Source organism: Variovorax stachyos, assembly GCF_051400855.1.
Taxonomy (GTDB): Bacteria; Pseudomonadota; Gammaproteobacteria; order Burkholderiales; family Burkholderiaceae_C; genus Variovorax.
In genome coordinates this window covers 1-107,775 of sequence record NZ_JBLFFN010000011.1, presented here as the reverse complement: position 1 = coordinate 107,775, position 107,775 = coordinate 1, and the positions used below count along the sequence as shown (strand labels likewise).

112 protein-coding genes and 3 pseudogenes (1 of these 115 only partly in view) are annotated in these 107,775 nt (G+C 68.6%); 47 read left to right on the top strand and 68 right to left on the bottom strand.

Going from position 1 to position 107,775, the window contains the following annotated elements; all coding sequences use genetic code 11:
* A protein-coding gene (locus tag ACMGEZ_RS19880; RefSeq protein WP_436823996.1) for a YbfB/YjiJ family MFS transporter crosses the window boundary here: on the top strand, window positions 1-306 show its end. 909 nt of this gene lie to the left of the window's left edge; the window shows 306 of its 1,215 coding nt (coding positions 910-1,215); its start codon lies off the left edge, out of view; its stop codon occupies window positions 304-306.
* An 18-nt stretch (window positions 307-324) separates the two neighbouring features.
* Here the strand turns inward: ACMGEZ_RS19880 and gstA are convergent, their stop codons facing one another.
* On the bottom strand, window positions 325-933 hold the full coding sequence (gene gstA, locus ACMGEZ_RS19875) for a glutathione transferase GstA (protein ID WP_436823995.1): 609 nt from the start codon (window positions 931-933) through the stop codon (window positions 325-327).
* A gap of 173 nt (window positions 934-1,106) precedes the next feature.
* Here gstA and ACMGEZ_RS19870 point away from each other — a divergent pair, with 173 nt between their 5' ends.
* From ACMGEZ_RS19870 to ACMGEZ_RS19830, 9 genes are all read left to right on the top strand, one after another.
* The gene (locus ACMGEZ_RS19870) at window positions 1,107-1,292 is read left to right on the top strand and encodes a DUF1328 family protein (RefSeq protein ID WP_436823994.1); all 186 of its coding nucleotides are present in this window, start codon (window positions 1,107-1,109) and stop codon (window positions 1,290-1,292) included.
* A 25-nt stretch (window positions 1,293-1,317) separates the two neighbouring features.
* A complete protein-coding gene (locus tag ACMGEZ_RS19865; RefSeq protein ID WP_436823993.1) occupies window positions 1,318-2,232 on the top strand; it encodes a transglutaminase-like domain-containing protein in 915 nt (304 codons plus the stop codon).
* A 146-nt stretch (window positions 2,233-2,378) separates the two neighbouring features.
* Entirely contained in the window at window positions 2,379-4,328 is a 1,950-nt protein-coding gene (gene mnmG / locus ACMGEZ_RS19860) for a tRNA uridine-5-carboxymethylaminomethyl(34) synthesis enzyme MnmG (RefSeq protein WP_436823992.1), read from the top strand.
* Window positions 4,325-4,963, top strand: coding sequence for a 16S rRNA (guanine(527)-N(7))-methyltransferase RsmG (rsmG, locus tag ACMGEZ_RS19855; protein ID WP_436823991.1), 639 nt, complete (start codon window positions 4,325-4,327; stop codon window positions 4,961-4,963). Before mnmG ends, rsmG begins: the two co-directional genes overlap by 4 nt.
* 59 nt (window positions 4,964-5,022) lie before the next feature.
* A complete protein-coding gene (locus tag ACMGEZ_RS19850; protein WP_436823990.1) occupies window positions 5,023-5,637 on the top strand; it encodes a LysE family transporter in 615 nt (204 codons plus the stop codon).
* A gap of 1 nt (window position 5,638) precedes the next feature.
* Window positions 5,639-6,487, top strand: a complete 849-nt coding sequence (locus tag ACMGEZ_RS19845) for a ParA family protein (protein ID WP_436823989.1) — start codon at window positions 5,639-5,641, stop codon at window positions 6,485-6,487.
* 36 nt (window positions 6,488-6,523) lie between these two features.
* Window positions 6,524-7,066 carry an RBBP9/YdeN family alpha/beta hydrolase gene (locus tag ACMGEZ_RS19840; RefSeq protein WP_436823988.1) on the top strand — a complete coding sequence of 181 codons (543 nt, stop codon included), beginning with the start codon at window positions 6,524-6,526 and terminating at the stop codon, window positions 7,064-7,066.
* Window positions 7,067-7,071: 5 nt separating this feature from the next.
* Window positions 7,072-8,013: a ParB/RepB/Spo0J family partition protein gene (locus tag ACMGEZ_RS19835; protein ID WP_436823987.1), complete on the top strand. Its 942-nt coding sequence runs from the start codon at window positions 7,072-7,074 to the stop codon at window positions 8,011-8,013.
* A gap of 118 nt (window positions 8,014-8,131) precedes the next feature.
* The gene (locus ACMGEZ_RS19830) at window positions 8,132-9,034 is read left to right on the top strand and encodes a CsgG/HfaB family protein (RefSeq protein ID WP_436823986.1); all 903 of its coding nucleotides are present in this window, start codon (window positions 8,132-8,134) and stop codon (window positions 9,032-9,034) included.
* Window positions 9,035-9,114: 80 nt separating this feature from the next.
* Here the strand turns inward: ACMGEZ_RS19830 and ACMGEZ_RS19825 are convergent, their stop codons facing one another.
* Complete coding sequence (locus tag ACMGEZ_RS19825) at window positions 9,115-10,539, bottom strand: FAD-binding oxidoreductase (RefSeq protein WP_436823985.1); 1,425 nt, start codon at window positions 10,537-10,539, stop codon at window positions 9,115-9,117.
* 58 nt (window positions 10,540-10,597) lie between these two features.
* On the opposite strand from ACMGEZ_RS19825, the gene ACMGEZ_RS19820 reads away from it, so the two are divergent.
* The 3 genes from ACMGEZ_RS19820 to ACMGEZ_RS19810 all read left to right on the top strand — a co-directional run bounded on the left by ACMGEZ_RS19820 (window position 10,598) and on the right by ACMGEZ_RS19810 (window position 12,080).
* Window positions 10,598-11,176, top strand: a complete 579-nt coding sequence (locus ACMGEZ_RS19820; protein WP_436823984.1) for a cob(I)yrinic acid a,c-diamide adenosyltransferase — start codon at window positions 10,598-10,600, stop codon at window positions 11,174-11,176.
* Window positions 11,177-11,202: 26 nt separating this feature from the next.
* Window positions 11,203-11,556, top strand: a complete 354-nt coding sequence (locus ACMGEZ_RS19815) for a hypothetical protein (protein WP_436823983.1) — start codon at window positions 11,203-11,205, stop codon at window positions 11,554-11,556.
* Window positions 11,557-11,678: 122 nt separating this feature from the next.
* A complete protein-coding gene (locus ACMGEZ_RS19810) occupies window positions 11,679-12,080 on the top strand; it encodes an RcnB family protein (protein ID WP_436823982.1) in 402 nt (133 codons plus the stop codon).
* A 7-nt stretch (window positions 12,081-12,087) separates the two neighbouring features.
* On the opposite strand, the gene ACMGEZ_RS19805 is transcribed toward ACMGEZ_RS19810, so the two are convergent.
* Together ACMGEZ_RS19805 and phaP are read right to left on the bottom strand one after the other, a co-directional pair.
* Window positions 12,088-12,345: a hypothetical protein gene (locus ACMGEZ_RS19805; RefSeq protein WP_436823981.1), complete on the bottom strand. Its 258-nt coding sequence runs from the start codon at window positions 12,343-12,345 to the stop codon at window positions 12,088-12,090.
* Window positions 12,346-12,458: 113 nt separating this feature from the next.
* Window positions 12,459-12,950, bottom strand: a complete 492-nt coding sequence (phaP, locus tag ACMGEZ_RS19800; RefSeq protein WP_436823980.1) for a TIGR01841 family phasin — start codon at window positions 12,948-12,950, stop codon at window positions 12,459-12,461.
* A 119-nt stretch (window positions 12,951-13,069) separates the two neighbouring features.
* Between phaP and ACMGEZ_RS19795 the strand changes: the two genes are divergently transcribed.
* Both ACMGEZ_RS19795 and ACMGEZ_RS19790 read left to right on the top strand, forming a co-directional pair.
* Window positions 13,070-13,672, top strand: a complete 603-nt coding sequence (locus ACMGEZ_RS19795) for a TetR/AcrR family transcriptional regulator (protein WP_436823979.1) — start codon at window positions 13,070-13,072, stop codon at window positions 13,670-13,672.
* Between the two features lie 205 nt (window positions 13,673-13,877).
* A complete protein-coding gene (locus tag ACMGEZ_RS19790) occupies window positions 13,878-14,798 on the top strand; it encodes an alpha/beta fold hydrolase (protein ID WP_436823978.1) in 921 nt (306 codons plus the stop codon).
* 13 nt (window positions 14,799-14,811) lie between these two features.
* On the opposite strand, the gene minE is transcribed toward ACMGEZ_RS19790, so the two are convergent.
* Genes minE through minC form a run of 3 tightly spaced genes read right to left on the bottom strand, consistent with a single transcriptional unit; the run spans window position 14,812 to window position 16,723 of the window.
* A complete protein-coding gene (gene minE, locus ACMGEZ_RS19785; protein ID WP_068676594.1) occupies window positions 14,812-15,090 on the bottom strand; it encodes a cell division topological specificity factor MinE in 279 nt (92 codons plus the stop codon).
* A gap of 2 nt (window positions 15,091-15,092) precedes the next feature.
* The gene (gene minD / locus ACMGEZ_RS19780) at window positions 15,093-15,908 is read right to left on the bottom strand and encodes a septum site-determining protein MinD (RefSeq protein ID WP_162572238.1); all 816 of its coding nucleotides are present in this window, start codon (window positions 15,906-15,908) and stop codon (window positions 15,093-15,095) included.
* A gap of 59 nt (window positions 15,909-15,967) precedes the next feature.
* The gene (gene minC / locus ACMGEZ_RS19775; protein WP_436823977.1) at window positions 15,968-16,723 is read right to left on the bottom strand and encodes a septum site-determining protein MinC; all 756 of its coding nucleotides are present in this window, start codon (window positions 16,721-16,723) and stop codon (window positions 15,968-15,970) included.
* A 225-nt stretch (window positions 16,724-16,948) separates the two neighbouring features.
* Here minC and ACMGEZ_RS19770 point away from each other — a divergent pair, with 225 nt between their 5' ends.
* Window positions 16,949-17,293: a hypothetical protein gene (locus tag ACMGEZ_RS19770; RefSeq protein WP_436823976.1), complete on the top strand. Its 345-nt coding sequence runs from the start codon at window positions 16,949-16,951 to the stop codon at window positions 17,291-17,293.
* Here the strand turns inward: ACMGEZ_RS19770 and ACMGEZ_RS19765 are convergent.
* Both ACMGEZ_RS19765 and ACMGEZ_RS19760 read right to left on the bottom strand, forming a co-directional pair.
* Window positions 17,260-18,618, bottom strand: coding sequence for a solute carrier family 23 protein (locus tag ACMGEZ_RS19765; RefSeq protein ID WP_436823975.1), 1,359 nt, complete (start codon window positions 18,616-18,618; stop codon window positions 17,260-17,262). The genes ACMGEZ_RS19770 and ACMGEZ_RS19765 overlap by 34 nt on opposite strands.
* Before the next feature lie 58 nt (window positions 18,619-18,676).
* On the bottom strand, window positions 18,677-19,102 hold the full coding sequence (locus ACMGEZ_RS19760) for a hotdog fold thioesterase (protein WP_436823974.1): 426 nt from the start codon (window positions 19,100-19,102) through the stop codon (window positions 18,677-18,679).
* A 110-nt stretch (window positions 19,103-19,212) separates the two neighbouring features.
* Between ACMGEZ_RS19760 and ACMGEZ_RS19755 the strand changes: the two genes are divergently transcribed.
* Window positions 19,213-20,535: an AsmA family protein gene (locus ACMGEZ_RS19755; RefSeq protein ID WP_436823973.1), complete on the top strand. Its 1,323-nt coding sequence runs from the start codon at window positions 19,213-19,215 to the stop codon at window positions 20,533-20,535.
* A 12-nt stretch (window positions 20,536-20,547) separates the two neighbouring features.
* Here ACMGEZ_RS19755 and ACMGEZ_RS19750 read toward each other — a convergent pair whose 3' ends face one another.
* A complete protein-coding gene (locus ACMGEZ_RS19750; RefSeq protein ID WP_436823972.1) occupies window positions 20,548-21,474 on the bottom strand; it encodes a LysR family transcriptional regulator in 927 nt (308 codons plus the stop codon).
* Window positions 21,475-21,540: 66 nt separating this feature from the next.
* Here ACMGEZ_RS19750 and ACMGEZ_RS19745 point away from each other — a divergent pair, with 66 nt between their 5' ends.
* The 3 genes from ACMGEZ_RS19745 to ACMGEZ_RS19735 are packed head-to-tail and all read left to right on the top strand — an operon-like array spanning window position 21,541 to window position 26,219.
* Window positions 21,541-22,935: an aminotransferase family protein gene (locus ACMGEZ_RS19745; protein WP_436823971.1), complete on the top strand. Its 1,395-nt coding sequence runs from the start codon at window positions 21,541-21,543 to the stop codon at window positions 22,933-22,935.
* 27 nt (window positions 22,936-22,962) lie between these two features.
* Window positions 22,963-23,937 (top strand): Bug family tripartite tricarboxylate transporter substrate binding protein, encoded by a 975-nt coding sequence (locus tag ACMGEZ_RS19740; protein WP_436823970.1) that lies wholly within the window; start codon window positions 22,963-22,965, stop codon window positions 23,935-23,937.
* Complete coding sequence (locus ACMGEZ_RS19735) at window positions 23,934-26,219, top strand: N,N-dimethylformamidase beta subunit family domain-containing protein (RefSeq protein WP_436823969.1); 2,286 nt, start codon at window positions 23,934-23,936, stop codon at window positions 26,217-26,219. Before ACMGEZ_RS19740 ends, ACMGEZ_RS19735 begins: the two co-directional genes overlap by 4 nt.
* Window positions 26,220-26,222: 3 nt before the next feature.
* Here ACMGEZ_RS19735 and ACMGEZ_RS19730 read toward each other — a convergent pair whose 3' ends face one another.
* Window positions 26,223-27,194, bottom strand: coding sequence for a threo-3-hydroxy-L-aspartate ammonia-lyase (locus tag ACMGEZ_RS19730; RefSeq protein WP_436823968.1), 972 nt, complete (start codon window positions 27,192-27,194; stop codon window positions 26,223-26,225).
* Window positions 27,195-27,243: 49 nt separating this feature from the next.
* The gene (locus tag ACMGEZ_RS19725) at window positions 27,244-27,564 is read right to left on the bottom strand and encodes a winged helix-turn-helix transcriptional regulator (RefSeq protein WP_436823967.1); all 321 of its coding nucleotides are present in this window, start codon (window positions 27,562-27,564) and stop codon (window positions 27,244-27,246) included.
* 119 nt (window positions 27,565-27,683) lie between these two features.
* Here ACMGEZ_RS19725 and ACMGEZ_RS19720 point away from each other — a divergent pair, with 119 nt between their 5' ends.
* The gene (locus ACMGEZ_RS19720) at window positions 27,684-28,247 is read left to right on the top strand and encodes a carboxymuconolactone decarboxylase family protein (RefSeq protein WP_436823966.1); all 564 of its coding nucleotides are present in this window, start codon (window positions 27,684-27,686) and stop codon (window positions 28,245-28,247) included.
* A 103-nt stretch (window positions 28,248-28,350) separates the two neighbouring features.
* Window positions 28,351-29,097 (top strand): hypothetical protein, encoded by a 747-nt coding sequence (locus ACMGEZ_RS19715; RefSeq protein ID WP_436823965.1) that lies wholly within the window; start codon window positions 28,351-28,353, stop codon window positions 29,095-29,097.
* Between the two features lie 7 nt (window positions 29,098-29,104).
* Here the strand turns inward: ACMGEZ_RS19715 and ACMGEZ_RS19710 are convergent, their stop codons facing one another.
* Genes ACMGEZ_RS19710 through ACMGEZ_RS19695 form a run of 4 tightly spaced genes read right to left on the bottom strand, consistent with a single transcriptional unit; the run spans window position 29,105 to window position 33,853 of the window.
* Window positions 29,105-30,916, bottom strand: coding sequence for a feruloyl-CoA synthase (locus ACMGEZ_RS19710; protein ID WP_436823964.1), 1,812 nt, complete (start codon window positions 30,914-30,916; stop codon window positions 29,105-29,107).
* A 31-nt stretch (window positions 30,917-30,947) separates the two neighbouring features.
* Entirely contained in the window at window positions 30,948-31,898 is a 951-nt protein-coding gene (locus tag ACMGEZ_RS19705; protein WP_436823963.1) for a 3-hydroxyacyl-CoA dehydrogenase NAD-binding domain-containing protein, read from the bottom strand.
* Window positions 31,899-31,901: 3 nt separating this feature from the next.
* Entirely contained in the window at window positions 31,902-32,894 is a 993-nt protein-coding gene (locus tag ACMGEZ_RS19700) for a Bug family tripartite tricarboxylate transporter substrate binding protein (protein WP_436823962.1), read from the bottom strand.
* Window positions 32,895-32,935: 41 nt separating this feature from the next.
* Complete coding sequence (locus ACMGEZ_RS19695) at window positions 32,936-33,853, bottom strand: beta-keto acid cleavage family enzyme (protein WP_436823961.1); 918 nt, start codon at window positions 33,851-33,853, stop codon at window positions 32,936-32,938.
* 105 nt (window positions 33,854-33,958) lie between these two features.
* Between ACMGEZ_RS19695 and ACMGEZ_RS19690 the strand changes: the two genes are divergently transcribed.
* Window positions 33,959-34,666: a Crp/Fnr family transcriptional regulator gene (locus ACMGEZ_RS19690; RefSeq protein WP_436823960.1), complete on the top strand. Its 708-nt coding sequence runs from the start codon at window positions 33,959-33,961 to the stop codon at window positions 34,664-34,666.
* A gap of 25 nt (window positions 34,667-34,691) precedes the next feature.
* Here the strand turns inward: ACMGEZ_RS19690 and ACMGEZ_RS19685 are convergent, their stop codons facing one another.
* The 3 genes from ACMGEZ_RS19685 to ACMGEZ_RS19675 all read right to left on the bottom strand — a co-directional run bounded on the left by ACMGEZ_RS19685 (window position 34,692) and on the right by ACMGEZ_RS19675 (window position 36,320).
* A complete protein-coding gene (locus ACMGEZ_RS19685) occupies window positions 34,692-34,907 on the bottom strand; it encodes a hypothetical protein (RefSeq protein WP_436823959.1) in 216 nt (71 codons plus the stop codon).
* A gap of 111 nt (window positions 34,908-35,018) precedes the next feature.
* Window positions 35,019-35,300 (bottom strand): hypothetical protein, encoded by a 282-nt coding sequence (locus ACMGEZ_RS19680; protein ID WP_436823958.1) that lies wholly within the window; start codon window positions 35,298-35,300, stop codon window positions 35,019-35,021.
* 75 nt (window positions 35,301-35,375) lie between these two features.
* Window positions 35,376-36,320 (bottom strand): LysR family transcriptional regulator, encoded by a 945-nt coding sequence (locus ACMGEZ_RS19675; protein ID WP_436823957.1) that lies wholly within the window; start codon window positions 36,318-36,320, stop codon window positions 35,376-35,378.
* Between the two features lie 104 nt (window positions 36,321-36,424).
* On the opposite strand from ACMGEZ_RS19675, the gene aptA reads away from it, so the two are divergent.
* On the top strand, window positions 36,425-37,783 hold the full coding sequence (aptA, locus tag ACMGEZ_RS19670; RefSeq protein ID WP_436823956.1) for an omega-aminotransferase AptA: 1,359 nt from the start codon (window positions 36,425-36,427) through the stop codon (window positions 37,781-37,783).
* A gap of 6 nt (window positions 37,784-37,789) precedes the next feature.
* Here the strand turns inward: aptA and ACMGEZ_RS19665 are convergent, their stop codons facing one another.
* Together ACMGEZ_RS19665 and ACMGEZ_RS19660 are read right to left on the bottom strand one after the other, a co-directional pair.
* A complete protein-coding gene (locus ACMGEZ_RS19665; protein ID WP_436823955.1) occupies window positions 37,790-39,040 on the bottom strand; it encodes a type II toxin-antitoxin system HipA family toxin in 1,251 nt (416 codons plus the stop codon).
* The gene (locus tag ACMGEZ_RS19660; protein WP_436823954.1) at window positions 39,030-39,299 is read right to left on the bottom strand and encodes a helix-turn-helix domain-containing protein; all 270 of its coding nucleotides are present in this window, start codon (window positions 39,297-39,299) and stop codon (window positions 39,030-39,032) included. The genes ACMGEZ_RS19665 and ACMGEZ_RS19660 overlap by 11 nt, the downstream gene beginning before the upstream one ends.
* Window positions 39,300-39,633: 334 nt before the next feature.
* Between ACMGEZ_RS19660 and ACMGEZ_RS19655 the strand changes: the two genes are divergently transcribed.
* Both ACMGEZ_RS19655 and ACMGEZ_RS19650 read left to right on the top strand, forming a co-directional pair.
* Window positions 39,634-42,759 (top strand): adenylate/guanylate cyclase domain-containing protein, encoded by a 3,126-nt coding sequence (locus ACMGEZ_RS19655; protein ID WP_436823953.1) that lies wholly within the window; start codon window positions 39,634-39,636, stop codon window positions 42,757-42,759.
* Window positions 42,760-42,785: 26 nt separating this feature from the next.
* A complete protein-coding gene (locus ACMGEZ_RS19650) occupies window positions 42,786-43,436 on the top strand; it encodes a redoxin domain-containing protein (protein WP_436823952.1) in 651 nt (216 codons plus the stop codon).
* Here the strand turns inward: ACMGEZ_RS19650 and ACMGEZ_RS19645 are convergent.
* Window positions 43,343-44,485, bottom strand: a complete 1,143-nt coding sequence (locus ACMGEZ_RS19645; protein WP_436823951.1) for a GlxA family transcriptional regulator — start codon at window positions 44,483-44,485, stop codon at window positions 43,343-43,345. The genes ACMGEZ_RS19650 and ACMGEZ_RS19645 overlap by 94 nt on opposite strands.
* 96 nt (window positions 44,486-44,581) lie before the next feature.
* Here ACMGEZ_RS19645 and ACMGEZ_RS19640 point away from each other — a divergent pair, with 96 nt between their 5' ends.
* The 3 genes from ACMGEZ_RS19640 (at window position 44,582) to ACMGEZ_RS19630 (ending at window position 47,746) form a co-directional block, all read left to right on the top strand.
* On the top strand, window positions 44,582-45,892 hold the full coding sequence (locus ACMGEZ_RS19640) for a tetratricopeptide repeat protein (RefSeq protein ID WP_436823950.1): 1,311 nt from the start codon (window positions 44,582-44,584) through the stop codon (window positions 45,890-45,892).
* A 130-nt stretch (window positions 45,893-46,022) separates the two neighbouring features.
* Window positions 46,023-46,409, top strand: a complete 387-nt coding sequence (locus ACMGEZ_RS19635) for a helix-turn-helix domain-containing protein (protein ID WP_436823949.1) — start codon at window positions 46,023-46,025, stop codon at window positions 46,407-46,409.
* A gap of 20 nt (window positions 46,410-46,429) precedes the next feature.
* Complete coding sequence (locus tag ACMGEZ_RS19630; protein ID WP_436824073.1) at window positions 46,430-47,746, top strand: type II toxin-antitoxin system HipA family toxin; 1,317 nt, start codon at window positions 46,430-46,432, stop codon at window positions 47,744-47,746.
* Here the strand turns inward: ACMGEZ_RS19630 and ACMGEZ_RS19625 are convergent.
* The 6 genes from ACMGEZ_RS19625 to ACMGEZ_RS19600 form a co-directional block, all read right to left on the bottom strand.
* Entirely contained in the window at window positions 47,730-48,959 is a 1,230-nt protein-coding gene (locus tag ACMGEZ_RS19625; RefSeq protein WP_436823948.1) for a porin, read from the bottom strand. The two genes, ACMGEZ_RS19630 and ACMGEZ_RS19625, sit on opposite strands and share 17 nt — an antisense overlap.
* A 37-nt stretch (window positions 48,960-48,996) precedes the next feature.
* Window positions 48,997-50,625, bottom strand: a complete 1,629-nt coding sequence (locus tag ACMGEZ_RS19620) for a 3-(methylthio)propionyl-CoA ligase (protein ID WP_436823947.1) — start codon at window positions 50,623-50,625, stop codon at window positions 48,997-48,999.
* 27 nt (window positions 50,626-50,652) lie between these two features.
* Entirely contained in the window at window positions 50,653-51,624 is a 972-nt protein-coding gene (locus ACMGEZ_RS19615) for a quinone oxidoreductase family protein (RefSeq protein WP_436823946.1), read from the bottom strand.
* Between the two features lie 37 nt (window positions 51,625-51,661).
* A complete protein-coding gene (locus tag ACMGEZ_RS19610) occupies window positions 51,662-52,633 on the bottom strand; it encodes a Bug family tripartite tricarboxylate transporter substrate binding protein (protein ID WP_436823945.1) in 972 nt (323 codons plus the stop codon).
* A 19-nt stretch (window positions 52,634-52,652) separates the two neighbouring features.
* The gene (locus tag ACMGEZ_RS19605; RefSeq protein ID WP_436823944.1) at window positions 52,653-53,711 is read right to left on the bottom strand and encodes a beta-keto acid cleavage family enzyme; all 1,059 of its coding nucleotides are present in this window, start codon (window positions 53,709-53,711) and stop codon (window positions 52,653-52,655) included.
* 65 nt (window positions 53,712-53,776) lie between these two features.
* Window positions 53,777-54,625 carry a TauD/TfdA dioxygenase family protein gene (locus ACMGEZ_RS19600; protein ID WP_436823943.1) on the bottom strand — a complete coding sequence of 283 codons (849 nt, stop codon included), beginning with the start codon at window positions 54,623-54,625 and terminating at the stop codon, window positions 53,777-53,779.
* Window positions 54,626-54,778: 153 nt separating this feature from the next.
* Here ACMGEZ_RS19600 and ACMGEZ_RS19595 point away from each other — a divergent pair, with 153 nt between their 5' ends.
* Together ACMGEZ_RS19595 and ACMGEZ_RS19590 are read left to right on the top strand one after the other, a co-directional pair.
* Complete coding sequence (locus ACMGEZ_RS19595) at window positions 54,779-55,831, top strand: AraC family transcriptional regulator (protein ID WP_436823942.1); 1,053 nt, start codon at window positions 54,779-54,781, stop codon at window positions 55,829-55,831.
* A gap of 204 nt (window positions 55,832-56,035) precedes the next feature.
* Window positions 56,036-57,745, top strand: coding sequence for a uracil-xanthine permease family protein (locus ACMGEZ_RS19590; protein WP_436823941.1), 1,710 nt, complete (start codon window positions 56,036-56,038; stop codon window positions 57,743-57,745).
* 82 nt (window positions 57,746-57,827) lie between these two features.
* On the opposite strand, the gene ACMGEZ_RS19585 is transcribed toward ACMGEZ_RS19590, so the two are convergent.
* From ACMGEZ_RS19585 to ACMGEZ_RS19560, 6 genes and pseudogenes are all read right to left on the bottom strand, one after another.
* Window positions 57,828-58,079, bottom strand: a complete 252-nt coding sequence (locus ACMGEZ_RS19585) for a hypothetical protein (RefSeq protein ID WP_436823940.1) — start codon at window positions 58,077-58,079, stop codon at window positions 57,828-57,830.
* On the bottom strand, window positions 58,049-58,609 hold the full coding sequence (locus tag ACMGEZ_RS19580) for a hypothetical protein (RefSeq protein WP_436823939.1): 561 nt from the start codon (window positions 58,607-58,609) through the stop codon (window positions 58,049-58,051). The genes ACMGEZ_RS19585 and ACMGEZ_RS19580 overlap by 31 nt, the downstream gene beginning before the upstream one ends.
* A gap of 82 nt (window positions 58,610-58,691) precedes the next feature.
* Window positions 58,692-59,075, bottom strand: a pseudogene (locus ACMGEZ_RS19575) (DEAD/DEAH box helicase family protein); the annotation flags it as partial.
* A 24-nt stretch (window positions 59,076-59,099) separates the two neighbouring features.
* Window positions 59,100-59,234 (bottom strand): annotated as a pseudogene (locus tag ACMGEZ_RS19570) (ABC transporter ATP-binding protein); the annotation flags it as partial.
* A gap of 24 nt (window positions 59,235-59,258) precedes the next feature.
* Window positions 59,259-60,038, bottom strand: a complete 780-nt coding sequence (locus ACMGEZ_RS19565; RefSeq protein ID WP_436823938.1) for an alpha/beta fold hydrolase — start codon at window positions 60,036-60,038, stop codon at window positions 59,259-59,261.
* A 275-nt stretch (window positions 60,039-60,313) separates the two neighbouring features.
* Window positions 60,314-61,096, bottom strand: a complete 783-nt coding sequence (locus ACMGEZ_RS19560) for an SDR family oxidoreductase (RefSeq protein ID WP_436824072.1) — start codon at window positions 61,094-61,096, stop codon at window positions 60,314-60,316.
* 123 nt (window positions 61,097-61,219) lie between these two features.
* Between ACMGEZ_RS19560 and ACMGEZ_RS19555 the strand changes: the two genes are divergently transcribed.
* A complete protein-coding gene (locus ACMGEZ_RS19555; RefSeq protein ID WP_436823937.1) occupies window positions 61,220-62,116 on the top strand; it encodes a LysR family transcriptional regulator in 897 nt (298 codons plus the stop codon).
* Here ACMGEZ_RS19555 and ACMGEZ_RS19550 read toward each other — a convergent pair.
* From ACMGEZ_RS19550 to ACMGEZ_RS19495, 12 genes and pseudogenes are all read right to left on the bottom strand, one after another.
* A pseudogene (locus tag ACMGEZ_RS19550) lies at window positions 62,044-63,630 on the bottom strand (tannase/feruloyl esterase family alpha/beta hydrolase). The gene ACMGEZ_RS19555 and the pseudogene ACMGEZ_RS19550 overlap by 73 nt on opposite strands.
* 434 nt (window positions 63,631-64,064) lie before the next feature.
* Complete coding sequence (locus ACMGEZ_RS19545) at window positions 64,065-64,526, bottom strand: helix-turn-helix domain-containing protein (RefSeq protein ID WP_436823936.1); 462 nt, start codon at window positions 64,524-64,526, stop codon at window positions 64,065-64,067.
* Between the two features lie 8 nt (window positions 64,527-64,534).
* The gene (locus tag ACMGEZ_RS19540) at window positions 64,535-64,966 is read right to left on the bottom strand and encodes a hypothetical protein (protein WP_436823935.1); all 432 of its coding nucleotides are present in this window, start codon (window positions 64,964-64,966) and stop codon (window positions 64,535-64,537) included.
* Window positions 64,959-65,660: an ABC transporter ATP-binding protein gene (locus ACMGEZ_RS19535; RefSeq protein ID WP_436823934.1), complete on the bottom strand. Its 702-nt coding sequence runs from the start codon at window positions 65,658-65,660 to the stop codon at window positions 64,959-64,961. Before ACMGEZ_RS19535 ends, ACMGEZ_RS19540 begins: the two co-directional genes overlap by 8 nt.
* Window position 65,661: 1 nt before the next feature.
* Window positions 65,662-66,408: an ABC transporter ATP-binding protein gene (locus ACMGEZ_RS19530; protein ID WP_436823933.1), complete on the bottom strand. Its 747-nt coding sequence runs from the start codon at window positions 66,406-66,408 to the stop codon at window positions 65,662-65,664.
* Window positions 66,405-67,361, bottom strand: coding sequence for a branched-chain amino acid ABC transporter permease (locus ACMGEZ_RS19525; protein ID WP_436823932.1), 957 nt, complete (start codon window positions 67,359-67,361; stop codon window positions 66,405-66,407). Before ACMGEZ_RS19525 ends, ACMGEZ_RS19530 begins: the two co-directional genes overlap by 4 nt.
* A gap of 1 nt (window position 67,362) precedes the next feature.
* Entirely contained in the window at window positions 67,363-68,235 is an 873-nt protein-coding gene (locus ACMGEZ_RS19520) for a branched-chain amino acid ABC transporter permease (protein WP_436823931.1), read from the bottom strand.
* A gap of 35 nt (window positions 68,236-68,270) precedes the next feature.
* Window positions 68,271-69,446, bottom strand: a complete 1,176-nt coding sequence (locus ACMGEZ_RS19515; RefSeq protein WP_436823930.1) for an ABC transporter substrate-binding protein — start codon at window positions 69,444-69,446, stop codon at window positions 68,271-68,273.
* A 2-nt stretch (window positions 69,447-69,448) separates the two neighbouring features.
* Complete coding sequence (locus ACMGEZ_RS19510) at window positions 69,449-70,246, bottom strand: alpha/beta fold hydrolase (protein WP_436823929.1); 798 nt, start codon at window positions 70,244-70,246, stop codon at window positions 69,449-69,451.
* Window positions 70,243-71,793 (bottom strand): benzoate-CoA ligase family protein, encoded by a 1,551-nt coding sequence (locus ACMGEZ_RS19505; protein WP_436823928.1) that lies wholly within the window; start codon window positions 71,791-71,793, stop codon window positions 70,243-70,245. The genes ACMGEZ_RS19510 and ACMGEZ_RS19505 overlap by 4 nt, the downstream gene beginning before the upstream one ends.
* Before the next feature lie 45 nt (window positions 71,794-71,838).
* The gene (locus tag ACMGEZ_RS19500) at window positions 71,839-73,401 is read right to left on the bottom strand and encodes a 3,4-dehydroadipyl-CoA semialdehyde dehydrogenase (protein WP_436823927.1); all 1,563 of its coding nucleotides are present in this window, start codon (window positions 73,399-73,401) and stop codon (window positions 71,839-71,841) included.
* A gap of 118 nt (window positions 73,402-73,519) precedes the next feature.
* Window positions 73,520-73,984 (bottom strand): 4-hydroxylaminobenzoate lyase, encoded by a 465-nt coding sequence (locus ACMGEZ_RS19495; protein ID WP_436824071.1) that lies wholly within the window; start codon window positions 73,982-73,984, stop codon window positions 73,520-73,522.
* 174 nt (window positions 73,985-74,158) lie between these two features.
* On the opposite strand from ACMGEZ_RS19495, the gene ACMGEZ_RS19490 reads away from it, so the two are divergent.
* From ACMGEZ_RS19490 to ACMGEZ_RS19470, 5 genes are all read left to right on the top strand, one after another.
* Window positions 74,159-75,085, top strand: a complete 927-nt coding sequence (locus ACMGEZ_RS19490; RefSeq protein ID WP_436823926.1) for a helix-turn-helix transcriptional regulator — start codon at window positions 74,159-74,161, stop codon at window positions 75,083-75,085.
* A 148-nt stretch (window positions 75,086-75,233) separates the two neighbouring features.
* The gene (gene boxC, locus ACMGEZ_RS19485; protein ID WP_436823925.1) at window positions 75,234-76,904 is read left to right on the top strand and encodes a 2,3-epoxybenzoyl-CoA dihydrolase; all 1,671 of its coding nucleotides are present in this window, start codon (window positions 75,234-75,236) and stop codon (window positions 76,902-76,904) included.
* A 26-nt stretch (window positions 76,905-76,930) separates the two neighbouring features.
* The gene (boxB, locus tag ACMGEZ_RS19480; protein ID WP_436823924.1) at window positions 76,931-78,358 is read left to right on the top strand and encodes a benzoyl-CoA 2,3-epoxidase subunit BoxB; all 1,428 of its coding nucleotides are present in this window, start codon (window positions 76,931-76,933) and stop codon (window positions 78,356-78,358) included.
* A gap of 121 nt (window positions 78,359-78,479) precedes the next feature.
* Complete coding sequence (gene boxA, locus ACMGEZ_RS19475; protein WP_436823923.1) at window positions 78,480-79,763, top strand: benzoyl-CoA 2,3-epoxidase subunit BoxA; 1,284 nt, start codon at window positions 78,480-78,482, stop codon at window positions 79,761-79,763.
* A 10-nt stretch (window positions 79,764-79,773) separates the two neighbouring features.
* Window positions 79,774-80,223: a MaoC family dehydratase gene (locus ACMGEZ_RS19470; protein ID WP_436823922.1), complete on the top strand. Its 450-nt coding sequence runs from the start codon at window positions 79,774-79,776 to the stop codon at window positions 80,221-80,223.
* A 405-nt stretch (window positions 80,224-80,628) separates the two neighbouring features.
* Here the strand turns inward: ACMGEZ_RS19470 and ACMGEZ_RS19465 are convergent, their stop codons facing one another.
* Entirely contained in the window at window positions 80,629-80,988 is a 360-nt protein-coding gene (locus ACMGEZ_RS19465) for a helix-turn-helix domain-containing protein (protein ID WP_436824070.1), read from the bottom strand.
* A gap of 306 nt (window positions 80,989-81,294) precedes the next feature.
* Here ACMGEZ_RS19465 and ACMGEZ_RS19460 point away from each other — a divergent pair, with 306 nt between their 5' ends.
* Window positions 81,295-81,831, top strand: coding sequence for a helix-turn-helix domain-containing protein (locus ACMGEZ_RS19460; RefSeq protein ID WP_436823921.1), 537 nt, complete (start codon window positions 81,295-81,297; stop codon window positions 81,829-81,831).
* Window positions 81,832-81,956: 125 nt separating this feature from the next.
* Here ACMGEZ_RS19460 and ACMGEZ_RS19455 read toward each other — a convergent pair whose 3' ends face one another.
* A complete protein-coding gene (locus tag ACMGEZ_RS19455; protein ID WP_436823920.1) occupies window positions 81,957-82,079 on the bottom strand; it encodes a hypothetical protein in 123 nt (40 codons plus the stop codon).
* Between the two features lie 381 nt (window positions 82,080-82,460).
* Between ACMGEZ_RS19455 and ACMGEZ_RS19450 the strand changes: the two genes are divergently transcribed.
* A complete protein-coding gene (locus tag ACMGEZ_RS19450) occupies window positions 82,461-82,664 on the top strand; it encodes a hypothetical protein (RefSeq protein WP_436823919.1) in 204 nt (67 codons plus the stop codon).
* A 6-nt stretch (window positions 82,665-82,670) separates the two neighbouring features.
* On the opposite strand, the gene ACMGEZ_RS19445 is transcribed toward ACMGEZ_RS19450, so the two are convergent.
* The 4 genes from ACMGEZ_RS19445 to ACMGEZ_RS19430 all read right to left on the bottom strand — a co-directional run bounded on the left by ACMGEZ_RS19445 (window position 82,671) and on the right by ACMGEZ_RS19430 (window position 87,063).
* Entirely contained in the window at window positions 82,671-83,558 is an 888-nt protein-coding gene (locus ACMGEZ_RS19445) for a DMT family transporter (protein ID WP_436823918.1), read from the bottom strand.
* Window positions 83,551-84,381, bottom strand: coding sequence for a DUF2182 domain-containing protein (locus ACMGEZ_RS19440; protein ID WP_436823917.1), 831 nt, complete (start codon window positions 84,379-84,381; stop codon window positions 83,551-83,553). Before ACMGEZ_RS19440 ends, ACMGEZ_RS19445 begins: the two co-directional genes overlap by 8 nt.
* 12 nt (window positions 84,382-84,393) lie before the next feature.
* Complete coding sequence (locus tag ACMGEZ_RS19435) at window positions 84,394-84,996, bottom strand: DUF1326 domain-containing protein (protein WP_436823916.1); 603 nt, start codon at window positions 84,994-84,996, stop codon at window positions 84,394-84,396.
* A 132-nt stretch (window positions 84,997-85,128) separates the two neighbouring features.
* Window positions 85,129-87,063 carry a hybrid sensor histidine kinase/response regulator gene (locus ACMGEZ_RS19430; RefSeq protein WP_436823915.1) on the bottom strand — a complete coding sequence of 645 codons (1,935 nt, stop codon included), beginning with the start codon at window positions 87,061-87,063 and terminating at the stop codon, window positions 85,129-85,131.
* Between the two features lie 308 nt (window positions 87,064-87,371).
* Between ACMGEZ_RS19430 and ACMGEZ_RS19425 the strand changes: the two genes are divergently transcribed.
* Both ACMGEZ_RS19425 and ACMGEZ_RS19420 read left to right on the top strand, forming a co-directional pair.
* Window positions 87,372-88,235: an alpha/beta fold hydrolase gene (locus ACMGEZ_RS19425; protein WP_436823914.1), complete on the top strand. Its 864-nt coding sequence runs from the start codon at window positions 87,372-87,374 to the stop codon at window positions 88,233-88,235.
* A gap of 117 nt (window positions 88,236-88,352) precedes the next feature.
* Window positions 88,353-89,447: a DnaJ C-terminal domain-containing protein gene (locus tag ACMGEZ_RS19420; RefSeq protein ID WP_436823913.1), complete on the top strand. Its 1,095-nt coding sequence runs from the start codon at window positions 88,353-88,355 to the stop codon at window positions 89,445-89,447.
* 16 nt (window positions 89,448-89,463) lie between these two features.
* On the opposite strand, the gene ACMGEZ_RS19415 is transcribed toward ACMGEZ_RS19420, so the two are convergent.
* The 5 genes from ACMGEZ_RS19415 to ACMGEZ_RS19395 all read right to left on the bottom strand — a co-directional run bounded on the left by ACMGEZ_RS19415 (window position 89,464) and on the right by ACMGEZ_RS19395 (window position 95,161).
* Entirely contained in the window at window positions 89,464-90,504 is a 1,041-nt protein-coding gene (locus ACMGEZ_RS19415; protein WP_436824069.1) for an alpha/beta hydrolase family protein, read from the bottom strand.
* Between the two features lie 161 nt (window positions 90,505-90,665).
* On the bottom strand, window positions 90,666-91,886 hold the full coding sequence (locus ACMGEZ_RS19410; RefSeq protein ID WP_436823912.1) for an ABC transporter substrate-binding protein: 1,221 nt from the start codon (window positions 91,884-91,886) through the stop codon (window positions 90,666-90,668).
* A 45-nt stretch (window positions 91,887-91,931) separates the two neighbouring features.
* On the bottom strand, window positions 91,932-92,708 hold the full coding sequence (locus ACMGEZ_RS19405) for an SDR family oxidoreductase (RefSeq protein WP_436823911.1): 777 nt from the start codon (window positions 92,706-92,708) through the stop codon (window positions 91,932-91,934).
* A gap of 12 nt (window positions 92,709-92,720) precedes the next feature.
* On the bottom strand, window positions 92,721-93,548 hold the full coding sequence (locus ACMGEZ_RS19400) for an enoyl-CoA hydratase/isomerase family protein (protein ID WP_436823910.1): 828 nt from the start codon (window positions 93,546-93,548) through the stop codon (window positions 92,721-92,723).
* Between the two features lie 53 nt (window positions 93,549-93,601).
* Entirely contained in the window at window positions 93,602-95,161 is a 1,560-nt protein-coding gene (locus ACMGEZ_RS19395) for an AMP-binding protein (protein WP_436823909.1), read from the bottom strand.
* A 112-nt stretch (window positions 95,162-95,273) separates the two neighbouring features.
* Between ACMGEZ_RS19395 and ACMGEZ_RS19390 the strand changes: the two genes are divergently transcribed.
* Window positions 95,274-96,086 carry an IclR family transcriptional regulator gene (locus tag ACMGEZ_RS19390; protein ID WP_436823908.1) on the top strand — a complete coding sequence of 271 codons (813 nt, stop codon included), beginning with the start codon at window positions 95,274-95,276 and terminating at the stop codon, window positions 96,084-96,086.
* 8 nt (window positions 96,087-96,094) lie between these two features.
* On the opposite strand, the gene ACMGEZ_RS19385 is transcribed toward ACMGEZ_RS19390, so the two are convergent.
* Window positions 96,095-97,189 (bottom strand): response regulator, encoded by a 1,095-nt coding sequence (locus tag ACMGEZ_RS19385; RefSeq protein WP_436823907.1) that lies wholly within the window; start codon window positions 97,187-97,189, stop codon window positions 96,095-96,097.
* Window positions 97,190-97,341: 152 nt separating this feature from the next.
* Between ACMGEZ_RS19385 and ACMGEZ_RS19380 the strand changes: the two genes are divergently transcribed.
* The gene (locus ACMGEZ_RS19380) at window positions 97,342-98,184 is read left to right on the top strand and encodes a ParB N-terminal domain-containing protein (RefSeq protein WP_436823906.1); all 843 of its coding nucleotides are present in this window, start codon (window positions 97,342-97,344) and stop codon (window positions 98,182-98,184) included.
* 6 nt (window positions 98,185-98,190) lie between these two features.
* Here the strand turns inward: ACMGEZ_RS19380 and ACMGEZ_RS19375 are convergent, their stop codons facing one another.
* From ACMGEZ_RS19375 to ACMGEZ_RS19355, 5 genes are all read right to left on the bottom strand, one after another.
* Complete coding sequence (locus tag ACMGEZ_RS19375) at window positions 98,191-98,529, bottom strand: hypothetical protein (RefSeq protein ID WP_436823905.1); 339 nt, start codon at window positions 98,527-98,529, stop codon at window positions 98,191-98,193.
* Window positions 98,530-98,677: 148 nt separating this feature from the next.
* Window positions 98,678-99,274 (bottom strand): ATP-dependent Clp protease proteolytic subunit, encoded by a 597-nt coding sequence (locus ACMGEZ_RS19370; RefSeq protein WP_436823904.1) that lies wholly within the window; start codon window positions 99,272-99,274, stop codon window positions 98,678-98,680.
* A gap of 224 nt (window positions 99,275-99,498) precedes the next feature.
* Complete coding sequence (locus ACMGEZ_RS19365) at window positions 99,499-100,389, bottom strand: alpha/beta fold hydrolase (protein WP_436823903.1); 891 nt, start codon at window positions 100,387-100,389, stop codon at window positions 99,499-99,501.
* A gap of 14 nt (window positions 100,390-100,403) precedes the next feature.
* Complete coding sequence (gene arsC / locus ACMGEZ_RS19360; protein WP_436823902.1) at window positions 100,404-100,829, bottom strand: arsenate reductase (glutaredoxin); 426 nt, start codon at window positions 100,827-100,829, stop codon at window positions 100,404-100,406.
* Between the two features lie 160 nt (window positions 100,830-100,989).
* Complete coding sequence (locus tag ACMGEZ_RS19355; protein WP_436823901.1) at window positions 100,990-101,454, bottom strand: adhesin; 465 nt, start codon at window positions 101,452-101,454, stop codon at window positions 100,990-100,992.
* A gap of 210 nt (window positions 101,455-101,664) precedes the next feature.
* On the opposite strand from ACMGEZ_RS19355, the gene ACMGEZ_RS19350 reads away from it, so the two are divergent.
* Both ACMGEZ_RS19350 and ACMGEZ_RS19345 read left to right on the top strand, forming a co-directional pair.
* Window positions 101,665-102,087 (top strand): CopG family transcriptional regulator, encoded by a 423-nt coding sequence (locus ACMGEZ_RS19350; protein ID WP_436823900.1) that lies wholly within the window; start codon window positions 101,665-101,667, stop codon window positions 102,085-102,087.
* A 23-nt stretch (window positions 102,088-102,110) separates the two neighbouring features.
* Window positions 102,111-103,187 (top strand): extracellular catalytic domain type 1 short-chain-length polyhydroxyalkanoate depolymerase, encoded by a 1,077-nt coding sequence (locus tag ACMGEZ_RS19345; RefSeq protein ID WP_436823899.1) that lies wholly within the window; start codon window positions 102,111-102,113, stop codon window positions 103,185-103,187.
* A gap of 67 nt (window positions 103,188-103,254) precedes the next feature.
* Here ACMGEZ_RS19345 and ACMGEZ_RS19340 read toward each other — a convergent pair whose 3' ends face one another.
* From ACMGEZ_RS19340 to ACMGEZ_RS19325, 4 genes are all read right to left on the bottom strand, one after another.
* Window positions 103,255-103,482 carry a hypothetical protein gene (locus tag ACMGEZ_RS19340; protein ID WP_162572317.1) on the bottom strand — a complete coding sequence of 76 codons (228 nt, stop codon included), beginning with the start codon at window positions 103,480-103,482 and terminating at the stop codon, window positions 103,255-103,257.
* A gap of 106 nt (window positions 103,483-103,588) precedes the next feature.
* The gene (locus tag ACMGEZ_RS19335) at window positions 103,589-104,074 is read right to left on the bottom strand and encodes a nucleoside deaminase (protein WP_436823898.1); all 486 of its coding nucleotides are present in this window, start codon (window positions 104,072-104,074) and stop codon (window positions 103,589-103,591) included.
* Between the two features lie 50 nt (window positions 104,075-104,124).
* Entirely contained in the window at window positions 104,125-104,601 is a 477-nt protein-coding gene (locus tag ACMGEZ_RS19330) for a C40 family peptidase (RefSeq protein WP_436823897.1), read from the bottom strand.
* A 12-nt stretch (window positions 104,602-104,613) separates the two neighbouring features.
* On the bottom strand, window positions 104,614-104,904 hold the full coding sequence (locus ACMGEZ_RS19325) for a DUF1330 domain-containing protein (protein ID WP_436823896.1): 291 nt from the start codon (window positions 104,902-104,904) through the stop codon (window positions 104,614-104,616).
* 117 nt (window positions 104,905-105,021) lie between these two features.
* On the opposite strand from ACMGEZ_RS19325, the gene ACMGEZ_RS19320 reads away from it, so the two are divergent.
* Window positions 105,022-105,837, top strand: a complete 816-nt coding sequence (locus tag ACMGEZ_RS19320) for an alpha/beta fold hydrolase (RefSeq protein ID WP_436823895.1) — start codon at window positions 105,022-105,024, stop codon at window positions 105,835-105,837.
* Window positions 105,834-106,952: a PAS domain-containing sensor histidine kinase gene (locus ACMGEZ_RS19315; protein ID WP_436823894.1), complete on the top strand. Its 1,119-nt coding sequence runs from the start codon at window positions 105,834-105,836 to the stop codon at window positions 106,950-106,952. Before ACMGEZ_RS19320 ends, ACMGEZ_RS19315 begins: the two co-directional genes overlap by 4 nt.
* A 49-nt stretch (window positions 106,953-107,001) precedes the next feature.
* Here the strand turns inward: ACMGEZ_RS19315 and ACMGEZ_RS19310 are convergent, their stop codons facing one another.
* Window positions 107,002-107,397, bottom strand: a complete 396-nt coding sequence (locus ACMGEZ_RS19310) for a RidA family protein (protein ID WP_436823893.1) — start codon at window positions 107,395-107,397, stop codon at window positions 107,002-107,004.
* Between the last annotated feature and the right edge of the window lie 378 nt (window positions 107,398-107,775).

The window sequence follows — 107,775 nt, the reverse complement described above, 5'->3', positions numbered from 1 at the left end:
CTGCTGCCGGTGCTCAGCGCAGCCTGGCCTGTGGCCTTGCTGTCGGGAGTGCTGTTCGGGGCGGTATTCCTGTCCGTCGTGGCCTCCACCACGGCGCTCGTGCGGCACAACCTGCCGGACGCGCAATGGGCGGCCGGCATCAGCGCCTTCACCATCGTCTTCGCGTTGGGACAGATCGTGGGGCCGACCGTGACGGGCTGGATCTCCGACGGCACGGGCGGCCTGGCGCGCGGCCTCGTGGCTTCGGCCGCGGCGCTTTGGATCGGCGCCGCGCTGGCGTGGCGACAGCGGCCGCTGGGCCGCTGAGGACGCCTCGCGCCTTGCTTACTTGCTCAGGCCTTCGGCCTGGAGCGCCTCCTTCACATGCGGCCGGGCGCCGACACGGGCATGCCAGGCCTGCACGTTGGGGTAGGGCGACAGGTCGATGCCGACCGGCTTGGCCCAGTTGGTGACGGTGAACAGGTAGCCGTCGGCGACGGTGAAGTGGTCGCCCATCAGGTACTCCTTGCCCGCGAGTTCGCGGTTGAGCCACTCGTAGCGAGACTCCAGCTTGCTCTTGAAGACGGCTTTCGCCTCGTCGGGCATGGCGGGGTTGAAGAAGGGCGAGTAGGTCTTGTGGATCTCGGTGCCGATGAAGGTGAGCCACTCCTGCAGCCGATAGCGCGACAGCGTGCCGGCCGCCGGCGCGAGGTTCTTGGTGGGAGCGAGATCGGCGATGTACTGCACGATGGCCGGGCCTTCTCGCAGGCGCGTGCCGTCGTCGAGCTCGAGCATCGGCACGTAGCCGAGCGGGTTGATGCCGTAGTAGTCGGTGCCGTCCTTCAGCTTGTGGCTCTTGGTGCTGGCGAGCACGGGTTCGAAGGCGATGCCGGCTTCGCGCAACGCGATATGCGGCGAGAGCGAGCAGGCGCCCGGCGAGTAATACAGCTTCATGCAGAGACTCCAATGGAAGGTTGAGGAACGATCTCGAAAGCAGAGGATGCTAGCGGTTTCGCGCCGCGTTTTTGTCCTACGGTGCCTCGGGTGGGCCGACTATCGGGGGCGGGAGGCAGGTTTCCTATCCTGCGATGCGCCGCGGCGGGGGCCGCGATCGAAGGAGCTCCTCCATGTTGAAGTACGCCATCATTTTTGCGATCGTCGCGTTGATTGCGGGCGCGCTCGGCTTCGGCGGCATTGCCGCGGGCGCGGCGGGCATTGCCAAGCTGCTCTTCGGCCTGTTCCTGATCCTGGCCGTGGTCTTCCTGGTGCTGGCAGCGCTGGGCATCGGCGCCGCGAAAAAAGCCTTGGACTGACGGCCCCGCGGCCCTGGGGAGGAACATGCATGCGTCGAACCTGGAAGCCGTGCTCGACTACGAGATCGAGGCGCCTTCGCACCTGGTGTTCAACATCGAGGCGGCGCGCGGTGGCGCACAGGTCGTGATCAGCGAGGAGCTGGAGATCGAGCCTGCCGTGCAGCGCGAGGCCTTCTGCGACGAGGTCAGCGGCAACCGCTTCGTGCGTTTCGATGCGCCGGCGGGGCCGCTGAAGATCCGCTATCGGGCCCATGTCCAGCGCGCCCACGTGCTGGTGCCGGCCGAGCTCGCGGAGCTGCCGGTAAACCAGGTGCCGCACGAGTTCCTCCACTACCTGATGCCGAGCCGCTATTGCGAGTCGGACCTGATGTCGCGTTGCGCGCAGCAACTCTTCGGTGACCTGCCACCGGGGATCGGGCGCGTGCAGGCGATCGCCGACTGGATCCACGACAGCATCACCTACGAGCCGGGCAGCAGCAATTCGACCACCACCGCGCGCGAGGTGTTCGTCGAGCGCGCGGGCGTGTGCCGCGACTTCGCGCACCTGGGCATCACCTTCTGCCGCGCGCTCAATATCCCGGCGCGGCTGGTGGTGGGCTATGTCTGGTTCGACGAGCCGCCACAGGACTTTCACGCGCTGTTTGAGGCCTGGCTCGGCGGGCAGTGGGTGCTCTTCGATGCGACACGCATGGCGCCGCCGGACCGGCTGGTGCGCGTGGGCACCGGACGCGATGCGAAGGATGTGGCCTTCTGCACCTTCTTCGGACCCGTTCGCATGACGGGCAAGGCGCTGAGCGTGCACGAGGTGCAGGACGAGCGCCTCGTCGTCGCTGCCGGGCCGGTGCCGAGCGGGCAACTGGTGGGCATCGAGAAGCCGGTGCCCGTGGCCGCGGCCTCGGTGCCGCTGCTGCATACGCCCGCCGCTACGCAGTTGCTATAAAAAAGATAGCAGCGGTGCGCGCCAACAGGCGCTTTCGAGGGAAAGCAGCACTCCGCACACCTTGCCCCTGCGAGCCTATGGGCGCCCTGCGCGATTAAAATCGACGCCCCCTTTCCGCAAGCGCACGCGCAAGTGCGCCCTCCCCAATGCTGTATCCCGAAGAATTCGATGTGATCGTCGTCGGCGGTGGCCATGCCGGCACCGAGGCTGCGCTCGCTTCCGCGCGCATGGGCGCCCGCACCCTGCTGCTCACCCACAACATTGAGACGCTGGGCCAGATGAGCTGCAACCCCTCGATCGGCGGCATCGGCAAGGGGCACCTGGTCAAGGAGGTCGATGCGCTCGGGGGCGCGATGGCGATCGCGACGGACGAGGCAGGCATCCAGTTCCGCATCCTCAACTCGAGCAAGGGCCCGGCGGTGCGCGCAACGCGCGCTCAGGCCGACCGGGTGCTCTACAAGGCGGCGATCCGTCGGCGGTTGGAGAACCAGCCGAATCTTTCGCTCTTCCAGCAGGCAGTCGACGACTTGATGATCGAGGGCGACCGGGTGGTGGGCGCGGTGACGCAGGTAGGCATCGCCTTCCGGGCGCGTGCCGTGGTCCTGACGGCCGGCACTTTTCTCGATGGCCGCATTCATGTGGGCCTGGACAACTACCAGGCCGGGCGGGCGGGCGACCCGCCGGCGGTCAGTCTGTCGGCTCGGCTCAAGGAGCTGAAGCTGCCGCAGGGCCGGCTCAAGACCGGCACGCCGCCGCGGCTGGATGGCCGCAGCATCGATTTCTCCAGGTGCGTCGAGCAGCCCGGGGACGGCATGCCGGGCGGGGCAGGGCCGATGCCGGTCTTCAGCTTCATGGGCCGGACGGATATGCATCCGGCGCAGATGCCTTGCTGGATCACCAACACCAATGCCAGGACGCACGACATCATCCGGTCCGGCTTTGACCGCAGCCCGATGTTCACCGGCAAGATCGATGGGGTGGGGCCGCGCTACTGCCCGAGCGTGGAAGACAAGATCAATCGCTTCGCCGACAAGGAAAGTCACCAGATCTTTCTCGAGCCCGAAGGGCTGACGACCAACGAGTACTACCCGAACGGGATCTCGACCAGCCTGCCATTCGACATTCAGTACCAGCTGGTCCGCTCGATGGCGGGGCTGGAGAACGCGCATATCTTGCGGCCCGGCTATGCGATCGAGTACGACTACTTCGATCCTCGCGAGCTCAAGACGAGTTTCGAGACGCGCGCCATCCAAGGGTTGTTCTTTGCCGGGCAGATCAATGGCACCACCGGTTATGAAGAGGCGGCGGCCCAGGGGCTCTTCGCCGGGATCAACGCGGCGCTGTTGTGCCGCGGCGAGGCGGCTTGGCTGCCGCGCCGGGACGAGGCCTACCTGGGTGTCCTGGTCGATGACCTGATCACCAAGGGCGTGACCGAGCCCTACCGCATGTTCACCAGCCGCGCCGAGTTCCGGCTGCAGCTGCGGGAGGACAACGCCGACATGCGCCTCACGGAGGCCGGCCGCAAGCTGGGGTTGGTGGACGATGCCCGCTGGGACGCGTTCTCGCGCAAGCGGGATCTTGTTTCACGTGAAACAGAGCGGCTGCGTTCGATCTGGGTGAATCCGCGGAACCTGCCGGCCAGCGAGTCGGAGCGCGTTCTCGGCAAAGCCATCGAGCGCGAGTACAACCTCGGCGACCTCCTGCGGCGGCCGAATGTGGACTATGCATCGCTGATGTCGTTGGACGGCGGCAAGTACGCGTCGGCACAGCCGCTGGGCGAATCCGAGATCGAGCAGATCGAGATCGCCGCGAAATACGCCGGCTACATCGATCGACAGCACGACGAGGTCGAGCGGGCTGCGCATTTGGAGAACCTCAAGCTCCCACCCGATCTGGACTACGGCCAAGTCAAGGCGCTGAGTTTCGAAGTACGGCAGAAGCTGGCCAAACATCGCCCCGAAACCCTGGGACTCGCGTCGCGCATCTCGGGCGTGACGCCGGCGGCCATCTCGCTTTTGATGATCCACCTGCGCAAGGGCGGGCACCGCGCCTTCGCACGGAGCGCGGCTGCCGAGTCGCAGCAAGTCGGCGAATGAGTTCCGATGGGGAGTTGCGGGAGGGCGCAGCGACGCTCGGGCTGAGCCTGGATGATCGGCAATGCGAACAGCTTCTGGCCTACGGCGCGCTGATCCTGAAGTGGAACAAGGTGTACAACCTGACCGCACTGCGCGATCCGTCAAGCGTCCTGACCCATCACCTGCTTGATAGCCTGTCGGTCATCCGCCCCTTGGCGCGCGAGTGGCCGGGGAGGGCGGCGCTGCTCGATGTCGGTGCCGGTGCAGGCCTGCCGGGCGTGGTGATCGCGATCCTGCGCGGAGACATTGCTGTCACGTGCCTGGACGCAGTGGCCAAGAAAGCGGCTTTCGTCCAGCAAGCGGCGGCGGAACTCGGCTTGCCGAACCTGCGCGGCTTGCATGCCCGGGTGGAGTCGCTAACCGGCAGCTTCGAGTTGATCAGTTCTCGCGCCTTCGCCTCCTTGCCCGATTTTTTCGAGGGATCGAAGCATCTGCTTGCGCCCGAAGGCCGTTGGTTGGCCATGAAGGGCAAGGTGCCAAGTGAAGAACTGGCCCAGGTCCCGGCCGGGATCGAGGTGTTTCACGTGGAACAACTGCGTGTTCCCGGCCTGGAAGCTGACCGCTGCATCGTCTGGGCGCGAAAACAGGCGGCTTGACCGGCATCCGGCGATCGACCTCGCTTAGACTCGAAGCCTCCCCCTTCCGAGGCAAATCCATGTTCGGCATCGCTGACTACGGCGCGTTCGTCGTCGCCATCATCATCTTTCTGGCGATTCCCGGGCCGGGCAACTTGGCCATCATCACCTCCACCGGCAAGGGCGGCATCCGCGGCGGGCTGGCAGCCGCCTTGGGCCTGATCGTCGGCGACCAGATCCTGATGTGGGCAGCCGTCGCCGGCGTTGCCGCGCTGCTGAGCGCCTATCCGCCGGCTTTCAAGGCGGTGCAGTGGCTGGGAGCTGCCTACCTGGCTTGGCTGGGCTTCCGAATGTTGACCGCCAAGCCGGGCGCGGCGCCGGTGCTCAACATCCGACCGCGTCAGTACTTCCGTCAGGCGATGATGATCACGCTGCTGAATCCGAAGGCGATCGTCTTCTACATGGCGTTTTTTCCGCTCTTCGTTGACCCGGCCCGCCACCAGGGGCTGCTGACCTTCGGCGTGATGGCGCTGACGATCGCGGCATTGACCTTCGCCTATTGCCTCGGCGCCACGCTGCTCACGCACTTCCTGGCAGAGCGCCTGCGCGCCAATCCTCGCGTCAAGGCGCTGCTGGAAAAGCTTGCCGGCGTCTTCCTGATCGGCTTCGGCGTGAAGTTGGCGGCCTCTCAGTAGCATGGCGAAGATCTTCTGCATCGCGAACCAGAAGGGGGGCGTGGGGAAGACCACGACCGCCGTCAATCTTGCGGCCGGCCTGGCCAAGGTAGGCCAGCGGGTCCTGATGATCGATCTGGACCCGCAAGGCAACGCCACCATGGGCTCCGGCATCGACAAGCGCCGGTTGGAAACCACGGTCTATGACGTGCTGCTCGAGTCGGCCTCGGTGGCCGAGGCGCGGGTGAAATCCGAAAAGTGCGGCTACGACGTGCTGGGTGCCAACCGCGAACTGGCTGGCGCCGAGGTCGAGATGGTGACGCTCGACCGCCGCGAGAAGCGGCTGCGCACCGCGCTGGCTGCCGTCGGCGCCGAGTACGACTTCATCCTCATCGACTGCCCGCCCAGCCTCAGCCTGCTGACGCTCAACGGCCTGTGCTCCGCGCACGGCGTGATCGTGCCCATGCAGTGCGAGTACTTCGCGCTCGAAGGGCTGACCGACCTGGTGAACACCATCAAGCAGGTGCATGCCAATCTCAACAAGAACCTGCAGATCATCGGCCTGCTGCGGGTGATGTTCGACCCCCGCATCACGCTGCAGCAGCAGGTCAGCGAGCAGCTCAAGGCGCATTTCGGCGAAAAGGTGTTCGATACGGTGATCCCGCGCAACGTGCGACTGGCGGAGGCGCCCAGTTACGGCTTGCCCGGCGTGATCTTCGATCCGGCGGCGCGCGGCAGCCAGGCCTTTGTCGCCTTCGCGGAGGAACTGGTGCGGAAAATGCCGCCAGCGAGTGCGCTGGCCAGCGCCGCGCCCGCGCCTGTGCCCATGGAAGCCCCGCCCGTCGCGGTTCAGGACCCGAACGGCGCCTGAGCACAAGCCAACGTTTTGCTATCAATTTTGCAGCAGATGCCCGAGCCCACCATCCTGTTGCTGCCTGGTTGGCAGAACAGCGATCCACCGCATTGGCAAAGCCGCTGGGAGGCGGTGCACGGCGACCGACGTGTCGAGCAGCACGAATGGATGCGGCCCCTGCGAGGTGACTGGTCGGCCCGCCTCGAGGAAGAGGTGCTGGCCGCCCCCGGACCCGTGGCCCTGGTCGCACACAGCCTGGGCTGCATCCTCGTGGCCGCATGGGCCGCTCATTCCCGCAACACGCACAAGGTGCAGGCTGCGCTCCTGGTTGCCCCGGGCGATCTGGAGCGCGACGATCTGCGCCAGATGATCCCCGGCTGGGCGCCGATCGTGCGCGAGCGCCTGCCTTTCCGGGCCCTGATGATCGCCGCCAACGACGATCCCTACTGCAGCGCCGAACGCTCCCGCGAGATGGCGCGCGATTGGGGCGCCCGCTACTTCGACGCCGGGCCCGGCGGCCACCTCAACGGCGAATCCGGCCTGGGCGACTGGCCCGAGGGCCGCCAACTGCTGAACGAACTCCTGAAAGACGAATGACCTCGATGGCCACCAAGAAACCCAAGGGCCTCGGCCGCGGACTCGAAGCCCTGCTCGGGCCCACCTTCACCGGCCCCGACAGCTCGGCCAACGACGATGCCGCACCGCCCAACCCGACCACCCTGAACCTGGACCAGATGGTCCCCGGCGTCTACCAGCCGCGCACCCGGATGGACGAGGGCGCGCTCTACGAGCTGGCGGAGAGCATCAAGGCGCAGGGGATCATGCAGCCCATTCTGGTGCGGCGCCTCGATGGCGACGCCTCGCGCGCCAAGAACGCCGAGTTCGAGATCATCGCGGGCGAGCGGCGCTTCCGGGCCGCCAGGCTGGCCGGCCTCGACAGCGTGCCCGTGCTCGTGCGCGACGTGCCGAACGAGGCCGCGGCGGCCATGTCGCTGATCGAGAACATCCAGCGGGAAGACCTCAACCCGCTGGAAGAGGCCCAAGGCCTGCAACGCCTGGTCTCCGAGTTTGGGCTCACTCACGAGTCCGCCGCGCAGGCCGTCGGCCGTTCGCGCAGCGCCGCCAGCAACCTGCTGCGCCTGCTGAACCTGGCCGAACCAGCCCAGGCCATGCTGATGGCGGGCGACCTCGACATGGGCCATGCGCGCGCACTCCTGTCGCTCGACAAGGCCACGCAGATCACGGCGGCCAACCAGATCGCCGCGAAGAAGCTCTCGGTGCGAGAGACTGAGGCACTGGTCAAGAAGCTGAGCGCCGAATTCAGCCTGCGGCCCCCGGTGCGGCGCGGCGCGGCGGACAAGTCGCGCGACCTGCAGCGTGTGGAGGAGGAGCTCGCGGACCTGCTCGCAGCCGAGGTCGAGGTGCGTATCAAGAAGCGCAGCAAGCGCGGCGGCCGGGTGGAGCAGAGCGGCGAGCTCGCCATCCACTTCGGCTCGCTCGAGGCCCTCAATGGCCTGATCGACCGCATCCGCCAAACGGCCTAACTTCAAAGTTGGGAAGTCCTAGCTTCCGGACGGTTGTCCGGGTGCTTCATTCCGCCTATGCTCTCCCGGTTACTTTTCTTAACCTAATAACCTGAAAGTACTCCGAGGGGTCTCGACCATGAACATTGCCCGTCTCTCGCTCGTCACCGTCGCCGTGGCCACGCTTTTCCTGACCGGTTGCCAGACCACCGACATGCAGATGGGCAGCCAGAGCGCGAAGACCGTGGCTACCGGCAGTGCCGCCGGCAGCGCCTCGGCCAACACCAGCAGCACGCTCGAGCGCTGCGCGTCGCCGCTCGGCACCGTCTCGTTGATCGAGAACCAGTCGGCCGGCTGGTACACCGTCCTGCGCAACGAATACCGCCTGCCGCCCACGGCCAACCTGCTGCGCCTGCTGGTGCAGCAGTCCAACTGCTTCGTGATCGTGGAGCGCGGCGCGGCCGGCATGAATGCCATGTCGCGCGAGCGTGAGCTGATGGCTTCCGGCGAAATGCGCCAGGGCAGCAACTTCGGCCGCGGGCAGATGGTGGCATCGGACTACGGCCTGTCGCCCGAGATCGTCTTCAGCAACAGCAATGCCGGCGGCATGGGCGGTTCGCTCGGCGGCCTGGTCGGCGGGCGCTACAGCGGCGTGCTCGCCGCCGTGGGCGGCAACCTCCAGACCAAGGAAGCCAGTGCGCTGCTGACCTTGATCGACAACCGCTCGGGCGTGCAGGTCGCAGCGTCCGAGGGCAGCGCCTCCAAGACCGACTTCGGTGCTTTCGGCTCGGTCTTCGGCAGCGGCGGCGCAGGCGGCCTGGGCGGCTACACCAACACGGCACAGGGCAAGGTGATCAGCGCTGCCTTCATGGACGCCTTCAACCAGATGGTCGTCTCGCTGCGCAACTACAAGGCGCAGACGGTGCAGGGCCAGGGCCTCGGTGGCGGCGGCCGGCTGGGTGTCGACGGCGGCGTGGCGCCGTCGCAGACCTCGGCGCCGGCTGAACGGGAACCCGCGCGGGCACCGGCGCGTCGCAAGTAATTCGGGAGAGAGCGCCGAGTTCGCTCGGCGCACAAGAAAGCCCGGCCTCCCTGCGAGCGCCGGGCTTTTTCTTGGCCGCCTCAGAGGCTGAAGATCTTGCCCGGGTTCATGATGTTCTTGGGATCGAGCGCGCGCTTGATGGTCCGCATCATGTCGATGGCCCCGACGCCCGCCTCGTTCACCAGGAACTCCATCTTGTGCAGCCCGACGCCATGCTCGCCGGTACAGGTGCCTTCGAGTGCCAGCGCGCGCGAGACCAGCGCGTGGTTGAGCTTCTCGGCGGTCACGCGCTCCTCGGGCGCATTCGGGTCGAGCAGATAGCCGAAGTGGAAATTGCCGTCGCCCACGTGGCCGACGAGGAAGTAGGGGATGCCGCTCGCATCGGCCTCGGCCACGGATTCGAGCAGGCAGTCCGCCAGCCGCGAGATCGGCACGCAGGTGTCGGTGGAGATCACGCGGCAACCCGGCCGCGACTGCACCGCCGCGAAGTAGCTGTTGTGCCGCGCGGTCCACAGCCGTGTGCGCTCCTCCGGCGTGCTGGCCCACTCGAAGGCGTTGCCGCCGTGGCCGCTGGCCAGCTCCTGCACCGTCTCGGCCTGCTCCTTGACGCCGGCCGGCGAGCCGTGAAACTCCATCAGCAGCATCGGCTCTTCGCGCAGCGCCAGCTTGGAGTACGCATTCACCATGCGCACCGTGTTCACGTCGATCAGTTCCACGCGCGCGATCGGCACGCCCAGCTGGATGATCTCGATGGTGGTGCGCACCGCAGCCTCGATGCTCGGGAAGGAGCAGATGGCGGCCGACACCGCCTCGGGCAGCGGGTAGAGGCGCAGGGTGATCTCCGTCACCACGCCCAGCGTCCCCTCGCTGCCGACGAAGAGGCGCGTGAGGTCGTAGCCCGCCGATGACTTCTTCGCGCGGGTGCCGGTGCGGATCACCTCCCCGCTGGCGGTGACGACCTCGAGCGCGAGCACGTTCTCGCGCATCGTGCCGTAGCGCACCGCGTTCGTGCCGCTGGCGCGCGTGGCGGTCATGCCGCCGATCGACGCATCGGCGCCGGGGTCGATGGGGAAGAACAGGCCCGTGCTCTTGATCTCCTCGTTGAGCTGCTTGCGCGTGACGCCGGGCTCCACCGTGACGGTGAGGTCCTCGGCATTGACCGAGAGCACGCGGTTCATGCGGCTCACGTCGATGCTGATGCCGCCCTGCACCGCGAGCAGGTGGCCTTCCAGCGAGGAGCCGACGCCGAAGGGGATCACCGGCACGCTGTACCCACCGGCGAGCTTCACCGCGTCGGCCACGTCCTGCGTGCTCTCGGCGAAGACCACGGCCGCGGGCGGCGGCGCATCGAAGGACGATTCGTCGCGGCCGTGCTGCGTGCGCACCGCCAGGGCGGTCGAGCACTGCTCGCCGAAGCGCGCCTTCAGCGCCTGGATCAATGCGTCCGGCACGTCGCGCAGCGCAATGGCGGGGGTGAGATGGGCGAGGGCGGTGGGCGCGTTCATCGGCGGGTCTCCAGAGGGGGCTACCATTCTACGAACCACCTTCCACGAAGACAGCGACATGGGCAACCGACTCACGCAGATCGCCACGCGCACCGGCGACGACGGGACCACCGGCCTCGGCGACAACACGCGCGTCCCCAAGGACCACCGGCGCGTGCACGCGATGGGCGACGTGGACGAGCTCAACTCGCACATCGGCCTGCTCCTGTGCGAGCCGATGCCGGTGGCGCTGCGCGAGCTGCTGGTCGACGTGCAGCACCAGCTCTTCAACCTGGGCGGCGAGCTGTCGATGCCCGGCTTCACGCTGCTGAAGGCCGATGCGCTGCTGCAGCTCGACAACGCCCTCGCCGAACACAATGCGGCGCTGCCGCGGCTGGCCGAGTTCATCCTGCCGGCGGGCACCCGCGCCGCCGCGCAGGCGCATGTGTGCCGCACCGTCGCACGGCGTGCGGAGCGCGCGGTCGTCGCGCTCGGCGCCGAAGTGGAGCTCAACGAGGCGCCGCGGCAGTACCTCAATCGCTTGAGCGACCTGCTGTTCGTGCTCGCGCGCGTGCTCAATCGCGTGGATGGCGGCGATGACGTGTACTGGAAGAGCGAGCGGCTGGCGCGCGCCTCCAACGCCGACGCCGACGAATGAAAGACCCGACCCCGGGAGACCGACTCATGTCCATCAAGCCCCTCTCCTGCGCCCGCGCCGCCGCGCTCGCGGCCTGGCTCGCGCTGCCGATGGCTGCATCCGCGCAGAACGCCAACGATCCACCGACCGCGCAGCGCGCGCATACGCTCAAGGCGCCGCCGCAGAACGGCAAGGTCCTGGGCGGCATCCAGCGCGGCTCCGATGCCGCGGGCCGCAGCATCGACCACGCCGACTCGGCCACGCGCCGGGGCATCGGCAACGCCTCCGAGCGCGCCAGCCGGCCGATTCGCAACTTCGGTGAATCGCTGGGCCGCAAGCTGCCCGGGGGGCAGGGCCGCAGGGCGCAGCCGGCGGTCGGCCCGCAAGGCAACGCGCCCTGAAACTGTTCAGAGGGTCTTTACCCGCGCTTACACCCTTCATGCCGGGCACACCGGTGGCGCGTCGCAGCGATACGTGGGCTTTCCATACTGCACCCATGTTCCAACGCACTGAAGGAGTTGCAATGAACAACAAGCGCATCAGGACCCGTACCAGCATCGTCGCCGCCGTGCTGGCGCTCGGCATGGCCGGCAGCGCAATGGCGCACGACGACGGCTACGGGCATCGCGACCGTCGTGACGACGACCGCCCGCGCCATTCGCAACGCTTCGATCGCGACCACGACCGCCGCGGGCATTGGGAAGCACGGGACTACGACCATCGCCGCTGGGACGACCGCCGCAACTGGCGTCGCGGCGGCTACCTGCCGCCGACCTACCGCGGCCACTACCACGAGGTCAGCGACTGGCGTGCCCATCGGTTGCAGGCACCGCCCAGCGGCTATCACTGGGTGAGCGCGGACGGCAACATGGTGCTGGCGGCGATCGCGACCGGGCTGATCGCCCAGATCATCGCGTCGCACTAAGCCGGGATCAGGCGGTGGCTGCGACCGTCTGGGCGCACACGTTGTGCCCCGTGATGGTGAGGCGCAGCCCGCCCCCATGCCACTCGAGCCAGTTGAGGGCCACGTAGGCCTCGATGTCCGCGTCGGCGATCTGGTCGGCCTGACGCTGCTTCAACAGGTTGACCGTGGCCGGCAGGGCCTGCCGCAGCCTTTCCCTCGCCGTGGCCCGGTCGGCCGCCGCGGGGGAAAGGTTGCGCGTGGGAAGAGAAGTCGATGCCTTGGCCAAAATCGCTCCGATCGCAGACGAAAGAGACCAATGTACGCTTCCTGCGGGCGCCGTCACGGACCTTTTTCGCAAAATCCGCCGGCGGGCGTGCGCCGCCCGGCAGCGGCGGCAGCTTACTTGCGGGGCGTCTTCAGCAGCTTGCTGACTTCGTCCACGTTGTCGCGGATGCGCTGGCTCACGATGTCGAAGGCCTCGGCCTGCGACTTGGCCGCCAGCTCCGAAAGCTCCCGGATGTCGTCGAGCGCCTGCTTGAAGGCCGCCTTGCCCATGGCGTCGAGCTTGGCGAGGTTCTCGCGCGGCTCCGCGGGCGACATGCCCTTCACCGCAGCTTGCCAATCCTCGATCGAGTTCTTCAGCATTTCGGTCTGGCGTGCCACCACCGCCTGCAGCCCTTGGTAGGACTTCTGGTTCGCCTCCATCAGCGCCTGCAGGTCCTTGCGCCCGCTCTCGACGATGGTGCCGGCCGCGCCGGCCAGCGGAAGGTTCTGCAAGCGCTCGGCCATGCCCTTGAGCGGCTTGATGAAGGCGTCCTGGACATCCTCCGCGGCCGTGGGCCCCGCTTTCCTGGCGCCCGCCGTGCTGCGCGTCTTGCTGCTGGTTGCCATGCTTGTCTCCGGTTTGTGTTGGAGACGCCACGATACCCCCACACCCCGGCTGGATGGAAGCCGCAAACGCCCCATTTCTTTCGTCTCGCAATTTCGCACATGTGTGCTAAATTTACCGAATGGATGCCAAGACCCAGAAGAGCGAGCTGACCCGCACCGCCATCATCGGCACGGCGATGGATCTTGCCTCGGCGGAGGGCCTGGACGCCATCACCCTCCAGGCGGTGGCCACGCGGCTGGGCCTGTCCAAGAGCGGGGTGTTCTCAAGGGTGGGCTCGCGCGAGGCGCTGCAGAAGGCGGTGATCGAGGAATACGGCCGGCGTTTCCTGGCCGACGTGTTCGTGCCCGCGATGCAGAAGCCCAAGGGACTCGCACGGCTGGACGAAATCGTCTCACGCTGGATCGTGCGCACCCGTGACGTCGAGACCGAGACCGGCTGCATCTACACGGCCGGCGCCTTCGAGTTCGACGACCGCGAGGGCGAGTTGCGCAATGTGCTCGTGGAGGAGGTCACGCGCTGGCGCGCCGCCCTGCGCCGCACCGTGCTCCAGGCCATCGAGACCGGAGAGCTGCGGCCCGATACCGATCCCGCGCAGCTCGTCAGCGAGATCAATGGACTGATCATGTCCCTGCTGCACGACGCGCGCTTCCTGCGCGACACGCGCGCCGCAGACCGCGCCCAGCTCACCTGGCAGCGCTTGATTGCCAGTTACCGGGCGTGAGTTCCATGCCTGCCGCCACCCATGACCTTCGTTTGCTTACATTTCGCACGATCGTGCGATAAAAGGAGAAAACCATGTTAATCGCCCTTTTGTTCCTGGGTGCCTGCCTGCTGGGGCTGGGCATGCGCACGGTGCTCGACACCGTTCGCAGCCTGCCGCAAAGCAACGACGACTGGGTCTGGTACTGAAGAACCTGGAATCCACGATGCCGACCGCTACGTCCTCCACCTCCACTGCCGCCGCACCCTCGGCTGCGACCTCCAACTACTACGGCGCCAGCCCCTGGATGCGCGCCTTGCGCCTGGCCTTGGCCGCATCGCAGCGCGTCTGGCCCACGCTCGGCGTGCGCGGCGCCTACCGCCTCTTCGGCACCCCGCTGCCGCTCAAGTGGCTCAACCGCCGCCACGGCCCCGGCGCCGGATGGCAACGCGAGGCCTGGGCTTTCGAAAATGCGAGCCTCGGCCTCTACACGCCCGATGTCGCCTCGCCCGAGGCCCCGCGCGTGCTGCTCGTCCATGGCTGGGGCGGCCACGCGGGCCAGATGCTCCCGCTGGCGCAGGCCCTGATCGCCGCCGGCCTTACCCCGCTGCTGCTGGAAATGCCGGCCCACGGCCGCAGCCCCGGCACGGTCAGCAACCTGCCGCAGTTCGCGCGAGCGATCGACTACGTGGCGGCCCGGCTGGCGCTGGAGGGCACGGCGCTCAAGGCCATCGCGGCGCACTCGCTGGGCGCGAACGCGTTGGCCTACGCGGCCAGCCGCGGCCTGCGCGCCGAACGCCTGGTCCTGTTGGCGCCGCCCGCGTCACCGCATGCCTTCACCCGCTATTTCGCGCATGTGTTCGGCCTGAGCGAGCGCACGCGCGCCGCCATGCAGCACCGGATCGAGGCGCGCGAGGGCATCCTGATGCCGCTGCTGGAGCCCGCCGCCGTCGGCCCGCGCATCGCACAGCCCACGCTGGTGGTGCATGACCGCGACGACCGCGTCAACCGCTTCGCCGACGGCGTGGCCTACCGCGACGCCATTGCCGGCGCGCAGCTCATCGCAACAGAGGGGCTGGGCCACCGCCGCATCCTGCGGGAGCCCTCGGTGCTGCAGCAGGTGGCCGACTTCGTCTCGAAGGCGTGAGAGGAGCGCGCGCTCAGCGCGCGGCCAGCGCAGCCCCGTCCGGCAGCTCGATTTTGACCTCGAGCACCTCGAGGTCGTCCTGCTTCTCGAGGTGGACCTTGATGTCCTCGGCCTTGATCGACACGTACTTCGAGATCACCGCGATCAGCTCGCGCTGCAGCTCCGGCAGGTAGTCGGGCCGCCGCTTGCCGCTCAGGCTGCTGCGTTCGTGCGCCAGGATGATCTGCAGGCGCTCCTTCGCGACGCTCGCCGTCTTCTTCTTTTCGCCCAGCAGGAACGAGAAAAAGGACATGCTTACCTCCCCCCGAAGAAGCGCTTGAAGAAGCTGGGCTTCTCGGCCTCGACGAAGCGCATCGGCCTGTCTTCGCCGAGGAAGCGCGCCACCACGTCGCTGTAGGCCTGTGCCACTTCGGTCTCCTTGTCGTGGATTGCCGGGATGCCCTGGTTGGACGCCTGCAGCACGCTCTCGGACTCCGGGATCACGCCGATCAGCTTGATGCGCAGGATGTCCTGGATGTCCTCCAGCGACAGCATCTGCCCGCCCGCCACCCGGTTGGGGTTGTAGCGCGTGATCAGCAGGTGCTCCTTGATCGGCTCGCCGCCTTCCTTGGCCCGCTTGGTCTTGGAGCCGAGCATGCCGAGGATGCGGTCGGAATCGCGCACCGAGGAGACCTCGGGGTTGGTCACGATCAGCGCCTCGTCGGCGAAGTGCATCGCCATCAGCGCGCCGGTCTCGATGCCCGCAGGCGAGTCGCAGACGATGTAGTCGAAGCCCTGCTCGCTCAGCTCGTTGAGGATCTTCTCGACGCCCTCCTGCTTGAGCGCATCCTTGTCGCGCGTCTGCGAGGCGGCCAGCACGAACAGGTTGTCGCACTGCTTGTCCTTGATCAGCGCCTGGCTCAGGTTGGCCTCGCCCTGGATCACGTTGATCAGGTCGTAGACCACGCGCCGCTCGCAGCCCATGATCAGGTCCAGGTTGCGCAGGCCGACGTCGAAGTCGATCACGGCCGTCTTCTTGCCCGCCAGTGCGAGGCCCGATGCAAAGCTCGCGCTCGTGGTCGTCTTGCCGACGCCGCCCTTGCCCGAGGTCACCACCACAATCTTGGCCATTCGAATCCTTCTCTTCTGTTTCGTTTGTTCAGGTGTGCGCATGCGCGCGGATGGTCGCTTCATTCGATAGCGCTCATCACGATCTTCTTTCCATCCAGCGAGATCTGCGCCGCCTTGCCCGCCACTTCCGCCGGCAGTGCGACCTCCGCGGTGCGGTAGATGCCCGCGATCGCGACCAGCTGCGCTTCCATGCAGGTGGTGAAGATGCGGGCCTCGGTGTTCCCGCGCGCACCCGCGATCGCCTTGCCGCGCAGCGGCGCGTAGACGTGCACGTTGCCGTCGGCGATCACCTCGGCGCCGAAGCTGACCACCGCGGTCACCACCACGTCGCCGCCGCGCGCATACACCTGCTGGCCCGAACGCAGCGGCTTGTCGATCACCAGCGTGCCGTTGGCCGGCACCGGCACCTCGCGCACGATCTGGGGCTGGGGTGCCTCGGCCGGCGGCGGGGCGGGCCGCGGGCTCGGTGCAGGGGGCACCGGCATCGCGGTCACCGACAGGCCGGCCGCGCGCGCCGCGGCGTTCTGCGCATCGCTGCCGCCGCGCACCGCGATCGGCTGGGTCTGGTGGCGCGCGAGCAGCGCGCGCAGTGCGGGGAAGTCGAGGCCAGCCGCTGCATCGCTCTGCTCCAGCTGCGAGAGATCGATGACGACCGGCTCCTGGTCGAAGAAATCGGGGGAATCGGCGAGTTGGGCGTCCAGCGCCTCGGCCAGCACGCCCAGGTCCGCGGTCTTGAGGATCACGGCGATCAGCGGAAGCGTCGCGCTCTTGAATTCGAAAACCGCTCGGGTGCGCGCGGCGGATGCATCTGCCATGGAAAACGTGGGTGCGAAAAGCGTTGGAGTCTAACGGGGAGTGGCGGGCAACCTGTCGATGCTTCCCGGAAAGCTGACCGGGCACAACACTTCTTGCACGGGGTTTCACATTGAATCACGCACACAACACCGGCACCAACGCGCGCTTGACTCCTACAAGCACGCAAGCGTTCTTTTCAGAGACTCACGCGCTTCGGCCCCGCGTGGGCTGCTCGTCCCCATCCTATGCAACCCATCCTCGACATTCGCTCGGTGCGGCCGGATCTCTACACCTACAGCCTCGGCGCCGCTCCGGCTGCCGAGCTCCAGTGCGGCGATTTCTTCGACACGGCCGAACATTGCCTGTTCGACGCGGGGCGTGGGCTGTACCGCTATTTCGACAGCGCTCAGATCCGTTTCGCCGGCTTCGCGCTCGGCAGCTACCCGGTCGCGCGCATGGTGGAAGACCCGCTGGGCCTGTGCCAGGAGCTCATGGTGCGCGCCCTTCGCATCTGCCGGACGCACACGCACGCGCTGCCGCGCCGGTGGAGCCCGCCTCAGGTGGCGCGCGAGCGGTTGAGCAGGGCGTAGAGCAGGATCGCGCCGAAGGTGGCGGTGCCGATGCCGCCCAACGCGAACTGCCCGAACTTGAGCGTGAAGTCGCCGGTGCCCAGGATCAGCGTGATGGCCGCCACGATCAGGTTGCGGTTCTGCGAGAAGTCCACGCGGTTGTCGACCCAGATCTTGGCCCCCGCAACCGCGATCAGGCCGAAGACCACGATGCTCACGCCGCCCATCACCGGCAGCGGAATCGCCTGGATCAGCGCGCCGAACTTCGGGCTGAAGCCCAGCAGCAGCGCGATCAGCGCCGCCACCACGAAGATCGCCGTGGAATAGATCTTGGTGGCCGCCATCACACCGATGTTCTCGGCATAGGTGGTGACCCCGGTGCCGCCTGCCGCCCCGCTCACCATCGTGGCGATGCCGTCGCCGATGAAGGCACGGCCCAGATACGGATTGAGGTCGCGCCCCGTCATCGCGCTCACGGCCTTGATGTGGCCCAGGTTCTCGGCCACCAGGATCACCGCCACCGGCGCGATCAGCAGCATGGCGTTCACCTCGAACACCGGCGCCGCGAACTTCGGCAGGCCGAACCATGGCGCCGCTGCCAGCGGGCCGAGGTCGATCGGTTTGCCGAGGCCCAGGCCGTTGGTCAGCACGGCGTAGATCAGGCTGGCCGCGATCAGCCCCATGAGGATCAGCAGGCGTTGCACCATGCCGCGCGTGTAGACCGCGATCAGGCCCACACACAGGAAGGTGAGCGCCTGCATCCAGGTGTCGAAGCCGGTCGGCGCCATGTTCTTGATCGGCACGCTCGCGAGGTTGAGCCCGATCACCGCCACCACCGCGCCCGTCACCACCGGCGGCATCAGCCGCTCGATCCAGTGCACCGCGACGTCCTGCTCGATCTCCTCCACCTCGACGCCGCGGATCGGCGCCGACTTGTGGTGCCGCTCGTTGGTGAGCGCGACCAGCACGCCGATCAGCACGTAAATGGCGCCGCAGGCGATGATCCCGCCCAGCGCCACGCCGAGGTTGGCGTTCGGCCCCTGGCCGGCATAGCCGGTGGCCGCGATCACCACGCCGATGAAGGCGAAGCTGGAGCCCAGGTAGCTCGGCACCCGGCCGCCGGTGACCAGGAAGAAGATCAGCGTGCCGACGCCGCTCATCAGGATCGCGATGTTGGGGTTGAAGCCCATGAGGATGGGCGCCAGCACGGTCGCGCCGAACATCGCGATCACGTGCTGCACCCCCATTGCGGTGGTCTGCGCCCAGGGCAGGCGCTCATCGGGCGCCACCACGGCGGCGCTGCCGGCGGCGACCTTGCGCCAGCGGGGAAGGTAGGAATCGCTCATGGGTCTTTTCTCCTCGGTTGTTGTTCTTGGGCGCCCCGGCGGGCGCGCTCGCGCCTTCTCAGGCTTGCGGGATCAGCACCGCCATCGTCAGCCGCGAGACGCAGGTCAGCTCGCCCGCGTCGTTCGTGAGGTCGATCTGCCAGACCTGCGTGCTGCGCCCGCGGTGCACCGGGCGCGCAATGCCCGTGACCCAGCCCGAGGTCGTGGCCCTGATGTGGTTGGCATTGATGTCCAGCCCCACCGCGCGGTGGCCCTCGGGCGCCGAGTAGTGCGCGCCGCAGGAGCCCAGGGTCTCGGCTAGCACCACCGACACGCCGCCGTGCAGGATGCCGTAGGGCTGGCGCGTGCGCTCGTCCACCGGCACGCGGCCGCGGATGAAGTCGGGGCCGATCTCCAGGAACTCCACGCCCAGCGTCGCGACCGCCGTGTTCACGTGGCTGCGGGTGAGTTCCTCGATCGAGATCTCTTTCTTCCAGATGGACATTCGCTTTCTCCGGTTCGGTTGGGTGTGGCCAAAACTATAGCGACTGGTCCTGACACGGCCACGGGCCCGCGGCCGATGCGGGCGCCGGGCGATGGATCTAAGCTCGCGCCATGAAGCTGACGCCTGCCCGGCGATGGGTCATCGGCTCGCTGGTCGTGCTGCTCCTGCTGCTGGGCGGCGGGGCATGGTTCGCCTGGCGGCTGCTGCCGAGCGACGAAGAGCTCGCCGCCCGCGTCAGCGAGGGTTTCGAGCGCGCGAGCGGCATCGGCCTGCGCGTGGGCAGTGCGAGCTGGTCGCTGCGCCCGGCGCCGGTCGTGGTGCTGCGCGAGCTCGCGACCGAGCAGCCGCGGCCGATCACCGTGGGCCGGGTCGTCCTTCGGCCGCGGCTCGATGCGCTGTGGCGCCGCACCATCGCGATCGAGGCCGTCGAAGTCGAAGGCGCCGTACTGCCGCGGGCTTCGGTGCGCGCCTTTCGCGGCCGCTGGAAGAAGGGCGAGCTCTCCGGCTTGATGGCCGGCGCCTGGTCCATGGCCGAGACCCCGATCGAGCGCCTGCAGCTGCGCGACATCACGTGGATCAACCGCCGCGACATCGCCCTTGCGTACGACGCCGAGGTGCGCTTCGACCCCGGCTGGCGCCCGCGGGAGGCGGAAGTGCGGCGCCCCGGCGTCTCGCCGACCACGCGGCTGCGTCTCGCGCGCCAGGGCGAGGAAGACCGCTGGCGCGTCGACATCGATGCGGGGGGCGGCACCTGGAACGGCCAGGCCGAGCTGCAGGCGCCGGACAAGGGCCCCCTGCGCCTCAGCGCCCAGCTGGAGCCCCGGGGCGTGGACGTCGGCGAACTCGTGAGCGCCTTCGGGCGCCGCCAGGCGGTCGACGGCCGCTTCGACGGCCGCACCGAAGTGCGCAGCGAAGGCGACGGTGTCGGCGAGCTGATCCGCCACCTGAACACCCGCACCCGCTTCGTCATGCGGCCGGCGACCGTCAAGGGCTTCGACCTGTCGAAGGTGGTCGGCGCGCCGGACGCCGCGCGCGGCGGCCAGACGGTGCTCGACGAGCTCACCGGCACCCTCGAGACGCAGAACACCGAGGACGGCGTCCTGCTGCGCTACATCGGCCTGCAGGCGCGCTCCGGCGTGCTCAGCGCCAGCGGCAGCGCGAGCGTGCTCAATCGCCGCCTGAACGGCGAAATGGCGATCGACCTGGTCGACGGCGTCGTCGGCGTGCCGCTCAAGCTGGCCGGCACGCTCGACAACCCTCAGCTGTCGATGACCGGCGGGGCGCTGGCCGGCGCCGCGGTGGGCACGGCGGTGCTGCCGGGCGTGGGTACCGCCATCGGCGCGCGCATCGGCCAGCAGGTGGAAAAACTGTTCGGCGGCGAGGACGAGAAGAAGAAAAAGCCGCAGCGCCCCGCGCCGTCCAGGGCGCGCTGAGCCGGCGCTCTTTCATCGCTGCGCGGGCCTGAATCCGGGCAGCGCATGCATGCGCTGCTTCAATGCCTCGATGAATGCCGTCACCCGCGCCGGTCGGTACAGCCCCGGCGGCAGCGCCACGTGGATGCCGATCGGCTCCAGCCACCACCGCGGCAGCACCCGCTTGAGCCGGCCGGCCTGGATGTCCGCGTGGCACATCCACGGCGCTGCGGCGCCGATGCCGGCGCCGTTGAGGATCGCGCGGTAGCTCGACAGCAGGCTGTCGGTCTTGATCGGCGTGTCCAGCCGCACCATGCGCGAGCGCCCCGACCGGTCGAGCAGCCGCACGCTGCCCTCCACATAGGGCACCAGGCCCACGCAGGGCAGCGAGGGCAGCCGCGCCAGCGTGACCGGGCCGGTGCGCTTGAGCAGCGCCGGCGTGGCGATCAGCACGCGCTCCATCGCGCCCAGGTGGCGGCTGACCAGGCCCGGGTCGCGCACCTCGCCCACGCAGACCCAGCACTCCGCGCCCGAGGCCGCGAGGTCGACCACGCGATCGGTCAGCGTCAGCTCGATGCGCAAGCCGGGGTGCGCGGCCCGCAGGTCCGTCACCGCGTCGGTCAGGAAGCCGGTGCCGTAGCCCGAGGGACCGATCACGCGCAAGGTGCCCTCGGGCCGACTCTGGCCGCCCGACAGCCGGTGCGACAGGCCCGACCATCGATCGGTCAGGTCGTGCGCCTCGGCCAGCAGCGAGCGGCCTTCGTCGGTCAGCGAGAAGCTCGCCGTCGTGCGCAGCGCCAGCTTGCAGCCCAGCAGCCGCTCGAGCTCCAGCAGGCGCCGGCTCACGGTGGGCTGCGTGGTGTCGAGCAGCCGCGCTGCCTTGCTGAGCGATCCGCTCTCGCCGATGCGGATGAAGGTGGCGAGCAGGTCCAGGCGGTCGTGGGCGTACTTCATGCGCATGACGTATAGCACTTCATCGCTCGATACGTCTACCCGCCGGTGCGCTCTGTTCGTATCGTGCGCGGCATGAACAACCCCATCGTTCGCACCGTCGGCGACACGCCCAAGGGCGGCACCGTCCTCGGCTTCTATGCGCCCAAGGGCGCGCCGCGCCCGCCGCGCATCGCACGCGGCGAAGGCATCTTCCTGTGGGACGCCGACGGCCGGCGCTACCTGGACGCGACCGCCGGCGCGGTGGTGGCAAACATCGGCCACGGCAACCCGCGCGTGCTCGCCGCGATGACCGAGCAGGCCGCCAAGGTCAGCTTCGCCTACCCGCGCTTCTTCGAGAGCGAGCACAACATCGCGCTGGCCGATCGCGTCTGCGCGCTGGCGGGCGAGGGCTTCGACCGCGCCTTCTTCGTCTCGGGCGGCTCGGAGGCCAACGAGTCGGCCATCAAGCTGGCGCGGCAGTACGCGGTGGTCACGGGCCAGGGCTGCCGCAGCAAGGTGATCTCGCGCGACCCCAGCTACCACGGCTCCACGCTCGGCGCGCTCGCGGTCACCGGCGATGCCAACACGCTGAAGCTCTACGGACCGATGATCCGTTCGATGCCCAAGGTGCCGGCGCCGCTGTCCTATCGCGTGCCGGAGGGCCACTCGGCGGCCTCCCACGAGATGGCCTGCGCCGACGAACTCGAGCAGACCATCCTGCGCGAAGGCCCCGAGACCGTGCTCGCCTTCATCCTCGAGCCCATCGGCGGCCTCTCGACCGGCGCGGTCGTCTCGTCGGCCGGGTACTTCGAGCGCGTGCGGCAGATCTGCGACCGCCATGGCGTGCTCGTCATCTACGACGAGATCATGAGCGGCGCCGGCCGCACCGGCGCCTTCCTCGCCGCGCACCACTGGCCCGCCGCGCGGCCCGACCTGGTCACGCTCGCCAAGGGCCTGGCCGCCGGCTACACCCCGCTGGGCTGCCTGCTGGCGCCGGACCGCATCGTCGACGCGGTGGCCGGCAGCGGCGGCTTCGTGCATGGCCACACCTACTTCACCAATCCGCTCTCGTGCGCGGTCGCGCATGCGGTGGTCGACGAGGTGATCCGCCAGGACCTGGTCACGCGCGCGCACGAGCGGGGCGAGCTGCTGATGGCGCGGCTGCGCGAGATTGCCGCGCGTTCGCCCATCGTCGGCGACGTGCGCGGCAAGGGCCTGCTGACGGCGATCGAGATCGTGGCCGACAAGTCCACCAAGCGGCAGCTGCCCACGTCCTTCAACGCGCCGGCGCGGCTCACCGAACATGGGCTGAAGCGCGGCATTGCGCTCTACAACCGGCGCGCCAACCTCGGCGCCTACGGCGACTTCCAGATGATCACGCCGCCGCTCACCATCAGCGAGGCCGAGATCGACACGCTGGCCGAGCTGCTCGAGACATCGCTGACGGACCTCGCCGACGAGATCGCGCGCAAGGGCCTCGCGGCCTGACCCTTTCTCATCCTTCAAAGGCTCACCATGATCCACCGTCTTCTGCAGACCGCGCTGGCCTGCGCCAGCCTCGCCTTCGCCGCTGCCGCGCCCGCGCAGATCGCCACCGACAAGGGCCCCGTCAAGCTGATCGTCGGCTACCCGGCCGGCGGCTCGGCCGATGTGCAGGCCCGCACCCTGTCCGACAAGCTCGCGGCCGAGCTCGGCACCACCGTGGTGGTCGACAACCGCACCGGCGCCGGCGGCCAGATCGCGGCCGACTACGTGCGCAACGCCGCGCCCGACGGCCTCACCGTGCTGCTGGCCAACATGCACATGATGGTCATGCTGCCGCTGACCTCGAAGTCGGTGCGTTACGACCCGGTGACGGACTTCAAGGCCGTGGGCCGCGTCGCCAGCTTCTACGAAGGCATCGCCGTGCCCGCCGCGCTGCCGGCCAAGGACGTGAAGCAATGGCTGGACATCGCGCGCACCGATCCGCAGAAGGCCAGCTACGGCGTGCCCGCGCCGGGCAGCGTCGCGCAGTTTATGGGCTACCGGCTCGGTGCCGAAGCCAAGGTCAACCTGGTGGCGGCGCCGTACCGCGGCGCCGCGCCGCTGGTGCAGGACCTGCTGGGCGGCCAGATCGCGGCCGGCATCACGCCCATCGCCGACCTCGTGGCCCACCAGCAGAGCGGCAAGCTCAGGGTGCTGGCGGTCAACGGCGCGAAGCGCGCCGCTCTGCTGCCCGACGTGCCCACGCTGAAGGAGCTGGGCCAGCCGCATTTCGACAACCTCGAATGGACCGGCCTGTTCGTGCCGGCCGGAACGCCCAAGCCCGTCGTCGACCAGCTCCACGCGGCACTGGGCAAGGCGCTGGCCAACAAGGAGGTGCAGGAGCGCCTGCTCAAGCTCAGCAGCGACCCGCACCCGAGCAGCGGGGAAGAGCTCCGCCGGCTCATCGAAGACGACCTCAAGCGCTGGGGCCCCGTGGTCAAGGCCTCGGGCTTCACCTCCGAATGAGCAGCATTCCCCCGCACAAGCCTCTTCATCTTCCCGGCGTCCACGGCTATGCCGACCACAAGAGCGTGGCGGCCGGGGAGCTGCTGCGCTTCCACGTCAGCAGCGACCGGGCCTATCGGCTTTCCGTCTGCAGGCTGGGCAGCGACGTGGAAGGGCGCAGCGACGACGTGGTGCTGCATCGCTTCGCGCCCTCCAGCGCGCGGGTGCAGCCCATCCATCCGGGCTCCTATGTGCATGTCGACAAGGGCTTGCCCGCCGCACTGCCCCTGCGCGGCCTGACCGTGGAATGCTGGGTCAAGCCGTGGCGCATCGACGCGCGGCAGGGCCTCATCGGCCAGTACGACTTCCCGGCGCATTGCGGCTGGGGCCTCTTCATCGAGGAGGGTGGGGCGCTGGGCTTCCATCTCGGCAATGGCAGCGCCTCCCACGCCGATGCGCTGCAGGCGCGGGGCCGCCTGGCTGCGCGGCGTTGGCAGCATGTGGTCGCCACGTGGAACGGCCGGGTCGCCGCGTTGTGGATCGATGGCGTGCAGGCCGGGCAATGGGAGGCCGCGCAGGAGGTGCGGCCCGGCCCCGCGCCGCTGCGCCTGGGCGCCGGCGCCATCGACGGCCTGGCCGACCTCTTCCTCGACGCCGACCTGGCGATGCCCGTGCTCTACGACCGCGCGCTCGGAGCGCAGGAGATCGCGCAGCGCTTCGCGGAACGCGGCCTGGTCGTCCCCACCGGCCGCTCGGTGCTGGCCTGCTGGCCGCTGCGCGAGGAACGCGGCGCGCAGGTCGCCGATGCGAGCGGCCATCAGCGCACCGGCCGCATCGTCAACCACGGCACCTGGATGATCGTCGGCCCGGCCTTCGAGCCGGCCAAGGTCGGCGCCTGCGAAGACGCCGCATCGACCTACGACCCCTTCAGCGATCCGACGCGCGGCCATGGCCTGCGGCTGGCGAGCGACGACCTCTACGACTGCCGCTGGGAGGCCACGCACGAGTTCCGCGTGCTGGAGGACGCAAGGCCCGGCCTCTACGTCGGCCGCCTGCGCTTCGAGCTCGACGGCCGCGACGCCGACTACGACATCACGTTCATCGTCCGCAAGCCCGCGCATGCGGCGCCCGCGCCGGTCCTCGTGCTGTGCGCCGTCAGCAGCTGGCTCGCTTATGCGAGCACGCCGTTTGCGAAGAACGTGGTGGACGATCCGGTGTGGCCGCGCCGCTCGGCGGGCCTGGAGAGCTGCCACCCGCAGGCCCCCGCCTATTGCAGCTACACCTACCACCGCGCCGGCCAGCCCTGCTACCAGGTCGGCCTGCGCATGCCGTGGCCCAACGCGAACCCCAATGCGCTGTACGACCCCGAAGGCAGCGGCTTCAGCCAGTGGGCGCGGCTCGAACGCCGCCTCCACGTGTGGCTGGAGCGCGAGGGCTACGACTTCGATGTGATCGGCGACATCGACCTGCACCGCGACCCATCGCTGCTCTCGCGCTATCGAACCGTCATCGTCAACGGCCACAGCGAGTACTGGTCGACCCCCGCGGTTGATGGCCTGGACGACTACCTGCGCCGCGGCGGCAGCGCGATCGTGCTGTCGGGCAACACCATGTACCTGCGCGTGAGCTACGACGAGGACATGACGGTCATGGAGCAGCGCAAGGTCGACGGCCCCGGCCATGACGAGACCGTGCCGCCGGTCGGCCCGCCCGCCGGCCCCTTCGGCGAGCAGTACCACAGCCAGGATTGGGCGCTCGGCGGCCGCCTCAAGGCCTCGGGCCGGGCGGCTGCCGACATCGTCGGCCTGGAGACCGCGGGCTGGGCCTTCGCCGACAGCGAGGACTTCGGCGTCTACCACGTGACGCAGCCGCGGCATGCCCTGTTCAACGAGCCGCACCCGCTGGGCCTCGCCGAGGGCCAGACCTTCGGCCATGCGCCGGGCGGCGGGCTGCCGCGCGCGATCGGCCATGAATGGGACCTCACCATCGCCACGCTCGCGCGCATGACGAAGCAGGTCCCGCCCGGCGCATCGCTGCCTGTGCCGCAGCAGGGCATCGAGGTCATCGCCCACGGCATCCGCCGCGTGCCCGGCCGGCTCGACGCGTATCTGGACTGCTTCTCGAAGCTCACCGAATCCATCGACGGCCTCTCGGCCGAGATGATCTATTGGGAGCGCCCCCAGGGCGGCCGTGTGTTCCACGCCGGCGCCGTGGGTGCGGCCTGGGTGCTGGGCAGCGATCCGGTCTTCGGCCGCTTGCTGCGCAACGTGCTGTACCGCTTCGGGGTGCAGCCCAGGGAGTGAAGCTCAGCCCGCCAGCAACGCGCCCAGGCGCTCCACGTCGATATTGCCGCCGCTGATCAGCACGCCCACGCGCAGCCCACGCAGCTGCGCCTTCATCTCGCGCGCGGCCGCGAAGCCCAGGCAGCCGGTGGGCTCGACCACCAGCTTCATGCGCGTGGCGAAGAAGCGCATGGCCTCGACCAGTTGGGCATCGCTGGCGGTCAGCACGTCGTCGACATCGCGGCGGATGACGGGGAAGGTGTGCTGCCCCAGGTGCTGCGTCTGCGCGCCGTCGGCGATGGTCTTGGGCGTGTCGATGTGGACGATGCTGCCACTGCGAAAGGACTGCTGCCCGTCGTTGCCCGCCTCGGGCTCCACGCCGTAGAGCTTGCACTGCGGCGACAGCGCCCGCGTGGCCAGTGCCGAGCCGGAGAGCAGCCCGCCGCCGCCCAGCGGCACGAACAGCGCATCGAGCGGGCCCACTTCCTCGAACAACTCCTTCGCCGCCGTGCCCTGCCCGGCCATCACGTCCGGATGGTCGTAGGGCGGGATCAGCGTCATGCCGTGCTTCTGCGCCAGCTCGCGCCCGATCTGTTCGCGGTCGTCCTTGTAGCGGTCGTAGATCACCACCTGCCCGCCGTAGCCCCGGGTGGCCGCCACCTTCGCGGCCGGCGCGTCGTGCGGCATCACGATGGTGGCCGGCATGCCGAGGATGCGCGCCGCCAGCGCAATGGCCTGCGCATGGTTGCCGGACGAGAAGGCCACCACGCCGCCGCGCCGCTGCGCCTGGTCGAACTGCGCGAGCGCGTTGAAGGCGCCGCGGAACTTGAAGGCGCCCATGCGCTGCAGGTTCTCGCACTTGAAGAAGAGCTGCGCGCCCAGTTCCTCGTCCGCCGTGCGCGAGCGCAGCACCGGCGTGCGATGGGCATGGCCTTCGATGCGCCGCGCGGCGGCGGCCACATCGTCGTACGTGGGGAGCTTCAGGGTGTCTGGCATGGAGGTATTTCCTGTGTCTTGGACGGATTGTTCATGTCCGGGCGAATCGTCAAAGCGCATCGAACCAGCGGTCCGCCCACTGGTTGAGCGGCTTCAGGCGCTTGACGAGTTCCACGCCCGATTCGGTGAGCACATAGCCCAGCTCGGCCAGTTCGACGATATGCAACGCACGCAGCTCCTTGAGCCGGTCGTTCAGCACCGAGGGCGACATCTCGCCCGCATTCGCCTGCAGCACACGGAAGCTCTGCGGCGCGCCGTCGCGCAGCTCCCAGAGGATGCGCAGCGTGCCCTTGCGGCCCAGCTGCTCGAGCAGCGCCATGATGGGCCGGCGGGCGGTGAGATGGGCGGCGTCGGTGGCAGCGGAAGGCATGGCGTGGCGATTGTCGTGGGGCTGCTTGCGCTACGAAATCCGTAGCGATAGACTGCGTCGATCGCTACGGATTTCGTAGCGATTTACGAATCACCGGCCATTCTAGTCAGGAGCCGCCCATGACCATCCAGCCCCCGCCACGCATCGCGCCGCTCGCGCCGCCTTATCCGGAGGAGCTCGGTGCGCTGCTGAGGAAGATGACGCCACCCGAAGCGCCGGAGATCCTGTCGCTGTTCCGCGTCCTGGCCGTCAATCCCGCGCTGGCCGAGCGGTCCATCCCCTGGGGTGGCTATCTGCTGGGCCGCAAGGCCAGTCTTCCGCTGCGCGAGCGCGAGATCGTGATCCTGCGTGTGTGCGCACGCTGCGGCGCGGAGTACGAGTGGGGCGTGCACTGGGCCGCGTTTGCGCACGCCGCGGGTCTGGGCGAGCGTGAGCGCGAGGCCATCGTCTCGGCCGATGCCGCTCTCGATGGCCTTGCGCCGCGCGATCGCCTGCTGGTCGAGCTGGTCGACGCGCTGCACGAGCGGGCCGAAGTCGACGATGCGCTGTGGCAGGCACTTGCTGCGCAGTGGAGCCCGCCGCAGCTCGTCGAGCTGTTGATGCTGGCGGGCTGGTATCACGCGATCAGCTATGTGTGCAACGTGGCGCGCGTGCCGCTGGAATCGTGGGCGGCGCGTTGGTGAACCTGTCCGGGAGGAAGCAGGAGTAGGCCCCTCCCCGGCGGCGCACGTCCTTTTTTCCGTCAATGCCCCTGTTGGCCGGCCCCTGGCCTGCCGATAGACAGGCATGAGCACGTCGAAGACGCCGGCCGGAGGCGCGCCGAACTACCGAATCCTGCAGCGCGAAGGCTGCACGATCGTGTACGGCCACATGCCGCTGGGTGCCTGGCTGCGCCTGCTGCGCCAGGCCAGCGACCTGCATGTGCTGCATGCCGACGTGGCGCGCATGCTGGGTGCCACCGCCGCCATCGGCCCGCCCGAGGGCCTCGCGCTCATCCGCGAGCAGGAGGCCGCGGCTGCCACCGGGCGGGTGCGCGCGCAGCTGGGCCGCGCGGCGCGCCGACTGGACGCGCAGGCCGTGCGCTGGCTGGCCGCCGGCGAGCAGGGCCTGTCGAGCCTGGCGCTCTTCACCTTGCTGACCGGCGTGCGCCCGCCTCACTACGGCGGCACCGCGCTGGACCTGCCGCGCGACGCCCAGGACTTCCGGCGCTGCCGCCTGCTGGTGGAACAGGTGCCGTCGCTGCAGCGTGCACTCCATCGGCTCGCGCGCCAGGTGGCCGACCCCGAACTGGTGTCCTGGGCGGCCCTGGCCGAGACCTGGAAGGACCTCTGCGCCCAGATGGACCACGAGTGGCCGTCCTGGCGCATACAGGCCGGCCGGGCGCCGGGCGTGAACGCGATGCTGGCCTGCTTCCACGAGGTCGAGACCGACCGCGCCGTGCTCCAGGCCAGCCGCACGACCGCGTCGCTGCCGCTGCCCTACGGCTTGCCGCACGCGGGCCGCGGCCGCAGCGACACGCGCTGGCTGATCTAGGGAATCCTCAGGCCAGGCGCACGACCTCGGGATCGTGCACGTCCGCGTGCAGCCGCTCGACCTCTGCCGCGCGCCGCAGCAGCACCGCGCGCTGGTTGATGTACCCCTTGTCGGTGATCTCGCCGGCATCGATGTCCGGCGGTGAGCCGAGCACCAGCGCGCGCACCGGGCATCGCGAGGAGCCCGCGCCCTCGTCGCGCAGGGCGCTCATCGTGCGAAGCAGTGCCGCGGCCAGCCCCTCGCGCGGGCGCTGAGCGGCCTGCGCGCTCGGGAAGACCAGCATGCCGACCGCATCGCGGTCGTGGCCGGTGATCACCACGTCCTGCACCAGCGGCGCCAGCCGCGACACCAGCTCCACGCGCAGCGTGCCCACCGACACCCAGGTGCCGCTCGTGAGCTTGAAGTCCTCGGCCACGCGGCCGTTGAACATCACGCCGCATTCGGGCCGTTGCGCATCGACCAGGTAGCCCGCGTCGCCGATCCGGTAGTAGCCCTCTTCGTCGAAGGCCTGCGCGCTTTCGCGCGGCGCGTTGCGGTAGCCGGGGAAGACCGAAACGCCCTTCACCCGCATCTCCAGCTTGTCGCCGCTGGGCACGAACTTCAGCTCCAGCCCCGGCAGCGGCGCGCCGATGCAGCCGGCGCCGTCGAGCTTCCAATGCGCCGAGGTGATGGCCGGCGAGGTCTCGGTTGCGCCCCAGGAAGTGGTGAGCCACAGCGGCGCAGCCGGCCGCGCGCGCTTCGCCACCGCCTCGAGCCGCTGCCAGGTCGAGGGCGCCAGCGCCGCGGCCGCATAGAAGCACAGGCGCAGTCGCGACAGCACGTCGGCGGCGAGCGCTTCGTCGGCCTCGAGGAAGGGCAGCAGCATGTCGTAGCCGCGCGGCACGTTGAAGAGCAGCGTGGGGCGCACCTCGCGCAGGTTGCGCACCGTCTTCTCGATCAGGCCCGGCGCCGGCCGGCCTTCGTCGATGTAGAGCGCCCCGCCATGGCAGAGCACGATGTTGAAGTTGTGGTTAGCGCCGAAGGTGTGGCTCCACGGCAGCCAGTCGACCAGCACCGGCGGCTCCTGGTCCAGGAAGCGCCAGGTCTGCGCGATCATCTGCTGGTTGGCGCACAGCATGCGGTGCGTGTTGATCACCACCTTGGGCCGGCCGGTGGATCCGGAGGTCAGCAGGTACTTGGCATGCGTGTCGGGCAGGATGGCGTCGAAGGCCTGCATCACGGCCGGCGTCTCTTCGGTGGCCAGCAGTGCATCGAAAGAGCGCGCACCCGGATGCGCATCGGCGTTGCGGCTGAACACCGTGATCGCATCGACGCCGCAGCCGGCCAGCACGCCGCCGTAGAGCCTGGCGTCCGAGGCATAGATCAGCGCCGGGTCCAGCGCCTGCAGCATGCCGTGCAGCCGCGACGGGTCCTTGGCCATGCGCGAGTAGGCGCTGGAGAGCGAGCAGGCCGTGCGGCCGATGTGCATGGTGGCCAGCATCAGCACTGCATGGTCGATGGCGTTGTCGGAGAGGATCACCACCGGCCTGTCCTGCGGCACGCCCAGGTCGAGCAGGCCTTGCGCCACCGCGCCGACGGCATGGCGCAGCGCGCGGTAGTCGAGCTTGCGCCAGCCCTCGCCGCTCTCGTCGCGCTCCGCCAATGCGAGTGCATCGGGCGTCTCGCGCGCCCAGCGCTCCAGCCATTCGCCGATGCAGCGGGCGTACGGCCGCAGCGCAACGGGCGATCGCAGCGCGAAGGAGCCGTCGTCGAAGTCGATGCGGATCGTGCGGGGCGGGGCGAGCTGGGTCTCGTCGTCGAAGAAGCCGGTGGCTTTCATCGCTGGTCTCCTGGCGGCCAAAGGCGCGTTGTTATTCGAGTGTGCCGGAGGCCGCTTTCGCGCGAATCAGGTTCAACAGCAGGGTGTCGCGCGTGCGTTCGAGCTCGCTTTCATGGCGCTCGCCGAGCTCTGCGGCAACGCCTTCGGCGACCTGCTGCTTCAGCGCCTGCGTCATGGCGGACGAGCCCAGGTCCTTCCACCAGTCCTCGATAGGCCCGCCGAGATGCGCCAGCACATGCGCGATGCCGCCGGCGCCGCCCGAGAGGTGCAGGTTCATGAAGGGCCCCATCACGGCCCAGCGCAGCCCGGGCCCCTGCGATATCGCGGTGTCGATGTCGGCCACCGAGGCCACGCCCTGCTCGACCAGGTGGAAGGCCTCGCGCCACAGCGCCGCCTGCAGCCGGTTGGCGATGTGACCCTTGACCTCGCGCTTCACGTGGATCGGCCGCTTGCCGATGGCAGCGTAGAAGGCCATCGCGCGCTCGACGGCGTCGGCCGAGGTGCGCTCGCCGCCGATCACTTCCACCAGCGGGATCAGGTGCGGCGGATTGAAGGGATGGCCCAGCACCACGCGCTCCGGATGCGCGCAGCCCGACTGCATGCCGCTGACCGTCAGCCCCGAGGAGCTGGAGGCGAGGATCGCATGCAGCGGCGCGGCGGCGTCCATGCGGCGGAACAGATCGATCTTGAAATCCAGCCGCTCGGGGCCGTTCTCCTGCACGAAGTCCGCTTCGCGCAGGGCGTCTTCCAGCGACGCGTGGAACTGCAGCCGTTCCATGGATGCGCCTTGCGCCAGCCCGAAGCGCTCCAGCGTGGGCCAGTGCTGCGCCACGGCCTCGCGCAGCCGCGCCTCGGCGCCCGGCGACGGGTCGGTGGCATCGAGGTCCAGCCCTTGCGCGAGGAACCAGGCGGCCCAGCTGGCGCCGATCACGCCGGTGCCGACCACCGCGACGCGTGTGATGGGCGTGTCCCTGCGCGCCATGGCTCAGGACTCCGCGGTGAAGCCGACCTTCTTGACCAGCGGCCCCCAGCGCTCGAATTCGGCACGCTGCGAACGAGCCATCTCTTCGACGGTGGAACCCTGCGCGATCAGGCCGACCACCGCCAGGCTGTCGATCACCGCCTTGTCCTTGATCGCGGCGTTGACGGCTGCGTTGGCGGCGTTGATCACCGCGGTGGGCGTTCTGGCGGGTGCATAGAAGCCGAACCACTCCTCCGTCGTGAGCTCGCCGAAGCCCTGCTCGGCCAGCGTCGGCACCTCGGGCGAGAAAGGCGAGCGCGCCTTGCCGGAGGTGGCCAGCAGCCGCAGCTTGCCGGCCTTGTGGTTGGCGATGAAGTCGCCGCTGGGCGTCACCATTGCGGCGATCTGGCCGCCGACCACGTCGGTCACCCCGGGGATGGAGCCGCGGTAGGGCACGTGCTTGAGCTCGACACCGTTGTTGATACCCAGCAGGGCGCCGATGAAGTGCGGGGTGGAGCCGGCCGCCGGGGAGCCGTAGCTGGCCTGGTCGGGGTTGGCCTTGGCCCAGGCCAGGAAGTCCTTGACGTTCCTGACGCTGGCCGGCACCAGCGGGCCGACCGCCAGTCCGTGGTGCATCACCGCCGCGATCGACACCGGCGTGATGTCCTTGACCGGGTCGTAGCTCAGCTTGCTGTAGATGTGCGGGTAGATGGAGGTGCAGGAGAAGGGCGACAGCGCCAGCACGCTGCCGTCGGCCGGCGCGCTCTTGAGCACCTCCAGCGCGATGCGGCCGCCGGCGCCGGGCTTGTTCTCGACCACCGCCGCGTTGCGCGTGTAGGCCGACCCGGCCAGCTTCTCGCCGGCGCGGCGCGCCACGCTGTCGCCGGCGCTGCCGGCCGGGAAGCCGTAGTAGATCTTGACCTGCTCGATGCCCTGGGCCCGGGCGGTCAGCGGTGCGAGCGTGCCGAGGGCGGCAGCCGCGCCCAGGGTGTGAAGGAAGTGGCGGCGATCGGTCATGGTGTGTCTCCTCGTAAATGGTTTTATTTGCAGCGCGTTCGTCACACGGCGAACTCGGGGCGTGGCAGGCCGACCCGCGGCAGGCCCATCATGTCGCGCGCCTCGGCGGGCGTGGCGGGCTCCAGGTCCATCTCGTGCAGGATGCGAACGATGCGCTCGGTCAGCTGCAGGTTGGTCGCGAGCTCGCCGTGCCGGTAGTAGAGGTTGTCCTCCAGCCCCACGCGCGCATGGCCGCCCAGCAGCAGGGCGCTGATGTTGGCCTCCAGCTGCGAGGGCCCGATGCCGCTCACGCCGAAGATCGCGCCCTTGGGCAGCGTGTCCACCATCATCTGCAGGTGGCGCGGCGAGAAGGGCATCGCGTTCTGGAAGTTGCGGTGCACGTTCATCACCAGGTTGATGAAGTAGGGCGGCTCGTCCAGCCCCTCGTTGATCAGCGTGGTCGTGTCCTGCAGGATGTGGGTGGGGCTGAACACCTCCCACTCTGGCTTGATGCCGCGCGCCTTCATGCCGGCGGCGAGCTCGCGGCCCTTGCCGAGCGGCGTGTCCATCAGGATCTCGCGGCCCTCGAAGCTCAGGTTGAGGGTGGTCGCGTCCAGCGTGCACATCTCGGCGCCGGCATCCATGCCCTTCACGCGCTCCTCGAAGGCGATCTCCCAGCGCCCGCCGGGTAGCGGCTTGACCATGTCGCCGTGCACGCCGCCGCCGGTGGAGTTGTTGATCACGATGTCGCAGCCCGCATCGCGGATGCGCTGGTTGATCTCGCGGTACACCGCCGCGTCGCAGGTCGCCCCGTCGTCGGGTCGCCGCGCATGGATCGCGGCCACGCTGGCGCCGGCCTTCCAGCAGCGCACCACGTCGGCGGCGATTTCCGCGGGCTGGGTGGGAAGATGGGGGTTCTGCGATTTGTGCGCCATGCCGCCCGTGGGGGCGATGGTCACGATCACCTTGCGCTTGGACATCGTTGGGTCTCCTTGGATGAGCGCGCTATTATTTTTGCCCCGCGCCGGCCCCACAGTCATTGCGACGACATTTGGAATCAGGGTTTACGCGGCGCAGGAGCGTCGATGCACAACAAGCCGAGCCGGAGACAGGCGGCCTCCCTTTCCATCCCGGAGCTGCTGCAGGGCTCGGGCTGGTTCCCGGCGCTGGACACCGAGGCCCAGGCGCGGGTGCTCGACGAGATCCGCGAGCAGCCCGTGGCGGCCGGCTGCGCGCTGTGCCGGTGCGGCGAGACGCCGCTGCACTGGTACGGCACGCTGGAAGGGCTGCTCAAGTGGTCCGTCACCGCCGACAACGGGCGCTCCGTGACGCTCGGCGGCCTCTCGGTCGGCAGCTGGTTCGGCGAGGGCACGCTGCTGCGGGCGCTGCCGCGCTCGGCCGACATCATCGCGCTGCGCGACAGCCGGGTGGCGCGCCTGCCGGTCGAGACCTTCGAGTGGCTGCACCAGACGCAGCTGAGCTTCAATCACTTCCTGCTGCGCCAGCTCAACGAGCGCCTGCACTGGTTCATGGGCAACTACGCGGCGCACCGGCTGCTCGACGTCGACAGCCAGGTGGCGCGGGCCCTGGCGGGGCTGTTCCATCCCTGGCTGCATCCGGGCAGCGATGTGCACCTGCAGACCTCGCAGGAGGAGATCGCGAACTTGTCGGGGCTGTCGCGCCAGCGCTGCAACGCGGCGCTCAACCGGCTGCGCGAGGCCGGGCTGCTGCACATCGAGTACGGCGGGATCACGGTCGTCGACCTGGAAGGCCTGCGACGCTTCATCGAGTAGCGGCCCACTGTAGGGCGGCCGGTTTTCAGTGCTGTTGTTCCTGCTTCTTGTGCAGGGGCTTGGCGCCGGGGCTTTGGAGCTGTTCGTCTGCGTCGGTGGGGCCCGCGTCCGGGCGGACGCGTCGTGAATCCTCGTCCTCTTCGTCGAGCCGGCGCATGTACTCGTCGCGCCACCGCTCGTAGTCCGCGTCGCGCCGCTGCCGGCGCATCTCCGCACGGCGGGGGACATCGTGTCTTGGCATCGCAGTTCCTTGAGAAGCTACTGCGCTCAAGCTAGCGAACGGGCGGTCCTCCGATGTCAGGAGGCCACGAGATCGGCCGTGGGAGAACTCGCACGCGCCGTATGCGTGGGCCTAGAACTTGTGCGTGAGATGTGGCGGCCCTTCCTCATCGCCCGTGCTCTCGTCGTCCACCGAGGCGAGCTTGAGGCGGGCCGCCTCGTGCCGCACCTTCAGTTCCGCGTAGCGGTCGCGTTGCGCCGGCGCCGCGGGTGTCTGCTGCATGCAGTCAATGAAGAAGCGCGACTCCTCCGCATTCATGCCGAGCAGCACTTCCTGGCCGCGTCCATCGATGGCGAGGGCGCTGCGGGCTTGCAGCTCGGCGCGTTGCGCTTCGGGCATTTCGAGCATGTTCATCGTTCGGCTCCTCGAGGCAAGGCGACAGTCTGCCACCGCTCGGCCGGTCGCGCGACACCCTCGCCCTGAAGCGGCTCAGGACACGCCGTGCGCCTGCAGCAGCGCCTCCCTGAAGGCCAGCGCCGCGCGCGAGGGCGCCGGCGAGCGCCGCATCACGCACACGAAGCCGCAGTCGTAGCGGAACAGCGACTTGCGCACCGGCCGCATGCGCCCGCCGTCCTCGAAGATGCGCCCATAGTGGTTGGGCAGGAAGCCCAGGAAGCGGCCCGAGAGGATCAGCGTCGCGATCGCCTCCTGGTCCAGCCCGGTCGCTGCGCGCTTGAGCCCGGCGCGGTGGCTGGCCTCCATGTTGGGCGAGTGGTACCCCAGCCCCGCGAAGCGATGCGCGCGCAGGCCTTTCCAGTCCAGCCCGGCGTTGCGGCCGTCGAACAGCGGATGGCCGGCGCCGCAGTACAGCAGCATGGTCTCGTCGAACAGCAGGTCGTAGGCCAGGCTTTCGGAACTGCGGTGCGCCGGGATGATGCCCACGTGCAGGCTGCCGTCGATCAGCTGCCGTTCGATGGCGTTGATGGTGCCGATCTGGATCTGCAGCGCCACCTCCGGCGCGCGCTCGACGAAGCCCGCGATGGCTTCGCCGATGCGGGCCTTGGGGTTGGTCGCCGTCTTGTCGAAGAGCCCGATCTCCAGCCGCCCGCCCATGCGCTGGTGAATGTCGTCCACGCCGCTGCGGAAGGCGTCCACCGCGCTCAGCAGGCGCATCGTCTCCTCGTAGATGCGCTGGCCCTCGACCGTCAGCGCGAAGCCCGCGCGCCCGCGCCGGCACAGCGTGAGGCCCAGGCGCGTCTCCAGGTCCTTGATCTGCCGGCTGATGGTGGAGGTGCCGACGTTGAGCTCCAGCTCGGCCGCCGCCATGCCGCCGCAGTCGGCCACGGCCTTGAAGACCTTCAGCATGCGCAGGTCCGATTCGCCGAGCTGGCCCAGGCGGGAAGGGGCGGAAGAGGAGGGCGTCTTTACTTTCATGATGCAGCAAGTGAACGTGGATATTCGTGCATTGGACGAAGTATCCGGCCTCCCCAGAATCACTGCCACCTCCACCCGCCGGCGCGCGCCCCGCGCCTCCTGCCATGACCACCCTTGCCGCCGACACGCCCGCCCCCGCCTCCACGGTCCGCACCGACGCCGCCTGGCTGGACGCCCACTGGATGCCCTTCACCGCCAATCGCCAGTTCAAGGCCGACCCGCGGCTGATCGTCGAGGCCAAGGGCCTGTACTTCACCGACAGCGACGGCCGCAAGATCTTCGACGGGCTGTCGGGCCTCTGGTGTTGCGGCCTGGGCCACGGCCGGCCCGAAATCGTCGAGGCGGTGGGCCGCCAGATTGCCACGCTGGACTACTCGCCGGCCTTCCAGTTCGGCCATCCGTTGTCCTTCGAGCTCGCCAACCGGCTGCGCGAGCTCACGCCGAAGGGCCTGGACTACGTGTTCTTCACCGGCTCCGGCTCCGAAGCGGCCGACACCTCGCTCAAGATGGCGCGCGCGTACTGGCGCACCAAGGGGCAGGCCGGCAAGACCCGGCTCATCGGCCGCGAAAAGGGCTACCACGGCGTCAACTTCGGTGGCATCTCGGTCGGCGGCATCGCCGGCAACCGCAAGACATTCGGCCAGGCCGTGGAGGCGGATCACCTGCCGCACACGCAGCTCGCCGCCAACGCCTTCTCGCGCGGAGAGCCCGAGCAGGGCGCCGAGCTGGCCGACCGCCTGCTGGACCTGATCGCGCTGCACGACGCGAGCAACATCGCCGCCGTGATCGTCGAGCCCTTCGCGGGCTCGGCCGGCGTGGTGATCCCGCCCAAGGGATACCTGAAGCGCCTGCGCGAGATCTGCACCGCGCACAGCATCCTGCTGATCTTCGACGAGGTCATCACCGGCTTCGGCCGCGCCGCCGCCATGACCGGCGCCGAGGCCTTCGGCGTCACGCCGGACATCATGAACGTCGCCAAGCAGGTCACCAACGGCACCCAGCCGCTGGGCGCCGTGATCGCGAGCAAGGAGATCTACGACACCTTCATGGCGGCCGGCGGACCCGACTACATGCTGGAGTTTCCGCACGGCTACACCTACTCGGCCCACCCGGTGGCCTGCGCCGCCGGCATCGCGGCGCTGGACGTGCTGGTGAAGGAAGACATGGTCGGCCGCGTGCAGGCACTCGCGCCGCATTTCGAGGCCGCGGTGCACAGCCTCAAGGGCAGCCGGCACGTGACCGACATCCGCAACTACGGCCTGGCCGCGGGCCTCACGCTGGCCGCACTGCCCGGCGAGCCGGCACGCCGGCCGTACGAGGTCGCGATGGCTTGCTGGAAGAAGGGCTTCTACGTGCGATACGGCGGCGACACCATCCAGCTCGCGCCGCCCTTCGTGGCGGAGAAGGCGGACATCGATCGGCTGGTCAGCGCGCTGGGCGATGCGCTGGCCGAGGCGGCTTGACTCCGACTATCGGGCAGCAGGGGCTCGCCGGGCGTGCTGCATGCCCTCTTGCCAGGCTGCCCTGATCTTCGCAAGGAACTCGGCAGGCACCCGCGGATCGCCTTTGGCGTCTTCGAGCGTTCGGTGCATGGCCTCTGCAATGGCCTCGACCTCACGGGCGGGCTGGCTCACCCCGCAAATCCGTCGACCGAAGTCGTGGAGCTCCTCGGTGGTAGGGTAGGCCTTGCTCCGGTGCCTGCCAGCGAAAAGCTTGAGCGCCAGCGTACGGTCCTCGAGCTCGGGACCTCCCGGGTACTGCGTGTACCGGTAGACCGAAGTCGTCACCACATCGAACATCGGGGCGAGCCACACATCCGCGGAGGAGCGGTACAGCACGCCGAAGTTCTTCAGGTGCGCGTCGCCGTTTCGAACCATGACGGAGAAAGCCACCTGCTGGAAGAAGCGGTGGAGGTTGTCGCTGTGCAACCGCAACTGCCGCAGCAACTCGGCGATTCGCTGGTAGCTGCCCTGGTACTTCCGGTCCGACAGGATCTCGCGCACGCGCAAGCCTGCCAGGGCCGCGACGTCCTCGAAGCCGAGCCGCTCGATGCGCCCATTGGCGTGCTGCACGAGATCGAAACGGTCCAGGATCAGCATCTGCCCGTCGTCGGAGAGGGTGAACGAAGGCACGCTGATGCCGGCGCTGCGCGCAGCGCTCAGGCACAGGTACTCGTTGGCGGCCAGGCTCGGGTAGGCCGCACTGGCCGCCTTCACGATGAGCGAGGGGATGGGGATCGTCGGGCGGTCCGGGACCATGATCTTGGGCTGCATGCCGGCGATGCCGGCGCCCGTGCTCAGATAGGCGGCCACCAGTTCGTCGAAGATCTCCGGCGTGTATCGGGTCTTGAGCAGTTCTTCCTTGCTCAAGGACCGCGGTGCTGCGGCAACCGGATGCTCCGGAAGGCTGTAACCCAGCCGTCCGATCCCGTTGCGGCCGATCAGTGCCAACAGGTGCATGGGCGTCATCGGCTGCTTGGGGAACAGCTCTCGAATCTTCATGAACAGGTCGCCCTCGGGCAGGTTCTGGTCCATGGGCGGGAACAGGTCGCCGTCCTGCCAGGTGAGGCGCTCGTTGGGCGGCATCAGCAAGGCGACGGCGGGCTGCTCGGGGTCGGCATCGAGGTAGCGGAACTCGTAGGTCGACGTCTTTAGCAGCTGGCCAGCATGGTCCGCGTCGCCGATGGAGACCGCGAGGGCGCGGATTTTTTCAGGAAGCATCGTCGTCTTCCTGGAAGCGGCGCGCGACCTCTTCGGCCGTAGGCAGGCCGACACCCTCCAGGCGCATGGCGAGGCCGAGAGCACCCACCACGGCCATCAGGGACGACACGGTGGTGTCTTCCCCAGCCTCGAGGCGGTAGATGACCTCGCGAACCTTCCCGGCCTTTGCGGCGAGCTCGGATTTGCTCATCCCCAGAGCTTCCCGCCGCTCGCGGAGCGCGCGGCCCAGTTCATCGGGTAGTCGAAGGGTGTCAGCCATGGCTGGCAATTATGCCACCCATCCGTCTCTTTGCCAGCTATAACTGGCATAACGCCCCGAACCCTTCGATGAAGCGCAAGTTATGGCTTACAGATGAGGCGGTTGGCGCCGGATTGTCAGCTATAGCTGACAGCGCGCTTACCAAGCCGCGGGCAGCTTCTTCAGAATCACCAACCGCCCCTCCCGCTGCCCGACCGAACGCCGCTGGTCGACCCGGCTGCGCCTGGCACTGCTCTCCAGCGTCATCGATGAGGATCTGCTCTGATCCCTGTACAAGAAGGACGGCGGCTTTGCCCTGACGCATGCCGGCACGGCGCAGTACCATGGCCGCGCCATGGCTTGCCCCGCGTGCGGATACGACGTCGATCGCGAATTCGCCTTCTGCCCGAAGTGCGGGACCCGGCTCGTGGCCGCGCCCCCGCCACCCGCGCCTGATTCCGACCGCCGCATGGTCACCGTGATGTTCGCGGACTTGTCGGGCTTCACCGAGCTGGCCGGGGCGATGGACGCCGAGGACCTGCGCGCGCTGCAGACCGAGCTCTTCGACCTGATGGCCTCCACCATCCGCCGCTTCGACGGCTTCGTCGAGAAGTTCGTCGGCGACGCGGTGATGGCCGTCTTCGGCGCCCCGGTCGCGCACGAGGAAGACCCCGAGCGCGCCCTGCGCGCCGCCCTGCTGCTGCACCGAAGGGCCGCCGCGCTGGGCGAGCGCTGGCGGGCGCGCACCGGCCGGCCACTGGCCCTGCACATCGGCGTCCACACCGGCCCGGTGGTCGCGGGCCATCTGGGCTCGGAAGGCGATGCCGCCTATGCGGTCACCGGCGACACGGTGAACGCCGCGTCGCGCCTCCAGAATGCCGCCGGCCCCGGCCAGACCGTGGTCAGCCATGCGACCTGGCAGCTCACCCGGCATGCCTTCGGCTTCGAGCCCCTGGGCGAGCTCACACTCAAGGGCTTTGCGCAGCCGATGGCCGCCTATCGGCTCGAGTCTGCGCTGCATGCCCCGCAGCCGACCCGCGGCCTGCAGGTGCACGGGCTCACCAGCGTGCTGGTCGGCCGCGAATCGGAAATGCAAGCCCTGCTGCAGGCCTTCGAGCAGATGCGCGCCGGGCAGGGCGGGCTGGTGCGCATCGTCGCCGAGGCCGGCAGCGGCAAGACCCGGCTGCTCTCGGAGTTCCTGGAACGCCTGCGGGCGGAGAACCGGCTGGAGGACGTCGCCCTGCGCCGCGCCGCCTGCTCCCCCCTCGGCGAGCGCGCCTACGGCGTGCCCGCGGCGCTGCTGCGCGACGCCTGGGGCCTGGACGCGCGCGAGACGGACGCGACGGCGCGAGAGAAGATCGACGCGGCGCTCGCCGCCCTCGGCCTGCCCGAAGCCGAGTTGCAGGCCCTGGCCGCCTGCCTGGGCCATGTGCTGGGCCTGGAGGGTGACGACGCGCACACCCGCTACCTGGACCCGGAGCAGCTCAAGCAGCAGATCTTCTTCGCCGTCCACGCCGTGCTCGACCGCCGGCTGCAGCAGACCCCCGTGCTCATGATCGCGGAGGACCTGCACTGGACCGACGCCGCCTCCCTGGAGCTGCTGCGCTTTCTGCTGGAGCGGCTGCAGGACCGGCCCTTCATGCTGCTGGTGACGCAGCGCCCCGCGCCCGCCCTGGAGGCCTGGGCCGCGGGCGCGGCGGCGCAGACCGTGCTGCGGCTCGAGCCGCTCTCGGCGCGCCACAGCGACGCCATGCTCGATTCGCTCTTCGGCGCGCGCACCCTGCCGGGCGCCCTGCGGCAGCGCATCGTCGAGCATGCCGGGGGCAATCCGCTCTTCCTCGAAGAGATGGCGCGCGCGCTCATTGCCGACGGGCTGCTCTCGCGCCGGCAGGGGCGGTGGGTCTACAGCTCCGGCAACGCCACCGTCCAGGTGCCGCAGACCATCAACGGCTTGCTGCTCGGCCGCATCGACCGGCTGCCCGGGCCCGCGCGCGCCGTCCTGCGCGAAGCCGCAGTCATCGGCCCCGAGTTCGACGAGGCCCTGCTGCGCAGCGTGGCGAGCGCGCCCGACGCCGTGCCGCACGCTCTCGACGCCCTGGTCGAGTCGGGCCTGCTGGCCGCCATGCCGGCGGAGGACGGCCGGGAGTTCCGTTTCCGCCAGGGCCTGGTCCAGGAGGTCGCCTACCAGAGCCTGCTGCTGCGCCGCCGCACCGAGCTGCACACCCGCATCGCCGAGGCGCTGGAGCGGCAGTGCTGCGGGGCGCCCCGGCGGCTGGAGGAACTGCAGGCCCTGGCCCACCATTTCCGCCTCGGGTCGGACAAGGCGCGCGGCGCGCACTACCTGAATGCCGCCGGCGACTGGGCGCGCGGCACCTACGCCAACGCCGACGCCATCCGCGACTACACGCTCGCGCTGGAAACCCTGGCTCCCGGCGAGGGCGCGGACGAGCAGCACCTGATCGTGCGCGAGCGCCTGGCCGACGTGCTGGCGCCCGCCGGCCGCATCGCCGAGGCCACCCAGCACCTGGCCGCCGCCCGCGAAGGCCGGGCGCAACGCGGCGACCGCATGGCCGAAGCCCGCCTGCTGGGCAAGATCGCCGCGCTGCGCTGGGAGGCCGGCGAGCGCGCCGAGGCCCGGCAATGCCTGGCCACCGGGCTCGCGCTGGTCGAAGGCGAGGCACCGCACATCGAGCGCGCCTGGCTCTACCAGCGGATGGGCGAGCTGCTCTTCCGCGACGCCGACAACCGAGGCGCCCTCGAATGGACCCAGCGCGCGCTCGCCCACCTGGAGACGCTCCAGGCGGGCCCGGCCATGAACGACGAGGAGCGCCGCAACGCGCGCACCGCCGCCGCGCTCGCGCTCAACACCCAGGGGGTGGCCCTGGCGCGGCTCGACCGGCTCGACGAGGCCGTCACCCGGCTCGAGCAGAGCGTGGCGGTCGCGAGCGAGGCCGACCTGCCGCAGGCCGAATGCCGGGCGCTGTGCAACCTGGGCGTGCTCTACAGCTCCAGCCACCCGCAGCGCGCCATCGAGGCCTGCGAGCGCGGCCTCGAGACCGCCCGGCGCATCGGCGACCTGGGCCTGCAGTCGCGCCTGTCGGCCAACCTCGCCGTCGCCTACTGCACGCTGACCAGCCGCTGCGACGAGCGCGGCGTCGGCGCTGCCCATGCCGCCATCGAGATCGACCGCAGCACCGGCCAGCTCGACCACCTGGCCGTGTCGCTCGTCGTGCTGGCGCAGATCTACCAGTGCCACGGCGAATCGGCCCGCGCGCTGCGGCATTACCAGGAGGCCCTGGCCCTGGCCGAGAAGAGCGCCGAGCCGCAGTTACTCTTTCCTTGCTACGAAGGGCTTGCAACCCTCTACCTCGATGCCGATGATGGTGTGCAGGCCGAGCGCTACATGGCGCTCGCCCGGGACATCTGCGATCGCGCTGGCCTCGATCCCGACGCGCTCGTCGTGCTTCCGTTCCTTTGCTGATCCTCTGCAGGAAGGAGTCACTTCATATGGAATCGACGATGCATCCCGTGGCGCCCGGCGAACCGGCGCCGAACTTTGCCCTCCCGGCCGTCACCGGCTCCGGCATCATCTCGCTCGACGACTACCGCGGCCGCAGCCCGCTTTTCCTGTCCTTGATGCTGGGCCTGTGGTGCCCCTTCTGCCGCCGGCAGCTGGCGCAGCTCGGCACCTTCGAGGACAGGCTCAAGGGAATGGGCGTGGAAAGCCTGGCGGTGGTTGCCACTGCGCCGGAGAACGCGCGGCTGTACTTCAGGTTCAGGCCCACGAAAGTGCCCCTGGCCGCCGACCCGGATCTTTCCACCCACCGCGCCTACGGCCTCCCCAAGCCCGAGCCCACGCCGGCGCTGATGGAAGCGTTGGACACGGTGCGCGTCAATCCCTTCGGCGACCTGCCCGAGCCGCTGCCGATCTCGCAGGCGGGGAAGGTGCTGCAGGAGATGGACGGCTACCAGTGCACGCCGGCCGACCAGCGGGACGTCGAGAAGCAGTGGCCGCAGCTGAAGGGGCTGTTCATGATCGACCGCACGGGGGTCGTGCGCTGGGCTTACGTGGAATGTGCGACCGAAGGGCTGGCGGGGCTCGGGAAGATGCCGTCGGTGGAGGAAATTCTGGAGGCGGCGCGCAGCTGCGCGACCTGACCCCCGCCTTCAGCCAGCGCCGCACGCAAGCCGCCGAAGCGCCGGCGGTACTGCGGCGGCGTCAGGTTGACCTGGCGCCGGAACAACCGGCCGAAGAATGCCGCATCGTCATAGCCCACCTCCTGCGCCACCGCCGCGACCGGCAGGTCGCAGGTCTCGAGCAGGTGCTTCGCCTCCTCGATGCGCATCGTGTGCACGTACTCGAGCGGCGCCATGCCGGTGGCCAGCTTGAAGCGGCGCTGGAAAGAGCGCGGCGGCAGGCCGCTCATCCGGACCATCGCGGCCACCGGCGCAGGGTCGGCGTAGTGGTCGGCGATCCAGGCCTGGCAGCGGCCGATCAGCGCGTCGTCGACCTGCGCCGAGCGTGCGACGCGCGCGAAGGGCTGCTGGCCGACCTGGTGCCAGTCGATCAGGAAGAGCCGCGCCACCTGCATCGCGGCCTCGATGCCGGCGCAGCGCGCAATGACGTAGAGCCCCAGGTCCATCCACGAGGTGCCGCCACCGGCCATCACCAGCCGGTGCCCTTCCCCCGTGACCATCAGCGCGCGCTGGGACTGCACGCGCACCGCGGGATGGCGGCGCTGCATCGTCTCGCAGTAGGCCCAGTGCGTGGTGGCCTCGTGGCCGTCGAGCAGGCCGGCTTCGGCCAGCAGCATGGCGCCGGAGCAAGCCGTGGCCATCAGCGAGCCTTCGGCATGGCAGCGGCGTAGCCAGGCGGCCTCGCGCTGGAACATCCCGGCCTCCCTGTGGTCGATGGCGAGCAGCGATTCGGGCACGCAGACCACGTCCGGCGCGGCGCAGTCCGACATCGGCACGTCGACGCGGATCGGCAGCCCGTTGCAGCCCGTCACATGGCCGGGCTGCGCGGCGACGATGAACGGGTCGAGCACCGACTGGCCGTACTCCCCTTTCAGCACCCAGGGCCAGTCGCGGCCCGCGGACTTGAACATCTCGTACATGCCGTAGACCACCGACGCGGAACTCAGCGGCGTGGCGACGATGGCGATGCGCGGGAGCGGCGCCGCGGCGGTGCTCGTTGGCTGATTCATCAGGCTTGTTGCCGGAATGGCTTCGTGCGTCGGAGTGCGCTGAATTTACGCTTCAGCCGCTATCCGCTCAACCATCAATCCTGAGGAGTTTTCACCATGGCCAACACCTTCCGCGATGCGCACGGCGAAGCGCTTTCCACCACCGACCGGTCCTCGCTCGCCGCCTACGACCGGGCGCTCCAGCTCTTCCACGGCTATCGGCTCGATCCGCTCGCCGTGCTGACGCCGACGCTCGAGCGCGACCCCGGCTTCGTCTCCGGCCACCTGCTGATGGCCGGCCTGGTGCTCGGCGCCATCGATGGCTCACTGCTCGGCATGGCCAAGGCCAGCGTCGATGCCGCAGCGGCCCATGCGGCCGGCGCGAATGCGCGAGAGAAGTCGCTGATCGGCGCACTCGGGGCGTGGAGCGAGGGCGACATGCTGCGCGGCAACCAGCTGCTCGGCCGGCACCTGATCGACTATCCGCGCGACCTCCTCGCGCTGCAGTTGGCGCACGCGAGCGATCTCTTCCTCGGCCATTCGTTCATGCTGCGCGACCGCGTCGCCCGCGTGCTGGGTCGCTGGAGCGTCGAGGACGACGGCTATGGCTACGTGCTCGGCATGCATGCATTCGGACTAGAGGAGTGCAACCAATACGCGCAGGCAGAAGACGCCGGGCGTCGCGCCGTCGAACTGCACCCGCACGACAGCTGGGCGGTGCATGCCGTCGCGCATGTCTGCGAGATGCAGGGCCGCGCGGAGGATGGCATCCGCTGGCTGAAGGCGACGCAACGCGATTGGGCGACCGATTGCGCGATGGCGGTCCACAACCACTGGCACCTGGCGCTCATGCATATGGCGACCGGTGACATGGATGCGGCGCTGGCACTCTATGACGCTGCAGTCACGCCGGCGCCCGAGGCCGTGGCATTGAACCTCAACGACGCGACGGCCCTGCTGTGGCGCCTGACGTTGCGCGGGGTCGATGTGTCGGGCAGATGGCAAGCCCTGGCCGCGCGTCGTCGCGTGCAGGCGGCCTGGGGCCGCAACGCGTTCAACGACATGCACACCGTGATGACGTTGGCTGCGGCCGGCGACGAGCCGGCATCCATCGCGGGGATGGCTGCGATGAGCGAGGCCGTGCGGTATGCGGGCGCGCATGACTGGGACGTGGCGGTGCCGGCCAGCATCGGGCTGCGGGCCTTCGCGGCCGGGCAGTACACGCGCTGCGTCGAGCTGCTGCTGCCCTTGCTCGCGGCAAGCACGCCGCTGGGAGGCAGCCATGCTCAACGCGACCTGCTGCATCTCACGGTCGTCGAGGCCGCGAGCCGGGCCGGGGACCGGGCCCTGGCGCGGGCGTTGGCGGATGAGCGGGCGGCGCGGAAGGTGGGTGCGCGCAGGCGGGTCGAAGAGGCTGTTGCTGCCTGAACGTAGCGCGATGGGCCTTGGGGGGGAGGGGCAGGTATCGCCCAAAGCCGATATGTTGCATATATCGCTTTCAGCCGATATAGTGCATTTATCAGCCAGTGCCGATATTTCCCCCCCCAACAGGCCCACGATGGACTACGCAATCCGGCTCGCCGATCAACTCCGCGCTCACCTGCGCTCCTTGCGCAAGCAGCGCGGGCTGACGCAGGCCCAGCTCGGCCAGCGCTTGGGCATCGGGCAGGCCCGCATCGCAGAAATCGAAGCCAGGCCGGGGCTGATCAGCGTCGACCAGCTCATGCAGCTTCTTTCTGCGCTGGGCGCCACGCTCGTGCTGAGGGACGGCGCAGAAGGTGCGACGGCATTCGCGCCCGTGCTGGCCCGCGAGCCTGACCCCTTGCCTGTCGCACGGCGCGCCAAGGCTGCCCAGCCGTCCCGCGCGAAGCCCCCGGCGACAACCGCCGCGAAGCGCATGTCGAAGCCTCTGCTCGTCATCCCGCCGAAGAAGGGCTCCTGGTGAGCGCTGCCCTCGGCATCTGGATGAACGGCGAGCTTGTCGGCCACTGGAGCGTCGAGCGCGGCACCAGCACCCTGGCCTACGCGAGCGAGTGGCTGCAGTCCGAAAAGCGCCGCTCGTTGTCGCTGTCGCTGCCCATCACCGGCGCGCGCGAGATCCGCGGGCAGGTGGTGGCCAACTATTTCGACAACCTGCTGCCCGACAACCGCACGATTCGCGAGCGCCTGAGCCGACGCTTCAGGACCCGCAATGCCGACGCTTTCACCCTGCTCGAGGCCATCGGCCGGGACTGCGTCGGCGCCGTGCAGCTGCTGCCCGAAGGCAGGGTGCCGCAGGGCTGGGACCGCGTCGACTGCGAGCCATTGAACGACGCGGAGGTGCGCAGGCTGCTGGACGCCGTGCCCTCCGACACCCCGCTGGGCCGAGCCGCGGAGGATGAAGACCTGTTCCGCATCTCGCTCGCGGGTGCGCAGGAGAAAACCGCACTGACCCGCGTCGGAAAGCGATGGTGCCGGCCCCATGGCGCGACGCCGACCACGCACATCTTCAAGCTGCCGCTGGGGCTGGTCGGCGGATCACGGCGCGTCGACCTGTCCGATTCCGTCGAGAACGAATGGCTCTGCGCGCAGCTGATCTGCGAGCTGGGCCTGCCGGTCGCCAACTGCGAGATCGCGCAGTTCGATGGACGCAAGGTGCTGGTCGTCGAGCGCTTCGACCGCGCCTGGATGGACGGCAACCAGTGGATCGCCCGCCTGCCCCAGGAGGACTTCTGCCAGGCGCTCGGTTGTCCGCCCGAAAAGAAATACGAGAAGGATGGCGGGCCCGGCATGCAGGCCTGCCTGAAGTTGCTGGACGGCAGCGCCGATGCGCAGCTGGATCGCACCGCGTTCCAGCTCACCCAGCTCGCGTTCTGGCTGATGGCGGCCACCGATGGGCATGCGAAGAACTACTCGATATTCCTCGAGCAGGGCGATGCCTACGTGATGACTCCGCTCTACGACGTCATCTCGACCTGGCCTTACATCGGGGACGGTGCCAACCAGTTCCGATGGCCCAGCGCGGGGCTCGCGATGGCGCTGCGCGCGAAGAATGCGCACTACGCGCTTCACACCATTCAGGCCAGGCACTGGCACGGCCTGGCGATGAAGAACGGCGGGCAGGCCGTGTGGGAGGCCATGAATGCGATGGTCGCGGAGGTCGAGCCGGCGATCACGAGGGTCGAGGCGCGGCTTCCGGCTTCTTTTCCGGGGAAGCTCTGGACGCGCATTGCCAAGGGCATGCGATCGCAGGTTCGGCAGTTTGAAAGTGGGTTGACCGCGCTCGTCAGAACGCGTGTCTGATGCCGAAGTCGTACCCGTAGGAACTGCGAGGCTCCATGCCGCCGGTGCTGACATACGCCGGCTGGGGCAGGATGGCCGGCAGGCTCAGCACCAGCGGGGTGACGCCCATCACCGCCGGGTTGTTGTGGCCGTTGCGCACGCGGATGCGCGCGACCGACGCATACAAGGCCGTGCGCTTGGACAGGTTGTGCACATAGCCGAGTGCCAGCTTGTTGACCGAGGCATCGCCGTCCGGCAGGCCGTTGCCGTTCTTGAAGTTCACCCGCGCAAGCGATGCGCGGATGACGCCGGGCCCGACCGGCACGTTCACGCCGGCGACGAGGCCGTCGTAGCGGTCCGTCACCCGGATGGGCAGGGCCACGGTGCCGTCGCGCACGTCGCGCACGCGCGACCACTCGCCCATGACCTTCACCATGCCGAAATCGTAGGAGCCGCCGATGTTCAGGCTCTTGATCGTCTCGCCGCCGGGCACGGTGCTGACCAGGGTGCTTTCGCCATAGCCCAGTGCCACGTCGGCCCTGCCGTCGGTCCAGCCCAGGCGGCCGCCCACGTAGCGCCCGCGCTCGGACGTGCCGGTCGGCGCAGGGCTGACCTTGGTGTTTTCGTGCACCGCGTACTGCACCTGCCCATAGACGCCCGCCAGTCCCGCCGGCAGGAAGTAGCTGATGGCGTTGCTGGTGCGCAGGTAGCTGTCGGTGCCGGCAGACAGCCCGCCGCCCAGCAACCCGCCGGTCGCCAGCGCCCGCGAAGCCGCCAGGTTGCTGTTGACCACTGCGATCAGGTTGGTGCCGACGCCGTTCACGCCGAAGGGGTCGAACACCGCGTCGTTCCAGAACGAGGCCGTGTAGTCGCGACCCAGCCGAACCTCGCCGAAGGGCCCGGACAGGCTCACCGTCGAACGGCGGCCGAAGTTCGCGATGCCGGAGGCGCCCGAGTCGTTGGCCACCGGCGCTTCCAGCCAGAAGCTCGCCGCCAGCCCGCCGCCCAGGTCTTCGGTCCCGCGAAACCCGATCCGGCTGGAGTTGTAGCCCGAGCTCGACAACACCTTCTGGCTTTGCGTCACCTCCCGCGGCAGCGTCGCGCCGAAGGAACGGCTCTTGACGCTGTAGTAGCTGACGCCGGCATCCACCACCCCGAACAGGGTGAGTGACGATTGGGCCGGGGCCGTGCCCGCGGCGGCGAGCGCGCAAAGCGGCAGCACGAGTTGCTTCACGGTCTGTGTCTCCTCATAAGAATAGTTGTCGCACTCTTCAAGCCGAAGCCAGCAAGTGGTCGCGCCAAGCGTCGCGCAGCACGTTCTTCTGCACCTTGCCGGTGCCGCCCAGGGGGATGCTGTCGACGAACACCACGTCGTCCGGTGTCCACCATCTGGCGATCTTTCCTTCGTAGAAGCCGAGCAGTTCGTCGCGCGACAGCGCATGGCCGGGCTTCTTCACCACGATCAGCAGCGGGCGCTCGTCCCACTTCGGGTGGCGCGCGGCAATGCAGGCGGCAGCTGCCACCGCGGGGTGCGCCACTGCAATGTTCTCCAGGTCGATGGAGCCGATCCACTCGCCGCCGGACTTGATCACGTCCTTGCTGCGGTCGGTGATCTGCATGAAGCCCTCGGCGTCGATGGTCGACACGTCGCCGGTCGGGAACCAGCCGTCCACCACCGGGCCGCTGCCTTCGCCGCGGTAGTAGCCCGAGGCGATCCACGGGCCCCGCACCATCAGCTCGCCCGCGGACCGGCCGTCGTGCGGCAGGCGCTCGCCGTCGGCGTCGACGATCTTCATTTCCACGCCGAACACCGCGCGGCCCTGCTTGGCCTGCATGGCCAGCCGCTGCGATGCATCGAGCCGCAGGTGTCGCGGCTGGAGCTTGCACACCGACCCCAGGGGGCTGGTCTCCGTCATGCCCCAGGCGTGCAGCACCTCCACACCATGCCGCTGCTGGAACGACTGGACCATCGCGGGCGGGCAGGCCGAACCGCCGATGATGGTGCGGCGCATGGTGCTGAACTTCAGCCCGTGGGCTTCCACGTGCGCGAGCAGGCCCTGCCACACGGTCGGCACGCCGGCCGACACGGTGACGCCTTCGGCTTCGAACAGTTCGTGCAGCGACGCGCCGTCGAGCCGCGGGCCGGGGAACACCAGCTTGGCGCCGACCATGCACGCGATGTACGGAATGCCCCAGGCGTTCACGTGGAACATCGGCACCACGGGGAGCACGGTGTCGCTGCCGGAGTAGCACAGCGCATCCGGCAGCGCCGCGGCATAGGCGTGCAGCATCGTCGAGCGGTGGCTGTAGAGCACGCCCTTGGGGTTGCCGGTGGTGCCGGACGTGTAGCACAGCGACGAGGCAGAGCGTTCGTCGAGCTCGGGCCAGTCGAATTCGGGCGCGTGGGCTTCGAGCAGGTCCTCGTAGCACAGCAGGTTCGGCACCGTCGTGGCGGCCGGCATGTGTGCCCGGTCGGTCATCGCGACGAAGGTCTTGATCGTGGCCACCCGCGGCGCAATGGCTTCGACCAGCGGCAGGAAGCTGAGGTCGAAGAACAGGACCCGGTCTTCCGCGTGGTCGGCGATCCAGACCACCTGGTCGGCATGCAGCCGTGGGTTGACGGTGTGCAGAACCGCGCCCGAGCCCGACACCGCGTAATACAGCTCCATGTGACTGTGCCCGTTCCAGGCCAGCGTCGCCACGCGCTCACCGGGCCCGATGCCTCGCGCGGCCAGCGCGTTGGCCAGCCGGCGGGCGCGCTGGCCGAGCTCGCGGTAGGTCATGCGGTGCAGGTCGCCCTCGACCCGACGCGACACGATCTCCTGGTCGCCGTGCTGGCTCTCTGCGTGCGTGAGCAGGCTGGAGATCAGCAAGGGCCGATCCATCATCAAACCGTTCATGGGAAGTGCTTTCAGGGGGAAGGAAGATCAGGGCACCAGGACGGTGGACCCGGTGGTCTTGCGCGACTCGAGTGCGCGATGGGCTTCGGCCGCATCCGCGAGCTGGAACACCTGCTGGGGCTCGCTAACGATGCGCCCGGCCAGCACGTGGCCGAACAGCTCGCGTGCCATCTCCAGCATGTGCGTGCGGGGCTGGATGTAGTGCACCATTGCCGGCCGCGTGACCCACAGGGACCCCTTGGCGGCCAGCACCTGGGAGTCGATCACCACCGGCCCCGACGACGTGCCGTTGCTAACCAGCGAGCCGCGCGGCTGCAGGCAGTCCAGCGACGCCTCCAGCGTGTCCTTGCCCACCGAGTCGTAGACGACCGGCACGCCGTTGCCGTCGGTGATCTCCTTGACCCGCTGCACGATGTTCTCGCGCGAGGTGACGATCGTGTGGGCGCAGCCGTTCGCCTTGGCGAGCTCGGCTTTCTCGTCGGTGCTGACGGTGCCGATCATCGTCACCCCCATGGCACGGGCCCACTGGCAGGCGATCAGCCCCACGCCGCCCGCCGCCGCGTGGTAGAGGATGGTCTCGCCGCCCTGCAGCGGGAACACCTGGCGGAACAGGTACTGCGCCGTCATGCCCTTCATCATCAAGGTGGCGGCCGTTCGGTCCGAGACGCCGTCCGGCAGCGGGATCAGCACCTCCGCCGGCATCACCCGCACCTGCGAGTAAGCGCCCTGCGGCCCGATCAGATAACCCACGCGGTCGCCGACCCGGATGTCCGTCACGCCGGGCCCGATGGCCTCGACCACGCCCACCGCGTCCGAGCCCAGCCCGTTGGGCAGCGCGAGCGGATAGCGCCCGGTGCGGAAATAGATGTCGATGAAGTTCAGAGCCACGTAGCTGTGGCGCACGCGCGCCTGGCCGGGGCCGGGGTCGCCGACCTCGACGTCTTCCAGCTTCAATACCTCGGGCGCGCCGGTCTCGTAAAAGCGGATGGCCTTGGCCATGTCTCGTCTCCTTTTCTCTGTCGTCGGAGGTGGGCGCTCAGTTGAGCTTGATGTCGAAGGTCTTGACGATCTCGGCGTTGCGGTCGTATTCCTCCCGCAGCTCGCTCTGGGCCTGCGCCAGCGAGCGCGCGGGCATCGGCTCGAAGCCGGCGCCGATCAGCCGCTCGCGCACGGTCGGGTTGGCCGCGACCTTCTGCAGCGCCGCGTGGATCTTCTCGGCCAGCGGCGCGGGCATCTGCGACGAGGCGATCACGCCCGTCCAGTTGCTGAAGTTCAGCCCCGGGTAGCCCAGCTCCGCCAACGTGGGCGTGTTGGGAAACTCCGGCATGCGGGTCTTGGTCGCGACCGCGAGCAGCCGCACCTTTCCCCCGGCGATCAGGTTCTTGGACGTGACGGCCCCGTCGAACATCAGCGGAACCTGGCCGCCCATCAGCTGCGCCAGCGCCGGCGCCGACCCCGGATACGGCACATGCTGCATGTCCAGGCCCGCCGCCTTGTTCAGGATGGCGCCCGCGTACTGCGATGCCGTTCCGGCGCTGTACGAGGCATAGGACACCTGCCCCGGATGCGCCTTCACGTAGGCGATGGCCTCCTTCGCGTCCTTGGCAGGGAACTGCGGCGAGGCGATGAAGAGCATCGAGGAGAGCGCCATCAGCGACAGCGGCTTGACATCCTTCAGCGGATCGAAGCCGCCCTTGAGCACATGCGGCACCTCGGTGAGCACGTTGCTGGCCGTCACCATCAGCGTCTGCCCATCGGCCGGCTGCGAGAGCAGGTACTTGACCGCGATCGAACCGCCCGCGCCCGGCTTGTTCTCCACCAGCACCGGCTGGCCGATGTCGCGCGAGAGCTGGTCGCTCACGATGCGCGCCATCACGTCGATGGTGCCGCCCGGCGGCGCGGGAACGACCAGCTTGACCGGCCTGTCGGCAAAGGCGAATGCGGGGATTGGCGCCAGCGCCGCGGTGGCGAACGCGGCACACAGGGCGAGGTGGAAAGAGCGCTTCATGGTGCCTCCCGTGCCGCGCTCAGGCGGCCTTGCGCAGGAAGCCTTGCTGGCCGCCATTGCGATTGGGTGCGAAGCCGTTGGCCAGCAGCGTCTCTTCGACCGTGTCGTAGAACACCCCGATCTTGCAGATGTCGCGCGCCTGTTGCGCGGTCGCGATCGGCCGACCGAATTCGCCTGCGATGCGCACCAGCTGCTCGATTTGCGTGACAGTGCCGATCTTCGCGGTGCGCGACTGGTTCCAGAGGTTGTCCTCGGTGCCGCAGCGCACGTGCAGCCCGAGCGCGATGCCGATCATGTTGATCGGCAGCACATTCAATACCGAACTTTCCACCGTCAGCATCGCGCCGTCGGGCACCGCACGCACGAAGTTGGCGAGGTTGTAGATGTTCGGCGCGTCCATGCCGCCCCCGATCGCCACCCAGTTCAAGGCCAGCGGGCCCTTGTAGATGCCGCGGCGCATCAGCCGCTCGACCGACTCGAAGCTGTTGATGTTGTAGCACTGGAAGGCGCTCTGGATGCCCGCTGCCGACAGGCGGCGGATGTGCTCCTCGGCCCAGCCGGGCTGGGCCGGCACCGTCATTTCCTTGTAGGCATTGAAGACGGCCGGGTCTTCCATCGACGTGCCCTGGATGTCCCGCGCGTCGAACTGCTCCAGGATGTTCATCTGCGAGGTGTTGATCGTCACCGTCACCTGGTCGGGCTTCGGGTCGAGCTCGGCCAGCATGTGGCGCGTGTCGTCGCTCAGCCACTTGGCGGCGGCGCCTTCGGTCTCGGGCGCAAAGCTGATGGAGCCGCCCACCTGGATGATCATGTCGGGCACACGCTCGCGCACGCCAGCGATCAGCTCGTTGAACTTGGAAAGGCGCTTGGAGCCCTTGCCGTCCAGCTCGCGCACATGCAGGTGCAGCACGGTGGCGCCGGCCTCGTAGCAGTCCACCGCCTTCTGGATCTGCTCTTCCATCGTCACGGCGATCTCGCCGGGAAAATCCGAGGGCACCCACGAAGGCGCATAGGGTGCGGCCGTGATGACCAGGGGCTGCTGGTTTTCGGGAAACAGGTGACCGTCGAGGAAGTTCATTGAATGCTCCGGGGAATGTGGGGAATGTGAGGAATGTGGGGAAGTCGGGGTGTTCGGCCGCCGGGTCAGAACGTCGGCGTGCCGACGATGCCTGCGCGTTCCATCTTGCGATGGCAGGGTGGGTAGTCCATCACCGCGTAGTGCTGCGTGGCCCGGTTGTCCCAGATCGCCACGCTGTTCGGCTGCCAGCGCCAGCGCACCTGGTACTCGGGGATCGCGGCCTGGCTGATCAGGTATTGCAGCAGCGACGACGCGCCCTGCACGAAGTCCTGCCCGTAGCGCACGTTGGCCGGCGTGTGGAAGTTGGTGAAATGCGTCGTGAAGCTGTTGACGAACAGCACCTTCTCGCCGGTCTCCGGGTGCGTGCGAACCACCGGATGCTCGGCATCGGGGAACTGCGCCTTCAGCATCAGCCGCTTCTCCGCCGGCATGGCCGCGCCGAAGGTCGCCTCGATGCTGTGGCGCGCCCGCAGCGGGGCGATCAGCGTCTTGATGTGCTCGGGCAGCCTCTCGTAGGCCAGCGCCATGTTGGCCCACATGGTGTCGCCGCCCACAGGCGGGCACTCGACGCAGCGCAGCACGCAGCCCATCGGCGGCACCTCGCGCCAGGTCGCGTCGGTGTGCCAGCTGTTCTCGTAGCGGTCGTTGGGCGCGTCGGGCGTCTTGTAGATGCGCACCAGCCCGGGATGCTCGGGGTCGCTGCCGGCAACCGGATGGTCTTCGAGTTCGCCGAAGCGGCGGGCGAAGGCCACGTGCTCCTCGCGGCTGAATGCCTGGTCGCGCAGGAACAGCACCTTGTGCCGCAACAGCGCAGCCTTGATCTCGAAGAACAGCTCGTCATCGTGAATCGCGTCGGCCAGCCGGACGCCCACGAGCTGTGCGCCTATCGCGCAAGTCAGCGCTTCGATCTGCATGTCTTGTCTCCTTCTTGTTGCCCTGAGTCCAGGAGGCTCGGGCGGTGAGTCGACTGTAGGAGTCGCACCATGCCGGCGCTTTGCAATGCATGCCATTCGCTTGACATTTGATGCCAAAATCCACGCACGACTGAACGGCGGAAAGGCTTCACCATGGCGGCCCTGGTGCGCGCAGCCGCGCTGACGAACTTCTCCGAAGTTGCACAGGAGCTCGGGCTCGACCCCGGCGCAGCGCTGCGCCAGGCGGGGCTGCGGACCACGCTGATTCGCCAGCCGGACCAGCTCGTCGAAGCGGATCGGGTTGCGCGCCTCTTCGAAGACGCCGCCCGCAGCACGGGTTGCGAATCGTTCGGCCTGCGCATGGCGGCCCGGCGCCAGCTGTCGAACTTCGGCGTGGTCAGCCTGCTGCTCATGCACCAGGCCACGCTGCGCCAGGTGCTGCTGACGCTCATCGAGCACCTGCATCTGCTCAACGAGCGCTTGGCGATCGAGGTCGAGGACGTCGGCAGCATGGTCGTCCTGCGCGAGGAGCTGGCGCTTTCGGTGGCCGCCCCGCAATCCATCGAACTGGCGATCGGCGTTCTCTACCGCATGGGCGAGGTTCTTCTGCATGACCGCTGGCGGCCGACGAGCGTCAGCTTCACGCACGCAGCGCCGGCTGAGCCGTCGTTTCATCGCCGCTTCTTCAAGTGCCGCATCGAGTTCAACAGTGCCTTCAACGGCCTGGTGTGCCGCGCCGCCGATCTGGACGTGGCCAACCCGGCCGCCGACCCCGTGCTGGCCGAGTACGCCAGGAAGATGATCGCGGATCTCCCCGATGACCGGCAGCGCTCCCTGGACGAGGAGGTCCGCAAGGCGATCTACCTGATGCTGCCGACCGGCCGCGCCACCTGCAAATCCGTCGCGGCAGGCCTGGGCATCAGCATGCGCACCTTGCAACGGGAGCTCGACGGGCGCGAGGTCACCTTCAAGGCGCTGATCAACGAAGTGAGGCAGGAGCTCGCGCGCCGCTACGTGGCCAACACCCACCACAGCCTGGGCGAGGTGGCGGCGATGCTGGGCTACACCACGCACAGCGCCTTCACGCGATGGTTCGGCACGCAGTTCGGGTGCTCGCCGGAAACATGGCGCGCACGGTCGGCGCCGGTGGCGAGCCGTGCCGGTCGCCAGCGGCGCACGACGCATGCAAGGCGAGGCGCCGGATAGGTCGACCTCCACCTATCATGCAAAGCCAGTTTTCTGCATTTATCGTCGCTGGGCGATAAGGAATACTTAGTGGCTTCAGCCGATAAATGAACCAGCTGAAGCAATGCGCTGCGTCTCACCCGCCGGGCTATGATCCGCGCGGCCCAGCGGCCCCACGGCGCTTCCTGCGCCCGCGAGCGCCTCAACCCGAATCAAGGCAAGCCGATGTCGCACAAACCGGTGGGATTGATCTATGGGGTGGACGAGACGCCTCCGCTCGGCGTCAACATCTTCAGCGGCCTGCAGCATGTCGGCCTGATGTCGATCTTCTTGGTGTACCCCGTGCTCGTTGCGCAAGCAGCCGGCAGCACGGCGGAGGTGGCGGCAGCGATGGTCAGCGCCACGCTGATCGCGATGGCCGTCGGCACGGTGCTGCAGGTGATCACCGTCGGGCCCATCGGCTCCGGCTATCTCTGCCAGCCTTCGCCCAGCGTGGTCTACGTCGTTCCTTCGCTCATCGCCGCGCGCAACGGCGATCTGTCGGCGGTGTTCGGCATGACGATCCTGGCGGGCCTTTTCGAAGTGGCCTTGTCGCGCGTGCTGCCGCGCCTGCGTGCGCTCTTCACCCCGGAGATCACCGGCCTGGTCGTGCTGCTGGCCGGCATTTCGGTCGGCGTGGTCGGCTTGCGCACTGCGCTGGGCAGCGCGCAAGCCGACACGGCGCCGGCGCAGGTCGACCTCTTGCTGGGCCTGGGCACACTGGCCTTGATGGTCGCCCTCAACGTCTGGGGCCGTGGCGGCATGCGCGTCTTCAGCGTGCTCATCGGCCTGGGCGCCGGCTGCGTGATCGGCGCGGCCCTCGGCCGGCTCGACACCGACGGCATGGCTCGCGTGGCAACGGCACCGTTGCTGGCCTTGCCCGCCTTGGGACCGGTCGGCTGGTCTTTTGACGCGACGCTGGTGCTGCCCTTCCTCATCGCCGCCGTGGCCGCCGTGCTGAAGGTGATCGGCAACGTCACCACCGCGCAGAAGGCCAGCCAGGCCGGGTGGGTGCGCGCCGACATGCGTTCCATCAGCCGCGGCGTGCTGGCCGACGGGCTGGGCTCGGTCGCGGCCGGGGCGTTGGGCGCGCCTGGCATCAACTCGTCCACCGGCGCGGTGGGCTTGGCGACCGCGACCGGTGTCGTCAGCCGGCGAATCGGCTGGTCGGTCGCGGCGATCCTGCTGCTGTTCGCCTTCATGCCGAAGCTGGGCATGCTGTTCAACCTCATCCCGCGCCCGGTGCTCGGTGCGGCGCTGGTGTTCTCGTCCACCTTCATCGTCATCAACGGCCTGCTGATCATGACCTCGCGGCTGCTCGACGCCCGCAAGACATTGGTGATCGGCCTGGCCATCGTGTTCGGCCTGGCGGTCGAGATCTTCCCGGGGCTGGTGGCCGTCCTGCCGGCGGCCCTGCGGCCTTCGTTCGGCAATTCTCTGGTGCTGGGGACACTGGTGGGACTGGGGTTGAACCTGCTGTTTCGCATTGGGCTTCGGCGGAGTGTTTCGATGACGGTGGCGCCTGGCGCTGTCGATCCGATAGCGCTGGAACGGTTTCTCGACGAGCACGGGGCTGCGTGGGGGGCGCGCAGCGACGTCATCGCGAGGGCCAAGTTCAACCTGGTGCAATCGGTGGAGACCTTGGTGTCCCTTGGCGTTATCTCGGGTCCGCTCGACATTCAAGCCTCGTTCGACGAGTTCAACCTCGACCTGCAGGTGTCGTACGAAGGTGCCGACCTCGAGCTGCCGCACCAACGTCCGACCGTCGATGAAATTGTCGATTCGGAGGACGGCGAGCGGCGGCTTGCGGGCTTCCTTCTGCGGAACTTTGCGGATCGGGTGACTTCTCGGCGTTCGGGGCTGCGGGCATCGGTAGCGTTTCACTTTGATCACTAGCTGCGCAGGTGCACAGCTGCGATGGGTGGCTACGCGCGGGAGCGCTGGAGCAGCAACCAACCCGAGGGGGTGATCTCGGTGACTAGCCCGCCGACCCGTGGACCACGCCAAGTGAATCGACTAACACAGGCAGCCACTCGGCAAACGACCGATCCCCGGTGCCGGCTTTCGCCGCAGCGGGCTCGGTGGGCGGTGGCTTCGGCAGCTTCACGGTTTTGGTTGCCGAAGGGCGGCCACTGTTAGCGCTGCTGGCGTTTGCCAATTCCAGCAGAAGCAGTTCTTCGCCAAACCGTCGATATCGGATCAGTTCGATGTTGCGGTTGATCTGCTGCACGGCATGGCCGTCGTACTTGGTGAAGTCGGCGGCAATGCACACCAGCCGCGGCGCCGTCCAGTCGATAGCATCGGCCGCCGGCTTTCCCAGTTGTCCATCACCAGCAGCTTGAACTCGGCCTGGTGGTCCATCAGCCAGTCCAGGTAGAACAGGCCCTGGTTGATGACGTTCTCGCCGACTGGACGCTTGTATTCCAGGATCACCGGGCAGTTGTTCTCGTCCAGGCCTAACGAGTCGATGCGGCCTGCGTGGGTCTTGCCGGTGGCGGGCTTGGTGATGAAGGTGTTGGCGTTGGCGTAGATCTCCTGGACGGCGCCACGGCCGTGCAGGCCGTAGTCGAGCAGCATTTCCTTGTAGATATCCAGCCGCTCGGGGGCCGAGGCGTTGAGCAGGTCGTCCCAGCGGGTTCCGGGTTGCTCGACTGGCGGCTCGGACTTCTTCGGGCGCTTCCAGACTTTGAGCCGGTCTTCCTGCCCCGTCTCTTTCATCATCTTCAGGAACAGCAGGTAAGTCAGCTCGCTCAGGTACACGCCGGTACTTGGAGACGTAGTCGTCGTAGCCTCGGTAACTGAGTTCGGTGACCGATAACTCGCGGTCTAGCAGGTAGCCGCGGTGGCATTCGTCGACGATGATGCAGTCGTACTGGTCGATGGGCGGCGGTGCCTCACCTTCGGTGTACAGCACCCGTTGCACCATGCCCTGCACTGTGGCCAGGTGGACGGCGGTGTCTGCGTCGGGCAGTTGGTCGTCCAACTCCTTAATATCGAAGATGTCTGCGAAGGTCTGCAGGCGCTCCATCCGCGTGTCCTTGAATGCGTTCGCGGCCTGCTCACCCAGGGCCGAACGGTCGACCAGGAACAAGATGCGGCGGAAGCGCTTGGCCTTGAGCAGGCGGTAGATGTGGGCAATGCAGGTCTTGGTCTTGCCCGTGCCAGTCGCCATAGCCAGCAGGATGGAGCGCTGGCCCTCGCAGATGCTGGCTTCAGTGGCAAGGATGGCCTTCTGTTAGTAGGGGCGCAGTGGGAAGATCCCGCGCCCTTCGGGCACGTAGCCGATACCGCGCCGCGCCATCTTCTCGGGCGCCCAACCGGTCACGTCGTCCCCGTCCAGCTTCACCCGCCCGGAGGCCGGCCGCACATAGCCCGTCGGCGACCGGGCCGGCGACGCCCCGTATGGGCCTCACTGAGCCTTGCGCCCAGCCTCCCTCGCAGCCCGATCGATCACGTCAGCAACCATCTTCGGCTGGGTCATAAAGACCGCATGGCTCGCCTTGACCTCCTGCACCGTGGCGCCGATCCGCTTAGCCATCTTGTGCAGCATCCGCACGTCGAAGGCCTTGTCCTCGGTGGCAATCACAGCCCAGCTGGGCTTGGTTCGCCACGCGGCGTGATTGAGTTTGGTCGCAAACACCGACATGTTGATCGGCACCTGCGAGTCACGCAGGAAGGCGGCGTCCGCATCGCTGGCATCGCCGGCGAAGCCGATCTTGAACTTGTCGAGATTGACGAATCCGTAGCCGTCGGCTTGTGTGTCGATGACGAAGTCAGGGGCTGAAAATCCGGTGTACTGCTCGCTCGTGGTCTCGCCGGCGTCGGGCGAGAGGGCGGAAACATAGACAAGACCAACCACCTTCGGGTCGATACCTGCCTCGGTGATGACCGTGCCGCCCCAGGAGTGACCCACGAGGATGGTGGGCCCGTCGAGGCGCGCGAGCGCCCGCTGGGTCGCCGCCACGTCGTCGGCCAGGGACGTGAGTGGATTCTGGACAATGGTGACTCGATAGCCTCGACTGACCAGCTGGTTGTAGACACCGCGCCAGCCCGAACCATCGGCAAAGGCGCCATGCACCAGCACGACGTTCTTTGCCGGCACCTGTTGAGCGTGGGCGCCGCCACCCGGGCCAATGATGCTGGCGGTGGTGGCAGCGGCGATGAAGAGCTTGCGAATGAGTGAGTTCATTGGGTTGACCGTGAGAGTGTTGGAGAGAGTCGGAACCGAAATGGTAGGAAAGAACGCGTTTACAGGGTTGCAAAGAAGCCCGCTCTTCCGACTCGATACCGAATCCATTGCGCCGATCACGAAATTTCCGCCCGCCTTTTTCGACGGCTGCGCAATAAACGTAATCGCGCTCGAGGAGTCTTGACTGGCAAGCGGCTTCGGGGGCGCTTCAAGCCCTTATGGCTTGGCCGCTTTGCTTTCGAGTACGCATGCGTGCCGTGTTCGACTCGTCTTTCCTAGACCGTAGGAACGGTCCCCCCGTCGATCAGGTGCTCCGACCCGGAAATCGAGCCGGCGCGTGGCGATGCCAGAAAGGTGATCAGATCGGCGACCTCCTGCGGCCTGGCCGGCCGCCCGAGCGGAATACCGCCGAGGGATTGCATGATGATCCGCTTGCCGCCCTCGTAGTCCGTGCCGGCCTGGCCGGCCAGGCGCTCGGCCAGTGCCACGGAGGCTTCGGTCTCGACCCATCCGGGCGACACGCGCAGCACACGCACGCCCTTCGGCGTCACCTCTTTCGACAAGGCCTTGCTGTAGGTGGACAAGGCCGCCTTGGCCGCCGCATAGGCGGTGGTCGCTTCGGGCAATGGCAACAAGCGCTGGATCGAGCTGACGTGGATGATGACGCCGGAGCCCTGCGCGAGCATGGCGGGCAGCAGTGCACGATCGAGCCGGACGGCCGGCATGAGGTTCTGGTTCAGTTCGGCGAACCACTGCGCATCATCCAGGGCGGCAAAGCCGCCGCCCGGCGCGCTGGAGCCGCCGAGTACGTTGACCAGGATGTCGACGCCACCCCATTGGTCGAGCACCGATTGCGCGACCTTGGCGGCGCCCTCGGGCGTCGAGAGATCGGCGGCAACATGGATCACGTCGCCGGTCGACCGCGTCGGCGCAGAGCGCGCCGTCGTCATCACCTGCACGCCGGCATCGCGAAGGCTTTGAACGACAGCGGCGCCCACGCCTTTGGTGCCGCCGGTGACAAGCGCGCGCCGCCCCGCGAGTTGAAGGTCGAAGCTCATGCCGTGATGGTTCAGGGTGCTCATGGAGATGACTCGTTGGTGTTGAAGCCGCCAGGATGCGCCTCCGGTACCAATTAGTGAATCGCCTAGAATCTTCATGGGCTGTGAAGAGAGCAATACACAATGCGCGGATCGGAATATGCCGAGTTGAAAGCCTTTTCCGCCGTGATCGAGCGGGCAAGCTTCGCGCGAGCCGCGGAGCATCTGGGGCTGTCGCCCTCCGCGCTGAGCCAGACCATCCGCCAGCTCGAGGCGCGGCTGGGCACACGGCTGCTGAACCGCACGACGCGCAGCGTGGCGCCGACCGCCACGGGGGCGCAGCTGTACGGGCGCATCGCACCGCTGTTCAGGGAAATGGCCGAGGCCGTGGACGAGGCAAGTGCCGCCGCCGGGCAGACGCGCGGCGCGTTGCGCATCAACACGCTGGGCATGGCGGTCCGGCAGGTGATCGCTCCAAGGCTCGGGCGCTTTCATCGTGCGCACCCCGCAGTCGCACTGGACATCGTTGTCGACGATGGACTGAGCGACATCGTCGCCGGTCGCTTCGATGCCGGCATCCGCGTTGGAGGGCGGCTGGAAAAGGACATGATCGCCGTGCGCCTGACGCCGGACGTGAAGATGGTCGCGGTCGCGTCTGCGGACTACCTGGCGCGCCGTGGCACGCCGCGCACGCCCGCTGATCTGCACAACCACGCCTGCATCAACTGGCGACTCCAGGCCGACGGGCGCGCCTACCGTTGGGAGTTCGAAAAGAAGGGCAAGCGGATCGAAGTGTCAGTCGACGGCCCGCTCGTGACCAACAATTCCGACATCGGCGTGGCTGCGGCACTGCAGGGACTGGGCATCGCCTACGCCTTCGAGCGCACGAGCGTGGATGAGCATCTCGCTCAAGGACAGCTGGTGCAGGTGCTCGGCGACTGGTCGATCACACGGCCGGGGCTGTTTCTCTACCATCCCAGCCGGCGCCATGTCCCGCCCGGGCTGCGTGCATTCATCGAGTGCATGGTGGACAAACATTGAACGGAGACTCGTGGTCGACAGGCGTAACTCCCCGCTGACCCCACCGCGCCACCCACGAAAACAATCTTCTTCGGATAGCTGCACAGCGGCCGCCTCAGCGACTTGCTCGAGTTCGCCACCACCACGTTGTCCGGCGCCACCCCCTTCTCCACCCAATCGGTCAGCGCAGTGAAGAGCTGCCTCTGTGCCGGCAGCGGTGGGTCGGCCTTGGGGCTCGTGCCCGCCAGCCCATCGACCGAGCCGACGCCCGCGCAATGGCCCATCGCCGGGATCGGCAGGTAGCGGTAGAACTTCTGCAGCGCATCCATTCCCCCCATCGCCGTCGCCGCACGCTCGTAGTAGTGCCGCGTTCCCGCGTCCGGAATCAGCTAATCCGCAAGGCCGTGATAGGTCAGCAGCTTGCCGCCGCGGTCGCGGAAGCGCGTGAGGTCGGGGTTGTTGGCATTGATGTTGCCGAAGGCACCCTGCAGCGCCACACCGCGGTCGCTGGCGTTGGCGAGCTGCTCGTAGCTCAGGGCCTGCCAGCGGTTGGCGCCGTTGCCGGTGGCGTTCTTGAAGCCCGGGCCTGCGATGGTCGGGTCCTGCAGGTTGAGCGCGACCTGGTCGACCGCGATGCCGAAGGGCACGGGCACGCCATTCACCGAATCGGCCAAGCCGAAGCCGCGCAGGACGGGATTGCCGAGCGCGGTGCCGCGCGTCTGCCCGTACCAGATCTTGTTGATGGCACGGGCCTGGGCCGTGCTGAGGCAGGCTGTGGTCGCATTGGTGCCGCCGCTGCTGGTGCACAGCACGGACGCATCCTGCGTCGGGTCGTACTTGCACGCCGCGGGGTGGCTGATGAAGCCCTCATGCTGGCCGGTGAGCGCGCTGTCGCAGGCGCTCACCGCGGCGGAGGAGGCCAGCGTCAGCTGCGCCGGCGGAATGGGCGCCCCCAGGTCGCGCTGCATCACGATCTGGGGATAGAGCTCGCTGGTGATGAAGGTGGTCCAGTTGATGGCGCTGTTGCCGGCGAGGATGCCATCGAGGTCCTCGGGGTTGACCTGCGCCTCCATGTGGCCCTGGCGCCCGCCGGTGGAGCAGCCGTCCCAGTACGAGTACTGCGGCGCCTGGCCGTAGAAGCCGGTGGCGAGGGCCTTGGCCTTGACGCTCATCTCGTGGATGCCTCGGCTGGTGAAGTCGTTCCACAAGGTGGTGTTGATGGTGCCGTCCGGCTTCATGGCGAAGGAGCCGTCCATCACGGTGATGGGCGACGACGAGCGGTGGCCGGTGTCGGTGATCGCGCTCACCGAGCCCTCGGTTCCCGCCACGCGGGCCGGCGAATCGACGCCGCTGCCTCTGCCGATGCGGTCGAGCGCGCTGATCGTCGGGTCGCCCTCGAAGCCGCCGCCGCCGAGCACGTGCAGGCGGCTGTTCCAGGCCGTCTTGGCAGGCAGCCAGACCTCGATGCCGATGCCGGGCGAAGTCGATGGCGCATCCGCGGGTCCGGGATTGCCGGGGCCGACATTGAGCTTCACCAGGCAGAGGTCATTGGCGGCCGTGCTGCCCGACGGGGTGCCATTGAGGTTGAGGTCATCGCCCTTCTTGAACTGCCTGACCAGCGTGACGGTGGTGTTCGCGTCGGGCTTGAAGGCGGTCTTCAGCGATTCGTCGCATGCCAATGCAGCGGGCGCAGGCGCGGGTGCGGGCGCCGGCGCAGCCACGAACGGAAGGAACCCCCCGCCCCCACTTCCGCCTCCGCAACCGGCGAGCAGGGCGAAGGAAGCCGCTGCCGCGGCGCGCAAGCGCCTCGGCGATGGCGGGATCATGAGAGGGGAAGGGCATCGCAGCATGGTGTGTGTCTCCTGTGTTGTCATCGCGGCTTCGAGGCCACGGGCGGAGACGATAGGCAGGACGCGGCTGCCGGTCTGTCGAAAAGCTGCGGGGCGCTATCGGGATGCTGCTGCTGCGCTCAGTGGCTGCGCAACCGGCCGGGCGTCGTGCCGGTGTGGCGGCGGAATACTTCGGTGAAATGCGCCTGGCTCGAGAAGCCCAGGCCGAAGGCGATGTCGGCGATGGAACGCTCGCTCGCCGTGCGCAGGAGGCGCAGCGCCTCGTCGACGCGCTGTTGCTGCACGTAGCGATGTGGCGAGAGTTCGAAGGAGGTCTTGAAGGCGCGGGCGAAATGGTAGGGACTCAGTGCCGCCTGCTCGGCGAGGCGTGAAACGCTGAGGTCCTCGCCCAGGTGTGCGGCAATGAAGTCGATCACCCGTGCCCGCTGGGTCGGCGACAGGCCGGTCGGGGGCTGCGGCGATGCAGCACCGCCACCGCCATGGCGCTCTCGCAGGATGCCCAGCATGGCGATCGACAGGCCTTCCACATACAGGGTGCCGGTGCTTGCCGCGCCCAGCCTGGCCTCGCGCAACAGCGCCATGCCAAGGCTCACCACCCGTCGAACACCTCGTGCCGCGTCTCGATGCGCAGATCGGCCGCCTCCCCGTGCAGCAATGCACTGATGGTGGCGGGGGGAAATTGCAGCGCGATGCATTCGCCGCTCACGCCCTCCCACCGCGCATGCTCGATCTCGTAGCCGGTCTCGTAGAGCTCCACCATGCTCGGGCAGGTGGAGAGCATGCGATCGGCGCCGGCGCGGCGATACCAGCGGCGGCCGCGGCCCGAGGTCGCGATCAGCACCGTGGGGTTGTCGGCGTACTTGGGGCCGCTCTCGGCGCGTGCCGGAATCTCCAGCAGCGCGGTCGGAATGCCGCGCCATTCGTCGCGCGTTCGTGCCACCGGCTCGCCGGCCGCGTTGCGCACGAGCGCCACGTCGTCGCAGAAGCTGCGGCGCCGCGGTGCCCGCGCGGCGTCATACACCGAGCAGTTCCTCCAACACCTTCGGCTCTGCAAGCAGGCCCGCCGAAGGCCCCTGCCGCACGATCTTTCCCTTCTCCATCACCACCGCCTGCTCGGTGTGCCCCAGCACCTTCCGCCAGTCCCGATCCACGATCAGCGTCGCGATCCCGGTGGCGCGGATATCCGCAATCACCCGCCAGATCTCCGCCACGATCAGCGGCGCCAGCCCTTCTGTCGCCTCGTCCAGGATCAGCAACCGCGGATTCGTCATCAACGCCCGCCCGATCGACAGCATCTGCTGCTCCCCACCCGACAGCTGCTGCCCGCCATGCGACAGCCGCTCCGTCAGCCGCGGGAACGTGTGCATGACCCGATCGAAGGTCCACTCCCGCTTCCCATCGAGCCCGGCCCGCGCACTCATCACCAGGTTCTCCCGCACCGAGAGGTTCGGAAAGATCCCCCGCCCTTCGGGCACATACCCGATGCCGCGCCGCGCCATCTTCTCCGGCGCCCAGCCGGTGACGTCATCACCATCCAGCTTCACCCGCCCCGAGGCCGGCCGCACATAGCCCATCAAAGACCGGATCAGCGTCGTCTTCCCCATCCCATTGCGCCCCAGCAACCCCATGGAGGTCGCCGAGGGCAGCGAGACATCCACGCCCCGCAGGATGTGGCTGTCGCCGTAGTAGGTGTTGAGCCCTTCGATCTGCAGCATCTCAGTGTTCCTCGCCCAGATAGGCCGTACGCACTTCGGGATTCACGCGAATCGAAGCCGGGTCGCCTGTCGCAATCACGGTCCCGTTGACCATCACCGTGATGCGATCCGCAATGCGGAACACCGCATCCATGTCGTGCTCCACCAGCAGGATGGCGTGCGTGGCCTTGAGGTTGCTCAGAAGGCCCAGCATGCGCTCGGTCTCCTCCGCACCCATGCCCGCCAGCGGCTCGTCGAGCAGCAGCACGCGCGGCTTGGTGGCCAGGCACATCGCGACCTCGAGCTGGCGCTTGGCACCGTGGCTCAGCGTGCCGGCGATGCGGCCGGCCACGGCGCTCAGGCCCGCGGCCTCCAGGGCCTCGCGCGCGGCGCCATTGCTGTAGGCGCAGCTCTCCGACGATTCCCAGATCGCCCACGGCTTCGGCGCTGCGGCCTGCGCCGCGAGGCGGCAGTTCTCCAGCACGGTGAATTCCGGAAAGATCGTGGTGCGCTGGTAGCTGCGGCCCACGCCGGCGAGTGCGCGGCGGAACTGCGCGCGCCTGGTGATTTCCTCCCCGTCGAGCGTGATGCGGCCGTCGGAGGCCTCGATCTCGCCCGAGAGCATGTTGATCAGCGTGGACTTGCCCGCGCCGTTGGTGCCGATCACCGCATGCACTTCGCCGCGGTGCAGGTCCAGCGTCACCTTGTTGACCGCGACCAGGCCGCCGAAGCGGCGCGTCAGCGTCTCGACTTCCAGCAGTTTCGTCATGCTGCAGCCTCCTTCTTCGGCATGACGCGCACACGCAGCCCGACGATGCCCTTGGGCAGTAGGGCGACGAAGGCGATGATGGCCAGGCCCAGCGTCAATTGCCAGTGGTCGGCCAGCGGGCCGACGATGGCGTGGGTGGACAGCAGCTCCTTCAGCAGCGTGAAGGCCACCGCCCCGATGACCGCGCCGCGCAGGTGGCCGAGGCCGCCGAGGATGATCATCAGCAGCACCTCGCCGGAGTTGTGCCAGGCCAGCAGCTCGGGGTTGACCACGCCGTCGCGCGAGGCGACGAGAAAGCCCGCCAAGCCGGCCAGCGCGCCGGCGATGACGAAGGCCGCGAGCTTGTACCCATACACCGGAAAACCCGCCGCGCGCATGCGCTGCTCGTTGACGCGGATGCCGGCCAGCGCGGCACCGAAGCGCGAACGTCGGATCAGCGCCAGCAGCCCGTAGGTGAAGACCAGCGCGCCGAGGACGAAGTAGAACTGCACCTTGCTGTTCTCCATGTCGAGCGGGCCCAGCACCGGGCGGATGTACATGTAGATGCCGTCGCTGCCGCCGCCCACCGGGGTGTCGTGGAAGACGAAGAAGGCCATCTGCGCGAAGGCCAGCGTGACCATGATGAAGTACACGCCGCGCGTGCGCAGGCTCAGCGCGCCGGTCACCAGCGCATAGGCCGCCGCGCAGCCCATGGCCAGCGGCAGCAGCATCGCGATCGATCCGCCCTCCTTGCCCGAACCGAGCACGGTGGCATAGGCGCCGATGCCATAGAACGCCGCGTGGCCCAGGCTCACCAGGCCGGTCATGCCGACCAGCAGTTCGAGGCTGAGCGCGAAGATGGCGAGGATCATCACCTTGACCACCAGGTCGCCAAGATACGGGCCGAGGAAGGGGCCGAGCGCCGCGAGGGCGATGGCGCACAGGAGCGGCAGGTAGTAAGAAAAGCTTTTCATGTCAGGTCTTGCGCCCCATCAGGCCCTCTGGACGCCAGATCAGGATGATCGCCATCAACACATACACGCCGATGCCGCTCAGCTCGGCAAAAAATACCTTGCCGAAGGTATCGACGAAGCCCACCAGCAGCGACGCCACCAGCGCGCCGGTGATGGAGCCGATGCCGCCGATCACCACCACGACGAAGCAGATGATCAGCACGCTCGCACCCATGTTCGGATAGACCGAGGACATGGGCGCCGCGATCATCCCCGCCAGCGCGGCCAGCGCCACGCCGGCCGCAAAGACGATGCGATAGAGCCTGCGGATGTCGATGCCCAGCCCGCGCACCATGTCGCGGTTGCTGGCGCCGGCGCGGATCATCATGCCCAGGCGCGTGCGGTTGACCACGTAGTACAGCCCGATCGCGAGCACGATGCAGGCGGCCGAGGCGAAGAGCCGGTACCACGGGTAGCTCATGAGGTCGCCGAGCGCGAAGCTGCCGCTCAGCCAGGGCGGCACGGGCACGCCGTGCACGTCGTTGCCCACCAGGATCGATCGCAGCTCCTCGAAGACGAGGATCAGGCCGTACGTCATCAGCACCTGCTGCAGGTGATCGCGCTGGTAGAGATAGCTGAAGAAGGCCCACTCCAGCACGTAGCCGAAGAGCGCGGTGAGCACCACGCCCGCCAGCAGCATCACGATGAACTGGTTACCGAAGAGCGGCGCGAGCGCGAACGCCATGTACGCGCCGATCATGTAGAAGCTGCCGTGGGCGAGGTTGATCACGCCCATGATGCCGAAGATCAGCGTCAGTCCGGAGGCCACCAGGAACAACAGAAGCCCGTACTGAACCGAATTCAGGCATTGGACAAGAAAGGTACCGAAGTCCACGACAGGTCATCACTTTCAGTGTTGGAGGAAGCCGATCACATCTTGCAGCCGCGGGCCGGGTCGGCCAGGCCCTTGACGGCGACGTTGACGACCTTGTTCTCCTTGCCGTCGACCTTGCGCAGGTAGATGTCCTGCACCGGGTTGTGCGACTTGCCCATGGTGAAGGCGCCGCGCGGGCTGTCGATCTTCGCCTTCTCGATGGCGGCGGCGAAGTCGGCCTTCTTGGTGAGGTCGCCCTTGGTCGCGTTCAGGCCGATGGCCAGCATCTGCGCGGCGTCGTAGCCCTGCACCGCGTACACGTCGGGCTGCATCTTGAACATCTTGGCGTACTCGGTGCGGAACTTGTTGTCGCGCGGAGTGTTGAGGCCGTCGGCATAGTGCAGCGTGGTCAGCATGCCCTGTGCCGACTCGCCCTGCGCGTCGAGCGTGCCGTCGGTCAGGAAGCCGGGGCCGTAGAGCGGGATGTTCTTGTTCAGGCCCGCGGCCGCATAGTCCTTGACGAACTTGACCGCGCCGCCGCCCGCGAAGAACGAATACACCGCATCGGGCTTGGCCGCCGCGATCTCGGTCAGGAGCGCCTGGAACTCGACGTTGGGGAAGGGCACGGTGAGCTGCTTCAGCACCTTGCCGCCGCCCTTTTCGAAGCCTTCCTTGAAGCCGGCCACCGACTCGTCGCCGGCCGCGTACTTCCAGGTGATGGTCATGGCGGTCTTCTTGCCCTGCTTGGCCGCGACCTCGCCCATCGCGTAGGCCGGCTGCCAGTTCGAGAAGGAGCTGCGGAAGATGTTCTGCGCGCACATCGGGCCGGTCACCGCATCGGCACCGGCGTTGGGCACGATCAGCACGGTGCCGCTTTCCTTGGCGGCCTTGGCCATCGCCATGGCCACGCCGGAGTGCACGGTGCCGACGATGACGTCGACGTTGTCGCGCTTGATCAGCTTGTTGACGTTGTCGGTGGCCTTGGCCGGGTCGGACTCGTCGTCGACCTTGATGTACTCGATCTCGCGGCCGCCGAGCTTGCCGCCGTTCTCCTCGACATGGAGCTTGAAGCCGTTCTCGATGGCCGTGCCGAGCGCGGCGTAGGTGCCGCTGAAGGGCAGCATCAGGCCGACCTTGAGCTTGCCCTGCTGGGCGTGGCCCAGCGTCGCGAGGCAGGCCAGCGCGAGGGCCGTCAACGTGCTGCGGGCCAGACTTGCGGTGGGGGTGGTCATGGTTAACTCCTGTCGTCGTTGATGAATGAAACGGTCGCAACTATCGCTTTTTCGGGCTGGTCGCGATGCGGGGAATGCCCGCAGTCGGGGAGTTCCACCAATGCGGTGCCGGGCACGCGCTGGGCGATACCGCGGATCTGCGCGAGTGTGCCGTACTCGTCGTCGATGCCCTGGATGGCAAGAAGCGGGCAACGGATGCCATCGAGCTCTGCCTCGATGCTCCATTGCCTGAAAGGCGGGTGGAGCCAGATGCGGTTCCAGCCCCAGAAGGCGGAATCGACGTCGTCGTGGTAGCGGCCCAGCTTCTTCGGCAGGTCGGTTTCCAGGTAGGCCTGGCGTGCGAGCTCGATGTTGGCCACGGTCACGTCCTCCACGAAGATGTGCGGCGCCAGCACCACCAGGCCGGCCACGCGTTCGGGGAAGCGCGCCGCGTACAGCAGCGCGATCGAAGCGCCGTCGCTGTGGCCGAAGAGCCAGGGTTTCTCCTGAAGGCCGACGGCTTCGAAGAAGGCCGGCAGCACCTCGTGGGCCTGGCGGTGCATGAAGTCGACGTCCCAGGTTTCGTCCGCTGCGCGCGCCGTGGAGCGCCCGTAGCCGGGGCGCGAGAACACCAGGCCCCGAAAGCCGCCCGCGTCGCACAGGCGCTGCGGGAAGTCCTTCCACATCGCGATCGAGCCCAGGCCCTCGTGCAGGAAGACGAGGAGCGGGGCGTCGGTGCGGTCCGGGGCGATGCGCAGGTATTCGACGCGCACATCCTTCTCCCGCCAGCGGATGGCGGCGAATTCGGAATCCGTGCTCACGCCTTCTGCTCCCGCTCGCGCAGCCGAAAGCGCTGGATCTTGCCCGTGGCGGTCTTCGGCAGCTCTTCCACGAACTCGATGAAGCGCGGGTACTTGTACGGCGCGAGGCGCTCCTTCACGAAGGCCTTGAGCTCCTCTTCGCTCACCGCCTGGCCCGCCTTGCGCACCACGTAGGCCTTGGTCTTGGTCAGCCCGTCCGCGTCTTCCTTGCCGATCACCGCGGCTTCGAGCACGGCCGGGTGCTGCATCAGCGTGGCCTCGACCTCGAAGGGCGAGACGTAGATACCGCTGACCTTGAGCATGTCGTCGCTGCGGCCGGCGTAGGTGTAGTAGCCGTCGGCGTCGCGCGAGTACTTGTCGCCGCTCTTGGTCCACCCGTCGCGGAAGGTCTCGGCGCTCTTCTCGGGGTTGCCCCAGTACATCACCGCCGTGCTCGGGCCCTTGATATAGAGGTCGCCCACCTCGCCCACGCCGACGGGCTTGCCGTCCTCGCCGCGCAGCTCGATCTCATAGCCCTCGACCGGCCGGCCGGTGGTGCCGTAGCGGATGTCGCCGGGCCGGTTGGAAATGAAGATGTGCAGCATCTCGGTGGAACCGATGCCGTCGATGATCTCGCAGCCGAAATGCTGCTTGAAGCGTTGCGCCAGCTCGCCCGGCAGCGCCTCGCCGGCGGAGGAGCACATGCGCAGCGACACCTGCTCGCGGGCGGGCAGGTTGGGGGAAGCGAGCATGCCGGCGAAACCCGTGGGCGCGCCGAAGAACACCGTCGGTTTGTGCTCGCCCGTCCACCGCTTGAAGGTCGCATCGGGCGTCGGGCGCTCCGCCATCAACAGCACCGTGGCCCCCACCGAGAGCGGGAAGGTCAGCGCATTGCCCAGCCCGTAGGCGAAGTAGAGCTTGGCGGCCGAGAAGCAGACGTCGTTCTCCGTCAGCCCCAGCACCGGCTTGCCGTAGAGCTCGGCCGTCCACCACGGGTTGCCGTGCGTGTGCACCGTGCCCTTGGGCTTGCCGGTGGAGCCGGAGGAATAGAGCCAGAAGGCGTGGTCCGTCGGCGCGGTCGCCGCGGGCTCCGGCAGCGGCTCGTGCGCGGCGAGCGCCGCTTCGAATTCCTGTGCGCCTTCGGGCAGCGGGCCGGTCGGCTGGGAGACGAACAGCGCCTTCAGCGCATGCGAGCCCTTGCGCTGCGCATCCTGCAGCACGGACAGCAGCGCGCCGGAAACCAGCGCCGCCTTGGCGTCGCTGTTGGCCAGCATGTAGGCGTAGTCGTCCGAAGTCAGCAGCGTGTTGACGGCCACCGGCACGACACCGGCATAGAGGCAGCCGAGAAAGCTCACCGGCCAGTCGCTGCTGTCGAGCATCAGCAGCAGCACGCGGTCTTCGCGCTTCACGCCGGCGGCGAGCAGCGCGGCGGCGAGCCGGCGTGCGCGCTCCTCCAGCTGGCCGTAGGGCAGGGTGCCGCGGTCGTCGACATAGGCGATCTTCTGCGCGCGGCCGCGGTTGAGGGCGAACAGGTGTTCGGCGAAGTTGAATCGGGCGGGCAGGCTCATCGTGTTCTCTCCGGGTGCGGTGGTCTGGTCTCTTCCTGCGCAGGCTCAGGCCTGGGCTGCCAGGCCCAGCTGCGCCAGCACGCCGGGGCTGGCCTGCACCGCGGCGCGGCGGTGGTAGAAGTCCAGCGCGCGCAGCCCGCCCAGCTCGCCGCCGCCGCCCGCGCGGCCGGGGCCACCGTGCAGCGAGTGCGGCATCACGTTGCCGTGGCCGGTGTGGGCCTGCGCGACATCGGGCGTGATCACATGCACGCGGCCATGGCTGACGGCCAGCTGCACCGCAGCCTGGGCCAGCGCGGCCTCGTCGGCGCCATAGAGCGAGGTGACCAGCGAACCCTGGCCGCGATGCGCGAGCGCGACCGCGTGGTCGAGGTCGCGGTAGGGCAGCAGGGTGGCGACCGGGCCGAAGACCTCCACGTCGTGCACCCGCTGCGCTGCGTCGGCATCGCGCGCGCCCAGCAGCACGGGGCCGATGCAGGCCGCCACGGCGGGGTCGGCGTCGACCAGTTGCGCCTGGCTGCCGTCATGCAGCACTTCGGCCTGCGCCTTGAGTGCCTCCAGGCCCTCGCGAACCGAGTCCAGTTGTCCGCGGCTCACCAGCGAGCCCATGCGCACGCCCTCGTTGCGCGGGTTGCCGACCGTGATGCCCGCGAGCTTGGCGCCGATGGCTTCGGCCGTCGCGTCGTACAGGGCGGCCGGCACGAGGATGCGGCGGATCGCGGTGCACTTCTGGCCCGACTTGACGGTCATCTCCCGTACCACTTCGCGCACCAGCAGCTTGAAAGGCTCGCTGTCGGGCGCGGCGTCGGGCAGCAGCAGGGCCGAGTTGAGGCTGTCCGCCTCGATGTTCACGCGCACGGAGCGCTGCGCCACGGCGGCATGCGAACGGATCACCGCGCCGGTGTCGGCCGAGCCGGTGAAGGAGACCACGTCGAAGCCCTGCAACTGGTCCATCAGCCCGGCGGAACTGCCGCAGACGACCGACAGCGCGCCGGCCGGCAACACGCCGGCCTCGATCACGTCGCGCACCATGCGCTGGGTGAGCCAGGCGGTGGCGGTGGCGGGCTTCACGATCACCGGCACGCCCGAGAGCAGGGCCGGCGCCGCCTTCTCCCAAAGGCCCCAGGAGGGGAAGTTGAAGGCGTTGATGAAGAGCGCCACGCCGCGCGTCGGCAGCTGCAGGTGCTGCGACTGGAACACCGGCTCCTTGCCCAGCTTGACCGCATCGCCGTCGCGCAGCGCATGCACGTCGCCCAATGCGTCGCCCCATTTCGCGTACTGGCCCAGCGTGAAGATCGCGCCGTCGATGTCCACGGCCGAGTCGTTCTTCACCGTGCCGGAGTTGGCGGTGGCGATCTCGTAATAGGCATCGCGGTTGGCCTGCAGCACCTTCACGACCGCGGCCAGCAGCCCGGCGCGCTGCTTGTACGTCAGCGCCCGCAGGGCCGCGCCGCCGGTTTCGCGCGCGAAGCCGAAGGCCTCGGCCAAGTCCAGCCCGCCCGCATCGACGCGAACCAGCTCGGTGCCCAGCACCGGATCGAAGAGCGGCGTGCCGGCGCCGTTGCCCGCCTGCCAGCGGCCGGCGACGTAGTTGGAAAGAAGTTCGGTCATTGGGTGGACTCCGGTTTTGATCGGGGGGGCACCGCGGAACCGGCTTTGCCGGGCCGCTGGTGCCGCCCCCGGTGAGGGGTGGAGGGCTACACGAAGTGAGCCAACCTGGGGGAGAGCGTCATTTGCTGAATTGAATTTGCCCCTCGGGCAGGAGATAGAGCACCAGCGCGCGGCCCCGGGCCACGGTCGGGTGGTGCGCCGACCCGGGCGGATAGACGCACCAGCCCGCCGGCCGGCCGTCGAAGGTCGCGTCGCTTTCCAGCGGCATGATCAGGTCGACCTCGCCGTTCGGATGCGTGTGGTGCGGGCCCTTGATGTCCTTCATGTCCACCACGTCGACCGAGAAGCGGTGCAGCTCGTCGTCGGCCTTGAAGACGCGGCCGTACTTGATGCCGCCGCCCTCGCGCTCGCACAGCCAGCCTTCGGCGACACCGTCGATGCAGGCCTGTTTCAGGCGCTCGTAGCTTTCGCTGCCGACCCCGTGCACGGTGTTGAGCCAGCGGTCGAGCTCGGCATCGAGCGGGCGGCCGGCGATCTGCGAGGTCACGTCGGCGACGATCTGGTGGAAGGATTCCTTGGACATCGTGGTGCGCTCATTCATGGATGGGTGGGAAGAAACGAAACTTGCGGCAAACGGCCACGTGCAGTATCTTGCCTATGAATGAACCATAAGCACCGACACAAAAGGTGTCAAGCAATATAGTGCATATATGGTGTTTACCCGTATACGACAGGACCGCGCAGCGGAAGGAGCGACATGAATGACCGAGCCGAGGCGGTGCTGAGCGCATCCGCCGATGCGGCCCCGCCGGCCGAAGAAGCGAAGAACCCGTTGCTGGTGGCGCTGGGCGAGCGGGTGCGCAACCTGCGCGCGCGCCGGGGCCTCACGCGCAAGGCGGTGGCGCAGGCAGCCGAGGTCTCGGAGCGGCACCTGGCCAATCTCGAGTACGGCATCGGCAATGCCTCCATCCTGGTGCTGCAGCAGGTGGCGACCGCGCTGCACTGTTCGCTGGCCGAGCTGGTGGGCGACGTGACGACCAGCTCGCCCGAGTGGCTGCTGATCCGCGAGCTGCTCGAGCGCCGCGGCGAGGCCGACCTGCGGCGCGCCCGCATCGCACTGGGCGAATTGCTGGGCACCGCCGCCGGCGACCCGGCGCGGCATCGGCGCATCGCGCTGATCGGCCTGCGCGGGGCCGGCAAGTCCACGCTGGGCCAGATGCTGGCGGACGACCTCGACGTGCCCTTCATCGAGCTCAGCCGCGAGATCGAGAAGCTCGCCGGCTGCAGCGTGCGCGAGATCCACGACCTGTACGGCACCAACGCCTACCGCCGCTACGAGCGCCGCGCGCTCGAAGAGGCGATCCAGATCTACAGCGAGGTGGTGATCGCCACGCCGGGCGGCATCGTGTCCGACCCCGCCACCTTCAACGAGCTGCTGTCGCACTGCACCACGGTCTGGCTGCAGGCCGCCCCCGAGGAGCACATGGGCCGCGTCGCGGCCCAGGGCGACACCCGGCCGATGGCTGCCAGCAAGGAAGCCATGGACGACCTGCGCCGCATCCTCGCCGGCCGCGCCGCCTTCTATTCCAAGGCCGACTTGAGCGTTGACACCAGCGGGCGGGACCTGGCGCAGAGCTTCCAGGCGCTTCGGGCGGTGGTGCGGGAGACGATGAGCCGGGGTTGAAGACTGGGGTCGCGACCGCTTTATCGCGTATTTGTAAAAAAGTGGCCCGGCAACTTGACTCGCCCCCGAACATGCATCATGATGCATGTCATAGCACACGCCGAATGCACTATTGTTCATTGAACCAGGCACCCCAGGAGACCGCGACATGACCGAAACCGCTGCCCATCCCGCCCGCGTCGACTACCGCACCGACCCGACCGAATACCGCCACTGGAAGCTCAGCGTCGAGGGCTCCGTGGCCCGGCTGTCGCTGGACATCGCCGAGGACGGCGGCATCCGCCCCGGCTACAAGCTCAAGCTCAACAGCTACGACCTGGGCGTGGACATCGAGCTGCACGACGCGCTCAACCGCGTGCGCTTCGAGCATCCGCAAGTGCGCTCGGTCATCGTCACCAGCGCCAAGGACCGCATCTTCTGCTCCGGTGCCAACATCTTCATGCTGGGCGTCTCCAGCCACGCCTGGAAAGTGAACTTCTGCAAGTTCACCAACGAGACGCGCAACGGCATCGAGGACTCGTCGAAGCACTCGGGCATCAAGTTCCTGGCGGCCGTCAACGGCGCCTGCGCCGGCGGCGGCTACGAGCTGGCGCTGGCTTGCGACGAAATTCTGCTGGTCGACGACCGCTCCTCTTCCGTCTCGCTGCCCGAGGTGCCGCTGCTGGGCGTGCTGCCCGGCACCGGCGGCCTTACCCGCGTCACCGACAAGCGCCATGTGCGCCACGACCTGGCCGACATCTTCTGCACCAGCGTCGAAGGCGTGCGCGGCCAGCGCGCCGTCGAATGGCGCCTGGTCGATGCGATCGCCAAGCCGGCGCAGTTCGGCGCCGCCGTGCAGGAGCGCGCCGCCAAGCTGGCCGAGGGCAGCGACCGCCCGGCCGACGCCAAGGGCGTGACCCTGACGCGCGTCGAGCGCGAGGACGGTCCGGACAGCCTGCGCTACGAGCACGTCACGGTCGAGATCGACCGCGCCCGCCGCACCGCCACGCTCACCGTCAAGGCTCCCGCCGGCGCGCAGCCCACCGACATCGCCGGCATCGAGGCCGCGGGCGCCGCCTGGTGGCCGCTCGCGATGGCGCGCCAGCTCGACGACGCCATCCTCAACCTGCGCACCAACGAGCTCGACATCGGCACCTGGCTGCTCAAGACTGAGGGCGATGCGCAGGCCGTGCTCGCCAGCGACCAGACCCTGCTGGCGAACAAGGACCACTGGCTGGTGCGCGAGACCATCGGCGCGCTGCGCCGCACCCTGGCCCGCCTGGACGTCTCCTCGCGCAGCCTGTTCGCGCTGATCGAGCCCGGCTCCTGCTTCGCCGGCACCCTGGCCGAGCTGGCCTTCGCGGCCGACCGCGCCTACATGCTCGCCCTGCCCGATGCACCCGAGCACGCGCCCAAGCTGGTGCTGGACGAGTTCAACTTCGGCTTCTTCCCGATGGTCAACGACCAGAGCCGCCTGCAGCGTCGCTTCTACGAAGAGGCCGCGCCCCTCGAGGCTGCCCGCGCCGCCGCCGGCACGCCGCTCGATGCCGACCAGGCGCTCAAGCTCGGCCTCGTCACCGCCGCGCCCGACGACATCGACTGGGACGACGAGATCCGCATCGCCATCGAGGAGCGCGCCGCGATGTCGCCCGACGCGCTTACAGGCCTCGAGGCCAACCTGCGCTTCGCCAGCCAGGAGAACATGCTGACCCGCATCTTCGGCCGGCTCACCGCCTGGCAGAACTGGATCTTCAACCGCCCGAACGCCGTCGGCGAAAAGGGCGCTCTCAAGGTCTATGGCACCGGCGAGAAAGCCGGCTTCGACCTCAACCGCGTCTGAACGTCTGAACTTTGCAAGGAACAACGATGAGCACGATCAACTACAGCGAGAAGATCCCCAACAACGTCAACCTGAGCGAAGACCGCACGCTGCAGCGCGCGCTCGAAGGCTGGCAGCCGAACTTTATCAACTGGTGGGACGACGTCGGGCCCGAGGGCTCGACCAACTACGAGGTCTACCTGCGCACGGCCGTCAGCGTCGACCCGCAGGGCTGGGCCCAGTTCGACTACGTGAAGATGCGCGACTACCGCTGGGGCATCTTCCTGAACCCGGGCGACGCCAACCGCGAGATCCACTTCGGCGACCACAAGGGCGAGAAGGCCTGGCAGGACGTGCCCGGCGAGCACCGTGCCAACCTGCGCCGCATCATTGTCACGCAGGGTGACACCGAGCCGGCCTCGGTCGAGCAGCAGCGCCACCTGGGCCTGACCGCGCCCAGCATGTACGACCTGCGCAACCTGTTCCAGATCAACGTGGAAGAGGGCCGCCACCTGTGGGCCATGGTCTACCTGCTGCACAAGCACTTCGGCCGCGACGGCCGCGAGGAGGCCGAGGCCCTGCTGCAGCGCACCTCGGGCGACGAGAACAACCCGCGCATCCTGGGCGCCTTCAACGAGAAGACGCCGGACTGGCTGGCGTTCTTCATGTTCACCTACTTCACCGACCGCGACGGCAAGTTCCAGCTGTCGGCGCTGGCCGAGAGCGCCTTCGACCCGCTGGCGCGCACCACGAAGTTCATGCTGACCGAGGAAGCGCACCACATGTTCGTCGGCGAGAGCGGCGTGTCGCGCGTGCTCGCGCGCACCGCGCAGGTGATGAACGAGCTCAAGACCGACGACCCGCAGAAGGTGCGCGCGGCCGGCGCCATCGACCTCGGCACCATCCAGCGCTACCTGAACTTCCACTACAGCGTCACCATCGACCTGTTCGGCGCCGACCAGTCGAGCAACGCCGCCACCTTCTACAGCTCGGGCCTCAAGGGCCGTTATGAAGAAGGCAAGCGCACCGACGACCACGTGCTCAAGGGCCAGACCTACAAGGTGCTCGAAGTCCAGAACGGCCACCTGGTCGAGAAGGACGTGCCGATGCTCAATGCGCTGAACGAAGTGCTGCGCGACGACTTCATCAAGGACTCGGTGGCTGGCGTGAACCGCTGGAACAAGGTCCTGGAGAAGGCCGGCATCCCGACCCGCCTGACCGTCCCGCACAAGGCCTTCAACCGCCAGATCGGCGCGCTGGCCGGCATCAAGATGTCGCCCGACGGCCGAGTGGTGAACGAGGCCGAGTGGGCCGCGAAGAAGAGCGAGTGGCTGCCCACGCCCGAAGACTTCGCCTTCGTGGCATCGTTGATGGGCCGCGTGGTCGACCCGGGCAAGTTCGCCGGCTGGATCGCGCCGCCGGTGATGGGCATCAACCGGCAACCAGTGGATTTCGAATACGTCCGCTTCGGCTGATGGTCTTTCTCCTTCCCCTTCGGGGGAAGGCAGGGATGGGGGCACCGGACGTACCCACGACACGCACCGCGTGCCCCCACCCAACCCTCCCCCGGAAGGGGAGGGAGTTTAGGAGCACAACATGGACACGGCCACCATCCAAATCGGCGTCATCAAGCAGCACCTGATCGACCCCGAGATCTGCATCCGCTGCAACACCTGCGAGGCCACCTGCCCCGTCAACGCCATCACGCACGACGACCGCAACTACGTGGTGCGTGCCGATGTCTGCAACGGCTGCATGGCCTGTATCTCGCCCTGCCCGACGGGCTCCATCGACAACTGGCGCACCATGCCCGTGGCGCGCGCCTACTCGATCGAGGAGCAGTTCGGCTGGGACGAGCTGCCCGCCGAGCTCACGCCCGAGCAGCTGGAGGCCGAGGGCATCGCCTCGTCCGACGAGGTGGTGGTCCAAACGCAGCCCGCCGCTGCGCCGCAGCCGCCCTCCGCACCCGGCGAGGTGCCTTTCAATTCCGCGCAGTTCGGCGCCACCGTGCCGCCCTGGTCGGCCGCGCACGCCTACACCAACCTGTTCCCGCCGAAGAGCCCGACCACCGCCACCGTGGTCGGCAACTTCAATTGCACCGAGGCCGGCTACGAGAACCAGACGCACCATATCGTGCTGGACTTCGGCGCCATGCCCTTCCCGGTGCTGGAGGGCCAGTCGATCGCCATCATCCCGCCGGGCACCGACGCCAACGGCAAGCCGCACTTCGCGCGCCAGTACTCCATCGCCAGCCCGCGCAACGGCGAGCGCCCCGGCTACAACAACATCTCGCTCACGGTAAAGCGCGTGCTGCAGGACCACCAGGGCAACCCGGTGCGCGGTGTCTGCAGCAACTACGTGTGCGACCTCAAGGTGGGCGACAAGGTGCAGGTCATCGGGCCCTTCGGCACCTCCTTCCTGATGCCCAACCATCCCAAGTCGCACATCGTGATGATCTGCACCGGCACCGGCAGCGCCCCCATGCGCGCGATGACGGAATGGCGCCGGCGCCTGCGCAAGAGCGGCAAGTTCGAGAGCGGCAAGCTCATGCTCTTCTTCGGCGCGCGCACCCAGCAGGAGCTGCCCTACTTCGGTCCGCTGCAGACACTGCCTAAGGACTTCATCGACATCAACTTCGCCTTCTCGCGCACGCCCGGACAGCCCAAGCGCTACGTGCAGGACGTCATGCGCGAGCGCGCCGCCGACCTGGCTGCGTTGCTGAAGGATGGGCAGAGCCACTTCTATGTCTGCGGACTCAAGAGCATGGAAGAGGGAGTGGTGCTCGCCCTGCGCGACGTGGCAGTGGAGGCGGGTCTGGACTGGGACACGATCGGCGCTGCGCTCAAGCGCGAAGGCCGCTTGCACCTCGAGACCTACTGAGCTCGGCGCCATGAAGTTCGCCGAGTTCCACGTGGGGCAGGTCATCGAGGCCGGGCCCTATGTCGTCACCGAGGCCGAGCTGCTGCAGTTCGCGAAGGCGTACGACCCGCAGTGGTTCCACACCGATGGGGATGCGGCCGCCGCGGGTCCTTTCGGTGGACTGATCGCGAGCGGATGGCACACCGGTGGGATTGCGATGCGGCTGGTGACGGATGCGGCATTGGCCGGGTCCGAGTCTTTTGCCTCGCCGGGCTTGGCGTATGTGAAATGGCCTAACCCTGTGCGGCCGGGCGATGCGCTGCGGCTCGTCGCGGATGTGATCGAGGTGCGGCGGTCGGAGAAGCGGCCGACACTGGGCATCCTGCGCTGGCGATGGCGGCTGTTCAATCAGCGGGAGCAGCTGGCGCTGGATCTGGAGGCGACGAGCTTGTTCAAGCTCGAGGTCAGAACAAAGCCTTAACCGCGATCCACCCTGGGCGCGACCTCGATAAGACGTTCATAAGCTGACTAAGTCTCTCCAGGAGCCGGTAAGTGTTACCCCGAGTGCTCGGATTGACGTCGCTTGAACTTTCACCTGCCTGTTGTGTTGTGGCTTGCGTGACTATGATTCGCGCCACCAACCAATGAAGTGTATGCGGCGGCGGGATGCCGTTGCCACCGCAGTCGCTCTCATTGAATCGCCGCTGCGCGTCATGGCGCGCAGCGAGAAGATCAGTGGCCGAGGCCCACGCCGAGACGATCGGCGGCGCCGGGTGGCTGCTGGAGGCCCTCTGACGCCTAAAGCCGAGTAAGAAGACGACGAGAGGCCGAAGAAATGCCAGAGCGCGAGAACCGCCTGCGCTGTAAACCGGTGCGTCGCCCTGCTCTACCTGCGCCGTGCCTTGGCGGGTGGCTCGCCCAGGACGGCCTGATTCGATCGGCGAAGCGAACCGCCCATCCAGGTTGGCGGCAGCGTCTCCTTCACGCCCTCGAACAGCTTGGGCAAGGTGATCTTGAGGCAATAGCAAAGCGAAGCCAGCGTCAGCAGCGAGGGGTTGATGTGCCCGCGCTCGATCTTGGAGATGCGCGAGCGCTCAACCTCCGCATCGAAGGCCAGCTCCAGCTGCGTCATGCCCGCCTCCTCGCGGAAACGTCGCAGGTTCCTGCCGAGCGCAAGCGTGACGGCATTGGGCAGGGCGCCGCGCGCGCTGCCGGACTGCTTCTTGGTTCGCGCGCCTGCTGCCATGAGCACGCAGGCTCTCTAAATGTGCCTGTGGAGGAAACGTCTTTAACGACACATAATGCTGTGCATGTCCTCGAATGGCTTGATGCAGCCCATGTGCAATCCAAACGATCGCCTTCGCAAAAGCCGCCAGCGCCTCGGTGCGATTGGCGGGCGCCCTCGGGGCGGTGCCGTATGAAGCGGCAGGCCGCATCGCCGCTTCCGACGGCCCGGCCCCTGAGGCCGCCAGCATCGGTGCTGCGCCGCCTGCGCAACTCACCCGTGCCGCAGCCGCCTCGCAGCCGGTCAGCTTCGCGCATAGGCAGCCAGGTGCGCGCCCTGCGCGTGGCAGCCGGCGCCTCCGGTGGCGGGCTGGCTCAAAGCTCGGGCATCTCCGCCTCAATGCTCTCGCGCATCGAGCGCGGCCTCGTCTCCCCCTCGGTGGAGACCCTCGACCGCATCGCCGACGGCTTGGGCGTGCCGGTCTCGCGCTTCTTCGGTGACCAGCCCAGCCGCACGGACTTCAGCCACGTGCCCGCGGGTAAGGGCATCCTGGTGGATCGCATCGGCGCGGTGGTCGGCTACCGCTACGAGCTGCTGGGCCACCAGCTCTCGGGGAATCTGTTCGTGGAGCCCTACCTGGTCACGCTGCTGCCCGGGGCCGAGCCCTACGTGACGTTCCAACACCCGGGCGTGAAGTTCCTGTACCTGCTGGCAGGACGGGTCCGCTACCGTTACGGCAACAAGGTGGTGAGCCTGGGCGCGGGCGACTCGCTGCTGTTCGACGCCACGGCGCTGCACGGCATCGAGGCCATCGGCGAGCTGCCCGTGGCGTACCTGTCGGTGGTGTTCACGCTGCGCGACTGAAGCGGGTACAGGGCCGATGCGGGATCCATGGAGTGCGGCTTGCATTTAGCCGGGCCATCACCGGGGTGTCGGCATGCCGAACACCAAGGCCTCGTACGGCGTTGAGGGCAGCCGCGTGACGGCCCTCAGTTGGCGTCGCGCTGGCGGCGCTGGCGGCGGACTTCGCGCACAGTCTCGACGATCTCTTGGTCGATCTCGGGCGTGAGCTCCTCGGGTGCGCGCTCATGCCGCGAGCGCAGGCTCTCCATGGCCTCGCGGCGCAGTGCGCGCGCAGCATCGCCTCCACTTGGGTGCCGAGAACAACCCGGCTTGCCTGGCTTGCTGCGCCAGTGCGTCGGGCGGTTCGATCTGAACGGTAGTCATGGCGGATCTCCTTGGCTGCCCCCGCGAACACCCATGTAAATCCCGACGTGCGGGCCAGCGACTTCAACGGCGGAGCCCTTGTATCCGCCGCTGAAAGGCGAGTCGGAGCAGGAGTCACGAGCAGCCAGCCAACTTGCCGTCACGGGTACGTCCTTGCCTTCAAGGTAGCCGCCATTGACGACGAGTCCTAAGGCCGTCTAGTCACCCCGCCTGTCGGCACCAGCCAGCAATGCTGGGAATTGCTGCACCAAGTCCAGTACGTGCCCATGCTTCGAACCGCGGCCCAGCTCACGCCCACCGAACTCGATCAAGCAATCGGCCGTGACATTGGCTTCATCGAAAGCGTCGAGGCCGGCGACGTCGATCTCGTGGAGTACCCCGTGCAGCTTGCGCTCGACATTGCGCGAAGCACTCGATCTTCCGCCTGTCGACTGCTCAAGGTTCTGGAGCAGGCAAGCTGGCGCTCCTAGTCTGCGTCACGTAGACCTTGTTGGCCGCACCGCTCTCGTCTTCGCCGCCAGCACCAACCCGATCCCCCCGAGAATCGCGACCGAGCAGAGCATCAACCGCGGCGTGATCGCCTCCGACAAAAACAGCACCCCACCGAAGGCCGCAATCAGCGGCACCGACAGCTGCACCGTCGCCGCCCGCATGGCCGAGAGCCCCGGCAGCGCCGCATACCAGATCACATAGCCTATCCCCGAGGTCAGCGCGCCCGAGGCCACCGCGAGCGCGACGCCGGCCGCATCGGCGTGCGCACTGCCGGCGAGCACCAGGCTCAACGCCAATGCCATGGGCGCCGCCCGAACGAAGTTGCGCGCGGTCGCGGCCAGCGGGTCGGCCACGCCGCGCCCGCGCAGCGAATACACGCCCCAGGCCACGCCCGCGACCGCCATCAGCATCGCGCCGAGCAGCGGCGGCGCCGCCACGCCCGGTGAGACCAGGTAGACCAGGCCCGCAACCGCCAGTGCGAAGCCCGTCCACGCGAGCGGCCCGAACATCTCGCCCGCGCGCAGGCCGGCGCCGAGCATCGTCAGCTGCACCGCGCCGAACAGGATCAGCGCGCCCGTGCCGGCCGGCAGGCTGAGGTAGGCGAAGGAGAAGAAGGCGACATACGCGAACAGCATCGCCGCCGCCAGCCAGTCCGCGCGCCCGGCGGGTGCCGCTGCGGAGCGCAGGCGCATGACCAGCGCGAGCGTGAGCGCGCCCGACACCAGCCGGATGCTGCCGAAGCTGGCCGCGTCGATGCCACCTTGCTGCAGCGCCATCCGGCACAGCAGCGAGTTGGCCGCAAAGGCCAGCATCGCGGCGACGGTGAGCGCCACGACCCGCAGGCCGGGCGGGCCGTCGCGCGGCTCAGGCATGGACGACCACCACCACCGCCGCACCGGCGAGCAACGCGACGCCCAGCGGCGCACTGAGGCGCCGGCCCCACCGGAGGTTCTTCTCGACCGCCATCAGCGCCGCCAACAGCAGCATCCAGCCCAGGCTGCCTGTGCCGAGCGCGAACATCAGCAGCATCAGCGCCCAGCAGCAGCCCACGCAGAAGAGGCCGTGGTACGCGCCCAGGGCAAAGGCCTGGCGCGCCGGCGCCGGCCCGCGCCAGTGCGCCATGACGAAGCCCAACGGCGTGCGGCACTTGTCCAGGCACTGGTGCTTGAGCCGGCTGAACTGGAATGCGCCGGCCAGCCCGAGAGTGGCGGCGCCGATCAGCCAACCGTGCCACGCGAGCGTCGGCGAGCGCGCCAGCAGCGCGAGGATGAGCTCGTGCAGCCCGTGCGCCAGCAGCCCGAAGAAGCCCCACACCGCCATGTAGCCCAGGCCGAGCAGCGCCAGCAGGCGCCCGTGGTCCGGCCGCCGCGCCGTCAGGCGGTCGAACACGTCGAACAGGGGCAGGGTGGTGGGCAGCATCATGGCCGCGGTCATGAGGACCCAGGCCAGTGTGTAGAGCAGCGCCGGCACCAGCAGCTCGCCTGCGGGCAGGGCGCGGCAGAGAAATGCCGCGGGCCCCGAAGACAGCCAGTCGCCGTGCTCGAGGTAGCGCCCGTAGGGGCTGCGGGCCCACGCCCACAGCGCCAGCCAGGCGAGCGCGACGAGCCCCACGAACAGCGGCAGGAACACCCGCCGATGACGCACGGCGCCGAGGCGCGGCGGGCTCCGCCGCGCGATGCCCGCAGGGGCGTCCATCGCTTGACCGCTTCAGGCGTCGAAGACGAAGGTGCTCTGCAGCGCGTTGTGGTTCTTGATGTCGAGATCGATGCCCAACGCGGCATTCTTGGAGCGATAGACGGGCGCCTTGCCGACGAAGACCGGCGCGCCCGGCACGGTGGAGAACACGGTGTCCGACAGCACCGTCTGCTCGCCGGTTGCGCCGCGGTAGGGCTCGAGCTCGGCGTAGTAGTTGCTCCCGATCTTGAGCGTGCCCTTGCCCTCGTCCACATGAAAGCCGATGGGCGCGCGCTCCACCGACACCACCGTGCCGATCAGTTTGGCCAGGTCGGCGATCGGGCCGCCGGCCTGTCCCGTGTAGACCTTGAGCAGCGCTTCCTCCTGTGCCTTGGAGGCGTTGTCGTCCACGTAGATCGCGGCCGTCCAGTTGCCTTCCAGGATGTTGCCGGGCACGTGGGCCACGGCCGCGATGGTGTTGCCGCCGACGTCGATCCCATCGATCGTTCCGCTGTCGATGCGCCATGCGACGATGGTGTCGCAGGTGCCGTTGTCCGGGTCCTCGCCGATCCAGCAGGGGCACAGCACGTTGCAGTTGCAGACCTCGAGCAGGCGACCTTCCAGGTGATAGCTCATTCCAACCTCCGTTGAAGCTTCACTGACAGGGACCTTGTCGCCGCGGTGGGCGGCAAGAGGGGAGAGCGATGCTACGCCGGGCGGCGGAGCACGTCCATGTGCCGAATGGCCGGGTCGCCGGGCTGTGGAGGCTCAGCGCCTGTCGAGCAGCCGCCTGAGCAGGTCCTCGAGCTGGTCGGCGTCCACCGGCTTGGTCAGGTGCGCGAAGAAGCCGGCGTCGAAGCTCAGCTGGCGGTCGCGCTCCTGCCCGTAGCCGGTGATCGCGATCAGCGGCGGCGGGTTCGCGACCTCGGCGCGCACGCGCTCGGCCACCTGCAGGCCGCTCAGTCCGGGCAGCCCGATGTCGAGCAGCACCAGGTCGGGTGCCAGCCGCTTGATGGCGTCCAGCGCGGTCGGGCCGTCGTGCCGTACCGACGCGCGGCAGCCCAGCACTTCCATCAGCTCGGCCATGGTGTGGGCCGAGTCCTGGTTGTCGTCCACCACCAGCACCATCGGGCGGGTGTCGAGCGGCGCGCCGTCCGCCTGCTCCCGTTCGGCGATGGCCGGCGGCTCCGACAGCGGCAGCCGCACCACGAATTCGCTGCCTTCGCCCGGCACCCCCCTGCTGAAGGCGGCCACGTCCCCGCCATGCAGGCTGACCAGCTGCTGGACCAGGCTCAGCCCGAGGCCCAGCCCGCCCTGCAGCCGCGCGATGTCCTGCTCGCCCTGTTCGAAGAGGTTGAAGATGCGTGCGATGTCCCGCGACGCGATGCCGGGCCCGTCGTCGCGCACGGTGAGCACCGCCCGACCGCCGTCGCGGCGGGCGCTGATCTGCAGATGGCCGTGGGCCGGCGTGAACTTGATGGCGTTGTTCAGCAGGTTGCTCAGCACCTGGATCAGGCGGGCGCGATCGCCGGTGACCCACAGCGGCGCCTCGTCGACGTCGAGCTTCAGCTCCTGCGATTTGTCCTGGGCTCCGGGCGCCGTGGCCTCGATCGCCTCCGCCACCACCTCCTTCAGATCGACCGGCTTCGCCTCCAGCCGGATCTTTCCGCTGGTGATGCGGCCGATGTCCAGCAGGTCGTCGACCAGCCGCACCATCTGCTTGAGCTGTCGCGCGATCGTCTCGTGCGCCAGGCGCAGCGTGCGGCTCTCCAGCTTCTCGCGGGCCATCAGGGCCAGCGCGTTGGAGATCGGCGCGAGCGGGTTGCGCAGCTCGTGGCCGAGCATGGCCAGGAAGGTGCTGATGCGCCGGCCCTCGTCCTCCAGCGAACTGACGCGGCGCTGCTCGGTGAGGTCGCGCGTGAGCTTGGCGAAGCCGCGCAAGGTGCCGGTCTCGTCGTGCACCGCCGTGATCACCACGCCGGCCCAGAAGCGGGTGCCGTCCTTGCGCACGCGCCAGCCTTCGTCCTGGAAGCGCCCGTCCCGGCGCGCGAGGCGCAGCTCCTCGTCGGGCCAGCCGGTGGCCTGCACTTCGGGCGGGTAGAAGGTCGAGAAATGCCGGCCGATGATCTCGTGCGCCTCGTAGCCCTTGAAGCGCCGCGCGCCGATGTTCCAGCTCGCCACGTGGCCGGTGGTGTCGAGCATGAAGATCGCATAGTCCTTCACCCCCTCAACCAGCAGCCGGAAGCGCTCCTCGCTCATGCGCAGCTGCTCTTCCTCGCGGCGGCGTTCCGTGAGATCGCGGGTGATCTTGGAGAAGCCGCGGAACGCGCCGCTGGCGTCGATCAGCCGCGTGATGATGACGTTGGCCCAGAAGCGCGATCCATCCTTGCGCACCCGCCAGCCCTCGTCCTCGAAGCGCCCGGTCTCGCGGGCCATCTTCAGCTCGTACTCGGGCCAGCCGCGCTCGAGCTGCTCGGGCGGATAGAACAGCGAGAAATGGCGCCCGATCACCTCGTGCGCCTCATAGCCCTTGATCTTGCGAGCGCCGGTGTTCCAGCTGCGAATCACCCCGCCCGGGTCCAGGAGGAAGATCGCGTAGTCGCCTACCGCGTCGACCATGAGCCGGAAGTCCGCGTCGCCGGGTTCGGTCAGTGCCGGCGGCGCAGCGACGGGCGGGAGTGGAGCTTCGCGGGCATCTGCCATGCTGTGGATCGATCGAGGCCGGTCGCCGTACCCGCCAGCAGGCTGGCACGGCTCCGTGGAGCCGGCGCGTCCTCTGCGGGACCAGGATGCGCCGGGGCGGAATCGTCGAGTCTAGCGGCGCGCAACCGCGTGCGCAGTCGGACAGATACCCGGCTTTTCGCCAAGGCAGGGCGGCTTCGCCCGGCTGGGCGAGCTCAGCCGCTTCGTGGAACCAGGGCAGTCTCGAAGTCTGGAAAAGCGGACGATGAGACAGGCCCCGGCGACGCCCGGTCAGGACGCCGCGCCCGCGGTGCGCCACATTGCAAGCCATGCAGCAAGCTCCCGTTCCCCATTTCCGCGAAAGCGGCGCCGGCCCCGGCGTCGTCTGCCTCCACGCCAACGCCAGCAGCTCCGCGCAGTGGCGCGGCCTGATGGAGCGCCTGGCCCCCGGCTGGCACGTGCTCGCCCCCGATTCGCTCGGTGCCGGGCGCAGTCCCGCCTGGCCGGCGGACCGCACCGTGACGCTGGCCGACGAGGTGGCGCTGCTCGAACCGGTGTTCGCGGCCGCGGGCGATCCCTTCTGCCTGGTCGGCCACTCCTACGGCGGCGCCGTGGCCCTGGTGGCGGCCCTCGCGCGGCCCGACCGGGTGCGCGCCATCGCGCTGTACGAGCCCACGCTGTTCTCGCTGCTCGAGCAGGAGGCGCCCGGGCAGGAGGCGGCGAACGGCATCCGCTTTGCCGCCGCCGATGCCGCGGCCGCCGCCGAGGCCGGCGACCTCGATGCCGCCGCAGAACGCTTCATCGACTACTGGATGGGCGCGGGCAGCTGGCGACGCATGCCCGAAGGGCGTCGCGCGCCGATCGCGTCGTCGGTGGTCAACGTCGCCGGCTGGGCCCGCGCGCTGTTCTCCGAGCCCACGCCGCTGCAGGCCTTCGGTGCGCTGGAGGTGCCGGTGCTCTACATGACGGGCGCGCAATCGCCGGCCTCGGCCCGCGGCGTCGCGCGGCTGCTGACCGGCGTGCTGCCCGATGTGAGCGTGGTCGAATTCGAGGCGCTCGGGCACATGGGGCCGGTGACGCATCCCGACATCGTCAACGACGCGGTGGCCGAATTCCTTGCGCACGGCCGCGCGGCCGAGGCGCACGAACGGTCCCGGTATGCGCGTGCACTGAGCACGCACGCCAGCCGATAGCGGCCGGCCCGGGTGCTCCGTCGAAGGCGCCGCAGGCTCGGATAGCATTCGCGCAGACGTTCCTGCCGCCTCCATGGACTTTCGTCCGGGACGGCAGGCCGCACCGAGGACCTGCGCTTGGGAACCGACCACGCTTTCGCCGAATTGGGTTTGGCATCCGGCGCGAGCGAGCGCGAAGTGAAGGCGGCATGGCGCCGGCTGGCCTCCCGGTGGCACCCGGACCGCAACGGCAGCGCCGATGCCGTGGCCAGGATGCAGCGCATCAACCAGGCCTTCGAGGCGATCCGCCGCGCCGGCTTCCAGCCCGCTGCCGAGGCGCCGGCCGCCGATGCCCACGCCGCCGCGCCCGCTTCGGCAGCCGGCCCCGGCGACGCTGTCGACGAGCAAGCCGGCGATCCGGCCGGGTTCCGCGACGACGCCGGCACGACCCGGCAGCAGCGGCCCATCCACCGCAAGGTGAAGTTGACGCTCGAAGAGGCCGCGGCCGGCTGCATCAAGGTGCTGCGGGGCAAGGTGACCGAGACCTGCCGCAGCTGCGCGGGCGCCGGCCACCAGGTGCTCGGCGGCCACTGCGTGCGATGCGGCGGCTCGGGCGCCGTGCCCAAGCGTTCCTTCTTCGGCTGGTCCACCGGCCTGGTCGAATGCGAGGCCTGCCTGGGCGGCGGGATTGCGAGGCAGCCGTGCGCGGCCTGTAAGAGCACCGGCAGGAGCGCCCCGCGCAGCTACCAGCTCAAGGTCCGCATTCCGCATGGCGTGCGCCATGGCGACCTGCTTCACGTCGATGGCCGGCGCCTGCGACCCGAGCGGCTTCCGGCCGATCTCGAAATCCGCGTCGAGCTGCTCGACCATGCCTTCTTCCAGCTCGACGATGACGGCACCCTTCGCTGCGAGGTCCCGGTCGATGGCTTCGCCTGGATCGCCGGCAGGCAGCTCCAGGTGCCCACCCTCACCGGGCTCCAGCCCCTGCAGCCGAGGCGCGGCCGGCTGTCCTACTGCCTCAAGGGCCGGGGATTTCCGCTGGCGCGCAGCGGCGCGCGCGGCGACCAGTGGGTCACGCTGGTGCCCGTGTTCCCGGAGCAGCTCAGCACCGACCAGCAGATCCTGCTCGACCAGCTCTGCGCCACCACCTCCGGTGCCGGCGCGGTCGCGGACGACCGGCTCCAGGCATGGCAGCGGGGGCTGCGCGCGTGGGAGCGCCGCCTGCGCAGCTAGGGCCTGTTCAGAGGCCCTAGGGCCGAGCGCTCGCTTCGCGCGGCGACACCGTCTCGCGCCCCGCGCCTCCTTGCAGCAGGTGCCTGGCGAAGAAGGCCGTGATCTTTCGGTCCACCGCCGGCGTGGTGGCGGCGCGGTCGAAGCCCGGCGGGTCGTCGAGCATGTCTGCGATCAAGCCTGTGAGACCCGGCGGCGGCGGTGACAGCAGCGCACCGTGGCCGCCCATGGGCAAGTCGGCGATCAGCTCGCAGTTGCGGCAGGCCGCGAGCACGCGGCCACTATGAAAGCGCGGGATCAGCCAGCGGTCCTTCTGCGCCGTGACCAGGCCGAGCGGCATCGCCGGCGCGGCCAGCGACGCCATGTCGAAGTCGGCCGAGAAGGGCACGCCCGCCACCACCGCCGCCACGCGCGGGTCGGCATGCACCCGCGGCGTGTCATCGTCGAAGCGCCAGCGGATCACCGTGAGCGCAGCCCATTTCTTGACAGCATCCAGCGGCCCGCCGGTGAGCCGCGTGATGAGGCCCACGCAGGACTGGAAGTCCTCTTCGAGGTGCGCCTCGCAATGCCGCTTGACGCCGGCCGGCGACCAGCGGCCGCCCGCCAGGCTGAGCGCGGTGTGTCCGCCGGCCGACATGCCGTAGACGCCCACCTTGTCGAGCTGCAGCAGCGGCGCAAAGCGCGGATCGCGGCCGACCGCGTCGACCGCGCGTGAGACTTCGGCCGGCCGCAGGGTCCAGCTCGCGGGGCCGGGCTGGCTGCCGTCCTTGTAGTTGTCGCCCCGGTGCTCGGGCAGCGCGACCACGAAGCCCGCCTCCACCAGGCTGCGCGCGAGATCCGCGTGCACCCAGGGCGAGCCACCCGAACCGTGCGAGATCACCACCAGGCGGCCGTTGCCGCGCGTCGGCTTGCCCTGCGGTGCCAGCGACAGCGTGAAGGGGCCGCGCCGGACCGGCTGCTCGGCGTCGGCAGTCGGGTAGTACAGCGTGACAGGCCCGTCGAGCGCCGAGACCGCGATCTCGTCGAGGCCCGTGGAAGCCTGCGCGAAGCCGGCCAGCATTGCCAGCACCCAGGCAGCGCAACGCGATGCAAACGTGGCGACACCCGAGCCGCGCGCCTGGCGATCATGGAAGAGGTCGTTCATGCGGCGACCTTACTACCTTGTGCGCGCTTCGCGGCGCGGGGGAACGAACTCACAAGGCCGCAGCGACCCGGCCAGGGTCAAGATCCCTTCCGCACGAGCGGGCACGTCGACTTCGCGAGCGGCTGGAACGCCTCCGCCGCCGGAATGACCGCCAGCCGCTTGTAGTAGTCCCACGGGTACTTCGACTCGGCCGGCGTCTTCACCTGCATCAGGTACATGTCGTGCACCATCCGGCCGTCCTCGCGGATGCGGCCGTTCTTCGCGAAGAAGTCGTTGACAGGCGTGGCCTTCATCTTCGCCATGACCGTGCCGGCTGCGTCGGTGCCGGCATCGCGCACCGAGCGCAGGTAGTGCATCGTCGACGAGTAGTTCGCCGCGTGGATGGCGGTGGGCATCTTCTTCATGCGCTCGAAGAAGCGGCGTGACCACTGGCGGGTCTCGTCGTTGCTGTCCCAGTAGAAAGCCTCGGTCAGCATCACGCCCTGCGCAGCCTTCAGGCCGACGCCGTGGATGTCGGTGATGAACACCGCGAGGCCGGCCAGGTTCTGCTTTGCCGGGTCGATGCCGAACTCCTGCGCCGACTTGATCGCGTTGATGGTGTCGCTGCCGCCGTTGGCCAGGCCGATGATCTTCGCGCCCGAGCCCTTGGCCGCCACCATGAAGGACGAGAAGTCGCTCGCGTTGAAGGGATGGCGCGAGGTCCCCACGACCTTGCCGCCGGCCGCGGTCACCACCTCCGTCACGTCGCGCTCGATCTGGTGGCCGAAGGCGTAGTCGGCCGTCAGGAAGTACCAGGTGTCGCCGCCCTTCTTCACGATCGCCTGCGCGGTGCCATTGGCCATCGCGTAGGTGTCCCAGGCGTAGTGGATGCTGTTGGGCGTGCAGCTTTCGTTGGTGAGCCGCAGCGCGCCCGCGCCGTTGACGATGGCGATGCGGTTCTTCTGCTTCGCCATGTCCACCGCGGCGAGGGCCACGGCCGAGTTGGTGAGGTCGGTGATCATGTCCACCTTCTGCACGTCGAACCATTCGCGCGCCTTGTTGGCAGCGATGTCGGCCTTGTTCTGGTGGTCGACCTCCAGCACCTCGATCGGCTTGCCGAGCACCTGGCCGCCGAAGTCCTCCACCGCCATCTTCACCGCCATGGCCGAGCCGCGGCCCGAGAGCTCCGACAGCACGCCGCCCATGTCGGTGATGACGCCGATGCGCACCACGCCATCGGAATTGGCATCGCCCTGCGCCTGCGCTATGGAGGCGAAGGCGAGGGCGGCCGCGCCGCAGGCCCCTGCAAGTCTGTTCACGATGATGTCTCCTTACTCGTCGGCGGCGCAGACGCCGCAGTGCCTTCAGATCACGTTGCGGGTCAGGCCGCCGTCCACGCAGATGTTCTGGCCCGTGATGTAGCTGGCGTGCACCGAGGCCAGGAAGGCGCACAGCCCGCCGAAGTCCTCCGCGGTGCCCAGCCGCTGCATCGGAATGCTGCGGGCCATGTCTTCGCGCACCGCGGCTTCATCCTGGCCGGTGCGGCGCTGGCGATCGGCGATCACGCGCTGCAGCGCGCCGGTGTCCATCAGCCCCGGCAAGAGCCCGTTGACCGTGATGCCGTGCGGCGCCACCTCGCGCGCCAACGAGCCCATCGCGCCGGTCAGGCCCACCCGCAGGCTGTTGGAAAGGGCCATGTTCGGATAGAGCTCCTTCACCACGAAGGAGGTGATGTTGAGGATGCGGCCGAAGCGCGCGGCCCGCATCGCAGGCAGGAAGGCGCGCACCACCTCGAGCGGGCCGATCACGTTGGTCTCGTGGCTGGCACGCCAGGCGGCGAGCTGCGTCTCCTCGAACGGCGCCGCCGGCGGGCCGCCGGCATTGGTGACCACGATCGACGGCATGCCGATGCGCGAGACGGCCTCGATCAGCCGTTCCCGCTGGTGCTCGTCGCCGATGTCGCCGGCCACGAACTGCGCCTGTGCCGAGAGGCTGTGCGCGGTCGCCTCGCCGTGGACGGCATCGCGCCCATTGAGCAGCACGCGCACGCCTGCATCGGCGAGCGCACGCGCGCAGGCCAGGCCCAGCCCGCGCGTGCCGCCGAGCACCAGCGCCGTCCTGCCAGCAATGCCGAGGTCCATGGCGTGTCTCTTCTAGAAGGGGCAGGAAGGGTCGAACTTCGGGTTGCGCTTTTCGCGCAGCGAGGCAATGCCTTCCTGCACGTCCGGCCCCGAGAAGCCGATGAATTCGAGCGCCAGCGAGCTGTCGAAGGTGGGCCCCGCCAGGCGCAGCCAGTTGTTGAGCGCGTACTTGGTCCAGCGGATCGCCGTCTGCGAGCCGGCGGCCAGCTTCTCGGCCACCTCGAAGGCTTTGCCCAGCAGCTGGTCTTCGGGCACCGCCAGCGAGACCAGGCCGATGCGCTCGGCCTCTTCGCCGGACACCGCCTCGCACAACATCAGGTAGTACTTCGCCTTGGCCATGCCGCACAGCAGCGGCCACACGATGGCGGCATGGTCGCCGGCCGCCACGCCCAGCCGTGTGTGGCCGTCGATGATGCGCGCCGTGGTGCTGGCGATCGACACGTCGGCCAGCAGGCCCGCGACCAGCCCGGCGCCGACGGCCGGGCCGTGCATCGCCGAGACCACGGGCTTGGAGCAGTTGATCACGTTGTAGACCAGGTCGCGCGCCTCGCGCCAGACGCGGGCGCGCACGTTGAAGTCGTTCGCCATGTCCTTCACCAGGCCCAGGTCGCCGCCGGCGGAGAAGCCCTTGCCCTCGCCGCGGATCAGCGCCACGCGCGTGGCCGGGTCCTTGTCGATGTCGCTCCAGATGGAGGCCAGCTCGCGGTGCAGGTTGTGGTCGGCGGTGGAGAGCTTCTTGTTGGCGCTCTGCGAGGCGCCCATCACCACCTCGAGGATTCCGTTGGGACGGGGCTTGAGCGTGAGCGCGCTGTAGTGCGCGTAGGGGGATTCGTTGGCCATGTTCAAAGTCCTTGTTCGATGGGAAGAGAGCTGAGAGGGGGCTCAGGGGGAGCTCAGATCTTCTTCCTTCCGGCCCAGTAGGGCTCTTTCAGCAGGTTCTTCTGGATCTTGCCGATCGGGGTCTTCGGAAAGCCCTCGACGAAGCGCACCAGCCGCGGCCGCTTGTGGCGCGCGAGCTTCTGCTCGCACTGCGCGATGACGCGCGCCTCGTCCAGCGTGCAGCCCGGCTTGAGCTGCAGGTAGGCGGCCGGCACCTCGCCCCACTTGGCATCGGGAATGCCGAAGACCGCGCACTCCGCCACCTCGGGCAGCTCGTAGAGCACCTGCTCGATCTCCTTGGGGTAGACGTTCTCGCCGCCCGAGATCAGCATGTCCTTGGCGCGGTCGATCAGCGTGATGAAGCCCTCCGTGTCCATCACGCCGATGTCGCCGGACAGGCCCCAGCCGTTGCCGAGGCGGAAGAACTCGGCGGTCTGCTGCGGCTCGCCGTAGTAGCCGATCATGAGGTTGTCGCCGCGCGAGGCCACCTCGCCAAGCTCGCCCGCCGGGGCGGGCGTGCCGTCGGGGCGCAGCACGGCCACATCCACGTTGTAGGGCTGGCGGCCCACGCTGCCCAGCTTGTCGCGCGCGCGCTGCCAGGGCAGGGCCGCGATCACGCCCATCTCCGATTGGCCGTAGATCTGCGTGAGGCGCAGATGCGGCAGCTTGCGCATGAGCTCCACCTGCACCCAGTCGGGCATGGGCGCGCCGGCGAAGGACAGCTTGGTCCAGCTCTGGAGCTGGCGCTGCTCCAGGTCCGGCAGCATGGCCAGCGCATTGGCCTGCGTCGGCACCATGAAGGTGGCGGTGATGCCCTCGGCCTCCACCGCGTCGATGAAGGCCTGCGGCGACCACGGCGTGACGAAGACCGTCGTTGCGCCGACCAGGACGGCCGGCTGGAACATGATGTTGAGGGCGGCCACGTGGAACAGCGGCGTGACGATCGCGACCACGTCGCTCGCCTCCAGGTGCTCTTCCACCACCACGGTGTGGGCGGTGATGGCGCGCGCGCGGTGGTTCATCAGCACGCCCTTCGGATGGCCGGTGGTGCCGCCGGTGTAGGTCATGCAGAAGGGGTCGCGCTCGTCGATGGCGACCTCGGGCGGCGTCGATGGCTGGCCCTCGATGAAGCGCTCGAAGGCGACCGCGCCCGGCACTTCGGCGTTGCCGCTGCCGCCGATGGCGACGAAGTGCCGGATCTCCGGGCAGGACGCGCGCACCGCCGCCACCTTGTCGGCGAACTGCGCGTCGTAGATCAGCACCCGGGTGTCGGACTTGGCCAGCACGTAGCCCAGCTCCTCCGGCGCATAGAGGATCGAGATGTTGTTGAGCACGCAGCCCGAGCGCGCCACGCCGAAGAACACGGCGCCGTACGCCGGCAGGTTGCGGCACAGCATCGAGACGGTCGCGCCGCGGGGCAGGCCCAGGCCCAGCACCGCGTGCGCGACCCGGTCGGCCATGGCGTCGAGCTCGCGGTAGGGCACGCGCTCGCTGCCCTGCGGCCCGCGCAAGACGATGGCCGGCTTGTCCGGGAATCGGCGCGCCGAGCGGCGCAGCATGTCTCCAGTCAGCATTTCCAAGCCTTTACGAAACGCGGAAAATGTTTTCGATTAGCGTAAATGCGCGGCGCCGCCGATGTCAATCCGAGGACAACCCGAACCCCGTCATCCCGTACAGTCGCCCCCGATGAGCACCTCCGCATCCCCCGCCCACCGGAAGCGACCGGGCGCCAGCACCGCGCCGAAGGCCGGCGTGCAGTCGGTGGAGAACGGCCTCGACCTGATGCTGATCGTGGCCCACCACCGCCGCCCCATGAAGATCACCGACATCGCCGAGCAGGCGGGCATCGCACCGAGCAAGGCGCACCGCTACCTGGTGAGCTTTCTGCGCACCGGCTTCCTGGCGCAGGACCCGGAGACCGGCCTGTATGGCATGGGCCCGGTGGCGCTGGAGTTCAGCCTGTCCTGCCTCGCGACGATCGAGCCCGTCTCGCTCGCCACGCGCGCGGCCGAGCGGCTGTGTGCGTCGCTGGGCCACACGGTCGCGGTGTCGGTCTGGGGCAGCTTCGGCCCGACGGTGGTGCGCTGGGAGCAGCCGGCCCGGCCGGTGATGGTCAACATCGGCCTGGGCTCGGTGTTCCCGCTCTACCGCTCGGCGACGGGCCGCGTGTTCGCGGCCTTCCTGCAGCCCGAGCAGATGGAGGCCTACCTGGCCTCCGCCGCCAACCGCGAACAGCCGGACGAGACCGTCGAGACCGTCGACCAGGTGCGCGAGCGTGGCATGGCGCGCGCCATGGGCGACTTCATGGCCGGCATGAGCGCGTTCGCGGCGCCGGTGTTCGACGACCGCGGGCGCCTGGTGCTCGCCATCACCGTGCTCGGCTACAAGGCCGGCTTCGACCACCGCTGGAACGGCCCCGTCGCGCAGGCGCTGCGCCAGGCGGCGCAGACCCTGTCACGCACGCTGGGGCACCAGCACGAGCGGCTGGCGCTGGGCTGAGGCAGCCTTCAACTCGCGCTGCCCTCGCGGGCGGGGGCGAGCGCGGCCGCGACGCGCAACGCCTTCTCGAGCTGCTCCACCGTGTAGGGCTTCTGCAGCCAGAAGGTGCCGGGCGCGAGCCGCGGCGGGCGCGGCAGGCCGGTCGCGAAGATCACCGGAAAGTCGCCTTGCCGCTGCAGCTTCTGGGCGAGCTCGAGTCCGGAGAGGGCGGGCAGGTTGATGTCTGCCATCAGCACGTCGAAGGCGCCGTCGAGAAAGCGGTTGATCGCCACCTCCGCGCTCTTCACCCCCGTGGCCCAGTGGCCCAGCGTGCGCAGCAGCTCCAGCGTGACCGCCAGCATGTCGGCATCGTCCTCGACCACCAGGATGCGCAGCTTGCGTGTCGATGCCGGCACGCGGGCCGCGCCGGCGCCGTGGGTCAACTCGGCGCGCCGCTGCGCGATCCAGTCGAACAGGCAATGCCGGAACTCCGCATCCCACGCCGGATGGGAGAGGGCGTGGTCCGCGCATTCCAGCATCCGCACCTGCAGCGAGCGCGCCTGCGCGAAGGCGGCCGCGTAGTTCTCGATGACCGGGCGCGGCACCGTGTCGTCGCTGCCCGACCCGACCAGCAGCACATCGCCCCGGAACCCGGCACAGGCAGCGAGCGCGCGGTTGTCCTTGGGGCGCAGCCGCAGCAGCCGATAGGCGGCCAGGTCCTCCTTGTCGAGCTCCTCCTTGGGCGTGGTCCAGCCGATGTCGCGATAGAGCGCCGGCGCGCGCAAAGCCAGCCAGCGCACCGGGCGCAGGGCGCTCGCGAACGCGGCGAGATAGCCGCCATAGCTGACCGCCACCATGCCGATGGCGTCGGGATCGACCTCCGGCTCGCCGGCCAGCGCGTCGTATGCCGCCAGCACGTCCTGGAGGTTGTCCTCGCGCGTCACCGCTGCCCGCTCGGCCGGCGACCATCCCTCGTTCGGCACGTCGACCAGCCGGCAGGCCCAGCCCTGCGCACAAAGGTCGCTCGCCAGCGCGCGGTAGCGCTCGCGGTGGTCGTCGTCCCACCCGGGCACCAGCAGCGCGCCCGGCTTGCGGGCGGTGGTCGAAGAGGCCGGGCTGTCCATGGTCCTGGATCGTTGTAGACGAGGCACGGGTGGACGATGCCGTCGTACCGGCCTGCGTCTCGTCAGCAGCAACCGCGTGCAGGTGCCCGCCGATGGCTCGGCCCCCCGTCTCTACAATGCGGGCCCTTTCCCTGCCCCCTGATTCGCGCGCCATGGACATCGTCGTCAACGAAGAACTTAAAGCCTACATCGACCCATTGACGCCGGAGGAGTACGAAGCGCTGGAGCGCAGCCTGCTGGCCGAAGGCTGCCGCGATGCATTGGTGCTGTGGGGCGACGTGCTGGTGGACGGCCACAATCGCTACGGCATCTGCCGCAAGCACGGCCTGCCTTTCCAGACGGTGCAGAACGCGCGCTTCCGCTCCCTCGAGGACGTGCACCTGTGGATGATCGACCAGCACCTGGGGCGACGCAGCATCTCCGACTTCCAGCGCGGCGTGCTGGCGCTGCGCAAGAAGGAGATCGTGGCCGAGCGCCGCGCCCGTGCGGCCGGCCCCCCGCCTGCCGCGGACGCGCCCGCGAGCGCCGCGCCCGCCGAAGCCCCCCACGGTGCCGAGCCGCCCGCCCCGCTGGACAGCCGCGAGGCTGTGGCCAGGGCCGCACGCCTGAGCAGCAGCCAGGTGGTGATGATCGAAAAGATCCGGAAGCAGGCCGCCCCCGAGCTGGTCGCTGCCGTCAAGTCAGGCGCGATCTCCATCAACGCCGCGGCCGCCGTCGCCACCCTGCCGGCCGAGGAACAGGTCGCCGCGGTGGTCGCCGGCAAGGACGAGCTCAAGCAGGCTGCCAAGCGCGTGCGCGAATCGAAGCGCAAGCCGCGCGACGGATCCGCCGATGCGCCGCACGAAGGCGCTCAGCCCGGAGACGACGAACTCCAGGCGCTGCGCCGCCGCGTGGCCGAGCTCACGGCCGAGAACGAGGCGCTGCGCCGGCAACTGGCCGCGCTGCAGGCATCGAGCGGTGTCGAGGAGGGCGCCGAGCTGCCGGCACCCTTCTGAGAAGGCCTAGTAGCGGATCGTCACGCCGGCCTTGATGCCCTTGTTGTCCTTGCCATCCGTATGCGCGCCGGCGGAGAAGGAGACATCGCCGCCCGTGCTGGCGCCGAGCGAGTAGTTCGGGCGCCTCCCCGAGACGTCCATGCCGCCGTACAGGCCGCTGCCGTCCTTGCGCTGCAGGCCCACCGTCGCGCCGTTCGCCGTTGCGGCCTTCTCGGTCGGGGACAGGTGGGGGCTGACGTAGATGGAGCCCTCGTCGTTGCTTTCGACGGGGAGCTTCGGTGTCTGGGCGAGGGCAGCCGCGCAGCAGGCGGCAAGGGCGAGCGATGTCAGGAGGGGCTTGTTCATGAAGACAAGGGACAAGTCGTCTGGCAAACCAACGACCTTATCTGAAGGCTGCAAGGCAGGGCAAGCATCCTGCGGCGATGCGACGATCCCCGCCGCTGCAGTGCGGCTTCAAGGCGACAGAAGTGTTTTCACATGTATTCGCGGCCGCCTAGCCTCGCAGTTCGCTCTTGCGCTCGATGATGCGCGACACCAGCCCGTACTCCACCGCCTCCTGGGCCGACAGCCAGCGGTCGCGTTCGATGTCGATCATGACCGCCTCGAAGGACTTGCCGGTCTCGCGCGCGATGGTCCTCGCGACGCGCTCGCGGGCCTTGAGGATCTCCTGCGCGTGGATCGCGATGTCGCTCGCCGGCCCGCCGGCGCCGCCGCTGGGCTGGTGGATCAGGAAGCGCGTGTTCGGCAGGCAGAAGCGCCGCTCGCGCGGCACTGCCAGGTACAGGTGCGTGGCCGCGCTGCCCACCCAGCCCGTGCCGATCATGCGCACCGGCGCCGCGATGAAGCGAACCACGTCGTGGATCGTGTCGCCCGACTCCAGGTGCCCGCCCGGCGAGCTCACCAGGATGTCGATGGGCGCGTTGCTGTCGGCGTCGAGAGCAATCAGCCGGCGCGTCACGTCGCGGGCCGAGGCGTCGCTGATGGCGCCGAAGATCAACAGCGTGCGCGACTTGAAGGCCTTTTCCTCGAGGTAGGAACTGCTGCGCGGCTCGCCCAGCGGGGTGTCCGGTGCGTCTTCAGGGGTTTCCATGTTGTTGCTCCTTGACTGGAAGAGGTGCCGATGACGAACAGCCAGCTTACCTCCGCATCGCGCGTCGCGTGGTGTGCTGCACGGCGCTCCCGCATGCGCATCGCGTGAACGCGGGATCGCCAGGAGGCGCGCACCTGCCCACAATCGAGCCCAGGGATCGGCATCTCGCCAGGCTGTCACACATCGGTCCCCGCACGCGCCACCGCGCGTGCTTCGCTTGCTTGTCAGGGAGCCAGAAAGAAGCGCTGCAAGGCATCGGCCGTCGGGCCGGGCGCCTCCTCTGGAAAGAAGTGGCCGCCGTCGACGGCGTGGCCTTGCACGTCGTCGCTCCACGCGCGCCACAACGCCAGCGGCCCGCCTTCACGCGCGTACCAGGTGTCGAGCGCGCCGCCCGCGCCCCACAGCGCCAGCACCGGGCAGCCGATGCGGCGACCGGCGGCGAGATCGGCCTGGTCGTGCTCGCGGTCCAGCGTGGCCGCGGCGCGGTACTCCTCGCAGATGGCGTGCACATGCGCCGGGTCGCGAAGCGCATCCACATACGCCGCGCGCACCTCCGGTCCGAACACGCCGGCCGGCGAGCCCCAGCCGCCGAGCGCGTTGTCGACCACTGCTTCGGGCGCCGCCGCCAGCAGCCGTTCCGGCAGCGGCGCAGGCTGCGCCAGCAGCGACCAGGGCCAGTAGCCCAGCGCAAGCCTCGCATCGGCGCGCGCCCAGACCGTCTCCGTCGGCAGGATGTCGAGCACCGCGAGCCGCTGCACGCGCTGCGGATGATCGAGCGCCAGCCGGTAGGCGACACGCCCGCCGCGGTCGTGCCCCGCGACCGAGAAGCGCCCGAAGCCCAGCGCTTCCATCACCCGCGCCATGTCGCGTGCCATCGCGCGCTTCGAATAGGGCGCATGGTCGGGCGCGGAAGGCGGGCAGCCGCTGCGGCCATAGCCGCGCAAATCGGCGCATACCACGGTGAAGTTGCGTGCCAGCGTCGGCGCGATGTCGCGCCACATCAGGTGCGTTTGCGGAAAACCGTGCAGCAGCAACAGCGGCGGGCCGGAGCCGGCGCGGCGCACGTGGATGCGGGTCTCGCCGGCGTCGATCTCGATCGCGGTGAAGCCGTTCATTGCTTCAGCGTGCCTCAGGGCCCGCGCCGCGCCCCACTGTCCTCGATGGGCTCGCCATCTTCCTTGGTGAAGGGCGCGATCTTGCCTACGGGCAGGATCTCCAGCACTTCCTCGGAGGGGCGGCAGAGCTTGGTGCCCAGCGGCGTCGCGACGATGGGACGGTTCATCAGGATCGGGTGCTGCGCGATGAAGTCGAGCAGTTCCTCATCGCTCCATTTCGGGTTGCCGAGGTCGAGCTCCGCGTAAGGCGTTCCCTTTTCGCGCAGCAGCGCGCGCAGCGGCTGGCCCGTGGCTGCCGCGATCTCGCGCATCTGCTCGCGGGTGGGCGGCGTCTTCAGGTATTCGATGACCGTGGGCTCGATGCCCGCGTGGCGCAGGAGCGCGAGCGTGTTGCGCGAGGTGCCGCAGGCGGGGTTGTGATAGATGGTGACGTCGGACATGGGGAATTCTCGAACACTGAATGAATGCCGCGCCGGGCAACATGCCCCTGGCGGCCGCGTCCTCGATGATGCCGCCGTGATGTGACGAGCGCATACGCCAAGAAAAAGAGCCCGCAACGCGCGAGCGCCGCGGGCTCTTCCCTGTCTTCGCCTGCTTTGCTTACTTCTTCACGCCGAGCGCACCCGAGCCGCCGGCATTGGCGCCGCCGCCGAGCGCCGGCACCGCGCCGTTCACGGCATTGGTAGCGCCGCCCACCGCATTGCCGGCGCCACCCACCGCGCTGGTCGCACCCTGCACCCCGCCGCTCAGCGTGGAGCCGACGCCGCCCACCGTGTTGCCGAGCGTGCTCGTCGGCGAGCTGCTGGTGCCCGTGTCGGCACCCGCGTTCGCACCGGCCCGCGTCTGGGCGGACCCACCGGCACGGTTGCCGCGCTGCTGGCGTTGTTGCTCTTGCGGAGACGCCGCGCCGGCGTCGCCTGATGCATTGACGTCGGCCTGCGCGCCCACGCCGACCCCGACCTTCGGTGTCTGCACGGTTTGCGCGTTGGCGGCGAATCCGCTGGCGGCCAGCAGGCCTGCGAGCAAGGCGCCGAGAGCGATGTGCTTGGGTTGTCGTTGCTTCATGTGTGACGTTCCCTTTCCTTGATTGAATGGTCACTGACAGAGAACCGGCTTGAGCGCCGGTCCGGGGTGGACCATAGGGAAGCGCCCGTGCCGCGCCGTGTGGGGAAGAGGCCCTGGCGGGCGTGGGAGCCCGCCGTCGGCGAAACAGGAAGCTCATACGTTGGCGTTTTTCCGTTTGCACCATCCACTTGGATGGTGTTAGGATGGCCAATGCCCCGAAAAAGCGCTTCCCTCGCCGCATCGCCCAGGCCGGCCGATGAAAAGATCACCATCAACGTGGGTTGCGTGGACCTCGGCCAGATCGACCTGCTGGTGCAGGAAGGCTTCTATGCCAACCGCACCGATCTCATTCGCACCGCGATACGCAACCAGCTCGCCACGCAGGTCGACGTCGTGCGCCAGGTCGTGGCGAGCAAGTCGCTGGTGCTCGGCATCCAGCACTACGACGCCGCCGACCTCCAGGCCATTCAAGCGGCCGGGCAGAAGTTGCAGATCCGCGTGCTCGGCCTGGCCGTGATCGCGGACGACGTCACGCCGGCGCTTGCGCTCGCCGCCATCGAATCCATCACCGTACTGGGCGCGCTCCACGCGAGCCCGGCCGTCAAGTCGGCGCTAGCCGCACGCATCCGCTGAACGCACCCACCTGAAAGACCCCAATGAACCTCGACCTCAAGCACCTGATGACAGAAGCAACCCGGCTGACCCGCGCCGGAGACCTGCAGGCGGCAACCGCCGCCATCCAGGCCGCGCTGCGCGGGCTCGAACCTGCCCGGCAGACGACCGAGGAACCCGCCGGCGTGATCGACGTGGAGGCCAGGCAAGTGCCCGAGGGCCCACAGCCCGGCGTCGTCGACGATGCGCCTCGGGCGTACGACGATGTCCCTGTTCCCGGCCGCTTCGTTGCCGGCAGCTTTGCGGATGCGGCCGGCCGCCGCGACTACAAGCTCTACATCCCGCCCGAGGCGGGCCGGCGCCCCCTGCCGCTGGTCGTCATGCTGCACGGCTGCACCCAGGACCCTGACGATTTCGCAGCCGGCACGGCGATGAACACTGCCGCACTGGCGCAGGGCTTCTTCGTGCTCTACCCCGCGCAGTCGCGCCAGGCCAATCCGCAGGCGTGCTGGAACTGGTTCAAGCACAGCCATCAGAAGCGAGGCCGCGGAGAACCGGCGCTCCTGGCCGGAATGACGAAGTCGGTGATGGCGCAATACGCGATCGATCCGCAGCGCGTGTACGTCGCGGGGCTGTCGGCGGGCGGCGCGATGGCCGCCATCCTCGGCGACGCCTATCCCGATCTGTACGCGGCCGTGGGCGTCCACTCCGGGCTGGCGGCCGGTGTCGCGACCGACCTGCCGGCCGCGCTGATGGCGATGAAGAGCGGTGGGGTCGTGCAAGGCGGCGCCGCCAGCGGCATGCCCACCATCGTCTTCCATGGCGACGCCGATTCAACCGTGCATGCAAGCAATGGCGAACAGGTCATCGCGGCCAGCGTGGGAACCACGACCACGGTCGAGGTCCAGCAACTGAACGCCAACGGCACCCGCGCTTCGACGCGCCGCTTGCACCGGGCCGCCGACGGGCGGGTCGTTGCCGAGCACTGGACGGTGCACGGCGCGCCGCATGCGTGGGCGGGCGGCAGCGCCAAGGGCTCCTACACCGATGTTCGCGGCCCGGACGCGAGCGCGGAGATGCTGCGCTTTTTCTTCGAGCATCCGCGCAAGCCGATGCACTGAGCTGCGGGTGGGGTTCGCTCACCCGGCGCCAGCTCTTCGCTTTTGCGGAGCGCGGTCTGGACACGCCCTAGTCGATCCAGGGACCTCCCAGCATGGCTTGTATATAGGCCGCGACCTTCACCAGGTCCTCGTCGGACAGCGGGATCGGCGGTGCGTCGACAAGATGCTCGGCAACCATGTGCAGCTTTGCCGATGCATTGGGCTGCTCGTGCAGCAGGACCGCGATCGCCGTGGTCTGCGCGACCGCTCGCAACTCGAGCGCACGGAGTCGCGCATCGACTTCTTCCATTTCCATTGGGCCTTCCTCCCTAGGGTGCAAGTTGAGGAAACTCGATTCTGCTTCCAAAAGCGGGCACGCCATGCCGCGCGGCGCCCTTGGCCATCGGCTGCGCGTGCCCTCGTCAGCCTTGCCGGGCAGTGCGTCGCGGGGCCGACCAGGCCTCGAGGATCTCGATCGCCTCGTCCGGCATGTGTTGTTCGGCCGGTAAGCGGCGCGCCTGCAGGGGAGCGCCGGCCTCGGCCCGAAGGTCTTCGACGTCGATCGGGTGCCTGGCACTTGCCGGCAGCCCTTCGAAGGCCGCGCCGGATTGCTCGAGCGAGGCAGCGTAGAAGAGCTTCCGGATGCCGACGATGCGCATCGCCGCAACGCACAGTGCGCAAGGCTCGCACGAGGTGTAGAGATCGCATCCCGCAAGCTCCACCCGCTTCAGCCGCCGGCAGGCATCGCGGATCGCCTCGACTTCTCCGTGCGACGTGGGATCGAAGTGCGCAACGGAATGGTTGAAACCTTCCCCCACGATCTTTCCATCCTGCACCACCACGGCACCGAAAGGCTCGGTACCAGGCGTGCCCAGGGCCTCGGAGGACAGCGCGAGGGCCCTCTTCATGAACGCGTCCTTGTACATTTCTGCTCCTTCCAGCCCCGGGTGCCTCGAAGTCAGGGCCGCCGAACGTCCACCCGCTGGCGCGACCAGTACGGCCCATCGAGCCGGTCCAGCCGCACTTCGCCGCCGGTCGAAGGCGCATGCACGAACCGGTTGTCGCCCACGTAGATGCCCGCGTGCGTAGGCCGGCTGCCGCCGAACACCACCAGGTCCCCGGTGCGCAGGTCGCTGCGGGATATCGGCTCGCCGAAGTCGGCGAGCTGGGCCACCGTGCGGGGCGTCGCCAGTCCGGCACTCTGGCGGTACACGAAGCCGATCAGCCCGCTGCAATCGAAGCCGCCATCGATCGTGTTGCCGCCGTACCGGTAGGGCGTGCCGACCAGTCCCATCGCATGAATGGCCGCATCCCTCGATTGCTCGGCAGAAATCAGCGATGGCCGCGAGCTCCTGGGCGCCGTAGGCGGCGTGCTGCTGCACGCCGCGAGCAGCAGGCAGCTGCACAGGATCGCCGATCGACGCAGACTCAGCATGCCGGATGGTGCTCAGGCGCCTTCGATGATCCGCAGATCCCGCTCGGCACCGTCGCCGAGCGCAGCCAGCGCGGCTTGGTACTCGGGGCTGTCGTGCACGGCGAGAGCCTGCTCGACGCTGCCGAACTCGATCAACACCGTGCGTTCGGGCAAGCCGTATTCATAGACCTTGGCGGGGAGGCCGCGCGCCAGAAAGCGCCCGCCGCCGCCGCTGATCGCGGGACCGGCGAGCTTCGCGTAGGCGGCCAGCTTGTCGGCGTCCTTGACGGCACGGTACATGCTCATCCAATAGGCTTTTGCCATGATGCTTCGTCTCGTTGTTGCTGAGCGAACAATATAGCTCGCGCTTGCTTGCCGGCCGCAGGAGGCGTTTGTTCGGGAGAGCAAAATGAAGCTCTTTCAGATGCTCGAGGCAGCCCTGTGAACATCCAGAAGCGCAACAACGTTCATGTCCGCGGCGCCGGCGATCGGACGATGATCTTTGCCCACGGCTTCGGCTGCGACCAGAACATGTGGCGCTTGATGGCGCCGAAGTTCGCCGAACGTTTCCGCGTGGTGACCTTCGACCTCGTCGGCTCGGGCCAGTCTGATCTGGACGCGTACGACAAGACGAAGTATTCGGAGCTCCAAGGCTATGCCGACGATGTCCTGGAGATCGTCGACGAGTTCGGCAGCGGCCCGGTGCTGTTCGTCGGCCATTCCGTGAGCGCCATGATCGGGGTGCTGGCGGATCTCAAGGCGCCAGGCACGTTTGCCGCGCACATGATGATCGGCCCTTCGCCGTGCTACATCAATGACGGCGACTATGTCGGCGGCTTCACGCGCGAGGACATCGATTCGCTGCTCGACACGCTCGAGAGCAACTATCTCGGCTGGGCCAGCAACATGGCGCCCGCGATCATGGGCGTGCCCGAGCGGCCGGAACTGGGTGCCGAGCTCGCCGCCAGCTTCTGCCGCACCGATCCCGACATTGCCAAGCAGTTCGCCAAGGTCACCTTTCTATCCGACAACCGCAAAGACGTGGCCAGGCTGCAGACGCCCACGCTCGTGATCCAGTCGTCCGACGACCTGATCGCGCCCTTGGCCGTCGGCGACTACATGCAGCGCACGCTGCCGAATGCGACCTTGCGTGTGATCACCAACACCGGCCACTGTCCTCACCTGAGCGCGCCCGGCGCGAGCTGCGATGCGATGGAGGACTTCCTCGACGCGCTCGGTCAACCGCGAGGCCAATGACCGCGTCGCTGCCCGAGCCCGGCGACCTCTTCGACGAGGCGCCCTGCGGTTTGCTGGTCACGTCGCTGGACGGCACCATCCTGAAGGTCAATGCCACCTTCTGCGAGTGGGTCGGCTTCGGGCGCGAAGAGCTCGTCGGCAGGCAGCGCGTGCAGGATCTGTTCACGGTGGGCGGGCGCATCTTTCATCACACCCACTGGGCGCCAACCCTGCAGATGCAAGGCTCGCTGGCCGAGGTGAAGCTGGACGTGCGGCACCGCGGCGGCCAGAGCATTCCGATGATCCTCAACGCCCGCCGGCGCAAGCGCGAAGAAGGCGAGTTCGACGAGATCGCCGCCTTCGTGGCCGAAGATCGCAACCGCTACGAACGCGAGCTCATGAGTGCGCGCAAGAAGGCAGACGCCTTGCTCGAAAAAGAGCGCGAAGCCCAGCACCTCTTGAGAGACCGCGCGCTCTTTGCCGAGCAGATGGTCGGCATCGTGAGCCACGATCTGCGCAATCCGCTGTCGGCCATCCTGATGGGCATCCAGTTGCTGGGGCGAACCGAGGGCGAACGCCGCGCTCGCGTGGTGGGCCATGTGCGCACCTCGGCCGAGCGCGCCCAGCGCCTCATCGAGGAACTGCTGGACTTCACCAAGGCGCGTGTCGGCCAGGGCCTGAGCGTGAAGCTCGGGGCCATCGACCTGCATGAGATCACTGCACAGGCAATCGACGAGTTGATGCTCGCCTATCCCGACCGGGTCATCACCCATCTCACGATCGGATCAGGGGAATGCATTGCCGACCCGGATCGACTTGCACAGCTCATCGGCAACCTCGTCAGCAACGCGGCGACCTACGGCCGCATTGGCGCGCCCATCGTCGTGCGCTCGGCGGTCGAGGGCGCCAACGCGATGCTGACCGTGCACAACGAAGGTGAGCCGATTCCGCCCGCCCTCCTTCCCACGGTGTTCGAGCCGATGGTGCGGGGCGTACCCGAAGGTAGCTCGGCGCGCAATGTGGGCCTGGGCCTTTTCATCGTGAATGAAATCGCCAAGGCTCACGGTGGGTCGATGGAAGTGACGTCGTCTTCTGCCGACGGGACCACGTTCACGCTGCGATTTCCCGCCCGTTAGCGGCGGCACTCAGCGCCCACATCCGCAAGCTCTCAAAGGGACGCGGCCGTCATGCCGCGGCTTCCGCCACGGCGATGCATTCGATTTCGAGCAGCATGCGCGGGTCGGGCAACGCCTGCACCACCGACGTGGTGCGCGCCGGGTAGGGCCCCGTGCCGAAAGCGGCCGCATAGCGCAGGTTCATCGCCGCGACGTCCTGCGCGCGTGTGAGCAGCACGTTGACCTTCAGTACCGAGCGCAGCGACGCACCACCCTGCGCCAGCACGCGCTGCAGCGTCGCCATGGCCTGGTCGAACTGCGCGTCGAAGTCGCCTTCGTCGATGCGTCCGTCGTCGTGGTATCCGGGCGTGCCCGAGACGAACAGGAGCTGCCCCCAACGCGTTGCCACCGACAGCGGCGGTGTCTTGAATTGGCCCGTGGGCGCGAAGTACTGGATGTCGGCCATGAATGTTGTCCTCGATGTCAGTAAACGGAAGAACTCGCGGCGCGGGACAGCGAATGGCTCCGGGGGCTTCTGCCCTGGTGTCGCCGCCTGCACGCGGATAACAAACAGAGAACAAAGTCCGGCCGCCGCGATACATGCGCGATACGCCCGCGGACGAGACTTTCGCATGGATAGAGCCTGCCATGAACCTCAACGCCGCTGCGGGGTACGCCTGCATCGCCATGACCTTGATCCGCCTCGGGAGCCCTCGATGAAACTCACCATTCGCCAGATCCAACTTCCCGGCCGCGTGCGGCTCGAATTCGCCGAACAGGGCGCCCGCTCCGGCACGCCGGTCATCTCGCTGCACGGCGTCACCGACTCGTGGCGCTCCTTCGA

Coding starts and splice junctions, on each gene's coding strand:
- gstA (WP_436823995.1), bottom strand. CDS start 933: ATGAAGCTGTATTACTCGCCGGGCGCCTGCTCGCTCTCGCCGCATATC.
- ACMGEZ_RS19870 (WP_436823994.1), top strand. CDS start 1,107: ATGTTGAAGTACGCCATCATTTTTGCGATCGTCGCGTTGATTGCGGGC.
- ACMGEZ_RS19865 (WP_436823993.1), top strand. CDS start 1,318: ATGCATGCGTCGAACCTGGAAGCCGTGCTCGACTACGAGATCGAGGCG.
- mnmG (WP_436823992.1), top strand. CDS start 2,379: ATGCTGTATCCCGAAGAATTCGATGTGATCGTCGTCGGCGGTGGCCAT.
- rsmG (WP_436823991.1), top strand. CDS start 4,325: ATGAGTTCCGATGGGGAGTTGCGGGAGGGCGCAGCGACGCTCGGGCTG.
- ACMGEZ_RS19850 (WP_436823990.1), top strand. CDS start 5,023: ATGTTCGGCATCGCTGACTACGGCGCGTTCGTCGTCGCCATCATCATC.
- ACMGEZ_RS19845 (WP_436823989.1), top strand. CDS start 5,639: ATGGCGAAGATCTTCTGCATCGCGAACCAGAAGGGGGGCGTGGGGAAG.
- ACMGEZ_RS19840 (WP_436823988.1), top strand. CDS start 6,524: ATGCCCGAGCCCACCATCCTGTTGCTGCCTGGTTGGCAGAACAGCGAT.
- ACMGEZ_RS19835 (WP_436823987.1), top strand. CDS start 7,072: ATGGCCACCAAGAAACCCAAGGGCCTCGGCCGCGGACTCGAAGCCCTG.
- ACMGEZ_RS19830 (WP_436823986.1), top strand. CDS start 8,132: ATGAACATTGCCCGTCTCTCGCTCGTCACCGTCGCCGTGGCCACGCTT.
- ACMGEZ_RS19825 (WP_436823985.1), bottom strand. CDS start 10,539: ATGAACGCGCCCACCGCCCTCGCCCATCTCACCCCCGCCATTGCGCTG.
- ACMGEZ_RS19820 (WP_436823984.1), top strand. CDS start 10,598: ATGGGCAACCGACTCACGCAGATCGCCACGCGCACCGGCGACGACGGG.
- ACMGEZ_RS19815 (WP_436823983.1), top strand. CDS start 11,203: ATGTCCATCAAGCCCCTCTCCTGCGCCCGCGCCGCCGCGCTCGCGGCC.
- ACMGEZ_RS19810 (WP_436823982.1), top strand. CDS start 11,679: ATGAACAACAAGCGCATCAGGACCCGTACCAGCATCGTCGCCGCCGTG.
- phaP (WP_436823980.1), bottom strand. CDS start 12,950: ATGGCAACCAGCAGCAAGACGCGCAGCACGGCGGGCGCCAGGAAAGCG.
- ACMGEZ_RS19795 (WP_436823979.1), top strand. CDS start 13,070: ATGGATGCCAAGACCCAGAAGAGCGAGCTGACCCGCACCGCCATCATC.
- ACMGEZ_RS19790 (WP_436823978.1), top strand. CDS start 13,878: ATGCCGACCGCTACGTCCTCCACCTCCACTGCCGCCGCACCCTCGGCT.
- minE (WP_068676594.1), bottom strand. CDS start 15,090: ATGTCCTTTTTCTCGTTCCTGCTGGGCGAAAAGAAGAAGACGGCGAGC.
- minD (WP_162572238.1), bottom strand. CDS start 15,908: ATGGCCAAGATTGTGGTGGTGACCTCGGGCAAGGGCGGCGTCGGCAAG.
- minC (WP_436823977.1), bottom strand. CDS start 16,723: ATGGCAGATGCATCCGCCGCGCGCACCCGAGCGGTTTTCGAATTCAAG.
- ACMGEZ_RS19770 (WP_436823976.1), top strand. CDS start 16,949: ATGCAACCCATCCTCGACATTCGCTCGGTGCGGCCGGATCTCTACACC.
- ACMGEZ_RS19765 (WP_436823975.1), bottom strand. CDS start 18,618: ATGAGCGATTCCTACCTTCCCCGCTGGCGCAAGGTCGCCGCCGGCAGC.
- ACMGEZ_RS19760 (WP_436823974.1), bottom strand. CDS start 19,102: ATGTCCATCTGGAAGAAAGAGATCTCGATCGAGGAACTCACCCGCAGC.
- ACMGEZ_RS19755 (WP_436823973.1), top strand. CDS start 19,213: ATGAAGCTGACGCCTGCCCGGCGATGGGTCATCGGCTCGCTGGTCGTG.
- ACMGEZ_RS19750 (WP_436823972.1), bottom strand. CDS start 21,474: ATGCGCATGAAGTACGCCCACGACCGCCTGGACCTGCTCGCCACCTTC.
- ACMGEZ_RS19745 (WP_436823971.1), top strand. CDS start 21,541: ATGAACAACCCCATCGTTCGCACCGTCGGCGACACGCCCAAGGGCGGC.
- ACMGEZ_RS19740 (WP_436823970.1), top strand. CDS start 22,963: ATGATCCACCGTCTTCTGCAGACCGCGCTGGCCTGCGCCAGCCTCGCC.
- ACMGEZ_RS19735 (WP_436823969.1), top strand. CDS start 23,934: ATGAGCAGCATTCCCCCGCACAAGCCTCTTCATCTTCCCGGCGTCCAC.
- ACMGEZ_RS19730 (WP_436823968.1), bottom strand. CDS start 27,194: ATGCCAGACACCCTGAAGCTCCCCACGTACGACGATGTGGCCGCCGCC.
- ACMGEZ_RS19725 (WP_436823967.1), bottom strand. CDS start 27,564: ATGCCTTCCGCTGCCACCGACGCCGCCCATCTCACCGCCCGCCGGCCC.
- ACMGEZ_RS19720 (WP_436823966.1), top strand. CDS start 27,684: ATGACCATCCAGCCCCCGCCACGCATCGCGCCGCTCGCGCCGCCTTAT.
- ACMGEZ_RS19715 (WP_436823965.1), top strand. CDS start 28,351: ATGAGCACGTCGAAGACGCCGGCCGGAGGCGCGCCGAACTACCGAATC.
- ACMGEZ_RS19710 (WP_436823964.1), bottom strand. CDS start 30,916: ATGAAAGCCACCGGCTTCTTCGACGACGAGACCCAGCTCGCCCCGCCC.
- ACMGEZ_RS19705 (WP_436823963.1), bottom strand. CDS start 31,898: ATGGCGCGCAGGGACACGCCCATCACACGCGTCGCGGTGGTCGGCACC.
- ACMGEZ_RS19700 (WP_436823962.1), bottom strand. CDS start 32,894: ATGACCGATCGCCGCCACTTCCTTCACACCCTGGGCGCGGCTGCCGCC.
- ACMGEZ_RS19695 (WP_436823961.1), bottom strand. CDS start 33,853: ATGTCCAAGCGCAAGGTGATCGTGACCATCGCCCCCACGGGCGGCATG.
- ACMGEZ_RS19690 (WP_436823960.1), top strand. CDS start 33,959: ATGCACAACAAGCCGAGCCGGAGACAGGCGGCCTCCCTTTCCATCCCG.
- ACMGEZ_RS19685 (WP_436823959.1), bottom strand. CDS start 34,907: ATGCCAAGACACGATGTCCCCCGCCGTGCGGAGATGCGCCGGCAGCGG.
- ACMGEZ_RS19680 (WP_436823958.1), bottom strand. CDS start 35,300: ATGAACATGCTCGAAATGCCCGAAGCGCAACGCGCCGAGCTGCAAGCC.
- ACMGEZ_RS19675 (WP_436823957.1), bottom strand. CDS start 36,320: ATGAAAGTAAAGACGCCCTCCTCTTCCGCCCCTTCCCGCCTGGGCCAG.
- aptA (WP_436823956.1), top strand. CDS start 36,425: ATGACCACCCTTGCCGCCGACACGCCCGCCCCCGCCTCCACGGTCCGC.
- ACMGEZ_RS19665 (WP_436823955.1), bottom strand. CDS start 39,040: ATGCTTCCTGAAAAAATCCGCGCCCTCGCGGTCTCCATCGGCGACGCG.
- ACMGEZ_RS19660 (WP_436823954.1), bottom strand. CDS start 39,299: ATGGCTGACACCCTTCGACTACCCGATGAACTGGGCCGCGCGCTCCGC.
- ACMGEZ_RS19655 (WP_436823953.1), top strand. CDS start 39,634: ATGGCTTGCCCCGCGTGCGGATACGACGTCGATCGCGAATTCGCCTTC.
- ACMGEZ_RS19650 (WP_436823952.1), top strand. CDS start 42,786: ATGGAATCGACGATGCATCCCGTGGCGCCCGGCGAACCGGCGCCGAAC.
- ACMGEZ_RS19645 (WP_436823951.1), bottom strand. CDS start 44,485: ATGAATCAGCCAACGAGCACCGCCGCGGCGCCGCTCCCGCGCATCGCC.
- ACMGEZ_RS19640 (WP_436823950.1), top strand. CDS start 44,582: ATGGCCAACACCTTCCGCGATGCGCACGGCGAAGCGCTTTCCACCACC.
- ACMGEZ_RS19635 (WP_436823949.1), top strand. CDS start 46,023: ATGGACTACGCAATCCGGCTCGCCGATCAACTCCGCGCTCACCTGCGC.
- ACMGEZ_RS19630 (WP_436824073.1), top strand. CDS start 46,430: ATGAACGGCGAGCTTGTCGGCCACTGGAGCGTCGAGCGCGGCACCAGC.
- ACMGEZ_RS19620 (WP_436823947.1), bottom strand. CDS start 50,625: ATGAACGGTTTGATGATGGATCGGCCCTTGCTGATCTCCAGCCTGCTC.
- ACMGEZ_RS19615 (WP_436823946.1), bottom strand. CDS start 51,624: ATGGCCAAGGCCATCCGCTTTTACGAGACCGGCGCGCCCGAGGTATTG.
- ACMGEZ_RS19610 (WP_436823945.1), bottom strand. CDS start 52,633: ATGAAGCGCTCTTTCCACCTCGCCCTGTGTGCCGCGTTCGCCACCGCG.
- ACMGEZ_RS19605 (WP_436823944.1), bottom strand. CDS start 53,711: ATGAACTTCCTCGACGGTCACCTGTTTCCCGAAAACCAGCAGCCCCTG.
- ACMGEZ_RS19600 (WP_436823943.1), bottom strand. CDS start 54,625: ATGCAGATCGAAGCGCTGACTTGCGCGATAGGCGCACAGCTCGTGGGC.
- ACMGEZ_RS19595 (WP_436823942.1), top strand. CDS start 54,779: ATGGCGGCCCTGGTGCGCGCAGCCGCGCTGACGAACTTCTCCGAAGTT.
- ACMGEZ_RS19590 (WP_436823941.1), top strand. CDS start 56,036: ATGTCGCACAAACCGGTGGGATTGATCTATGGGGTGGACGAGACGCCT.
- ACMGEZ_RS19565 (WP_436823938.1), bottom strand. CDS start 60,038: ATGAACTCACTCATTCGCAAGCTCTTCATCGCCGCTGCCACCACCGCC.
- ACMGEZ_RS19560 (WP_436824072.1), bottom strand. CDS start 61,096: ATGAGCTTCGACCTTCAACTCGCGGGGCGGCGCGCGCTTGTCACCGGC.
- ACMGEZ_RS19555 (WP_436823937.1), top strand. CDS start 61,220: ATGCGCGGATCGGAATATGCCGAGTTGAAAGCCTTTTCCGCCGTGATC.
- ACMGEZ_RS19545 (WP_436823936.1), bottom strand. CDS start 64,526: ATGGCGCTGTTGCGCGAGGCCAGGCTGGGCGCGGCAAGCACCGGCACC.
- ACMGEZ_RS19535 (WP_436823934.1), bottom strand. CDS start 65,660: ATGCTGCAGATCGAAGGGCTCAACACCTACTACGGCGACAGCCACATC.
- ACMGEZ_RS19530 (WP_436823933.1), bottom strand. CDS start 66,408: ATGACGAAACTGCTGGAAGTCGAGACGCTGACGCGCCGCTTCGGCGGC.
- ACMGEZ_RS19525 (WP_436823932.1), bottom strand. CDS start 67,361: ATGAAAAGCTTTTCTTACTACCTGCCGCTCCTGTGCGCCATCGCCCTC.
- ACMGEZ_RS19515 (WP_436823930.1), bottom strand. CDS start 69,446: ATGACCACCCCCACCGCAAGTCTGGCCCGCAGCACGTTGACGGCCCTC.
- ACMGEZ_RS19505 (WP_436823928.1), bottom strand. CDS start 71,793: ATGAGCCTGCCCGCCCGATTCAACTTCGCCGAACACCTGTTCGCCCTC.
- ACMGEZ_RS19500 (WP_436823927.1), bottom strand. CDS start 73,401: ATGACCGAACTTCTTTCCAACTACGTCGCCGGCCGCTGGCAGGCGGGC.
- ACMGEZ_RS19495 (WP_436824071.1), bottom strand. CDS start 73,984: ATGTCCAAGGAATCCTTCCACCAGATCGTCGCCGACGTGACCTCGCAG.
- ACMGEZ_RS19490 (WP_436823926.1), top strand. CDS start 74,159: ATGAATGACCGAGCCGAGGCGGTGCTGAGCGCATCCGCCGATGCGGCC.
- boxC (WP_436823925.1), top strand. CDS start 75,234: ATGACCGAAACCGCTGCCCATCCCGCCCGCGTCGACTACCGCACCGAC.
- boxB (WP_436823924.1), top strand. CDS start 76,931: ATGAGCACGATCAACTACAGCGAGAAGATCCCCAACAACGTCAACCTG.
- boxA (WP_436823923.1), top strand. CDS start 78,480: ATGGACACGGCCACCATCCAAATCGGCGTCATCAAGCAGCACCTGATC.
- ACMGEZ_RS19470 (WP_436823922.1), top strand. CDS start 79,774: ATGAAGTTCGCCGAGTTCCACGTGGGGCAGGTCATCGAGGCCGGGCCC.
- ACMGEZ_RS19465 (WP_436824070.1), bottom strand. CDS start 80,988: ATGGCAGCAGGCGCGCGAACCAAGAAGCAGTCCGGCAGCGCGCGCGGC.
- ACMGEZ_RS19455 (WP_436823920.1), bottom strand. CDS start 82,079: ATGGAGAGCCTGCGCTCGCGGCATGAGCGCGCACCCGAGGAGCTCACG.
- ACMGEZ_RS19450 (WP_436823919.1), top strand. CDS start 82,461: ATGCTTCGAACCGCGGCCCAGCTCACGCCCACCGAACTCGATCAAGCA.
- ACMGEZ_RS19445 (WP_436823918.1), bottom strand. CDS start 83,558: ATGCCTGAGCCGCGCGACGGCCCGCCCGGCCTGCGGGTCGTGGCGCTC.
- ACMGEZ_RS19440 (WP_436823917.1), bottom strand. CDS start 84,381: ATGGACGCCCCTGCGGGCATCGCGCGGCGGAGCCCGCCGCGCCTCGGC.
- ACMGEZ_RS19435 (WP_436823916.1), bottom strand. CDS start 84,996: ATGAGCTATCACCTGGAAGGTCGCCTGCTCGAGGTCTGCAACTGCAAC.
- ACMGEZ_RS19430 (WP_436823915.1), bottom strand. CDS start 87,063: ATGGCAGATGCCCGCGAAGCTCCACTCCCGCCCGTCGCTGCGCCGCCG.
- ACMGEZ_RS19425 (WP_436823914.1), top strand. CDS start 87,372: ATGCAGCAAGCTCCCGTTCCCCATTTCCGCGAAAGCGGCGCCGGCCCC.
- ACMGEZ_RS19415 (WP_436824069.1), bottom strand. CDS start 90,504: ATGCTGGCCGGCTTCGCGCAGGCTTCCACGGGCCTCGACGAGATCGCG.
- ACMGEZ_RS19405 (WP_436823911.1), bottom strand. CDS start 92,708: ATGGACCTCGGCATTGCTGGCAGGACGGCGCTGGTGCTCGGCGGCACG.
- ACMGEZ_RS19400 (WP_436823910.1), bottom strand. CDS start 93,548: ATGGCCAACGAATCCCCCTACGCGCACTACAGCGCGCTCACGCTCAAG.
- ACMGEZ_RS19395 (WP_436823909.1), bottom strand. CDS start 95,161: ATGCTGACTGGAGACATGCTGCGCCGCTCGGCGCGCCGATTCCCGGAC.
- ACMGEZ_RS19390 (WP_436823908.1), top strand. CDS start 95,274: ATGAGCACCTCCGCATCCCCCGCCCACCGGAAGCGACCGGGCGCCAGC.
- ACMGEZ_RS19385 (WP_436823907.1), bottom strand. CDS start 97,189: ATGGACAGCCCGGCCTCTTCGACCACCGCCCGCAAGCCGGGCGCGCTG.
- ACMGEZ_RS19380 (WP_436823906.1), top strand. CDS start 97,342: ATGGACATCGTCGTCAACGAAGAACTTAAAGCCTACATCGACCCATTG.
- ACMGEZ_RS19375 (WP_436823905.1), bottom strand. CDS start 98,529: ATGAACAAGCCCCTCCTGACATCGCTCGCCCTTGCCGCCTGCTGCGCG.
- ACMGEZ_RS19370 (WP_436823904.1), bottom strand. CDS start 99,274: ATGGAAACCCCTGAAGACGCACCGGACACCCCGCTGGGCGAGCCGCGC.
- ACMGEZ_RS19365 (WP_436823903.1), bottom strand. CDS start 100,389: ATGAACGGCTTCACCGCGATCGAGATCGACGCCGGCGAGACCCGCATC.
- arsC (WP_436823902.1), bottom strand. CDS start 100,829: ATGTCCGACGTCACCATCTATCACAACCCCGCCTGCGGCACCTCGCGC.
- ACMGEZ_RS19355 (WP_436823901.1), bottom strand. CDS start 101,454: ATGAAGCAACGACAACCCAAGCACATCGCTCTCGGCGCCTTGCTCGCA.
- ACMGEZ_RS19350 (WP_436823900.1), top strand. CDS start 101,665: ATGCCCCGAAAAAGCGCTTCCCTCGCCGCATCGCCCAGGCCGGCCGAT.
- ACMGEZ_RS19345 (WP_436823899.1), top strand. CDS start 102,111: ATGAACCTCGACCTCAAGCACCTGATGACAGAAGCAACCCGGCTGACC.
- ACMGEZ_RS19340 (WP_162572317.1), bottom strand. CDS start 103,482: ATGGAAATGGAAGAAGTCGATGCGCGACTCCGTGCGCTCGAGTTGCGA.
- ACMGEZ_RS19335 (WP_436823898.1), bottom strand. CDS start 104,074: ATGAAGAGGGCCCTCGCGCTGTCCTCCGAGGCCCTGGGCACGCCTGGT.
- ACMGEZ_RS19330 (WP_436823897.1), bottom strand. CDS start 104,601: ATGCTGAGTCTGCGTCGATCGGCGATCCTGTGCAGCTGCCTGCTGCTC.
- ACMGEZ_RS19325 (WP_436823896.1), bottom strand. CDS start 104,904: ATGGCAAAAGCCTATTGGATGAGCATGTACCGTGCCGTCAAGGACGCC.
- ACMGEZ_RS19315 (WP_436823894.1), top strand. CDS start 105,834: ATGACCGCGTCGCTGCCCGAGCCCGGCGACCTCTTCGACGAGGCGCCC.
- ACMGEZ_RS19310 (WP_436823893.1), bottom strand. CDS start 107,397: ATGGCCGACATCCAGTACTTCGCGCCCACGGGCCAATTCAAGACACCG.